This is a genomic window from Kaistia sp. UC242_56, from assembly GCF_044452255.1.
Classification (GTDB): Bacteria; Pseudomonadota; Alphaproteobacteria; order Rhizobiales; family Kaistiaceae; genus Kaistia; species Kaistia defluvii_A.
On record NZ_JBIOAN010000001.1, the window covers coordinates 111553 to 222913 of the forward strand.

A 111361-nucleotide genomic window follows, 5' to 3' on the forward strand; every position below is an offset into this window, starting at 1 on the left:
ATGCCCTGCGCGGCAACGTGCAGATCAACCGCACCAAGGTGCGCAGCAGCACCTATGAGTTCGGTCTCGTCATCGACGGCGGACAGTTCAACTGCATCGTCACCAAGGGCGGCAAGATCCGCTATCTCGGCTAGCCTTCGATACCGGCTGGCGTCGCCGGATCGCTCCGGCAACATGGTCCCCCACCATGCTGGAGCGATTCGATCCGTCCATGCCCAAGATCCTGACGCTTTGCGGCAGCCTGCGCGCCGCCTCTTCCAACCGGACGCTGTTGCGCGCGGCTGAAAAAATCGCGCCGGCACGGGTCGTCTTCGAGCACCTCGAAGGCTTGGGCGACCTGCCCCATTTCAATCCGGACATCGAAGCCGGCCCCCTGCCTGTCCCAGTCGCCGATCTTCGTGCGCGTGTCGACGCGGCGGACGCGATCCTGATCTCCTGCCCGGAATATGCGCGCGGCATTCCCGGTTCCTTCAAGAATGGCCTGGACTGGCTCGTCGGGGGACATGAGCTTCCCGGCAAGCCAGTCGCGCTGTTCAATGCCTCGCCGCGCGCGTCCGATGCGCAGGCGGCGCTTCGTCTGGTCCTAACCACCATGTCGGCCCGGGTCGTGGACGAGGCGTGCATCGCCGTTGCCCTGCTGGCCGGGAATCGCGAAGCCGACGCCATCGCCGCCGATCCGGAACTTCGCTCGATTCTCGAGCGAGGTCTCGCAGCCCTGCTTGCCGCGATCGAATTGCCTCAGTCCGCCTGAGCGGCGCTCGCGCCACGCTCGATCAGGAATCGCAGGATCAGGCGGCCGCCCTCCTCCAGCCGCTCTTGGAGGACTAGCCGATGGCCGTCCTGCTGGCAGAGATGCGGGATGTCGATCGCCGCCATCGGGTCGGTTGCCTCGACCAGCAGCCGACTATCCCGCGCCATGCCGGCGAGTAGCTTGCGCGCCTTCAGAACCGGCAGCGGACAGGCGATTCCCCGCGCATCGAGCATGCGATCGGCGCGCCAGAGGGCGCTTTCGTCCGGGGCGGCATGGTCTGCATCGTCGGTCATGTCGGTTGGCATATCCTCGGCACGGGCTGGTCCGCTCGACGGGCGAACGCTTTCTTAAAGCAGAAACCGCTACAAAACGCTCTGGTCGTCCCGATTTCCCTTCCGGTTCAGGAGCTCCGCCCGGTGCGTGTTTCCTTCGTCGGCATGGTCGAGCGCTTTGCGCCGGCGGTGCTCCGCGCCCGCCTGGTCCGCCTGGCAGCGATCGCCGACAACATCGTCACCGGCCGCGACGACCGCGCCGTCGCCCAGCGCATGGCGCTGACCGCCTTCACCATCCGCATTCTCTCCGCCGTCATCGCCTATGCCAGCCAAGTGCTGCTGGCGCGCTGGATGGGCGAATTCGAATATGGCGTCTATGTCGTCGTCTGGGTCGGCGCCGTCATCATTGGCGGCCTTGCCTGCCTCGGCATCCAGACCGCGGTCGTGCGCTTCGTGCCGGAATATGCCGCACGCAACGAACTCGCGCTGTTGCGCGGCATCCTGATCGGCAGCCGCGTGCACGGCCTCGCCACGGCGACGCTGATCGCCGCGATCGGGCTGATCGGCATCTTCCTGTTCCGCGACAGCATCGCCAGCTACTACGTCATGCCGCTCTATCTCGCGGCGATCTGCATCCCGATGCTGGCGATCGGCGAGATCCAGGATGGCCTGGCGCGCGGCTTCAACTGGGCCGACCTCGCGCTCTGGCCGACCTTCATCATCCGCCCCGTCCTGATCATCCTCTTCACCTATGTGGCGCTGGAGATGGGCGCGGTCCCCGACGCCACAACGGCGATGACGACGGCGATCCTCGCCACCTACCTGACCAGCGTGCTGCAGATGGGGGCGCTCGCCTATCGTACGCAGAAGGTCGTGACGCCGGGCGTCCGCCACTACCGCTCCTTCACCTGGATCGCGGTCGCCTTCCCGATCTTCCTGGTCGAGGGGTTCTTCAACCTCCTGACCAATGTCGACATCCTGATCGTCGGCCAGTTGCGCCCGCCGGAAGAGGTCGCCGTCTATTTCGCCACGGTGAAGACGCTGGCGCTGGTCCACTTCGTCTATTTCGCCGTCCGCGCCGCCACCATGCAGCGCTTCTCGCAATATTATTCGTCCGGCGACCGCGTCCGCTTCGAGGCGACGGTGCGGGATTCGCTGCACTGGACGTTCTGGCCCTCGGTCGTCGCCGTCATTCTGCTGCTGCTCTGCGGCCGCTTCCTGCTGTCGATGTTCGGCGCCAGTTTCGTTTCCGGCTTCCAGCTGATCTTCATCTTCGCAGCCGGGCTGCTGGTGCGCGCCTCGATCGGTCCGGCGGAAAGCATCCTGACCATGGCGGGGGAACAGCGGATCTGCGCCGCCGTCTATGCCGGCACGTTCCTGGTCAACCTGGTCCTGAACTACACGCTGATTCCGCATTTCGGCCTGGAGGGGGCAGCGATCGCAACCTCGCTGGCGCTCTGTCTGGAAACGCTGGCCGTGTATCTGGCCGTGCGCTGGCGGCTGAAGCTGCGCTGCTCGATCCTGCATGTGCTGGGACCGCGCGGCACGATCCGCCTGACCCCGCCTTCGGAGAGCCAGCCGTGACGACCCGGTCGGTCGCGGAAGCGCCGGCGCCAGCAAGAGAATCGCTCGCGGGCACGGCCGAGGACAATCCCTTCTTCACCGCGGGCCTTCTGGGCGCGGCGCGAGAGCACCTCGGCGACCCAAGCGTAACGATCGCCGCCATTACCGATGCCAGCGGCGACGTCATCGCCCTGGCGCCGATCCGCCCCACCCCTCTCGGCCGGCTGATCCCCGCCATGGCCGTCTGGGTGCATCCACACGGGCCGCTCGGAACCCCGTTGCTCGACGCCGGTGCGATCGACGCCGCGGCCGCCGGCCTGATCGACGCCATGGATGGCGGGAGACCGGGACGGCGCATCCTCGAGTTCCCCTATCTGCCGCTCGCAGGCCCCGTCGCCGATGCATTGCGACACCAGGCCGAGATCACGGGCCGGCCAATTGCCGTGTTCGCCGCGCACCGCCGCGCCATGCTGAAGCGGACGGGCACGGATCCCACGCTTTTCCAGCAGGCGATCTCGGCCAAGAAGCGCAAGGAACTGGCGCGCCAGCTTCGCCGCCTTGGGGAATTGGAAACGCTCACCGTCGAGCACGTCTCGGATCCGGAACGTCTCGCTGCCGCGCTGGAAGATTTCTTCGCGCTGGAGGCGAGCGGCTGGAAGGGCCGGCGCGGCACGGCGCTCACGCTTCGCGAGCGCGAGAAGGCGTTTGCCAAGGCCGCCGTCGCCGGGGGCGATGCGACGATCCATGCGATCCGGCTCGATGGCCGCGCCGTAGCGATGCTGGTCAGCTTCAAGGCCGGCCGCACCGCCGTGACGTGGAAGATCGCCTATGACGAAGCCTATGCGCGCTTCTCGCCCGGCGTCCACATCATGCTGGAGGCGTCCGTCGCGCTGCTGGCCGATCCGGCCATCGACCATATCGATTCGATTGCCATTCCCGACCACCCGATGGTTGACCCGATCTGGCCAGACCGGTTGGAAATCGGCACGCTCGTCATCGGGCCGAAGGGCGGCGGCCTCCGCTACGAGATCGGTTTGGCGCTGGCGCGGCTGGAATTGAGCCTGCGCCCCATCGCCCGTCGCCTCGTCCGCACCGCGCGGAAGAAAGCCGAGGCGCTGGGGGCGCGGCTCAGGCGATCCCCATCCACCGGATCGCCACCAGGCTGATGATGCCCAGCGCTGCGAGCGAGAGCACGACCGTTGCCGTGACCCGCAGGCCGGCCCGCGCGACCGAGCGGACGTCGACGCCCAGGCCCAGCGCCGCCATGGCGAGCACGGTGAGGAAGCTCGCGAGCGGGGCCGTGTAGCCGACGACCCAATCCGGTATCAGCCCGGCGGAACGCAGCATGCCGAGCCCGATGAAGCCGAGGATGAACCACGGCACCATGTGGCGCAGGTTGGGACGTCCCGTCGCGATGCCAGCGCCATCGATCCGGCTTTGCAGCAGCGACAGCACCAGCACGACCGGCCCCAGCATCAGCACGCGCAGCAGCTTCACCAGCGTGCCCATCTGGACACTGGCGGCGGCGACCGGCGCCGTCGCGGCCAGCACCTGCGGCACGGCATAGACGGTGAGCCCGGCGAATACGCCGTACTGCGTCACGGACAGGCCGAACACGGATATCAGCAGTGGCAGCGTCAGCACCACCACCACGCCGAGCACCGCCGTGAAGGCGATGGCCGAGGCGACGTCCTCGCCATCGGCATGGATCACGGGCGCCGCGGCGGCGATGGCGGAGTTGCCGCAAATTGAATTGCCGCAGGCGATCAGGATCGCCATCCCGCGATCGAGCCCCATCATCCGGCCGATGCCATAGCTGACCAGAATGGCGCTGGTGACCACCAGCGCGACCCCGACAAGGAGGGTCAGGCCCTGCGCGGCGACGGCGGCGGCGCTGATAGAGGCGCCGAGCAGCATGACCGCCAGTTCCAGCAGCGTGCGCGCACTAAACACGACGCCGGGCAGGAAGCTCTCGCCGGGCCGCCAGACGGACCGGACCGCCACGCCGATCAGGATCGCCAGCACCACGCCATCCAGCCAGGCGCGGCCGAAGAAGGCGGCCTCGGCATGCTCGACAAGGAGGGCCGCGACCGCCACGGCAGCGGTCAGGGCCAGTCCCGGAGCCAGGGGGTGCAGACGAGCGGGGAAGGAGCGGAGAGCGAAGGACATGCCGGGAAGATGCAACCGGCTAATCATGCAATCCATTTCGAAATATAATACTGTTCGTTCGATCCAATCGAACAAACATTCTCATGACCCTCGACCAGCTTAGAATTTTCATCGCCGTCGCCGAGCGCGAGCATCTGACGCGCGCCGCCGAGGCGCTGCGCCTGACGCCCTCGGCGGTAAGCTCCGCCATCCATGCGCTGGAAGCGCGCTACGATACGCGCCTGTTCGACCGGGTCGGCCGGCGCATCGAGCTGACCGAGGCGGGTCGCGTCTTCCTGATCGAGGCGCAGGCGACGCTCGCCCGCGCTCAGGCGGCCGAACTGGCGCTGGCGGAACTGGGCGGGCTGATGCGCGGCACGCTGGAAATCCAGGCGAGCCAGACGATCGCGAGCTACTGGCTGCCGCCGGCACTGGTCCGCTTCCGCGCCGCCTATCCCTCGATCGGCATCCATCTGGCGACCGGCAACACTGAAACCGTGCGCCATGCGGTGCATGAGGGTCTGGCCGAAATCGGCTTCATTGAGGGCGAGATCGACGATCCGGCGCTGGCCACCCGGGCGGTCGGCGAGGACCGGCTGATCCTGGTTACGACCCCGGGCCATCCCCTGGCGAAGGCAAGCCATGTCGGCGCGGCGGAAATCGCGGCGACGCGCTGGGTGATGCGCGAGCGCGGCTCGGGCACGCGCTCGGTATTCGAGGCGGCGCTGACCGCGCGCGGCATCCTGCCCGAGACGCTGAAGGTCGAGCTGGAATTGCCGAGCAACGAGGCGGTCCGGGCCGCCGTCGAAGTCGGGGACCACGCGACCGTGGTATCCGAACTGGTCGCCAGCCCGCATATCGCCGCCGGCAAGCTGGCGCGCGTCGCCTTCGAGATGACGCCGCGCGCTTTCAGCATGGTCTGGCACAAGGAGCGCTACCGCTCCAAGGCTGCCTTGGCCCTGGAAACGCTGCTCGTCGCCCCGGCTAGCGGTTGACGACCGCGCCGCCGATCGAGACGACGGTGCTGCCATCGGCCGGCAGCGGTCCGCCGCCCACGACGGCCGGGCGCTCATAGGGCTTGGCCAGCACGAGCGACCAGTAGACCTTGTACTTGCTCTTCGGCGCATAGGCCGTGCCGATGCCGATCCGGGTCACGCCGGGCTTCAGCATGTTGGCGTTGTGGTGGGGCGAATCGCGCCAGCCGGAAAAGGCTTCCGCCAGAGTGCGATAGCCGGCGCCGACATTCTCGGCCGCGATGCCGGCATCGAAGCCGGAAGCCGCGAGACGGCGCTGGAAGCTGCCGCCAACGTCATGGTTGACCTTGTCGGCCTTGGCCATGGCGCGCGCCTGATCGGCCGCCATCTTGTTCAGGAGCGGATCCACCGTGACGGGGCCGAGGCCCTTGTTCATGCGGTATCCCGTGATCAGGCTGGCGGCGGCCTGCGGGTCGACGGTCGCGCCGGCGGAATCGATCCGATTGTAGAAGACCGGCGATTTCGGCGTCGTGTCGACGACCGTCTCCGAGCAGCCGGCCAGGACGGCGGCGGCGATCAGAGCGGCAAGCAGCGGGGGCATGCGCCGGAGGAAAGGGGTCATGAAGCGCCTCGGGGGTAAGGAAAGCGGAGATACCGGAATAAGCAATAAAGGCTAACGAACTGCGAGCGGCGATAGGGCCCCCCGGCGGCTCAGCCGGGGAGAGCCACCCCCGCTTCCTTCAACCGGCTCAGGATCGCGAACCGCAGGTCGGAGCGGACTGTAGCGCCGGTGGCGATATCCGCGAGATAGCAGCGCAGCTCGAAATCGAGCGACTTCTCGCCGAAATTCAGGAACAGCACGATCGGCTCGGGATAGCGCAGCACCAGCGAATGGTCCTTGGCGGTTTCGAGCAGGATTGTCTTCACCGCCTCCGCATCGGACAGCTTGCTGACCGTGACCGGCAGGATGATGCGGCCCGACCGATCGCGCAGCACCATGTTCTTGACCACGCCGGTGATCAGGCTCGAATTCGGCACGATGACGGTGGCACGATCGAAGGTCTCGATCTCGGTGGCGCGCACATTGATGCGCTTGACCGTCCCCTCCTCCGCTCCGACGGTGATCCAGTCGCCGGCGCGGATCGGCCGCTCGGCCAGCAGGATCAGGCCCGAGACGAAATTGTTGACGATCGCCTGCAGACCGAGACCGATACCGACGGAGAGCGCGCCCGCGACGATCGCGATGTTGGAGAGATCCAGCCCGGCATAGCCGAAGGCCAGCGTCGCCGCGAAGATCATGCCGACATAGCCGAAGGTCGTGCGGATCGAATTGCGCAGGCCCGAATCCAGCCGCGTCGTCGGCAGGAACCGGGTGTCGAGCCAGTTCTGGATCGAGCGCGTGACGACCAAGCCGACGATGAAGACGGCGATGCCGGCGACCAGCGTCGACAGCGAGATGGTGATCGAGCCGATCTTGAAGCCGAAGAACAGCTGGCGGATCGTCTCGAACAGGCCGGAGGAATCCACGCCCCACTGCGCGACGATGGCGAGGAAGGCAAAGCCGATCAAAACCAGATGCGCCGCGCCATTGGCCAGCACGCCGGCCTGTGTCACCGAGCGCGGGGCGAAGCCGACCGAGGAGATCAAGCGGCTGCCGACCACACCATCGCGCCGGAACGAGGCAGCGGTCAGCTCGTCGGTCAGCTTCATCAGCAGATAGAGCAGCGAGATGACCACCGCGACCCAGACCGTCTGCGTGGTGAGGAAGCGGCCCAGCGCGACATAGCCCATCAGGTTGGCGATGATGGCCGCCCCGGCGGAAAGGCCGGCGACCAGCAGCGCGAGCCGGCCCAGGCCGTATTCCTCGTCGGCGGGGTCGTCCGTTTCCTCCTCGTCCGGCGTGTTGCGCCGGGTCAGCACGCGAACCATGCCGATGACGAGGATGGCGATGACGATCGACAGGATGCCGTCCAGGGCGATGACGAACTGCAGCGAGGCCAGCGTCACCTTGGCGAAGCTCTGGTGGACGATCACCAACGCCTCGAGCGCCGCGATCGCGACCGAGAGATGGAAGGCGCGGGTGGCGACGGCATCGTCCAGCGCGACCAGCCGCCAGGTGCTGCGCGTCGGCGCCAGCAGCGCCCGCGACACGCCAAAGGCGAGCGAGAAGAACACGATCGCCGCCGTTGCACCCGTCCATACCAGATCGATGCGATAGGGCATCAGATCCAGCGCCTTCAGGATCGACTGCACGGCGGTCAACACGATCAGCGGCAGGAAGGCATTAACCGCCACGATTGCGGCGGCGGACATCACCTTGGTCCGCATGGTCGGCTGCTGGTCGGCGGTCGGCCGGCGTAGCTTGGAAAGCAGGAAGCGTCGTCCCGGCACCAGCACCATGATGATCAGCGCCAGCAGGCTGACGAAGATGGCGATCACCGAGCGGTCGCTGCGATTGGCGACGACGCCGGCCCATTCGCCGACGACCGAGCCCGAGCGGCCGACGATCGAGGGGACGTCGGTGGCGGCGTCGCCCCAGAGGCCGGGGTCGATCAGGCTGGAATTGCGCTCCAGCAACGCGGCGGTGAAGCGGGTTCGCCGGCGTTCGCCGATCTGGGACAGCGTGTAGGAACCATGCGTCGCGACGGCGAGCGCCTGTTTCTGGAAGCCGGCCAGGTCCGCCAGCTGCTGCTGCGCCTGCTGGCGGTTCGCCTTGGCGGCTTCCGATTCCGCCGCCTCGGTGGTCTCCGTCGGCTTCAGCTGCTCGAACTGCGCAGTCGCGGCCTCGACCTTCGGCGTCAGCGTGTCGGCAAAGGCATTCGCCGCCAGCACGATGTCGGTCGCGTCCTGCTTGTAGCGCCGGAAATCGGCATCGGTCACGCCCGGCTGGTCGATGGCGAGATCGATCCGTTCCAGCGTCGCGTTCCAGGCGTCGATCTGCTTCTGCGGGTCATCCGGCTGGGCCCAGGCCAGCCCGACCGCCAGAACCGCGAGCAGGAAGGCGGCGACCGCCAGGCGCAGCAGCGCGGCCAGGCAGGCGCGGGGCGCGAAGCGATAGGCGGACGGGCGGTGGAGGGCGGCGGCGCTGAACAAGCAGATCTCCGGGCAGGCAACGAAACGCGTCATGCGCTTGCCTGAGCTATAGGATGAAAGATGACGAGAATAGGGATTTAAGCTGCAATTTGCGGAGGGTGCACGCGCTCCATGTTACGCCCGGCCGGGTGGCGCGGCGGCGACGGCACCCCATATGCGACCCTCGAGCCATCGCGAAGGAACCCCGCTTGCCCAGTGATCAGAACCCCGAGGACCAGACGGCGGCGTTCTTCCGGACCCGGTCCGCCTCGGCGATCCTGGCCGATCTGGGTTCGGTGCTGAAGAAGGACCGGGTGAGCCTCGGCGACATGGTCGATGCGCTGGGCGAAGCGGGCCTCGGCCTGACCATCCTGATGCTGGCCCTCCCTTCCTTCATCCCGATCCCGGGCCTGCCGACCGGGTTCGTCTTCGGCACGGCGCTCGCCATCCTCTCGCTGCAGATCATGGTGGGCGCCGATCGGTTGCTGCTGCCGCAATGGCTGCGCCGGCGCAGCCTCCCCAGGGGCCCGGTGGTAAGCGGCGGCGCCTGGATCGCGCCCTGGTTCAAGCGGGTCGAATGGATGCTGCGGCCGCGCTATTCCTTTCTCGCGGGCAAGCTGGCCTATTTCATCCTGGCTGTGCCGATCTTCGTGCACGCCGTGATGATCCTGCTGCCGATCCCGCTCGGTAACCAGCTCCCCTCGCTCGCCGTCATCGTCTTCGCCTTCGGGCTGATCGAGCGCGACGGACTGGCCGTGATCGTGGGCTGGGTGCTGACCGTGATCGCGATCGCCTGGAACTCGGCGATCGTCTTCTTCGGCGCGGAACTGTCGCTGTTTCTCTACCGCTGGACGGCGGATCTCTGGGCTTCGCTCTGAAGGCAGGCCTTTCGTCAGACGGGCCTGTCCCCAGGCTTCAAAGGGCTTCGCCCGGCCAGCGTCGGACCTCGCCGAATTTTCTGCGCACCTTGCCCCGGATCGACTTGCGCCACGAAAAAATCGTGCTAGCCTTGAGTGAGAAAAGGTTTTCTCAGTCGGCCGCTGGCGGCGGGACGCTCCCTCCGCCTTTTTTAAGCACCACTTGAGAAAACCTTTTCTCTACAAAACAGGCCGCCGCTCGAACGGACGGCCGGGGTCAGGAAACAACGGCATGAGCGACGGCAGCGACAACGTGTTTCAGCCCGCCCGCAGGCGGCCTGTGACGTTGCGCGACGTCGCCGAGACGGCTGGCGTCAGCGTCGCCACCGCCTCGAAGGCGCTCAACGACCAGGGCCGCATGACCGTCGAGACGCGGACCCGCATCCGCAGCGTGGCGCTGCAGCTCGGCTTCCGCCCGAACGGTCTCGCCCAGAGCCTGCTCCGCCGGCGCAGCTTCACCGTCGGCCTGCTCACCAACGACACCTATGGCCGCTTCTCGCTGCCGGTGATGGCCGGCGTTTCCGAAGCACTGCTCGACAATGGCGTCTCGGTCTTTCTCTGCAATGTTGAGGACGACCCGCGCCTCGGCCAGATGCATGTCGACGCCATGCTGGAAAAGCGCGTCGACGGGATCATCGCCTCGGGCAAGCGGCTCGACCGCCACCTGCCGGTCGATCTGTCCAATCTTGGCATTCCCGTGATCTATGCCTTCACCAACCCCGACCCCGACACCAATGCGATTGCCTTTGTCTCCGACGATGCCGGCGGCGCCCGGCTCGCCGTCGAGCATTTCGTCGCGCTGGGCCGCCAACGCATCGTGCATGTGACGGGACCGGAGACCTTCGAGGTCGTGCACCAGCGCGCCGGCGCTTATCGCGCCGTATTGGCCGAACAGGGCATGGCGCCGCCGCGCGTGCTGATGGGGGCCTGGTCGGAAGGCTGGGGGCATCAGGCGGTGGCCAAACTCTTCGACGCCCCCGGCGAGAAGCCGGATGCCGTCTTCTGCGGCAATGACCAGATCGCCCGCGGCGTGGTCGATGCGCTGCGCGAACGGGGGCTGCGCGTACCCGACGATGTCGGCGTCGTCGGCTTCGACAATTGGGAGATTGTCGCTGCCGCCACGCGCCCGCCGCTCACCACCGTCGACATGAACCTGACGGCGCTCGGCCGCGAGGCCGGCCTCACCTTGCTTTCGCTCGTCGACGGAAAGCCCGTCGAGCCGGGCATCCGAAAACTGCCGTGCCGCCTGGTGGTGCGTCAGTCATGCGGTCGTCCGCCGGGCGACTAGGGTTTACCTGTCACGGTCTCGGGAGGAGCCTGGACCGGGGACATACAGGGAGGGAAGACCATGAAAAGACTGACAAGCCTGCTGGCCGCGACAGCCACGCTGCTTTCGATGACGGCGCTCGCCTCTGCGGCCGAAACCGCCAATATCTGGGTCCGCGCCGACGGTTCGAACTTCATGCCGCAGATCGTCGAGGCCTTCAACAAGAGCCACGAGAACCAGATCAAGCTCGACATCATCCCGAATGGCGAGCTGGTCCAGAAATACGCGACCTCGGCGGCGGGCGGCACCGCGCCGGACGGCCTTTCGCTCGACCTGATCTACACGCCGGCCTTCGCGGCCGCCGGCCAGCTCGAGGACATCACCGACTGGGCGAAGTCGCTCCCCTATTTCAAGGAATTGTCGCCGGCGCATGTGAAGACTGGCACCTACAAGGACAAGATCTACGGCCTGCCCTTCTCCGCCGACAGCTCCGTGCTGATCTGGAACAAGAAGCTGTTCAAGCAGGCGGGCCTGGATCCCGAAAAGGGACCGACCAACTTCGCCGAGATCGCGGCGGATGCTGAAAAGGTCGCCGGGCTCGGCGGCGACATCAAGGGCTTCTACTTCTCCGGCGCCTGCGGCGGCTGCAACATCTTCACCTTCACGCCGCTGATCTGGGCCTCGGGCGGCGACATCCTCAGCGAGGACGGCTCCAAGGCGACGCTCGACACGCCGCAGATGCGCGACGCCATCGCGCTCTATCGCGGCATGGTCGAGAAGGGCCTGGTTCCGGAAGGCGCCAAGACCGATAGCGGCGCCAACTTCTTCGCCGCCTTCGCCGCCGGCAATATCGGCATCGCCCCGTCCGGCGCCTTCGCCATCGGCGCGCTCAACACCCAGTACAAGGACATCGACTACGGCGTGACCTTCCTGCCTGGCAAGGATGGCGGCTCGTCCTCCTTCGCGGGCGGTGACAATTTCGTCGTCACCAAGGGCACGCCGAAGCTGGCCGTGCTGAAGGAATTCCTCGATTACGCCTATTCGCTCGAGGGCCAGACGCTGCTCGCCAGCCGCGGCAGCCTTCCCGTCCGCGGCGACCTCGCCAAGGAAGCGCTGAAGGATCTCGACCCGCGCTACCAGATCGCGGCGGAAGCGATGGCCAAGGGCCGCACCCCGTACAGCGTCGTCTTCAACGACATCATCAACAGCGCCAACGGCCCCTGGGCGCAGATGATCAACGAGGTGTTCTTCGGCGACGACGTCGACGGCGCGATCGCCAATGCGCAGGAAACGATGCAGGGCATCATCGACGCCGGCACCGGTCAGTAAGGCCACTCGATCGGCGGGGGCGCCAGCTGCGCCTCCGCCGTCCGCCAGCCTCGCTCGCGAAGGAAATACCCATGTCCTCGATCACGGCCAAGGCGGGCGCCATGTCCTCCCAGCCTGTCCGCCGACGCGCGAAAGTCGACCGCAGCCACTGGGTCGGACTGCTCTACATCGCCCCGGCCATCCTCCTGGTGACGGTGTTCTTCGTGATCCCGCTCGGCATGACCGCCTGGATGTCGCTGCACAACTGGCCGCTGATGGGCCAGCACCGCTTCATCGGCCTCGACAATTACGTCGCCATCACCAAGGACGTCCGCTTCTGGAACGCCCTCAAGTTCACGCTCTACTACACGGTGATCGTCACCATCGCGATCTTCGCCGTCGCTTTCCCGCTGGCGCTCTTCGTCGAGAAGCCGCGGCCGATGGCGAGCGTCTATCGCACGGCCTTCTTCATGCCCGTCGTCGTCGGCTTCGCCTCGGCAAGCCTGCTCTGGGCCTGGCTGCTTAATGTCGATAGCGGGCTCTTCAGCCCGGCGGCGCAGATGCTCGGCCTGACGGAAAAGAAGTTCAACCTGATCGCCACCTTCAACCCGGCCTTCTGGTCGATCATCGTCATGGTGGTGTGGAAGGTGGCGGGCTTCACCATGGTTATCCTGATGACCGGGCTGCAGTCGATCCCGACCGAGTTGCAGGAAGCCGCCAAGATCGACGGCGCCAATGCCTGGCAGCGCTTCCGCGCCATCACCCTGCCGCTGATGCGCCGGACCGTCGCGCTGGCGCTGATCCTTTCGGTCGCCGGTTCGATCCTCGCCTTCGACCAGTTCTACATCCTGCTGCGCGGCGGCCCGCGCAATTCGACGATCACGGCGGTGTACTGGATTTTCAACCAGTCCTTCGTCTCGTTCAAACTCGGCTACGGCGCGGCGCTGTCCATGGTGCTGCTGGTCATCCTCGTCGTGCTGAGCCTGATCCAGCTCCGGCTGCTGCGTAACCCGGAGGGCACATGATGGCCAAGGCATCCTCCATGGCGAAGACCAAGCACGGCCAGGGCGGCTTTTCCGCCCGCCTCGTCGGCGAGCACGGCATCGGCCTGTTCCTGTCGATCCTGTTCATCGCGCCGATCGCCTGGGCGATCCTCTCCACCTTCAAGCCGCCTGCCGAGGCGCGGCTGCCGCCGATCCCGCCGTGGCCGACCACCGGCTTCTCGCTCGAGAACTATGTGACGCTCGACAGCTTCGGCGCCGGGCTCTGGCACTCGGCCCAGAACAGCATCTTCGTCGCCGGCTCCAGCGTCGTGCTGACGGCGGTGATCAGCCTGCTCGCCGGCTATGGCTTCTCGCGCTTCCGCTTCCCGTTCAAGAACCTGTTCTTCATCCTGATCCTGTCGACGATCATGATCCCGTTCCAGTCGATCCTGACGCCGATCTTCCTGATCCTCTCCTGGCTCGGGCTGCAGAACACGCTGACCGGGCTGATCCTCGTCTATGTGACGCTGCAGATGCCGTTCTCGATCTTCATGATGCGCAACGCCTTCGACGCGGTGCCGAAGGAGATCGAGGAAGCCGCCCGCATCGACGGCGCCACCAATTTCGCGCTGCTGACCAAGGTGATGCTGCCGCTGGTCTGGCCGGGCGTGGTGACGGTGGGGCTCTTCGCCTTCCTCAACACCTGGAACGAGTTCCTCGCCGCCCTCGTGCTGATGACCGACCAGGGCAAGTTCACCCTGCCGATCATGATGACCGCCGTGCAGTCCGGCCGCTTCGGCGCCGTCGACTGGGGCGCCGTGCAGGCGGGCGTCACCGTGATGATGATCCCCTGCCTGATCCTCTTCCTGCTGCTGCAGCGCTACTACATCCGCGGCCTGACGGCCGGCGCGGTGAAGTAGCCCTCCCCCCGACCCAAGCTTCCAAAGAACAGGAGTCTTCCATGAGTGCCCTGCCATCCGCCGCCCACGACGTGCCGCGCGCCCGTTTTCGTCCGCCCGCAGTTCCCCAGGTTGAAGTCCGCGGCTTCTGGGGCGCGCGCGTCGACGCCGTCGCCGACAAGACCGCCGACATCCTCTACCAGCGCTGCGTCGAGGCCGGCATGCTCGACCAGATCGACCCGGACCGGCCCGTGCCGGCGCTGCGCATCCCGTTCCACCCGAACGGCACGGTTACGATGCAGATGTTCTGGGATTCCGATCTCGGCAAGACGATCGAGACGGCGGCCTATTGCGTCTATCGCAAGCCCAATCCGGCGCTCGAAGCCAAGATCGACGCGGTCATCGACATGTTCGAGAAGCTGCAGCAGGAAGATGGCTACCTGTCGAGCTGGTACCAGCGCATGGAGCCCGGCAAGCGCTGGACCAATCTGCGCGACTGCCACGAACTCTATTGCGCCGGCCATCTGATCGAGGGCGCCGTCGCCTACTACCAGGCGACTGGCAAGCGCAAGCTGCTCGACGTGATGTCGCGCTATGCCGACCATATCGGCACCGTGTTCGGCCCCAATCCCGGCCAGCGGAAGGGCTATTGCGGCCATGAGGAGCTGGAGCTGGCCCTGGTCAAGCTTGCCCGCGTCACCGGCAATCACAAATACATGGATCTCGCCAAGTACATGGTCGACCAACGCGGCCAGCAGCCGCACTATTTCGACGAAGAGGCGAAGGCGCGGGGCGCCGATCCGTCCGAGTATCACTTCAAGAACTACGAGTACAACCAGGCGCACAAGCCGGTACGCGAGCAGGACAAGGTCGTCGGCCACGCCGTCCGTGCCATGTATCTCTATGCCGGCATGGCCGACGTCGCGACGGAATATGGCGACGACGACCTGCGCAAGGCGCTCGACCGGCTCTGGGACGATTTGAACTCCAAGCGGCTCTACGTCACCGGCGGCCTCGGCCCGTCGGCCGATAATGAGGGCTTCACCTCGGACTACGACCTGCCGAACGAGACGGCCTATGCCGAGACCTGCGCCGCTGTGGGCCTCGCCTTCTGGGCCAACCGCATGCTCGGCATGGGTCCGAACACGCGCTATGCCGACGCCATGGAACTGGCGCTCTATAACGGCTCGATCTCCGGCCTGTCGCTCGACGGTTCGCTGTTCTTCTACGAAAACCCGCTCGAAAGCCGCGGCGGCCACAATCGCTGGAAATGGCACCGCTGCCCGTGCTGCCCGCCGAATATCGGCCGCATGGTCGCGTCGATCGGCACCTACATGTACGGCCAGGCCGAGGGCGAAGTCGCCGTCCACCTCTATTGCGACTCGACCGCAACGCTCGACATCGGCAGCGGCGAGGTCAAGCTGACCCAGAACACCCGCTATCCCTGGGACGGCGCGATCGGCATCACCGTCGATGTCGACAAGCCGACCCGCTTCGCACTCAACCTTCGCATCCCGGCCTGGTGCCGCAAGGCGACGCTTTCGGTCAATGGCGCGCCAATCGATCTGAAGGGTGTGACCGAGGACGGCTATGCGCGGATCGAGCGCGAGTGGAAGGCCGGCGACGCCGTCCAGCTCGATCTCGACCTCACCGTAGAGCAACTGCATGCCCATCCGGAAGTCCGCCAGGACGTCGGCCGCGTCACGCTGAAGCGCGGGCCGCTGGTCTATTGCCTGGAGGGCATCGACAACCCGCTGTCGCTGAACCGCATCCGCGTTCCCGCCGCATCGAGCTTCACGGCCAATTTCGAGCCGGGCCTGCTCGAAGGCGTCGTGACGCTGGCGGCCGAGGCGGAAGCAGATGCCACGGGCGACTGGAATGGCGATCTCTACCGCACGGCCCCGCCGGCGACCGAGACCGTACCGATCAAGGCCGTGCCCTACTATGCCTGGGACAATCGCGAGCCGGGCGAAATGCTGGTCTGGCTGCGCGGCGGCTAGGCCGCGCAACTCCGGCTGATCGACAATGGGCGCCGCCACCCTCGGGTCGCGGCGCCTTTTTATGTCAGGCCCCCTCCGCCGCCACCGCGAACTCCCCTTGCGTGGAACGGAGGATGGCCTCCTGCCGTTCTAGCGGGACAAGCGTCACCGGCTCTGGCGCAGCGGGCACAGTTCTCTATGCTCGGCCAACTTTGCGTCGCACAGGGATGATCCGCGTGTTCTTTCTTATCCGCCTGGCCATATTCTACTGCGTGATCGGCGTCGTGATCCTGCTGGTGCAGCTCAGCTTCACGACCTGCGAACGCCCGCTCGTGCTGGATGACGGCACCAGCGCGACGCATGGCCCGATCGAGCTCAGCCGCATCGGCAAGGACAGCGATTACACCAAGCGCCTGGCCAAGGACGTCGTGTTCTGGGGCCCACGCGCCTTCGACTTCGTGTTCAAGGGCGACGTGTCGGTGAAGAACTTCCTGCTCGCCACCGACTGCAAGCGCTAGGGCGCGGAGGCGCCCGGCGTCAGATCACGACCAGCGTGGTCTTCGACGGCACCCGGTCGTAGAGATCGATGACGTCCTGGTTGAACATCCGCACGCAGCCCGAAGACGCCGACTTGCCGATCGTGCGCCATTCCGGCGAGCCATGGATGCGATAGAGCGTATCAGCGCCGTCCTTGTAGATGTAGAGGGCGCGGGCGCCGAGCGGGTTCTGCAGCCCGGGCGGCATGCCGGTGCGCCACTTCTCCAGCTCCGGCTTGCGGCCGATCATGGCCGAAGGCGGCGTCCAGGTCGGCCATTTCCGCTTCCACTGCACGACCGCGCGGCCCTTCCAGGAGTAGCCCTGGCGGCCAAGCCCGACGCCATAGCGCATCGCCTTGCCGTCCTTCAGCACCAGATAGAGGTGCTTCTCCTTGGTATTGACCACCAGCGTGCCCGGCGCCTCGCCGGTGGGGTCATCGACCAGCTGGCGCAGATATTTGGCATCCACGGCCTCGTGGCGAATGGCCGGCAGCTTGAAGTCGCCATCCGTCACGGCCGCGTACATCCGCGCATAGTCGCTGGCGTTCGCCGCGGGCTCGACAACGGCGACCGGCTCGGCCACGGCGGGCTGGGGCTGCAGCCCCGGGGCAAGCGGTGCGAGACTGGGCTCGGCACCCAGTTCCTTGGGAACCTGCGCGCAGGCGGCGAGCGCCGACACACCGGCAAGGGACAAGCCGGTCAGGAACGACCGGCGCGATAGAACGGTAGACACGGGAACGGAAACCTTGGATGGAAAAAGGATGACCCAGCTGGCAGCAGCGGGTCTTGGGGCGTCTCCTACCGGCTCAAATGCGCCGGGAATAGGGTTAACGGCCCCCGTCGCGCCGCAGGGCAGCTATGCGGGACGGATGTGGCGCAATTGACACATACTTCCCCATGGTTGCACAATTAAGATATCGCACGCGCCGACGTCCAGGCTGTGCGCGGCCGTGCGGGATCGCTATAGCTGTTCTCGCGTCCATAGAAACAGCCCGGCGATCCATCGGTCGCGGAGGACGGGCCGCCTCAAATAGGACGACATAGCAAGCGACGCTGAAGCGGAAGCCATCTGGGAGGAGGCGATGTCGAAGCCGGAAATCGCACAGCATGCCGACAGGATTCAGCTGGCCATCCGATCGGGCGAGGCGGCGACGTCGGCGCTGGTCGCCTCGTGGCAGCGTTCGGCCCGGCTGCATCAGCTCGACCCGGCCGAGCGACGGCAACCGTCCCGCCTTAGCGACCAGGAGCTGACGGTCGCGCGCCAGCGCATGGAGCCGCTGCTCCGCGCGGCGCAGGCGAGCCTCGACCGGCTCTATCTTGCCGTGGGCGGCATGGGCTGCTGCGTCCTGCTCGCCGATGCCGACGGCATCCCGGTGGAGCGCCGCGGCGCCGACGCGGACGCCGACACCTTCGAGGACTGGGGCCTCTGGACGGGCTGCGTCTGGAGCGAGGAGAGCGAGGGCACCAACGGCATCGGCACCTGCCTCGTCGAACAACGGGCCCTGACCATCCATCGCAACCAGCATTTCTACACCCGCAACACGGCGCTTTCCTGCACGACGGCGCCGATCTTCGATCATGAGGGCCGCCTCGCCGCCGCGCTCGACGTTTCCTCCTGCCGCACCGACCTGACCGAGGAGCTCGTCAACCTCGTCGCCATCGCCGTCGGCGAAGCGACGCGCCGGATCGAGGCCGAGAATTTCCGCCTGGCTTTTCCCGACGCCCGCATCCTCGTCGCGCCGACGGCCGAGTGGTCGCCGAGCGCGCTGCTCGCAGTCGACAGGGACGATATCGTCATCGGCGCCACGCGCGCCGCCCGCCATGCCTATCGCCATCGCGAGGCGCTGATCGGCCAGCCCTTGCCGCTTGGCGATCTCGGCGACGAAACCCGCTTCGACGACGGCTTGCGGCATGCCGAACGGATCATCCTGGAGCGGGCGCTACTGCGCTCCGGCGGCAATGTGACGGCGGCGGCCCGCCAGCTCGGGGTCTCGCGCGCCACCCTGCACCGCAAGCTCGGCAAGCTGGGGCTCGAGCGTTCCCACTGAGTATTGCACCGCACAGTGTCGCAAGGCTGAGACAGTTCCGCCTTGCCACCCGGAGCACCCGGGCTGACAGGCGCGCCCGAACGGACAACCTTCCTTGCATGACGCGGTTTCAGCGTCGACCAAGGGAGGTCATCATGAACAAGCCTGAATTCGTTCGCACCGCCAAGGCGCCCTTCGCACCCCGCTACGACAATTACATCGGCGGCAAGCGCGTACCCCCCGTATCGGGCCGCTATTTCGACAACACATCGCCGGTCAACGGCCGCGTCCTGTGCGAGATCGCGCGGTCCGAAGCCGCCGACATCGAGCTGGCGCTGGACGCCGCCCATGCCGCCAAGGACGCCTGGGGCCGCACCAGCGCCGCCGAGCGCGCCCTGATGCTGAACCGCATCGCCGACGTCATGGAAGAAAACCTCGCGACGCTGGCGCTGGCCGAGACCTGGGACAATGGCAAACCGATCCGCGAGACGACGGCCGCCGACATGCCGCTCGCCATCGACCATTTCCGCTATTTCGCCGGCGCCGTCCGGGCGCAGGAAGGCGGCATTTCAGAGATCGACCACGACACGGTCGCCTATCATTTCCACGAGCCGCTCGGCGTCGTCGGCCAGATCATCCCGTGGAACTTCCCGATCCTGATGGCCGTCTGGAAGCTGGCCCCGGCGCTCGCCGCCGGCAATTGCGTCGTGCTGAAACCGGCGGAACAGACGCCCGCCTCCATCCAGGTCCTGCTCGACCTGATCGACGGCATCCTGCCGCCGGGCGTCCTCAACGTCGTCAGCGGCTTCGGCCTCGAGGCCGGCAAGCCGCTCGCCTCCAGCCCGCGCATCGCCAAGATCGCCTTCACCGGCGAGACGACGACCGGCCGGCTGATTATGCAATATGCCTCGCAGAACCTGATCCCCGTGACGCTGGAACTCGGCGGCAAGTCGCCCAACATCTTCTTCGCCGACGTCGCAGCCGAGGACGACGATTTCCTCGACAAGGCGATCGAGGGCTTCGTCATGTTCGCGCTCAACCAGGGCGAGGTATGCACGTGCCCGAGCCGCGCGCTGATCCACGAGAAGATCTATGACCGCTTCATGGAGAAGGCGCTGAAGCGCGTCGCGGCGATCCAGCAGGGCGACCCGCTCGATCCCGCCACGATGATCGGCGCGCAGGCCTCCAGCGAGCAGCTGGAAAAGATCCTTTCTTATCTCGACATCGGCAAGAAGGAAGGCGCCGAACTGCTGATCGGCGGCGAGCGCAACGAACTGCCGGGCGACCTCGCCGGCGGCTATTACGTCAAGCCGACCGTCTTCCGCGGCCACAACAAGATGCGCATCTTCCAGGAAGAGATCTTTGGACCGGTCGTGTCCGTCACGACCTTCAAGGATGATGAGGAAGCGCTCTCGATCGCCAACGATACGCTCTATGGCCTCGGCGCCGGCATCTGGACGCGCGACGGCAACCGCGCCTACCGCTTCGGCCGGGCGATCCAGGCCGGCCGGGTCTGGACCAATTGCTACCACGCCTATCCGGCGCATGCGGCCTTCGGCGGCTACAAGCAGTCCGGCATCGGGCGCGAGAACCACAAGATGATGCTCGATCACTACCAGCAGACCAAGAACATGCTGGTCAGCTACTCGCCGAAGAAGCTCGGCTTCTTCTGATAGGGCTCCTCCCCAACTGGCACCGCGTGGCCCGCCGCGCGGTGCCTTTTTCCCGCAAAGAGGCTCGGATGGACAAGGTTTCGGAAGACCGCGTCAGGGCTACGCCCGCCGCGCGGCAACTGCTGGACGAGATCATCGCCGACCACGGCCCGGTGCTGTTCCACCAGTCCGGCGGCTGCTGCGATGGCTCGTCGCCGATGTGCTACCCGCGCGGCGATTTCATGATCGGCGACCGCGACGTGCTGCTCGGAACGATCGGCGAGACGCCCTTCTATATCGGCGCCGCGCAATATGAGGTCTGGAAGCACACGGAACTGACGATCGATGCGGTCAACGGCCGCGGCGGCATGTTCTCGCTCGACAATGGCCGCGAGCGCCGCTTCCTCGTCCGCTCCGACATCTGCGCGATCCCCGCCAAGGATTGAAGCCCGTCAGAGAGCGGCCAAGGGCGGCCCGGCGATCCGGGGCGGGCGCTAAAGCTGCTCGCTATGCGATCGTTCCAGCAATCGATCGATCCGCTGGAGCACGGATTCGGACCGTCGCAGCGCCGTAGCCCCTTCCCGCAGCTTGTTCTGCAGGATGGTATCGAGATTCGCCGCTTCGGAGAGTTTGGTAGTCCGGGCTGTATCCATGGCGGCGCAACGTACGGGCCGCAAGCCGGTTCCGTACAGTGACCGAGATCACTGCGCCGGACGTACTCAATCCCGCAATCGCTCGGAATCAACTGCAAGCACCGCTCATGGCATGCTCAAGCTATGGAAAGATCTCGAGATTTTGAAGGTGGTGCGGGCGGTCGGAATCGAACCGACACTCCTTTCGGAACCGGATTTTGAGTCCGGCGCGTCTACCAGTTCCACCACGCCCGCAACGCGCTGGCCAGTGGCCTGCGACGGCGCGACTATAGTCAGGCTTGCGCCAGAAGCAACGGCGTTTTCGCGCCTATGCCCAATTGTCGGGCCCTCCCCCACGAGGCGCTATCCCCACCCCACGCGGATGTGAAATACCGGGACGTCGACAGCTTCGATCCCACCGGGCTAGAAGCAGACCGCATCGATCAAAGCGAGACCTGAATGGCCGATAGTTCTTCCCGCCGCCTGCCGCTTGCCGTCCTCAGCTTCGGATTGGGCCTCGCGGCGATCCTCGGCGCCTGGGGCTTCCAGATCTTCGGCGGCTATGCGCCCTGCAAGCTCTGCCTCGAACAGCGCATCCCCTATTATCTCGGCCTGCCCGTCCTGCTGGTCGCGATCCTGCTGCTCCTCGCCCGTAAATCCGAGGGGTTCGCACGCGCGCTACTCGTCCTGGCCGGCCTGATCTTCCTCGCCGGGCTCGGCCTCGCCCTCTATCACGCCGGCGTCGAATGGAAGTTCTGGCTCGGACCGGCAGATTGCGGCGGCGGCCTGGCGACGACAGGGAATGCCGGCGACCTTCTGGCGCAGATCGGCAAGACCAAGGTGGTGAACTGCGGCGAGGCGGCGCTGCGCGTGCTCGGCCTGTCCTTCGCCGGCTGGAACGCCGTCGTCTCGGCCATCATCGCCGCCGCCCTGCTCCGCGCCGGCCTGCGGCGGGCATAAGGTAGACTACCGCCTGTCACCTCTCCCTGAGGGAGAGGTGAAGGTACTACCCGCTCTACTCGTCGCCGGCGGCCTGCGTCAGCTGGTGCAGGACGATGCCGCTCGTCGTCGCGACATTGAGCGAATCGACGCCCGGCGCCATCGGGATGCGCACCGTCCGCGTGCGGGCGAGCACGGCGGCGTCGAGGCCGGGACCTTCCGTGCCGAGCAACGCCGCGACGCGGGGCGGACGCTTCAGCTCCGCCAGCCGATATTCGCCATTCGGGCTCAGCGACACCGCCGTGAAGCCATACGTTTCCAGCAACGCCACGACATCGTCATCCGGCGAGAGCTTTGCATGCGGCAGGGTGAGCGTGTTGCCGACCGAGACCCGGATCGCCTTGCGATAGAACGGGTCGCAGCATTGCGCATCGAGCAGGATTGCGTCCGCGCCAAAGGCGGCGGCATTGCGAAAGATGCCGCCGAGATTGTCGTGGTTGGATATGCCCATCAGCACGACGACGAGCGCCCTGCCCTTGAGGCCGGCCAAGAGCGCGTCGGGGACAGGCGCGGGCGCCCGGTAGCCGAGCGCGAGAATGCCGCGATGGATGTGGAAGCCGACAATGCCGTCGAGCACCGCCTGGCTCGCGACATAGACCGGCACCTCGTCCGCCAGGCGCTCGGTGATAGCGGAGAGGCCGTCGACGCGCTTTTCATCGAGCAGCAGCGAGACCGGCTGGTGGCGCTCCGATTGAACCAGCGTCTGCAGCACCACCTCGCCCTCGGCGATGAAATTATCGTCACGCCCGACCAGATCGCGCTCGCGTACGGCGCAATAGGACGCGATGCGCGGGTCGGCGGGATCGGTGATGCGGATCAGTTGCGGCAAGACTCGGACAATGGCTGCGACGGGTGGGCTTACGGGTCCAGTTCCGTATCCCAGTAGAGATAATCGAGCCAGCTGTCGTGCAGATAGTTGGGCGGGAAGGCGCGGCCATTGTTGTGCAGGTCGGAGACGCTGGGCTGAAACGGCTTCTGCCGCGGCCACATGCGCGCATCGGCCGAGGTCAGGCTGCCCTTGCGCAGATTGCAGGGCGAGCAAGCGGCGACGACATTTTCCCACGTCGTCTGGCCGCCATGGGCGCGCGGGATGACATGGTCGAAGGTCAGGTCCTCGCGCGTGCTGCAATACTGGCACTGGAAGCGGTCGCGCAGGAACACGTTGAAGCGCGTGAAGGCCGGATTTCGCGTCGGCGTCACATAGCTCTTCAACGAGACGACGCTGGGCAGCCGCATCCGGAAGGAAGGGCTGCGGATGTCGATGTCATATTCGGAGACGATGTTGACGCGATCGAGGAACACCGCCTTGATCGTATCCTGCCACGACCAGAGCGAGAGCGGGTAATAGCTCAGAGGCCGGTAGTCGGCATTGAGCACAAGGGCCGGGTGGGCGCCGGGTGACACGGCTATCGTCAAGACATGGGCTTCCTCTGTTGAGACGTGCCGAACCTCGAGATTGCCCAAATAGTCTATAGGCTCTGTGTCATCCTTGTGAAGCCAATGAAACGTTGACGTTTGCGTGCGCGACGATCAGACGTCGGCTGTGGCAAAAATGCGTTTCAGGAAGGCGGCCCCTGCGGCAAGTCCGGCCTCGTCGATGCTGTGCCCCAAGGCGGGCCGCTCGATCGAAGCCACCGCGAAACCGGCATCGCGCAGCGCCTTTTCCGTCTCCTGGAGGGCGGCGACTGGGATGACCTCGTCCAGCGCGCCATGCACCAGCAGGATCGGCGGCCGGCTCTTCGTCTCGGCCTTCAGCCGCTCGACGCCGGCGATACGGCCGGAATAGGCGACGATGCCGGCCATCTCGCGCGGCCGGCGCGGGCCGACCTGCAGCGCCATCATCGTGCCCTGGCTGAAGCCGACCAGCGCCAGATCGGCGTCGGTGAGGCCGAGCCTCTGCAGTTCGGCGTCGAGAAATTCGTCCAGCTTCGGCGCGGCGGCGGAGGCGCCCTGCCAATATTCATGCGCATCCCGCACGGAAAGCCTGAACCACTGCCGCCCCATGCCCCAGTCGGACGGATCGGGCGCGTCGGGCGCCACGAAGTAGGCATCGGGAAACAAGGGCGCCCAATGCTTGCCGATGTCGATCAGGTCATGCCCGTCGGCGCCGACGCCGTGCAGCAGGACGACGAGCTTTTTGGCGGGACCGCCGGAAAGCGGGGCAAGGCGCGGACCATCGAGCATGGAAATTCCCGGTTAGGCAGGCGAACGAATCTGCCGCATGCTAGCAAGTTGCCGCCCTGTTTCGCCATCCCGCACGACGTCCCGCCCATTTCCGCCATGACCCGCACCTTCCGCTTCGCCCCGAGCCCCAATGGCGAATTGCATCTCGGCCACGCCTACTCCGCCCTGCTCAACGGCGATCTCGCGCGCGAGGCCGGCGGGCGATTGCTGATCCGGATGGAAGACATCGACGTGACGCGCTGCCGGCCGGAGTTCGAAGCGTCGATCCTCGAGGATCTCGCCTGGCTCGGGCTCGCGTGGGAACAGCCGGTGCGGCGGCAATCCGAACATTTCGATGCCTATGCCGCGGCGCTGGATCGCCTCAAGGCGATGGATCTGGTTTATCCGAGCTTCCTGAGCCGGGCCGAAATCCGCGCCGCGACGGCGGATACGGACTGGCCGCGCGATCCCGATGGCGCGCCGCTCTATCCGGGCTTCGATAGGGATCTGCCGGCCGAGGCGGCGTCGGCGAAGATTGCCTCCAGCATGCCCTATGCCTGGCGGCTGAATATGGACGCAGCACTCAGCCGCACGGGACCCCTCGCCTTCCGGGAAACCGGTCATGGCCCGGATGGCGAGACCGGCGCGATCTCGGCCGATCCCGCGCGCTGGGGCGACGTCGTCATCGCGCGCAAGGAGATCCCGACCAGCTATCACCTCTCCGTCGTCGTCGACGACGCGCTGCAGGGGATCAGCGATGTCGTGCGCGGCGAAGATCTCTTCCACGCGACGAGCGTGCACCGGCTGCTGCAGACGCTGCTGGGCCTGCCGGAGCCGCGCTACCGCCATCACGGCCTGATCCGCGACGCGGCCGGCCGCAAGCTTTCGAAATCGGAAGGGGCGACCGGGCTCCGCCAGCTTCGCGAGGCAGGCATGACGCCGGCCGATATCCGGGCGCGGGTCGGGCTTCAGCCCACGCCCAGCACATAGAGCCAGATCGTCACCGTGAAGAGGCTGAGCAGGGTCGACAGCGAAACCGCGCTGGCCGTGCTGGCGACGCCGGCCTTGTAGTGGTTGGCGAGCAGATAGGCGTTCACGCCGCAGGGCATGGCGGCGAACACGACGGCGACGCCGGCCCAGACCGGCGGCATCGGCAGGACCTGGACCAGGGCGAGTACGATCAGCGGATGCACGATCAGCTTCAAAAAGCTGATGACCAGCGACGCGTGGATGTCGCCGGCAAAGCCGTAGCGCCGCAGCGCGAGCCCCATCGAGATCAGCGCGCAGGGGACGGAGGAAGCGGCCAGCATCCGCACCACCTCGCCGGCCGGACCCGTGGCATGGATGCCGGCGACCTGGCCGATCGCGCCGGCATAGATCCCGAACAGGATCGGATTGCGCGCCAGCGCCTTCAGCAGCCGCGTCAGCGTGGCCCGCGAAATGCCGGATTCCGACCCTTCGGCGAACAGGGTGGCCGCCGTCGTCATCACCGGCAGATGGATCGCGATCAGCAGGAACAGCGGCACCGCACCCTCATTGCCGAAGGCGTTGAGGATCACCGGCACGCCGACGAACACGGTATTGGACTGGCCGGAGGCAAAGCCCTGCATCACCGCTTCCACATGCGCCCGGCCGAACACCCGCCGCGCGATCAGGAAGCCGATGCCGAAGACGATGAAGGCGCCGGTGAAATAGGCGATCCAGTAGCCCCAGGGCTGGCCGCCCTCCGGCATCTTCGCTTCCGACAGCGTCTTGAAGATCAGTACCGGCACGGCGATGCCGAAGACATATTCCGACAGGCCGTCGGCGGCGCGGTCGCCCAGATGCTTGGTCCAGCCGGCGAGATAGCCGACGAAGATCAGGCCGGCGATCGGCAGCACGATGAAGGCGATCTCGGCCAGCCGGCCGATGATCAGCATGCGCTTGACCCCGGCAGGGCAGACACGGGGAGGACGCAGCGGGACATGGAAACCACGATGTCGGTGGGGATATCCATCGACAGTAGAAATCTCCGCCGGAGCGGTCAACCGCCACCGCGCGCGACCATGCTTCCGCTTGGCTCCTCCGCCTCGCCCTCTATAGTCCGCCGGTCACCCGAAAGCGGCGGACCACCGCGAACAGCAAGGAACAGCATGACGGACGCCCGATCGATCCTCGTCACCGGCGCGTCGTCCGGCATCGGCCGCGACGCCGCCCTGACGCTGAAGGCAAGGGGCTGGCGCGTCTTCGCGACGGCCCGCAAGCCGGAGGACCTTGCCGTCCTGGCCGAGGCCGGGCTGGAAGCGCTCTATCTCGACTATACCGACGAGGCCTCGATCCATGCCTGCGCCGACGCCGTGCTCGCCACCACCGGCGGCAGGCTGGATGCGCTGTTCAACAACGGCGCCTATGGCCAGGTCGGGGCCATCGAGGATCTGACCACCGACGTGCTTCGCCGCCAGTTCGAAACCAACGTGCTCGGCTGGCACACCCTGACCCGCCGGATCGTGCCGGTGATGCGCACGCAGGGCCACGGCCGCATCGTCCAGTGCTCGTCGATCCTCGGCTTCGTCGCCGGCAAGTATCGCGGCGCCTATGTCAGCTCGAAGTTCGCGCTCGAAGGGCTGACCGACTGCCTGCGGCTGGAGCTTGCCGGCTCCGGCATCAAGGTGGCGCTGATCGAACCCGGCCCGATCGCCACCCGCTTCACCCAGAACGCGCTGGCGAACTTCCACGCCACCGTCGATGTCGACGCCTCGCTGCATCGCGAAGAATACCAGTCGCAGCTCGCGCGCATGCAGGGCACGCGCCGTCCCTCGCGCTTCAAGCTCGGACCCGAGGCGGTCACGGCCGCCCTGCTGCATGCGCTCGAGAGCCCGCGTCCCCGCCTGCGCTACCGCGTGACCGTGCTGACCAAGGCGGCGGCGCTGATGAAGCGGCTTCTGCCGGCCCGCTTGATGGATGGACTGATCGCCCGCAACTCCTGAGCCGGAATTACCGCGCCCTGGAACCGGAGCGCCCGATGCGCGTAGAGTGGGCAGATAATACAGGGTGCGCCGCCATGAGTTCCGTTTCCGCCGAATTTCGTTCGCCGCAGTTCTGGCTGTCACCCGGCTCGCTGGTGCGGCTGGTCGTCAGTCTCGCCATCTGCTTCGCCGCCGCGGCGCTCGGCTCGTGGCTGACACTTCCCAGCATCCCGACCTGGTATGCCGGCCTGATGAAGCCGTTCTTCAGCCCGCCAAACTGGGTCTTCGCCCCGGTCTGGACGCTGCTTTACGCGATGATGGCGATTGCCTTCTGGCGTGTGTGGACCCTCGGCCGCGGCACGGCGCTGCAGGTTGCCGTCCTTGCCTTCGCGGTCCAGCTGGCGCTGAATGTCGCCTGGTCGGGCGCCTTCTTCGCCTTGCACATGCCATGGCTCGCCCTGATCGACATCGTCGCGCTGCTGCTGGCGATCATCGCCACCATGGGCGCTTTCTCCCGGATCGACGGCCTCGCAAGCTGGCTGCTGGTGCCCTATCTCGCTTGGGTATCCTTTGCCACCGCGCTCAATGCCGCGATCTGGTGGCTCAATTGAGCGCAGGCAGCGGATATGGCGAGGCGGCAGGGATCGAGCGTATAAGGTCGGATCGCCCCGATTCCTGAAGCGTGAGCCGATGAACAGCTTTTTCCATTACCTGATCCCGATCGCGCTCGCCGCCGTGGCCATCGTGCTGCTGCTCGGGCTGTTCAACATGCTGCGCGGCGGGTCGCCGGAGCGCTCGCAGAAGCTGATGCGCATGCGGGTGATGCTGCAGTTCGCGGCGGTCGTCATCATGATGGCCGCGCTCTATTTTTCGGCCCGCTGAGGCATATCGATGGTCGCGCTCAACCGCATCTATACGAGATCAGGCGATGACGGCACGACGTCGCTTGTAACGGGCGAGCGCCGCGCCAAATCCGATCTCCGCGTCGAGAGCTACGGCACGGTCGACGAGACCAATGCGCAGGTCGGGGCCGCGCGCCTCTATGTCGGCGACGACCCGCTTGTCGATGCCATGCTGGCGCGCATCCAGAACGATCTCTTCGATCTCGGCGCCGATCTCTCGACGCCGGAGGCCGGCCTGAAGCCGGGGCGCGAAGCACTGCGCATCATCGATGCGCAGACCGACCGGCTCGAAGCCGAGATCGACCTGCTGAATGCCGAGCTGAGCCCGCTGCGCTCCTTCGTGCTGCCCGGCGGCTCGCCGGCGGCGGCGCATCTCCATATCGCCCGCACCGTGGCGCGCCGCGCCGAGCGGGTGATGGTCGACCTCGCCTCGCACGAAGCCGTCAATCCGGCCGCGATCCGCTATGTCAACCGACTGTCGGACTTCCTGTTCGTCGCTTCCCGTTACGTCAATGATCGCGGCGCCACGGATGTCCTGTGGGTGCCGGGCCAGAACCGCTGAGGAACGGGCATGTTCGTCCCGTTCCACGACCAGAATCCGCTCCGCTACATCCGCTTCCCCTGGGTGACGCGCGGCCTCGTCGTGCTGAACTGCCTGATCTTCCTGATCTACCAGCGCGCCGGCAATGCCGACGCCGAAGCGGCGTCCGTGATGGCCTTCGGGCTGATCCCCTCGACGCTGGCCGGCATCCATATCCGCACGCCCGGCCTCTACCACGCGCCGGAATATCTGACCTTCATCACCTCGTCCTTCCTGCATGGCGACATCTGGCATCTCGCCGGCAACATGCTGTTCCTCTGGGTCTTCGGCGATAATGTCGAGGATGCGATGGGGCATATCCGCTTCATCCTGTTCTATTTCCTCTGCGCGATCGGCGGCGGCCTGGCGCATGTCATGGTCGAGCCGGGATCGGACATCGCGCTGATCGGCGCATCCGGATCGGTCGCCGGCGTGATCGCCGCCTACCTGGTCCTTCATCCCCGTGTAAAAATCTGGATCCTGCTGCTGTTCCGTGTGCCGATCCGGCTCCGCACCGTCTGGGTGCTCGGTTTCTGGATCCTGCTGCAGGTCTATAATTTCGCCTTCGGGGCGCCGGGCGAGATCTCCTGGGCGGCCCATCTCGGCGGCCTGCTGATGGGCACGGTGCTGGTTCTGTTCTTCCGCCGGCCCGGCGTTCCGCTGCTGGCGCGGCAGGTGGACGAGGAAATGCCGGTCGACCCAGTGATTTGACCGCTTCCAGCCTGCATCGCTTGCGTTGACTCAGGGAGAACCCGCCGGTACGGTCCCGCGCCAAACGCTCCGCAAATCGCTGCAGCGAAAGGATAATCGTCGAGATGAAGATCCTCGTGCCCGTCAAGCGGGTGGTCGACACCAACGTCAAGATCCGCGTTAAGGCGGATGGCACCGGCGTCGACCTCGCCAACGTGAAGATGTCGATGAATCCGTTCGACGAAATCGCCGTCGAAGAGGCGCTTCGGCTCAAGGAAGCCGGCAAGGCGACGGAAGTCGTCGTCGTCTCGATCGGCACCGACAAATCGGCGGAAACGCTGCGCACCGGCCTCGCCATGGGCGCCGACCGCGCCATCCTGGTCAAGACGGATGCCGCAAGCGTCGAGCCGCTGGCCGTCGCCAAGCTGCTGAAGGCGGTGATCGCGAATGAGGCGCCTGGCCTGGTCATCCTCGGCAAGCAGGCGATCGACGACGATTCCAACCAGACCGGCCAGATGCTGGCCGCCCTGCTCGGCTGGCCGCAGGCGACCTTCGCCTCGAAGGTCGTGCTCGGCGACGGCTCGGTCGACGTGACGCGCGAAGTCGATGGCGGCCTCGAGACGCTGCGGCTCACCCTGCCGGCGATCGTCACCACCGATCTGCGCCTGAACGAGCCGCGCTACGCCTCGCTGCCCAACATCATGAAGGCGAAGAAGAAGCCGCTCGACGAGACCAGCCCGGACACGCTCGGCGTCGACGCCAGCCCGCGCCTCACCGTTTTGAAGACGGTCGAGCCGACGGGCCGCACGGCCGGCGTCAAGCTCGGCACGGTCGATGAACTCGTGGCGAAGCTCAAGCAGGCGGGAGTACTCTGAGATGGCAACGCTGATCCTCGCGGAACATGACGACGCGCATCTGAACGAGGCGACCGCCAAGACGCTGACCGCCGCCCTGGCGCTCGGCCAGCCGGTGGACGTGCTCGTCGCCGGCCAGAATGCCAAGGCCGTGGCCGACGCCGCCGCCCAGCTTGCCGGCGTGCGCAGCGTGCTGCTCGCCGATGGCGAGAGCCTGGCCAATCGCCGCGCCGAGCCGCTCGCCGACCTTATCGTCTCGCTGGCCGGTAAGTATGACGCGATCGTCGTCCCGGGCACCTCGACCGGCAAGAACGTCGCGCCGCGCGTCGCCGCCCTGCTCGACGTGATGCAGATCTCTGAAATCACCAAGGTCGTTTCGCCCGACACCTTCGAGCGTCCGATCTATGCCGGCAACGCCATCGAGACGGTGCAGTCGAGCGACAAGACGCGCGTCATCACCGTGCGCATCGCCGCCTTCCCGGCCGCGGCTGCGGGCGGCAACGCCCCGGTCGAAACGGTCGCAGCCCCGGGCGACACGGGCCTTTCCAGCTTCGTCGGCGCGGATCTCTCCGTCTCCGACCGGCCGGAACTCGCCTCCGCCAAGGTCATCGTCTCGGGCGGCCGCGCGCTCGGCTCGGCCGAGAAGTTCCAGGAAGTGATCGCTCCGCTGGCCGACCAGCTCAAGGCCGCCATCGGCGCCTCGCGCGCCGCGGTCGACGCCGGCTACGCCCCGAACGACTGGCAGGTCGGCCAGACCGGCAAGGTCGTCGCCCCGGATCTCTACATCGCCGTCGGCATTTCCGGCGCGATCCAGCATCTGGCCGGCATGAAGGACGCCAAGGTCATCGTCGCGATCAACAAGGACGGCGACGCGCCGATCTTCCAGGTCGCCGATTACGGCCTCGTCGACGATCTCTTCACGGTGGTTCCGGCCCTCACCAAGGCGCTCGCGAACTAAGCCTTTACCAACGCCGGTTGACAATCTCGACGGCCGTGCTTCGACTGACCTCCGGTCATCGAGCACGGCCGAACTTTTTCGAGCAAGATTTCGGATTCTGGAAGACAAAGGAGCCCTTGGGGCATGAGCACCGCGATTAAGACGATCGGCGTCATCGGAGCCGGTCAGATGGGCAATGGTATCGCCCATGTGAGCGCGCTTGCCGGCTACGAGGTCTTCATCCACGACCTCGCCGAGGAGCGCGTCCGCAAGGGTCTTGCCACCATCGACGGCAATCTCTCGCGCCAGGTCCATTCGGGCCGCATCACCGAGGAAGACCGCAAGGCGGCGCTCGCCCGAGTCAAGCCGGCCTTCGGCGTCGACGATCTCGGCGATTGCGACCTCGTCATCGAGGCGGCGACCGAGGACGAGTCGGTCAAGCGCAAGATCTTCGCCGGCGTCTGCCCGGCGCTGAAGCCCGAGGCAATGCTGGCCACCAACACCTCCTCGATCTCGATCACCCGCCTCGCCTCGGCGAGCGACCGGCCCGAGCGCTTCATTGGCATCCATTTCATGAACCCGGTTCCCGTGATGCAGCTGGTCGAGCTGATTCGCGGCATCGCCACCGGCGACGAGACCTTCGAGGCGGCCAAGGGCTATGTCGCCAAGCTCGGCAAGACCTCGACGGTCTCGGAGGATTTCCCGGGCTTCATCGTCAACCGCATCCTGCTGCCGATGATCAACGAGGCGATCTACGTCCTCTATGAAGGCGTCGGTTCGGTCGACGCCATCGACACCGCGATGAAGCTCGGCGCCAACCACCCGATGGGACCGCTGCAGCTCGCCGATTTCATCGGCCTCGACACCTGCCTGTCGATCATGCAGGTGCTGTATGAGGGGCTGGCGGATTCGAAGTACCGCCCCTGCCCGCTGCTGGTGAAATATGTCGAGGCCGGCTGGCTGGGCCGCAAGACCAATCGCGGCTTCTACGACTACCGCGGCGAGCACCCGGTCCCCACGCGCTAGGGCGAGAACACGTGCCTTGAAGCATGGCGCCTTCTTCACCTCTCCCTGAGGGAGAGGTCGACGGCCAAAGGCCGGCGGGTGAGGGTTTACGGCTCACCCGGATAGTTCCCTAAACCCTCACCCGGCTCTTCGAGCCGACCTCTCCCTCAGGGAGAGGTGAGAAGTGAGATTCCAACCCAATGGTCGGGCACGACCCCGGCCAAAGAAGCAAAGCCCCTTGGTCACACAGCGCCGCTCGCCGCGCCGATCAGCGCCTTGGCGTCTTCCGAATCCCACTCGGCCGGGCCGGACATCACGCCGAGCGCGCAGCCCTCGCCGTCGATCAGCACCGTCGTCGGCAGGCCGACGGCCATGCCCTTGCCCTTCAGGCCGGTGAAGATGCCGGTGGTCGGGTCGCCGTAAAAGGCGAGCGACTTGACGCCGATCTCCTCCAGGAACTTCTTCGGCTTGGCCGGGTCCTGCGTGTCGATCGAGACGGCGACGACGGAAAAGTCCTTGCCCTCATGCGCGGCGTCGAGGCGGTCGAGCGCCGGCATTTCCTGCCGGCACGGCGCGCACCAGGTCGCCCAGAGGTTCAGCAGGACCGTCTGCCCCTTGAAATCGGCGATGCTCTTCTTGTCGCCATTCGCGGTCAGGAAGGAGAGTTCGGACAGCCGCGCGGGCTCGGTGGCGACGCGGAACGCGGCGACATCGCCCTTCGCGAGCGGGGCCAGCAGGCCGGCCGCCTCGATCGACGGCGCGCAGTCGACGCCGGCAAGCGCATCAGCCCCGTTGCCTTTCCCCGTCTCGGTCACGTATACCGCCGCAACTCCGACTGCGATGCCTGCGATCGCGGCCAGGCCGAGTATCGGCCAGCGTCGCGATATCCCGCGCGTCTCATTCATTCCGTCCTGCCTCCAAGGCCTCCGAGAGAGGGTATATGAGCAATTCGATGTGGGGTGGCCGCTTCTCCGAAGGCCCGGCCGCCATCATGGAAGAGATCAACGCGTCGATTGGTTTCGACCAGAAGCTCTACCGTCAGGACATTGCCGGCTCGAAGGCGCATGCCGCCATGCTCGCCCGCCAGGGAATTATCGCGGCGGACGATGCCGAAAAGATCGCGGCAGGTCTAGACGCCATCCTGCGCGAAATCGAAGCGGGCGAGTTCAAGTTTTCGCGTGCGCTCGAGGACATCCACCTCAACATCGAATCGCGCCTGAAGGAACTGATCGGCGACGCGGCCGGGCGGCTGCACACCGCCCGCTCGCGCAACGACCAGGTGGCGACCGATTTCAAGCTCTGGGTCCGCGACACCATCGACGCCGTCGACCTGGCGCTGCGCAACTTGCAGAGCGCGCTCGCCGACAAGGCGTTCGAGCATGCCGGCCAGGTGATGCCGGGGTTCACCCATCTCCAGAGCGCCCAGCCGGTGACCTTCGGCCACCACATGCTGGCCTATGTCGAGATGATCGGCCGCGACCGGGGCCGCTTCCAGGATGCGCGCAGGCGTCTGAACGAGAACCCGCTCGGCGCCGCGGCGCTCGCCGGCACCTCGTTCCCGATCGACCGCTTCCAGACCTCGGCGTCGCTCGGCTTCGACCGGCCGACGGCGAATTCGCTCGACAGCGTCTCCGACCGCGACTTCGTGATCGAAGCGCTGGCGGCGGCGAGCCTCTGCGCCATCCATCTGTCGCGCTTCGCCGAAGAGATCGTCATCTGGTCGTCGGCGCAGTTCCGCTTCATCAAGCTTTCCGACAAGTTCACCACGGGCTCGTCGATCATGCCGCAGAAGCGCAACCCGGACGCCGCCGAACTGGTGCGCGCCAAGACGGGCCGCATCATCGGCGCCCAGACGGCGCTGCAGATCGTCATGAAGGGTCTTCCGCTCGCCTATCAGAAGGATATGCAGGAAGACAAGGAACAGGCCTTCGACGCCTTCGAGAGCCTGGAACTGGCGATCGCCGCCACCACCGGCATGGTGCTCGACATGGAGCCGGAAGCCGCCACCCTGAAGAAGGCGGCGGGCTCCGGCTTCGCGACCGCGACCGACCTCGCCGACTGGCTGGTGCGCGAACTCAACATGCCGTTCCGCGACGCCCACCACGTCACCGGCCGCATCGTGGCGATCGCCTCCGAGCGCGGCGTCGAGCTTACTAAGGTGACGCTGGACGAGATGCAGGCGGTGCATCCGGCCATCACCGAGGCGGTCTATTCGGTGCTGACGGTCGACAAGTCGGTGCGCAGCCGCACCAGCTATGGCGGCACCTCGCCGAAGAATGTCCGCTCCCAGGCCAAGCGCTGGCAGCGGGCGTTGGCGCGCGAGGCGAAGGCCTAGAGCGTTTTCGAGCGAAGCGGCGACCGGTTCGCGACGAGAAGACGCGAGCCGCCAAGGCGCTGGGACCTTTCGCCATTGCGGGGAAAGGCCCTAGACAAGACCGGCGAAATCCGCCGAACATTGGCAATGACGGGGCGGCGCGATCGGATAAGATGCGCCGCCGGATCGACAAGCCCTTCAGGAGAAGCCGCCTTGGCCCTTGCTGCCCGAATCCTCCTTTTGTCCGCCGCCATGGCGCTTGCCGGTTGCGGCGTGAAGGGTGCTCCCGAGCCGCCGCCCGGCGGTCCGCAGGCGCTCTCCGCCCAGCAGACCGGCCCGGACGGCAAGAAGGTCGACGTCTCGAAACCGGCCAAGCCCGACCGGTCGCTGTTTATCGACAAGCTGCTCTGAGCCTGCCCGGCGAGGTCGAGGGGCCTTTCACCTCTCCCTGAGGGAGAGGTCGGACCGAAGGTCCGGGTGAGGGTTTACGCCCTTTCCGGATGGTTCCCTAACCCCTTACCCGCCGGCTACGCCATCGACCTCTCCCTCAGGGAGAGGTGAAGACCGCGCCCCCCTTACGACGATTGACCCTGCCATGAACCATTTCGAATATCGCGACGGCGCGCTCTACGCCGAAGACGTGGCGATCGCCGATATCGCCGCCGCCGTCGGCACGCCGTTCTACTGCTATTCGACCGCCACCCTCGTGCGCCATTTCCGCGTTTTCCGCGACGCGCTGGCGGGGATGGACACGCTGATCTGCTACGCCATGAAGGCGAACTCCAACCAGGCTGTCCTGAAGACGCTGGTCGCCGAAGGCGCGGGCATGGACGTCGTCTCGGAAGGCGAGCTGCGCCGGGCGCTGGCCGCCGGCTGCCCGCCGGAAAAGATCGTCTTCTCCGGCGTCGCCAAGACGGCGCGCGAGATCGCGCTGGCGCTCGATACCGGCATTCTCTGCTTCAACGTCGAGTCCGAGCCGGAGCTGGAGCGGATCTCCGAGATCGCCACCGCCAAGGGCGCGACCGCGACCATCTCGCTGCGCATCAATCCCGACGTCGACGCCAAGACGCACGCCAAGATCACCACCGGCAAGGCCGAGAACAAGTTCGGCATTCCCTATGTCCGCGCCCGCGAGGTCTATGCCCGCGCCGCGACGCTGCCGGGCATCAAGGTCGCCGGCGTCGACATGCATATCGGCAGCCAGATCACCGACATGGGGCCCTATGACGAGGCCTATGGGCTGCTGGCCGACCTGGTGCGCGACCTGCGCGCCGACGGCCACGTCATCGACCACGTCGATGGCGGTGGCGGCCTCGGCATCCCCTATCACCTCGGCGAAGAGGCACCGCCGGATCCGACCGTCTACGCCGCGATCGTGCGCAAGCGCCTCGGCAATCTCGGCGGCAGGATCCTGTTCGAGCCGGGCCGGATGATCGTCGGCAATGCCGGCATCCTGGTTTCGGAAGTCGTCTATGTGAAGGAAGGCGCGGCGAAGACCTTCGTCATCGTCGACGCCGGCATGAACGACCTGATCCGCCCGACGCTCTATGAGGCGCATCACGACGTGCAGCCGGTCGCGGAACCCAAGCCCGGCGCGCGCGAGATCTTCGCCGATGTCGTCGGCGGCGTGTGCGAGACGGGCGATTTCCTGGCGCTCGACCGCACCATGGCGGCCGTCGAACCCGGCGACCTGATCGCCGTGATGACGGCCGGCGCCTATGGCGCGGTGCAGGGGTCGAGCTACAACACCCGCCCGCTCGCCGCCGAAGTGTTGGTCAACGGCCGCGAATTCGCCGTCATCCGCCCGCGCCAGACCTATGAAGACCTGATCGGCATGGACAAGCTGCCGCCCTGGCTGGACAAGTAGCGCGCCCTCGCCCGGCCCCTTGGGGCCCCGGCGATTGCCAAGGCCAGGGGGAATGCCGATATTGGGGCCATGACCAATATCGACGCACTTCCCCCTGATCCGGACCTGACCCCGCTCGGCGAGCCGCCGCGCCTCAGCGACCGGCAGATCGTGCTGATCTCGAAGGCGCTGGCCGAGCCGCGCCGCTATCAGATCCTGAAAGACCTCGGCGCCACCGGCGGGCCGATGACGTGCAGCTGCGTCCTCCAGAACCATGCCGTCAGCGCCGCCACCATTTCCCATCATCTGAAGGAACTGGAAACGGCGGGCCTGATCGAGATCGTGCGCGAGGGCAAGTTCGCCAGCCTGGTGCTGCAGCGCGACGTGCTCGACGCCTACCTGGCCCAGCTCTCCCAGATCTGACACCGAATTCGACATGCCGCCGATTTATCGCTCGAAGGCGCTCTTGTAATAATTAGATGATTATCTAACTGTCTAATCAACTCATACCGACAGCAGTGAATGAGTTGAGCAAACTGACAGGCAAGGTAGCCGTCGTAACGGGCGCATCGAAGGGCATCGGGGCGGGCATCGCCAAGGAACTGGCCGCGGCCGGCGCCTCGGTCGTGGTCAATTACGCTTCCAGCAAGGAAGGCGCCGACCGCGTCGTCGCGGAGATCGAGAGCAAGGGTGGCAAGGCCGTCGCGGTGCAGGGCGACGTGTCGAAATCCGCAGACATCACGCGTCTGTTCGCCGAGGCGAAGTCGGCCTATGGCGCGCTCGACATCCTGGTGAACAATGCCGGCGTCTACCAGTTCGGGGCGCTCGAAGACATCACCGAGGACGAGTTCCATCGGCAGTTCAACACCAATGTGCTCGGGCTCCTGTTGACGACCCAGGAAGGCGTGAAGCATTTCGGCGCCGAGGGTGGCAGCGTCATCAACATCGGCTCCACCATCAGCCAGATCGCCCTGCCCAACTCGTCGATCTACACCGCCACCAAGAGCGCGGTCGACGCCATCACGCATGTGCTTTCCAAGGAACTGGCGGGCCAGAACATCCGCGTGAACTCGATCAATCCGGGCGGCGTCGAAACCGAAGGCACGCATACGGCCGGCATTGTCGGCGGCGACATGGAGAAGCAGCTCGTGGCGCAGACCCCGCTCGGGCGGATCGGCCAGCCCTCGGATATCGGCACGATCGCGGTCTTCCTGGCTTCGCCGGAGTCGGGCTGGCTGACCGGCGAACTGCTGCTCGCCTCCGGCGGCATGCGCTAGCCGAAAAAGACATCGGCGCGCTCGCGGTTCTGGTCGCGAGCGCGCCGCAATGCCGCTTCAAACCTTGCCTTAGGGGTCGCTCGTCCCAACTTCAGTTGCTACACTGGCCGGGGCGGCGGGCATGACGGACAAGACGGAGCGGCAATGACCGAGCCCGCGGGCGGCACTGCGGACAGCAAGCGAACGGCACCGGATCTTCCGGCTTCGCTGGAATCCGCCGCGCATCAGCGGATCGCGACCGCGGTCGGCCGGGCGAGGCTGGTGCTGATCTGGGAAGCCGCCTGGCCCCGGCTCGTGCCGATCCTCTGCCTTTTCGCGCTCTTCCTTGCCCTTTCCTGGCTCGGCGTCTGGCCGCGCCTCGCCGATCCGCTGCGTTATGGCGCGCTGGCGCTGTTCGGGGTCGGCTATGTCGTGCTCATCCTGCGCCTGGCGCGGATGCCGCTGCCGACCCAGGACGAGGCGCTGGCCCGCGTCGCGCGCGAAAGCGCGATGGAGCATCGCCCGGCCACCGCCTTTGGCGACCGGCTGTCGCAGCCGACCCACGATCCGCTGACGCAATCGCTCTGGCGCGCCCATCGCCTGCGCCTGCTGGAAAAGCTCGATCATCTCCGCACCGGCTTCCCCTCGCCGGGCATGAATGCGCGCGATCCCTATGCGCTGCGCTTCCTGCTGCCGCTGGTGCTGCTCGTCGCCTTCCTGATGGCGGGTCCGGACCGTCTCGACCGCATCGCCGACGCCATCCGGCCCGGCGCCTCGGCGGTCGAAGCGCCGCCGCGCATCGACGCCTGGGTGACCCCACCCGCCTATACCAGCCGCCCGCCGATCTTCCTGACCGGCGATGGCGCCCGGCCCGGAAGCCTGGACCCCAATGTACCGGTCAAGGTGCCGCAGGGCTCGGTCGTGACCCTCAGGATGCCGACGGAGCCGGATCTCGCGGCCGAGGCGGCGACCGCGGCGGGCCAGGCCCTCGCCTTCGACGCGGCGGTGGCCGCCAAGGCCACCAACGCCACGGCCACCAGCGGCACGGCGAGCGACGCCACGCCGTCGACCGAGCACAAGCTGACGCTTGCCGGCGACAGCGCGCTCCGCGTCGAGCGAGGCGGACGCCCCCTGCTCGCCTGGTCCTTCGCCGTCACGCCGGACGCGCCACCCAGCATCGAATTGACGCGCGAACCTTCCGCCACCCAAAGCGGCGCGCTTTCGCTCGCCTATTCGCTGAAGGACGATTACGGCGTGCTGTCCGCCGCCGCCACGATCAGCGCCCTGGAGGCGCCTGCGGAAAGCGGCGCCCGCCCGCTGGTCGCCGCGCCCGAGCTGCCGCTCAACCTGCCGCGCCTGCGGATGCGCGAGGGCACCGGCGAGACGATCCGCGACCTCTCGGCCCACCCCTGGGCCGGCGCCAAGGTCAAGATGCGGCTGACGGCGACGGACGAAGCCGGGCAGACCGGCACCAGCGCGGTCACCGAATTCACCCTGCCGATGCGCAGCTTCCACAATCCGATCGCCCGCGCCGTGGTCGAGCAGCGCCGCGTGCTGGCGCTCAATGCCCGCACGGCGCCGCGTGTCGCCATGGCGCTCGACGCCATCACCCTCGACCCGGCCAAATTCAAGACCAACGGCTCCTATCTGGCGCTGCGGGCCGCCTACCACCGCCTGACCGGCGCGCGCAGCGACGCCCAACTGGTCGAGACCGTGGATTTCCTCTGGCAGATCGCGCTCGGCATCGAGGATGGCGACCTGTCGCTGGCCGCCCAGGACCTGCGCGCCGCGCAGGAAGCCCTGCGCAAGGCGATCGAGAGCAACGCCTCCGACGCCGAGCTTGAAAAGGCGATGCAGGACCTGCGCGAGGCGATGGACAAATATCTGGAAGCGCTGGCGCAGGAGGCGGCGCGCAACCCGCAATCCGCCAACCGGCAGCCGATGGATCCGAACGCCCAGGTGCTGCGGCCGGAAGATCTGAAGAAGATGATGGATCAGATCGAGAACCTGGCCAAGACCGGTTCGCGCGACGCGGCGCAGCAGATGCTGAGCCAGTTGCAGCAGATGATGGAGAATCTCGAGGCGAGCCGTTCGCAGCAGGGCCAGGACGGCCAGAACGGCGAGATGAACCAGGCCCTCGACAAGCTCGGCGAGATGATCCAGCGCCAGCAGCAGCTGATGGACAAGACCTTCAAGATGGATCCCGACACCGATGGCAGCGGCGCCGATGCGCAGCCGATGACGCCGGAAGAGCGCCAGAAGGCGCTCCAGGAACTCCGCGAAGGCCAGCAGAACCTGCAGAAGATGCTGCGCGACCTGCAGCAGACGATGAAGCAACAGGGCATGCAGCCGGACGGCAAGCTCGGCCAGGCGGACCGCTCGATGGGCGACGCCGCCGAGCAGCTCGGCGAAGGCGCGCCAGGCCAAGCCGTCGGCCCGCAGGGACAGGCCCTGCAGGCGCTGCGGGACGGCGCGCGCAGCCTCGCCGACCAGATGGCCCGCCAGAACGGCAACGGCACCGGAACCCGCCAGGGCGGGCCGATGCCCGGCCAGGACCCGCTCGGCCGCCAGCAGCAGGGTCGCGGCACGGATCTGGGCTCGACGGTCAAGGTGCCCGACGCGATCGACGCCCAGCGCGCCCGCGAGATCCTCGACATGATCCGCAAGCGCCTCGGCGATCCCTCGCGCCCGCTGATCGAACGAGACTATCTAGAACGGCTGCTGCAGAAATATTGAGGCGGTTCTTCGGATCTCGGCTCGCCAGCTACCCGTCCAGACCCTCGCCGTCATCCCGGGCTTTGACCCGGGATCCATCCAGCCGGGGCGATGGCCGCACAACGCTCCCGAGAACCCGGCTGCGAAGATCCCGGATCTCCGCTTCGCGACGTCCGGGATGACGCCCGAGGGATGGCTCAAGCAAGCCCCTCACCCCACCCTCTCCCGCAAGCGGGCGAGGGCTTTTGGCTAGCGCGTGGGAAACAATTCGCGTGGTTCGATAGAGCTCGGTGAAGGTAAGCGTCCCCTCTCCCGCTCGCGGGAGAGGGCTAGGGTGAGGGTCTTCCCTCACGCCACCGCGGAACGCAGATTGTTGGAATTCAGCGCACATTTGACGATGTGGCGGATCTCGGCCAGCGAGAACGGCTTGGTCACCACGTCGAAGATCAGCTCGGCGAGGCCATCGGCCCGCTCGCGCTGGTCGGCGAAGCCGGTCATCAGCAGGATGGTCAGGTCGCGATACTGCGACGCCGCCGCATGGGTCAGAGCGATGCCGTCCATGATCGGCATCTTGATGTCGGTGAGCAGCAGGTCGAACGCGCCCTTTTCGCGGATCAGCACATCGAGGGCGTCCTCGCCGTCTTCGGCCGTCAGCACGTCATGGCCGTCCATCATCAGCGCGCGCGATACGAACATCCGCACCGCGTCATCGTCTTCGGTCACCAGAATGCGCGCCATCAGGTCCGTTCCCAGAGCATGATCCCGGGGCGAAACCGGCCCTTGGGATCATCCGTCAAACAATCAGACCCGGATCATCGCCCATTCCTCTAAACAGATCGTGACCTCGGCGCGCGAAGTGGCAAATCAAAACGGGACAGGCGCGCCGGGGTCCGACGCGCCTGTCCGAAATTCCTGCAATCCGGGGAATCGCCTTCGCGCGACGAGACCGCTCTATTCGGCGTCTTCCACGACGCCGACGAAGGGCAGCTCGCGAAAAGCGTGCGCCACGTCCATGCCGTAGCCGACGACGAACAGGTCGGGGCAATAGAAGCCGACATGGTCGGCGGTGATGTCGGTGGCGCGCTTGCCCGGCTTGTCGAGCAGCACGGCGATGCCGACCCGGGCGGCGCCGCGCTCCTGCATCAGCTTGCGGGCGAAATCGAGCGTGCGGCCGGATTCGAGGATGTCGTCGATCAGCAGCACGTCGCGGCCGGCGACCTCGCTTTCGATGTCCTTGACGACGCGGACCGTGCCGGCCGAGGTCGTGCCGGTGCCATAGCTCGACAGCGAGATGAACTCGACCTCCGGCGCCATGCCGGCGCCGTGCAGGGCGCGGATCAGGTCGGCGGCGAAGACGAAGCTGCCCTTCAGGATCGAGATGACCAGCAGGTCACGATAGCCGGCAGCGGCGATCTCGTTGGCAAGCTCGGCGTTGCGCCGGGCAATGTCGGGAATGTCATAGAGAACCCGGATCGACCGGCCGCGGACTACTGGCATCACTTCTTTCCTTCGTTGGCGAGAGCGGCGATGGCGCACCGAACGAAGGAAGTTGCCAACCTCGCGCGCCGTCTCGCTCGTCCGGCCGGGCGGTCAGGCCCGGGAAAGCAGTTCTCTTAGTCGCGGAATGGTCCGATGTCACCGAAAACGAGCCCGGAGGAGCGGAAAGCGGGCGCGATCTCCGCAATTTGTCGCAGCCAGGCAGGCATCGTGGCGGATTGGCCGGCACTGGCGACATAAAATCGCGGCGCCGGTGCCTTTGGCCCGGCGGTCGTCGGGGCCGCATGCCGCTGCTTTGCCTTGATCGGCTGCCATATCGACCGGGAACCGCCCGGTCGTCCGGGCATCGCTAACAACTCGTTAACGCTGATCCCGGCAAGCTGTGCGAATCGTCCCCGTCCCGGTGCGGTGGATTCCAGCGCGGCCGGGCGCGGCGGCCCACCACGGCAGAGAGAGCGGAAACAGGAAAAATACGGTGATCCGCTTCGAAAATGTCGGCCTGCGTTATGGCATGGGTGCCGAGGTCCTTCGCGACCTCTCCTTCCAGATCGCGCCCAAATCCTTCCAGTTCCTGACCGGCCCGTCCGGCGCGGGCAAGTCGACCTTGCTGCGCCTGCTCTGCCTGTCGCTGAAACCGACGCGCGGCCTCATCACCGTGTTCGATCGCGATGTGGTGACCCTGCCCAAGGCCGACCTGCCGGCGCTGCGCCGCCGCGTCGGTGTCGTGTTCCAGGATTTCCGCCTGCTCGATCACCTCACCACCTTCGAAAATGTCGCGCTGCCCTTGCGCGTGCTCGGCCGCGAAGAATCTAGCTACCGCGCCGACGTCATCGAGCTTTTGAAATGGGTCGGCCTCGGCGACCGCGTGCAGGCCCTGCCGCCGATCCTTTCGGGCGGCGAGAAGCAGCGCGCCGCGATCGCCCGTGCGCTGATCGGCCAGCCGGAGATCCTGCTCGCCGACGAGCCAACCGGCAATGTCGATCCGCCGCTCGCCAAGCGCCTGCTGCGGCTGTTCGTCGAGCTCAACCGGCTGGGCACCTCGGTCGTCATCGCCACCCACGATATCGGGTTGATGAACCAGTTCGACGCACGTCGCCTCGTGCTGCATGAAGGACGGCTGTCGATCTATGAGTGAACGCGCCGTCCATCGAGGCCCGGGCCTGTTTCGCCGGATGTTCGGAGCGATCCTGCCGTCGCGCCGCCGCCGGTCCCGTACCGGCACGCCGGTCTCGGCGCCGATCGTCCCGGCGCAGTCGATCGCCGGCAAGTCGCTGATGATCGTCATCGCCATCATGAGCTTCCTCGCCTGCCTGACGCTGGGCGCCGTATCGCTGGTGCGCGATGCCTCGCTCGGCTGGCAGGCGGATATCGTGCGCGAGGTCACCATCCAGGTCCGGCCGGTCGATGGCGTCGATACGGCGGCGGAAGCGGCCAAGGCTTCGGCCATCGCCGCCTCGATGCCGGGCGTCGCCCAGGCGCGCGTGCTGGAGGACTGGGAAAACGCCAAGCTGCTGGAGCCATGGCTCGGCAGCGGCCTCGACATGAGCGATCTGCCGATTCCCCACCTGATCGTCGTCGAACTGGCCGACCCCGACGCCGTCGACCTGATCGCGCTCGCCTCCCGCCTCGACAAGGAGGTGAAGGGCGCCAGCCTGGACGACCATCGCAACTGGACCGACCGGCTCAAGACCATGGCCAACGCCACGGTGATCATCGGCGTCTCGATCCTCGGCCTCGTCTTCATCGCCACGGTGCTGTCGGTGATCTTCGCGACGCGGGGCGCCATGGCGTCGAACCGCGACATCGTCTCGGTGCTGCATTATGTCGGCGCCGAAGCGAGCTTCATCGCGCGCGAATTCCAGCGCCACTTCCTGTTTCTCGGCCTGAAGGGCGGGTTGCTTGGCGCGTCCGGCGCGGCGATTCTGTTCGCCGTGCTTTCCTTCTTCATCGGCCGCTCGATCGCGACGCCGGAGGGCGACCAGGTCTCCGCCCTGTTCGGCCGCTTCGCCATTGGCCCGACCGGCTATCTCGGCGCGCTGGTCATCGCGCTTCTGATCGGCGTGATGACTGCGATTACCTCGCGCCTTACCGTTTATCGTCACCTGGCCTCGATCGAATGAGCGCCGACGCGCCCCTGTCCCCCGCGCCGCGCGACGACGCGCATTCCGCCCACTCTTGGCCGCAATCCGCTTGCAATCTAACGTCCATGAGTGACGCGGCCCAAACCGATCCGGACCTTGGCCGACGGAGTTTCGCCGGTGCATCCGCGCGCGGCCATTCGCGCCGCCCTCATCCCGCCCCCGGCCGCCGCCCGTTCATCACCGTTCTGCTGCTGCTCGCGATCGCCGGATCCTTCGCCGGCATCGATTTCGCGCGCTTCGCCCGCCAGGTCGCCAATCTGAGCCCGCCGACGGATGCGACGGCGGAAGGCATCGTCGCGCTCACCGGCGGGACGGCGCGAATCGACGGCGCGCTCGCGCTGCTGCGCGACAACCGCGCCGAGAAGCTGCTGATCTCCGGCGTCAATCCGGCGGTCGGCCGGCACGACATCGCTCGCGCGGTCGAGAGCGAGGAAAGCGTCGTGCTCGACCAGCGCGTCGATCTCGGCCACGCCGCGCGCGACACGATCGGCAATGCCGACGAGACCCGCGCCTGGGTGGAAAAGCAGGGCATTCACTCGCTGATCATCGTCACCAGCGACTATCACATGCCCCGAAGCATGGTCGAACTCGGCCGCGCCATGCCCGGCGTGCGGCTCATTCCCTACCCGGTTTCCAACAAACAGCTCGAAATGGACCGTTGGTGGCGGCACGCGGCATCAGTAAAGCTTCTCCTCAGCGAGTACCTGAAGTATACGCTCGCTCGTGCGCGGCTCGCCTTCGAGACGCCGCGGGGGGAAAGCGTCACCGCCTATGCTGCGGACACGCTTACTCACGCGACAACGGGCGGGGTTCTGCGCTGACGCCGTATTGTTCGACGCCGACGTAGAACCGCACCATGCTGATCCTTCGCTCACTGCTCTTCCAGGCCGCGTTCTATCTGATCATGGCGATCATCCTCGCCGTGACGCTTCCGTTTTTCTTCTTCCTGCCGCATCGCGCCGCCATCGCCGTGGTCAAGTTCTGGACCGCCTCGTCGATGTGGGCGCTGCGCGTGTTCGCCGGAACGAAGATCGAAGTCCGCGGCATCGAGAAGCTGCCCAAGGGCGGCGGTTTGATCGCGCCGAAGCACCAGTCCGCCTTCGAGACGATGGCGCTGTTCCCCATGCTCGACGATCCGACCTATGTGATGAAGCGCCAGCTGATGTGGATCCCGCTGTTCGGCTGGTACACCTGGAAGGCCGGCATGATCCCGGTCGACCGCGCCGGCGGCTCCAAGGCGCTGCGCAAGCTCGCGGCCGACGCGAAGGAAGCCGTGCAGGAAGGCCGCCAGGTCATCCTGTTTCCGGAAGGCACACGCCGCACGGCCGGCTCGCCGCCCGACTACAAGTTCGGCATCATCCATCTCTATCGAGAGCTGAAGGTGCCGGTGGTGCCGATCGCGATGAATTCGGGCCTGTACTGGCCGCGCAAGAGCTTCCTGCGCTTCCCCGGCACCATCGTCATCGAAGTACTCGACCCGATCCCGCCGGGCCTCGATTCGAAGACCTTCCTGGCGACGCTAATTAACGTCCTGGAGCCGGCGACGGACAAGCTGCTGGTCGAGGCCGCCGAAGGCCCCTTGCCCCCGCCGCTGCCGCCGGAAGCCGCCTCCCGCATCGACACGATCCGGGCCAGCCAGTCGGCTTAGAGAGGCGCTTCCGACCTCGACTCTCCGGCATAGAGGGGTCGTCGCCCCGGCGAAGGCCGGGGCCCATGAACACCGGCCAAGCAAGTCTGGCAACTCACCGCCAGGCCGGTATCTATGGATCCCGGCCTTCGCCGGGATGACGGCGGAGAGGCGCCGATCGTGACCCGATGAGACCGGCTTCTACCTAGCCCGCCGACTCTGCCAGAAGCTGTTCCGCCAGCCATTCGAGCTGCGGATCCTCGATGCCGAGGCTGGCCAGATGCGCGGCCGTGGCAAGCACGTAGTCGCGGTTGCTGCCGGCCTTGCCGACGCTGTCGCGCACCTGCACCAGCACCGCCTCACGCGAGAGATCGCCGGCATATTGCGGATGGTCGCGGTCGACGACATAGGTCACCGCCCGCACATAGTCCCGCGCCGGCCGCTCGAGCCGGATGCTGCGCTCGACCTCCAGATAGGAATTGGTCACCAGCTCACGCTCGCGCAGATAGGCGAGGACCGATTCCCGCGCCTCCGGCGCGACGCGAAACGCCATGCCGCGGCAGGAGCCGCCGCGATCGAGGCCGAGCACCAGCCCGGGATGCTCCGGCGTCCCGCGATAGACATAGGACTGGACGCAGAAGGCGCGCCGCTCGCCTTCGAGATGCGCCGGATGCGCTTCCTCGAAGGCGAAGCCCGGCCGCCACATCAGCGAGCCATAGCCAAAGACCCAGAAATCGGACATGAGTGCGTCCTCGAAAAGACAGATTGTCACCGCGTAACAGCCGCCGCCCGCCACATCAACGGAGGAAACGGATGATCGACCCGGCCAAGACGGACGCAACCGCAGGCGCGGACGCTGCCGCGAAGACCCGGCCCCGTTCCGCCCGACGCAAGTTCCAGTTCGTCATCGCCGCCGCCGTGCTGCTTTGCGCGCTCTGGGCCGGCGGCTGGTTCTGGGCCAACCGCATCGCGACCGAGCGAATCGCCGCCATGAAGGCGGATTTCGTCGCCGAGGGCGGCGTCATCGGCTGCGACGCCGAATCGCTGGGCGGCTTCCCGTTCAAGTTCACGCTCGATTGCGCCCCTGCCTCGCTGGAACTGCCTGCGCGCGGCCTTTCGGCCAGCGTCGGCGCACTGGAGGCGATCGCGCTGCTCTACAATCCCGGCCATGTGCTGGCCTCGGTCCAGGGACCGCTGGCGCTGAAGGCCCCGGGCGACCTCGCTGTCCAGGCGAACTGGACCTCGCTGCAGACCAGCATCCGCGTCGGCACGTCGCGCCTGAAGCGCTTTTCCGCCGTCACCGACGACCTGACGACCACCATCAGCGCACCGGCCGACCCGCGCCTCCCCACCGCCGCGCGGGCCAAGCATGCCGAACTGCATTTGCTGCAGAACGACGCCGACGCCACGGCGCTGGACCTGGCCGGCACCGTCGACGGATTTGCCGCCATCATTCCCGGCGCGCCGCAGCTGCCCGATCTCGCCGCCCAGCTCTACGCCACCCTGCCCGGCGCGCTGCCCGAGCTTCGTGACGGCCATGTCGATCCGCTGCCCGCCTGGCTCGCCGCCGGCGGACAGGTGAAGCTCGGCCAGCTCGGCATCGATATCGGCGGCTTCCTGGCCAATGCCAGCGGCGACCTCTCGGTCGCCCGCGACGGCGTCATCTCCGGCAAGGTCGCGATCCGTGTCGATCAGCTCGAAAAGCTGCCCGATCTCGCCGAATTGCTCCATCCCGGCAGCCGCGACCGCGTGGCGCAGATCCTGGTCCCGCTCTCGGCCTTCCTGAAGCCGGTTCAGGTCGACGGCAAGACCTGGGGCGAGACGACGCTAACGATCAAGAACGGCCGGGTCTCGGCCGGCTTCATCCCGCTCGGCCGCCTGCCGCCGCTGAAGCTCGGCAATGCCGCCGGCGTCGCCGGCAGCTGAGCCGGTTCTGGCGCGCGCCTTGCTTGCCGGTATCGGCATGAAAGCACTCCGGAGACCTGCGCATGATGGAACGGCCCGATGGCACCCAAGCCCCGCTGCGGCTGATGGTGATCAATCCCAACACGTCGGAGGCGATCACGGCGAGGATCCAGGCCCTGGCCGAGGATGAGGCCGGGCCGGATGTCGCCGTCACCGCCGTCACCGCCCGCTTCGGCGCGCCTTATATTTCGGACCGGGCGGGTGCGGCGATCGCCGCCGACGCCGTGCTGGATGTCGCCAAGGCCGCGTCGCAGGAAAGCGGCGAGCCGGATGCGATCGTTATCGCCTGCTTCGGCGATCCGGGCCTTGAGGCCTTGCAAGCCGCCTTCGCCTGCCCCGTCGTCGGCTTCGCCGAAGCCGGCCTTCGCGCGGCCGCGGCCGAGCCGGGTCCGTTCATGGTCGCCACCAATGGCGAAGCCTGGTGCGACATGCTTTCGGAGCTCGCCGGAACGATCGGCCTTTCCGACCGTATCTCCAGCTTCCTGTCGATCGGCGATGCGGCCGCGCGCGATGCCGAACTTTGCCGCGCGGTGATCACGGAAGAGGCGGAACGGACGGGCGCTGCCCGCGTCGTGCTCGGCGGTGCCGGCCTGATCCCGATCCTCGCCGACGTCGCCACCGACCTGCCGCTGCCGCTCATCGACCCCCACCGGGCCGCGATCAGGAAGGCGATCGCATTGGCAAGGTCTGATCCTTCCTTCACCTCTCCCTGAGGGAGAGGTCGAAGGCCGTAGGCCGGCGGGTGAGGGTTTACGCCCTCTCCGGATGGTTCCCTAAACCCTCACCCGGAGCTTCGCTCCGACCTCTGCCTCAGGGAGAGGTGAAGACACAACGCCATCCGCGATATGCTGAGGAGGGCCAAAGGCCTGTCTCAAAGCACGTAGAGTAGCGTCGCATCAAGCTTTGCCCTCAAAACGGCGCGCCCTTCGAGACGACCCTTCGGGTCCCTCAGGATGTTGAGGACGGTGTCCGGCAGGGAAGAAAGCGGGCCCTACGGCTTCGTGTGATCCCGGCGGCCGAAGTCCGGCGCGGCTGTGTCCTGGCCGATCGCGACGATCGAGCGGCGGATGGCGCGGGTGCGGGTAAACAGGTCGAACAGCGTGTCGCCGTCGCCATTGCGGATCGCCCGCGTCAGGGTCGCCAGATCCTCGTTGAAGCGGCCCAGCATCTCGAGCACGGCTTCCTTGTTGTTGAGGAAGACGTCGCGCCACATCGTCGGGTCGGAGGCGGCGATACGGGTGAAATCGCGGAAACCCGAGGCCGAGAATTTGAGCACTTCCGAGCGGATGCCGGATTCGAGGTCCGCGGCCGTGCCGACGATGTTGTAGGCAATCAGATGCGGCAGATGGCTGGTGATCGCCAGAACCAGGTCGTGGTGCTCGGCGCTCATCGCCTCGACATCGGCGCCCAGCGCCCGCCAGAACGCCATCAGCTTTTCAACCGCTGCGGGATCGACGGTTTCGGCCGGGGTCAGCACGCACCAGCGGTTCTGGAACAGATCGACCAGGCCGGCATCGGGACCGGAATGCTCGGTGCCCGCCAGCGGATGGCCGGGGATGAAGTGCACGGCCGAGGGCAGATGCGGGGCCATCGCCTTGACGACGGAAACCTTGACCGAGCCGACGTCGGACACGATCGCGCCGGCCTTCAGATGCGGGCCGATGGCCTTGGCGACGTCACCCGACGCACCGACCGGAACGCAGACGATGACGAGATCGGCATCGCGCACGGCATCCGCCGCATCCGCGAAATAGACGTCGCCCAGGCCGAGCTGTTCGGCGCGGGCGAGTGTCGCCGGGCTGCGGGTCGAGATGGCGATCTCGCCCACCTCGCCGGCGCGGCGCGCGGCGAGGGCGATCGAAGCGCCGATATGGCCGATGCCGACCAGAGCGAGCTTGCCGAAGAGAGGCTCCGACATCAGCGCGCCGTCCGGTGCAGGAAGTCGCGCAGCGCCGCGATCGTCGCCTCGTTCGCCTCGGCCGAGCCGATGGTCATGCGCAGCGCATTGGGCAGGTGATAGCTGGTCATGACGCGCAGGATGATGCCATGCGAGACGAGATATTCGTCGGCATCGACCGCGCGGCGGCCCTTTTCTTCCGGGAAATGGATCAGCACGAAATTGCCGACGCTCGGCGTCACCTCGAGGCCGAGCGAGCGGATGCCCTCGGTGACGCGCGGCAGCCATTCCTCGTTATGCGCGATGGCGGCGTCGATATGGGCGCGATCCCGCAATGCCGCGATGCCGGCGGCCATGGCCGGGGCGGAGACGTTGAACGGGCCGCGGATGCGGTTCATCGCATCGATCACCTCGGCCGGGCCATAGCCCCAGCCAAGACGCACGCCGGCCAGGCCGTAGATCTTCGAGAAGGTGCGCGTCATCAGCACGTTCGGCGCGCTGCCGGCGAGCTCGATGCCGCTCTCATAATCGTTGCGGCGGACATATTCCGAATAGGCGGCGTCCAGCACCAGCAGGACGCGCGGCGGCAGTGAGGCATGCAGCCGGCGGATCTCGCTGAAGGGCAGATAGGTGCCGGTGGGGTTGTTCGGATTGGCGACGAAGACGATGCGCGTCTTGTCCGTCACCAGTTCGAGGATACCGTCGACATAGGCCGTCAGGTCCTTTTCCGGCGCGACGACGGGCGTGGCGCCCGCGGCCTGGATCAGGATCGGATAGACGTTGAAGCCGTGCCGCGAATAGATCGCCTCGTCACCGGGGCCCAGATAGACGTGGCTGACCATGGCGAGCACGTCGTCGGAGCCGTTGCCGCAGATGATGCGGGACGCATTGATGCCATAGGCGTCGGCGATCGCGGCGCGCAGTTCGCCGGCCGAGCCATCCGGATAGATCTCGAGCTTGGCGGCGGCGGCCTGATAGGCAGAAACAGCCGCCGGGCTCGGTCCAAGCGGCGTCTCGTTCGAGGAAAGCTTGTAGACCTTGGAGCCGCCGGTCGCCTTCGAGCGGCCCGGCACATAGGGGGCAATATCCAGCACGCCCGGACGCGGCACGGGCCGGTCGGCGGGCTTGGTATCCGGCGTCTTCGACGACTTGTTCATCACGATACTCCCGCCTCGTCGAGGCGCTCATAGAGAACTGGATTGGCGTCGACATCGCCGATGGCGATGCCGCGCGACAGCGCGCCGACGCGCGCCACATCCTCGAATCCCGCATGCGCCGCGAGGGCGGCAACCGGCGTTCCAACGGGCAGGGCGATCAGCTTTTCCGCTCCCGCCTCGGCCAGCACGGTTCCGCCGGCCGCGACGATCGCCGGCCACGGATCCTTGCCGATCGCCGTCACGGCGAAGAGATCAAGGTCCGGCGGCGTCGGATCGGCCAGTTCCGGCGCGATAACGAAGGCCGGGTGCTCGGCCGGACGGCCGGCGATCCGGATATAGGGCGACATCGCCATGATACGCGGCGCGGACGGACGGCCGAGGGCCCGCCACCAGGCGCCGGCCGATGCCGGCTGCTCGGCGGAGACCAGACCGAGATCGGTGCCGGTCTCGCGGATATGGTTGATCGTCGCCACAGCGTCGGCATAGCCGTGCAGCGCCACGGTGAAGCCGAACAGGAAACGAGCGGTATCGCGCAGCGCATCGCGGGCGACGCCCTGGTCGATGCCGACGTCGAAATTCGCCTGCATCCGCGTGAAGGTCGTGATGATCTCGCGCCAGATATGCTCGACGGTCCAGATCGGCAGCGCGCCCTCGTGGCGGGCCACCAGACGGCGCATCATGTCGGCCTCGCGGCCCGGACGGAACGCGGCGCCCGGCCGGCTCGTGCCCTTGACCTTGATCAGCGTGTCGATGGCCGTGCCGCGCTCGATCAGGCAGCGATGCATCTCGGCATCCAGCTCGTCGATCGTTTGCCGGATGCGGGCGAGTGTCGCCGCATCTGCTTCGGTGGCAGAATTCTTTGTCTCGGTCGAGGCCATCGTTGGATCGGCTCTTGGCGGGAAAAACACAAGCCGCGCCAAGGCGGACGGCGGCGGCCGATTCATAGGCAAGCCCAACCGCAAAATCAAAGAAAACATCGCGATGCCATATGGCGACGACGATGGATGGGATTATCCCGGCGGCGCCAGCGCCGGGCGGAAGGCGGGCTGGCGGCGGCGATGGCTGCGCGCCGGCAGGCCCTGATAGACCAGCTTGGTCGCCTCGACGATCTGCACCCCGGCAAAGCCCGGCCAGAGCATCTCGCCCGTCCGTTCCCAGCCCCGGCCGCTATGGATCAGCATGCGGCTTGCGAAGGGCGGGGCAAACAGCGCGCCGCTCCATGCGGTCTCGCTGAATTCGGTATTGCGCAGCAGCGTCGCCAGCTGGCCGCGGCTGAAGGGCCTGCCATAGCCGAAGGGCGTGCTTTCCACCCGCGCCCAGATGCCGCGCCGGTTCGGCACCACCACGATCAGCTTGCCGCCCGGAACCAGCACGCGCCAGAGCTCGCGCAGCGTCTCGCGCGCATTGGACGCCGTCTCCAGGCAATGGATGACGAGGATGCGGTCGATCGACGAATCGGTCAGCGGCAATTCGTCCTCGGCGACGAGCGCCGCCAGGTTTCCGCCCTCGGACGGCCAGTTCATCACGCCCTGGGCGGCTGGCATGAAGTTGAGCACACGCTCCGCCTGGGCCACGAAAGGAGCGAGATAGGGCGTCGCATAGCCGAGCCCCAGCACCCGGTCGCCGGCGACACGCGGCCAGAGCGCTGCCAGCTTCGCCGCGACCAGACCCTGCGCGACGCCGCCCAGCCGCTCGGTATAGAAGCTCGCGAGATCGAGCACGTCGGGCGTCAGCGTACGGCCCTGTTCCAAACACGATCTCCCCTGTCGATGTCGGCGCGACGATGTTAGGTAACGATCCGAAACGACGCCACCCCATCCATACGCCCATATTGGAGTTCGTCATGGCTCTCGCAATCTTCCAGTTCCCCTGCCTTTCCGACAATTACGGCGTGCTGATCCACGACGAGGCTTCCGGCCGCACCGCCTCGATCGACGCCCCGGACGCCGTGGCCGTCAGCGCGGCGCTGGACAAGACCGGCTGGAGACTGACGGAAATCCTGACGACGCATCACCACGCCGATCACACCGACGGCAATCTGGCGCTGAAGACGACGACCGGCTGCACCATCACCGGGCCGAGCTACGAGGCCGACACCATCCCCGGCATCGACAACACGCTCTCCGAAGGCGACGTCTATGATTTCGCCGGCCATCCGGTGCATGTGATCCACACGCCGGGGCACACGCTGGGCCACATCGCCTATTACCTGCCGGACGACGGGATCGCCTTTGTCGGCGACACGATGTTCGCGCTCGGCTGCGGCCGCGTCTTCGAAGGCACGCTCGACCAGATGTGGGATTCGCTGCAGAAGCTCGCCGCCCTGCCGGACCAGACGGTCGTCTATTGCGGCCATGAGTATACCGAATCGAACCTCCGCTTCGCCATGACCATTGACGGCAGCAATCCGGCGCTGCTCGCCCGCGGCGAGGAAATCCGCGCGCTGCGCGCCGCCGGCAAGCCGACCGTGCCGACGACCATCGCCGCCGAGAAGGCGACCAACCCCTATCTGCGCGCCGGCGATCCGGCCGTTCGCCAGGCGATGGACATGCCGACCGCCCCAGCTTCCGAAGTTTTCGCCGCCATCCGCACCGCCAAGGACAATTTCAAGTGAGTTCGGCCGACGAGATCATCCGCAAGCTCGAACTCCAGCCGCACCCCGAGGGCGGCTTCTATCGCCGCACCTTCGAGGACAGCGTCACCCATGACGGACGGCCCGCCTCGACGGCGATCTACTACCTGCTCGCGGCGGGCATGAAATCGCACTGGCACCGGATCGATGCGATCGAGGTCTGGCACTACTATGCCGGCGCGCCGATCGAATTGTCGCTGTCGGAAGATGGCGGCGTGACCGAGACGTTTCGCCTCAGCGGCGACGTTCTGGCCGGCGAGCAGCCGCAGGTCATCGTGCCCACCGGCTGGTGGCAAGCGGCCCGGAGCCTCGGCGACTGGACGCTGGTCGGCTGCACGGTAGCGCCGGGCTTCCGTTTCGAAGGCTTCGAACTGGCCGCGCCGGACTGGGCTCCGCTCGATCAGCCCGAGCGTTACTGAGGAGAAGACCGCCATTCTTCATCGAGAGTGGCGAAGCGGCATCGCCAAACCGGCGACGGCCCGTTAAGGTGCTGTCGCCGTTGGGGCAATGGCAGCAAATCTAAGATCTGAGTGGGGGGAAGACGTTGGTGCACCGCAGGGATAGGTCATGACGGCCCCAATCAAGAGCGTTCTCTTCGTCGACTATGACAGCCTCTATCTGAGCCTTCGGGCCCGCGACCCGGGCATGGCGCGGCGTTTTGCCCTGCGCCCCGGCGTCTGGCTCGAGGCGATCGAGGCCGGATTGCTGCTGGAGCCGCGCGGCGAGGAAGCCACCCGCCGCCGCATCCTGATGCGCCGCTGCTATGCCGATCCGAAGCTGCTGGGCAAGGCGCGCTCCGCCTTTACAGGCCACGGCTTCCAGATCGTCGACTGCCCGCCCTTGCCGGGCCGCGAGCGCAACTCGGCCGAAATCCACATGGTGCTCGACACCATCGATGCGCTGGCGCACCAGACCGGCTTCGAGGAATTCATCCTGCTGTCGGCCGATTCCGACCTGACGCCGGTGATCTACCGCCTGCGCTCCTACAATCGCTCGACCGTCATCTACTCGACGCTGACCACCTCGGCCGGCTATCGCACCATCGCCGACGGCGTGCTCGACGAACAGGCGCTGATCGCGCTTCTCGCGCCCACGGCTGACGCCGAAACGCCCGAGACGACGGACGAGGCGGAGGAAGAGAACGCGCAGGGCCGCGCCAATGGCAACGAGCGCGACGGCCTGGCCGGCCTCGCCCGCCGCGTCCACCAGGCGACCAACGTCCCGCTGTTCTCGCCGCGCGTCTATGGCGAACTGTTCCGCGCGTTGACCCGCGAAGTCGCCGAGAACGGCTATCATTTCCAGACCACGGCGGAGAATGTCGCGGCGCGGCTGACGGCGAACGGCCGCAACGCCTCGCGCCGGCAGATTGCCTTCGTGGTCAAGGGACTGGCGCTGAAGGGCCATGTCTTCTCGACCAGCGACAGCCCGGAAAAGCTGGCGGAAGCGTTCAAGGAACAGGTGCTCTATCTCGCGCGCAATGCCGGTGTCGAAATCGACGAGGGCATGGAGACGCTGATCAGCACCTGGATCGTCGGCCGCGAAAGCTCGACGCCGGCCGGTGCCTCGCCGTCCCTGCCGGCTGAAGCGCCAGTGGTCGCCGCCGCGCCGGTCGAGCGCCCCGCCCCACGTCCGATCCCGTCGCCGCCGCCGATCCAGGCGGCTCCGCAGGCCCCTGCCCAGCCCGCCTGGACCCGACCGGCCGTGTCGCAGCCCGATGCGCCGCAGCCCACCGTGCAGCCGCAGGCCCTTCAGCCCCAGGCCCCACGGCCGGTGATCGCGCCGCAGCCGGCGGCCCCCGCGACGGTTTCGCCCTCGCGCCTGTCGTCGCAGCCCTCGGCCCAGCCCGTGGCGCCGCAGGCGATCCCACGCGAAGCCCGTCCGATCAGCCTGCAGCCGATCTCGGCGACCATGCCGCAGCCGACCCGGCCGATCCAGGTGCACGCCATCGTCGAGCCGGCGCCCGAACCGGCCGCGCCCGAGCCCCAGGTGGCCGCGCCCGTAGAACCGCGCGCCCCGCGCCCGGTGGCGGAACCTGCCGCGCCGGTGCTGAGCCCCGCGCCCCAGGCGCCGCCGCCACAGGCCGCCGTACGGGCCGAGATCCGGCCCGAAACGCCGCAACCGACGCTCCGTCGCTCGCAGGTCGACCCGGAATCGCTGCTCGCCGAGATTTCCTCGCCGCAGTCGGCGCCCCGTTCCAACATCGCCCCGCCGCGCCCGCGCGCGCCGCGGCCGATCACCCCGGAAGCGGCGGCCGAGCCGGCGCCGCCGGCCAGCCCGGCGCGCCCGCCCGCGCCCCGCGCCCCCGCCGGCACCGCTGTCGCCACGCGGCCTCCGGCCCGGCGCCTGTCCGCTTCCGCGCCCGACAATGCCGGCGACCCGATCGAAAATTCGATCCTCGCCGCGATCGCCCAAGCGGTCGATGTGTTGGTCGATGACGGCGGCGAGCAGGAGGCTCCGCAGGCAGCGCCCAAGCCGGTCGAGGCGCCGGCACAGCGCGCCGTGCCGCCGCGGGCCCCTGCCCGTATCGCGGCGCCCGTGCGCGCCCCGGAGCCGACGCCCGACCCGACCGCCGAGGATGGCGACATCGGCGACGAGATCCAGCGGATCCTCGCCGCCTACAGCCAAAACCGGAAGCCGACCGGCCGATAGAGGCTACGAGCTTCGCATTCTCCAATGAAAAAGGCCGGCGCTGGGCGCCGGCCTTTTCTTCTACGAGCGGTGAGAAATCCGCTGCCGGCGATCAGCCATTCGCCATGTACTGGCCGCCATTGATGGTCAGCACCGCGCCCGTCATGAAGGCGGAGGCATCCGAGGCGAGATAGGCGACCAGCGCGGCGATCTCCTCGGCCTTGCCCAGGCGGCCGACCGGTATCTGGCGAAGAATCCCTTCCATCACCTTGGGCGGCACCGCCATCACCATGTCGGTATCGATATAGCCCGGGCAGATGCAGTTGACGGTGATGCCCTTGCGGGCATTTTCCAGCGCCAGCGCCTTGGTGAAACCGACGACGCCGGCCTTGGCGGTCGCATAATTGACCTGGCCGAGCTGCCCCTTCTGCGCGTTGATCGACGAGATGTTGATGATGCGGCCGAAGCCGCGCTCGCGCATCCCTTCGATCAGCGGCCGCGTCATGGTGAACATCGAATCGAGGTTGGTCCGCATCACGCTGGACCACTGCTCCTGGTCCATCTTGTGGAACCAGCCGTCGCGCGTGATGCCGGCATTGTTGACCAGCACCTCGACAGGGCCGACGGCCAGTTCGACGGCGCGCACGCCATTGGCGCAGGCCTCGGCATCGCTCACGTCCCACTGGAACACCGGGATGCCGGTTTCCGCCTGAAAGGCATGCGCCTTCTCGACATTGCCGGCGAAGCTGGCCGCGACCGTGTAGCCGGCGGCCTTCAGCCCCTTGGAGACGGCCGCGCCAATGCCGCGCGTGCCGCCGGTAACGAGGGCGACTTTCCCCATGTGTTCCTCCCCAGATTGACCGGTTGAATTCCGGTCTCGATGAAATCCGTCGAAGCGTTAGCGCTCGACGGTCAGAGCAATTCCCATTCCACCGCCGATGCAGAGCGTGGCGAGCCCCTTCTTGGCGTCGCGGCGCGCCATCTCGTGCAACAGCGTGACCAGGATGCGGGCACCCGAGGCGCCGATCGGATGGCCGATCGCGATGGCGCCGCCATTGACGTTGACCTTGGCCGGATCCCAGCCGACGCCCTGGTTGACGGCGCAGGCCTGGGCGGCGAAGGCCTCGTTGGCTTCGATCAGGTCGAGGTCGTCGACCGACCATCCGGCCTTCTGCAGCGCCTTCTTGGAGGCCGGGATCGGGCCGGTACCCATCAGGGCCGGGTCGACGCCGGCCGTCGCCCAGGAGGCGATGCGGGCGAGCGGCGTGACGCCGCGCCGCGCGGCCTCGGCGGCCGACATCAACAGCAGCGCGGCTGCGCCGTCATTCAGGCCCGAGGCATTGCCGGCCGTGACCGTGCCGTCCTTCGAGAAGGCCGGAACGCAGCTTGGCGGCGGCCTCCATCGTTGCGCCGGCGCGGATATACTCGTCCTGGTCAACGACGATGTCGCCCTTGCGGGTCGAGATCGTGAAGGGCGTGATCTCGTCCTTGAACTTGCCGGCCTTCTGCGCCGCCTCGGCCTTGTTCTGCGATGCGGTGGCGAACTGGTCCTGCTGCTCGCGGCTGATCTGGAATTCGCGCGCGACGTTCTCGGCCGTGACGCCCATGTGGTAGCCATTGAAGGCGTCCCAGAGGCCGTCCTTGATCATGGTGTCGACCATGTTCATGTCGCCCATCTTGGTGCCGGCGCGCAGATGCGCCGCATGCGGCGACAGCGACATCGATTCCTGGCCGCCCGCCACGATGATCGAGGCATCGCCGGTGGCGATCTGCTGCATGCCGAGCGCGACCGAGCGCAGGCCGGAGCCGCAGACCTGGTTGAGGCTCCAGGCGGTGGTCTCCTTGGGCAGGCCGGCGAGCATCGAGGCCTGGCGCGCCGGGTTCTGGCCCTGGGCCGCGGTCAGCACCTGGCCGAAGATCAGCTCGCTGACCGCTTCCGGCTCGGTCTTGCCCTGCTCCAGCGCGGCCTTGACCACGGCGGCGCCGAGCTGGTGGGCGGGAATATTGGCAAAGGCGCCGTTGAACGACCCGACGGCGGTGCGCGTGGCGGCGGCGATGACGATGTCGGTTTCTGAAGCCATGATGCTTTCCTCGATCGGGTTTCGGCGGCTGCCGGTTGAAACAATCAGAGACCGGGCGACGAAGGCTGTCAATCGAGGCGGACGTTACGCGATTGTTGCAATGCATCGTTTGCGCAGCATGGGACTGACAATGCATCGCACAATCAATTTGGTGGATTCCTGGAATGACCCTATCGTGGTGAGGTGGAAGATAGGTTGCGAGGACGGCATGCCGAGGCGCGCCAACCGGACAATCACGCAAGTGGGACGAGGGGAGCGATCATGACGAAGGAAAAAGAACCCACCACGATCAAGAAATACGCGAACCGCCGGCTCTACAATACCGGTACCTCGACCTATGTGACGCTCGAAGACCTCGCGAACATGGTCAAGGCGGGTGAGGATTTCGTGGTTTTCGATGCCAAGTCCGGCGATGAGATCACCCGTTCGGTGCTGACCCAGATCATCTTCGAGCAGGAGAACAAGGGGCAGAACCTGCTGCCGATCACCTTCCTGCGCCAGTTGATCCGCTTCTATGGCGACTCCATGCAGAACCTGGTGCCGACCTATCTCGACTTCACCATCGACAGCCTGACGCGCGACCAGGACAAGCTGCGCGGCCAGATGGCCAATGCCTTCGGGCCCAGCGCCTTCACCGCGATCGAGGACACCGTCCGGCGCAACACCGAGATGTTCGAGCAGGCCATGCGCATGTTCCTGCCCTTCAGCGGCGGACGCCCGGAGCCGACCAGCAGCGCCCCGAACGGCAAGGCCGAGTCGCGGACGGCGGAAGCCCGGCCGACCGAACGCGCCGATGGCGAGTTCGACCTGCTGAAGCGCCAACTCGACGAGATGCAGAAGAAGATCGAGAAGCTGGCCGAAAAGGGCTGATCTCCTCTTTCCCATCCAGCAACATCGCCCCGGCCGCCGCGCGGCCGGCGGGGACTTCGCGCATCGCGGTGCGAAGGATTGCGCGGCGACGGGCGCCCGATTCGTTGCAGTCCGCCTTTCCAGTTCCTAAATGGAGGCCTGCCCTGGTCGGTGCGCGAATGTTTCGCCGCCTTCCCCACGGGTCGATGAGGCTACTGGCACATGGCAAAGATCCATCACGGTGACATTCTCGGCCCCGAGACCTTGGGCTCGAAGGAAGAAAAGGCGCGCGCCGAGACGGTGCGCCGCGGCTTCTGGAAGAAATTCCGCACCGCCGCCCGCCACATCCCCTTCGCCGAGGACGTGGCCGCCGCCTATTTCTGCGCCTTCGACAGCGCCACGCCGATTCGGGTCCGCGCCACGCTGATCGGCGCGCTCGCCTATTTCGTGCTGCCGGTCGATGCCGTCCCCGACTTTCTGGTCGGCATTGGCTTCGCCGACGATGCGACCGTGCTGATGACCGCCTTGACCCTACTGCGCGGACACATCCAGCCGGCCCATTATGAAGCCGCGAAACGGGTGCTGGCCGGCGAAAAGCCGGCCTGATCCGCCCCTGCCTGCAGGGCCCTGTTCCTTTCGGCCGGAGAGGTCACACTCTCGCCCCATTGGCCCGACCATCTCTGCATTCGAATGTCTGGCTGGATGACGGGATGGGCGCGGTTCATGAAGGATTAGTTTTCATGGATTGTTAACGGAACCCGCGCAGTTTGAGGTAATTGTTCGGGTGACGGAGCCACCCGCCCGATCGTTTTCTGGCAAATTTGGTGGGAAAAATATGAACGGAAAAAGGATCGCAACGGCAGCGCTCCTCATGGGTGCTTTGTTCGGTTTCGCAGAGACTGCGGCGGCGCAGACCCCGAAACGTATCGGCACTTACAAGGACTGGAGCTCCTACGCCTATTCCGACTCGCGTGGGAAAGTTTGCTACGCGGCCTCCCAGCCGAAGACACAGGCGCCGCAGGGCCTGAATCGCGATCCGGCCTATTTCATGGTCACCGCGCGGCCGTCCGAGAACGTCCGCAGCGAGGTGTCCGTGATCATCGGATATCCGTTCAAGGAAGGCTCCAAGCTTACAGTCGACATCGATGGACAGAAGTTCTCGATGTTCACCAAGGATGATGGCGCCTGGATCGAGAACGCGGCGCAGGAAACGGCACTGATCGCGGCCCTGAAGAAGGGGCATTCGATGTCCGTCAACGGCACGTCGCGCCGTGGCACCCAGACGAGCGACAGCTATTCGCTCGCCGGCGTCTCGGCCTCGCTCGACGCGCTCTCCAAGAACTGCCCGTAGGGCCCGTTCCCGAATTCGAACTGGATGGCCGGGCTCAGCCCCGGCCATTTGCTTATGCGGCGCAGGCGGCATCGCGCGGGCATGCAATCCAGGGGTTCAGCCCCTCTTTGATTGACTCGGCCGCCCGTTCCGCGTTAAAAGCCGCCAAATTCTCGCGAAGAGGTATCCTCTGAGCCGCCGACCGGGACCCGATCCCGGAGGTCAACGTCCGCCAGCGCGTCGCGCCCGCGGGCGCTGAACGTCTTTGGGAATTCGGCGGATCGGAAGCGGTCCATTCGAGGAAGAGCGGAACGGATGTTCGACAACCTTTCAGAACGCCTCTCAGGCATTTTCGACAAGCTCACCCGTCGCGGCGCGCTGTCGGAAAACGACGTCAACGAGGCGATGCGCGAAGTTCGCCGCGCGCTGATCGAGGCTGACGTCGCCCTCGACGTCGTGCGTTCCTTCATCGACAAGGTCCGCTCGCGCGCCATCGGCGCCGACGTCATTCGCTCGGTGACGCCCGGCCAGATGGTCGTCAAGATCGTGCACGACCAGCTGGTCGAGATGCTGGGCGCCGAAGCCGAGCCGATCGACCTCAACGCCCCTGCCCCCGTCGCCATCATGATGGTCGGCCTCCAGGGCTCGGGCAAGACCACCTCGTCCGCCAAGATCGCCCGCCGCCTGACCCTGCAGCAGAAGCGCAAGGTCCTGATGGCGTCGCTCGACGTCCGCCGTCCGGCCGCCCAGGAGCAGCTGCGCATCCTCGGCGAGCAGAACGGCATCGACACGCTGCCGATCGTCGCCGGCCAGTCGCCGACCGACATCGCCACCCGCACGCTGCAGGCCGCCCGCCTCGGCGGCTATGACGTCGTCATCCTCGACACCGCCGGCCGGACGCATATCGACGAGCCGCTGATGGTCGAGATGGCCGACATCAAGGCCATCGCCAAGCCGCACGAGATCCTGCTCGTCGCCGACAGCCTGACCGGTCAGGACGCCGTGAACCTCGCCCGCTCGTTCAACGAGCGCGTCGGCATCACCGGCATCGTGCTGACCCGCGCCGATGGCGACGGCCGCGGCGGCGCGGCGCTGTCGATGCGCGCTGTCACCGGCAAGCCGATCAAGCTGATCGGTACCGGCGAAAAGGCGGAAGACCTCGAAGACTTCCATCCCGGCCGTATCGCCAACCGCATTCTCGGCATGGGCGACATCGTCTCGCTGGTCGAGAAGGCCGCGCAGAACATCGACATGGAAGAGGCCGCCAAGGCGGCCGAGAAGATGCGCAAGGGCATCTTCGACCTCGACGATCTCGCCGCCCAGCTTCGCCAGATGGAGAAGATCGGCGGCATGTCCGGCATGCTCGGCATGCTGCCCGGCGTCGGCAAGATCAAGAAGCAGCTCGACGGCGCCAATCTCGACGACAGCATGATCAAGCGCCAGGTCGCGATCATCTCGTCCATGACCAAGGCCGAGCGCCGCAATCCCGACATCCTCAAGGCCAGCAGGAAGAAGCGCATCGCCGCCGGTTCCGGCTCGAAGGTCGAGGACGTCAACCGCCTGCTCAAGATGCACCGCCAGATGGCCGATATGATGAAGGCCATGGGCAAGCAGAAGGGCGGCGGCATGCTGGGCAAGATGATGGGCGCGCTCGGCGGCGGCATGGGCGGCATGCCTCCCGGCGGCATGGGTGGCGGCATGCCCAACATCGATCCGGCCCAGCTGGAAAAGCTTGCCAAGCAGATGGGTGGCGGCGCCGGCCTGCCGCCCGGCCTCGGCAAGGGAATGCCCGGCCTGCCGGGCCTCGGCGGCAAGCTGCCGGGCCTGGGTGGCATACCCGGCCTCGGCAAGAAGAAATAACCAGTACGGACCCCGGTCCCTAACCCTTCACAAGATCTCGTTTTAAAAGGAAGAGAAGCATGTCCCTCAAGATCCGTCTTTCCCGCGGTGGTGCCAAGAAGCGTCCGTTCTACCGTATCGTCGTCACCGATGCCCGTTCGCCGCGCGACGGCCGCTTCATCGAGCGTATCGGCACGTTCGACCCGATGCTGGCCAAGGACGCCGCTAACCGCGTCGTGCTCGACCTCGACCGCGCCAAGCATTGGCTGTCGGTCGGCGCGCAGGCGACCGATCGCGTCGCCCGCTTCCTGAGCGATGCCGGCGTTGTCAAGCGTGACCCGCGCAACAACCCCGAGAAGGCCGTCCCGGGCAAGAAGGCCCAGGAGCGCGTTGCCGAGAAGGCCAAGAAGGCCGAAGCCGCTGCTGCAGCCGCTGCCGAGTAATTCAGGGATCCGTCCCTCGCCATTCCCTCTCCCGCACGCGGGAGAGGGTTTCTGCCGACGCGCCCGCCCCGTCCGATGACGGCCCGCCGGACGTCCTGCCCGCCCGAGGTGCGTATTCGACCGGGATCGGGCCGCCTGCACTCCCATGCAGGCCCCTATCCGGCCATGACCGCTGACAGAAAGACTCGCCGATGCCCGCTCCGGACCCAGACCAGGTTCTCCTCGGCCAATTCGGTGCCGCCCACGGCATCCGCGGCGAGATCAAGATCAATTCCTATACTGAGGAGCCGCTCGGCATCGCCGATTACGGCCCGTTCACCCTCGATGACGGCCGCGTCGTCGAGATCGATTCCGTCCGCATGCAGGGTGATGGCGTCGTCGCCCGCATCAAGGGCATCTCGGATCGCAATGGCGCCGAGACCTTGCGCAACCGAAAGCTGTTCGTCGAGCGCGCCGCCTTGCCGGAACTCGAGGAAGAAGACGATTTCTACCACGCCGACCTGATCGATCTGGCGCTCGAACTCACCGATGGCAGCGCCTATGGCAAGATCGTCTCGGTGCAGAATTTCGGCGCTGGCGACCTGATCGAGATCGAGCCGGCCGCGGGCGGCAAGACCTTCTACCTGCCCTTTACCCGCGCCATTGTGCCGACGGTCGACATCAAGGCCGGGCGCGCCGTCGTTGTGCCGCCGCCCGAGACCGAAGCGCGCCCGGAGGACGGCGAGGCCGAGGCCGAGGCGTGAGCGATTCGTTCGCAGACGCGCCCGGCGCGGCTACCGCGACACCCGACCCAGCCGGTCGCTGGCGCGCCACTATTTTGACCCTCTACCCCGAAATGTTCCCGGGCCCGCTCGGGCAATCGCTCTCCGGCAAGGCGATGGCCGAGGGCAAGTGGTCGCTCGACGCGGTCAACATCCGCGATTCCGCCACGACCAAGCACCGCAATGTCGACGACACGCCGGCTGGCGGCGGCCCGGGCATGGTGATGCGCGCCGATGTGGTGGCGCGCGCGCTCGATGCCGCGGCACCGGCCGACGACCCCCGCCCTCGCCTGCTGATGAGCCCGCGCGGCAAGCCGCTCGACCAGGCGCGCGTGCGCGAGCTCGCCGCCGGTCCCGGCGCGCTGATCCTGTGCGGCCGGTTCGAGGGCGTCGACGAGCGCGTCATCGAGGCGCGCCAGCTCGAGGAAGTCTCGATCGGCGACTACGTGCTGTCGGGCGGAGAGCTCGGCGCCATGGTGCTGCTGGATGCCATCGTCCGCCTGCTGCCGGGCGTGATGGGCGGGGCAGAATCCGGCACCGAGGAAAGCTTCGAGGGCGGCCTGCTGGAATATCCGCACTACACCCGCCCGCGCGAATGGGAAGGCCGCTCCATTCCCGACGTGCTGCTTTCCGGCGACCACGCCGCGATCGCCAGATGGCGGCGCCAGCAATCCGAGCGCATCACGGCCGAGCGCCGACCCGACCTGCTCGACAAGAGCTGACCTCAGCAGTCGCCGCCGGGAGCGGCGGCGGCCTCGAACACCCGCGCAAGACCTTCGACGAGTTGCTCGTCCGAATAGATCAGCGGATCGTCCATCGGCTCGACCATGCCCTTCATCGTCAGCAGGCCGATCGCCGAGAGATAGGCGAGGAACGCCAACAGGCGCGGTTCGACGGCCGCGCGCGGATCGCGCTCGCCCCGTTCTGCCACCAGCATCTCGGTTGCTTTCGCGAACAGCAGGTCATTCAGCGGACGGATGCGTTCGAACTGGTCGCGATCCCAGGTGAGCGCGCCGGCGCCGGCGACCTGCCCGAACAGGAAGGCGAGCCGGAAATCATCCAGGCGAGGGGCGAAGGCGGTCACTGTCTCCCCGATGATCGCCCGCAGCGCGCCGCCGCCATCGGACGCCCGCGAGACCCCCTGCTGCACGGCCTTCGCCTGCGCTTCGATCACGCCATGCACCAGTTCGAAAACCAGAGCGTCCTTGGACGGGAAGTAATAATAGAGCCCGGTCTTCGACATCCCGACCTCGTTCGCCACCGCGTCGAGCGTCATCGCGCCAATGCCGTGCCGGAACAGGACGCGACGGGCGGCTTGCAGGATCTCCTCGCGCGACTGGTCCCGCTTGCGCTCGCGCCGTGCGGCCCGCGCCGCCGTCTTGTCGGCGCCGTTCGCTTCGCCCGCGTCATCCGCCACCCTCGTCACCCTCCGTACTGGCCTTCGAATTCAATTCTGTAAAATATCCTCCATTTGACTTTTTCGAACAACGGTCTAAAAATTGAATTGTAGTCGTAGACATATGGGCGCGCGCTCGCCGCACGGTGGAGACTGGCAATGGACAAGCTGAGCTTCGACAACCCGCTGTTCGCGACCTATGTGATCGCGGCGACGCTTCTCATCCTGAAGGCGGCGGCCATGTCCTGGCTGGTGGTCTTCCGGATGATCCGGGAGAATGGCGGCTTTCGGTCGCCCGAGGATCTGAAGAAAACTCTCGCCAATCCCAATCCGCACCCGGGCCAGCTCGAGCCCAATCCGCGCGTCGAGCGGGCGCGCCGGATCCAACTCAATGACCTCGAGAGCTTTCCCTATTTCCTGGTGGCCGGATTCCTCTGGATCCTGACGTCGCCGTCGCTGTGGCTGGCCCAATGGCTGTTCTACGGCTATGTGGTGACGCGGGCCTTGCACTTCGTCGCCTATCTGACGGCCCGCACACACGACCTGCGCTCGCTGCTCTGGACGCCCGGCTCGCTGATCCTGATCTACATGGCAGGCAGCACGCTGTTCTCGGCGCTGCTGCATGCGGCCTAGCCGGACGGCTTGCCGCGCAGGCGATCCGCCGGCCGGCCAAAGGCTGGACTTTCCGCTCCGCTTCCTGTACACGCGCGCCATCCAAAGCCTTCAACGGCTAAGGAACAATAACTGAAAACAGCGCACCGAAACGCTAGCGGTCCGAAAAGGGCCGCATCGGCAGGAGTTGAGACTATGGTCAATATCATCGAACAGCTCGAGAAAGAGCAGCTCGAAATCGTCGCCGCCATGCGTGCGGTTCCCGAGTTCCAGCCCGGCGACACCGTCAAGGTCAACGTGAAGGTTGTCGAAGGCACCCGTTCGCGCGTTCAGGCCTATGAAGGCGTCTGCATCGCCCGTTCCGGCGGCGGCCTCTCGGAGAGCTTCACCGTCCGCAAGATTTCCTATGGCGAAGGCGTCGAGCGCGTTTTCCCGGTCTACTCGCCGCTGATCGCCGGCATCGAAGTCGTCCGCCGCGGCAAGGTTCGCCGCGCGAAGCTTTACTACCTGCGCGATCGTCGCGGTAAGTCGGCTCGTATCGTCGAGCGGACCGAGCCCCGCAAGGAGAAGGCGAAGGCTTAAGCCCTTCGGCTTCCAGAATTGCGAAGGCGGGTCCCAGCGACCCGCCTTTTTTGTTGGGAGAGGACCATGGATCGCTTCAAGCAGAGCAACCGCGCCAATTGGGACGAGCGCGCCGAGATCCATGCGCAGGACCGGACCGGCTTCTATGCGATTGACCGCTTTCTTGCCGGCGAGGACGTGCTCTATCCCATCGAATCCGCCGAGATTGGCGCCGTTTCCGGCCTGAAGCTGGCGCATTTCCAGTGCCATATCGGCATCGACACGCTCTGCCTCGCCCGCCGCGGCGCCATCGCCACCGGGCTCGACTTCTCGCCGCAGGCGATCGCCAAGGCGCGCGCGCTTTCGGCGCGCTCCGGGGTTCAAGCCGATTTCGTCGAGGGCGAAGTCTATGACGCGCCGGACCTTCTCGGCACGGATTTCGACATGGTCTTCACCAGCTGGGGCACGATCACCTGGCTCGACGACATCCGCGCCTGGGCGAAGGCGATTGCCGGCACGCTGAAGCCGGGCGGGCGGCTCTATTTCGCCGACAGCAGCCCCGCCATCGCGACGCACGAGGAAATCGACGGCGTGATCCGGCCTCATTACGACTGGCGCTCCGCGCGCGAAAAGCCGCAGCGCTTCGATTCCCCCACGACCTATACGGGGGACGAGACGCCGCTGGTCACCGACTTCACCTATGAGTGGATGCGCGGCACCTCGGACGTGATCGACGCCCTGCTCCGGGCCGGAATGCAGCTCGACTTCCTGCGCGAGCACGAAGTGTTGCCTTTCAAACTGTTTCCGATGATGGTCGATGCCGGGAGCCGCATGTTCCAGTTGCCCGCCGGCATTCCGCGCATGCCGCTCGCCCTGTCGCTTGGGGCGACGAAACGCTGACCGATGGGCCATGATCCGAATTGTCGTTCTGGCAATTGACTGCTATTTAGAACCGCTATGAACAGCCCCTTCGCCCGCATCCATCAGCCGACGACCGCCGAATTCGCGGCGCTGACGGATCATGCGCGGCTTCCCTGGCGGTTTTTCGCCCGTCTGCTGGCAACCGAGGATCGCGGTTCCGATCGACTTTGACGGGGCAGTGGCCCCGAACGATCGACCCTCGCGCAAGCAATTTATCCTTCAGGAAGAAGACGTCATGACCACGTCGAACGGCAATCCCCGCACTCTCTACGACAAGATCTGGGACTACCACGTCGTCGAGAAGAACGACGACGGCAACACCATCCTCTATATCGACCGCCACCTCGTGCACGAAGTGACGAGCCCGCAGGCCTTCGAAGGCCTGCGCATGGCCGGCCGCAAGGTTCACCAGCCGAAGAAGACGCTCGCCGTCGTCGACCACAACGTGCCGACGACCGACCGCACGCATGGCATCGAGAACCCGGAATCGGCGCTGCAGGTCGCGACGCTCGCCGAGAACGCGGCCGAGTTCGGCGTCGAATATTATTCCGAGCTCGACCGCCGCCAGGGCGTCGTCCACATCGTCGGCCCCGAGCAGGGCTTCACCCTGCCCGGCATGACCATCGTCTGCGGCGACAGCCACACCTCGACGCATGGCGCCTTCGGCGCGCTGGCGCATGGCATCGGCACGTCGGAGGTCGAGCATGTGCTCGCCACCCAGACGCTGATCCAGACCAAGGCCAAGAACATGCTGGTCACGGTCGATGGCGTGGCGCCGGAAGGCGTTTCGGCCAAGGATATCGTGCTGGCCATCATCGGCGAGATCGGCACGGCCGGCGGCACCGGCCATGTGATCGAATATGCTGGCGAGGCGATCCGCGCCTTGTCGATGGAAGGCCGCATGACGGTCTGCAACATGTCGATCGAAGGCGGCGCCCGCGCCGGCCTCATCGCGCCCGACCAGACGACCTATGACTACATCAAGGGTCGTCCCAAGGCGCCGACCGGCGAAACCTGGGAACAGGCTCTGCGCTACTGGGAAACGCTCAAGTCGGACCCCGGCGCGCATTTCGATACCGAGCTGCGCCTCGACGCCGCCAGCCTGCCGCCGATCGTCACCTGGGGCTCCTCGCCCGAGGACGTCGTCTCGATCGCCGGCGTCGTGCCGAACCCGGACGAGATCGCCGACGAGAACAAGCGCAAGTCGAAGTGGCGCGCGCTCGAATATATGGGCCTGAAGCCCGGCACCCGCATGGTCGACATCCCGGTCGAGCGCATCTTCATCGGCTCCTGCACCAATGGCCGGATCGAGGATCTGCGCGCCGCCGCCGCGATGATCCGCGGCCAGACGGTGCGCGAGGGCGTCAACGCGATGGTCGTGCCGGGTTCCGGCCTGGTCAAGGAGCAGGCGGAGGCCGAGGGCCTGGACGTGCTGTTCAAGGCCGCCGGCTTCGAATGGCGTGAGCCGGGTTGCTCGATGTGCCTGGCCATGAACGACGACCGGCTGAAGCCGCATGAGCGCTGCGCCTCGACCTCGAACCGCAATTTCGAGGGTCGCCAGGGCTTCAAGGGCCGCACCCATCTGGTGTCGCCCGCCATGGCCGCCGCCGCCGCGATCGCCGGCCACTTCGTCGACATCCGCAGCTGGCGCTGAGCCGCCGCGACAGCAGACAATAGAAAAGGGGCCCGGACGGCGACGTCCGGGCCCCTTCTTCATTCTAGCCGGCTGTTACCAGCGCGGGCCGCCATGGCCGCGCTGCTGGTAGAAGCAACGCTCGCCGACAACGACCTTGCGCCATTCCATGCGGCCGTGACGCCAGACCTTGCGCTGCTTCACAATCGGGCGGCAGACGCGCTTGCCCTTGTGCCAGCCATGGCCGCCGCGCGGACCGTTGTCCCAGCCGCGATTGTCCTGACGGCTGTGGTGCGGTTCGCCGCGATGCCAGGCGAGCGCGCCGCCGGTCGACACAGCCAGCGAGCCGGTCGCGAGGACCAGCGTGGTAGCAACGGCAATGATGGTTTTCTTCAGCATCGAAAACTCCCTTGGTGACGTCCAGGCCGAAAACCGGCCTGCTGCGTCTATCAAGGGCCTCAATGCATGAACCACGGCTGAGATGCATGTTCAGCCATGGTTCAGGATCATTATTTGCTAAACGGACGACAGTCAGCGGGCCTTACCAGCCATTGTCGACCCAGAAGCAGCGCCGGCCGACCACGACGCTGCGCCAGCGCCAGCCATGGGAGGTGTGCACCCGCACATTGCGGACCACCGGCCGGCAGACACGGGTCGCGCCATTGTCCCAGACGCCGGCGCCGTAGCCGAGGCCAAGCCCGAGCCCGAAGGCCGGTCCCCAGCCCCAACCCCAGCCGCCATTCCAGCCGCAGTTCCAGCACCCGCCGTTCCACCCGCCGCCGTGCCAGCCGCCGCCATGCCAACCACCACCGTGCCAGCCGCCCCCGCCGCCATGCCATCCTCCGCCACCGCCGTGCCAGCCACCGCGCGGCCACATATAGCCGCCATGACCACCGCGATGCTGCGCCAAAGCATCCCCTGTCGTCGCACCGACCATACCCAGGGAAAGGACAAGCGCGACCGCGGCGGAGACCAGTGTATGTTTCACCATCACCCTTACTCCTGAAAACCACGACATCGCCGCCCCACCACGATCCCGGCGTGCCGTGCTGTGGATGCAGTTTCAACGGGCGAGCCCGGCCGTTTATTCAGCGCGGCGCGGGTTCAACCGGCCGCAGGGGTTCCGACACATTCAAGATTGCATCGTGGAAACCGATGCGACATTGCTATGAAATGGGAAACAGTCCGGGCGCCGCCAGTGGCAACCGGACCTGGTTGATACGGAATCATGGAAACGCTGCCTCTCTCGACCCGCTTCGAAACCGCCGCGCTCACCATCGATGATGCGCTGGAGTTCGCGCCGCTGCTCGCCGCCTATGTCCAGGACATGAAACGCGGCGCGCCGCGCCACCCCGACCTCTATTATGCCGAGACCCTGCTGCGCGACCGCACGGCAGAAATCCTGGGCGCCCGCCTCGACGGCGTGCTGGTCGGCTTCGCCGTGTTCTGCGACCTGCCGGACGCCATGTCCGGCATGCGCGTCGGCCAATTGGAGGACCTGTTCGTCATCCACGAATCGCGCGGCCGCGGCATTGCCCGCGCCCTGGTCGAGGCGCTGGCCCGCAAGGGCCGCTCGCGCGACTGGCTGTCGCTGCGTTGGATGGTGCCGGAGGGTTCCTCAATGCGCACCACCTTTGCGGAGACGCTCGGCAAGAAGGCGCGGCTCGAGAGCTTCATCGTCCGCATCGAGCGCGGTCCGGCCGCCTGACTGGCGAAATCCGGAACCCGGCCCCATATCAGGCGGCCGCGGGCTGCCTGTCGCCGGCAGCCTTCCACCCCACCAGCCGGATCCGACCTGCATCATGGCAAAGCTCGACCTCGACGCCCTCAAGGCGCCCTCGCTCGATGATTTTCTGGCCCTCGGCCAGGCGGCGCTCGAAAGCCTGCCGGACGAATTCCGCAGCCTGTCCGGCGAGATCGAGATCCGCGTCGACGATTTTCCCGATGACGAGGCGCTCGACGCGCTGGGCATCGAATCCGAATTCGACCTGCTCGGGCTGTTCCAGGGCGTCGGCCTCGCCCATGCCTCGGCCACGGAATATACCGGCATGCTGCCGAACCGCGTCTGGCTCTATCGCCGCCCGATCCTCGACTACTGGGCCGAGCATGACGAAACGCTGGGCGCGATCGTCAGCCATGTCCTGATCCACGAGATCGGCCATCATTTCGGCCTCTCCGACGCCGACATGGAAGCGATCGAGGAAGCGGCCGGCTAAGGCGTCGCGAAACGTCGCCAAATCGCCGAAAGTCTTGACCTTGGCCGGTTTTCAGCGCATCTACCGCCGTCTGAACGGCAAATTGGGAATGATCACCATGGAAAAATTCACGACGATGACCGGCGTCGCGGCCCCGCTGCCGCTGATCAACATCGATACCGACATGATCATTCCGAAGGACTATCTTAAGACGATCAAGCGCACTGGGCTCGGCAAGGGCCTGTTCGCCGAAATGCGCTTCAACGACGATGGCAGCGAGAACGAGACGTTCGTCCTCAACAAGCCGGCCTACCGCCATGCCACGATCCTCGTCGCCGGCGACAATTTCGGCTGCGGCTCGTCGCGCGAGCATGCGCCCTGGGCTTTGCTCGACTACGGCATCCGCTGCGTGATCTCGACGTCGTTCGCCGACATTTTCTACAATAACTGCTTCAACAACGGGATCCTGCCGATCCGCGTCTCCAAGGAAGACCTCGACAAGCTGTTCGACGACGCCAATCGCGGCGAGAACGCGCGTCTGACGGTCGACCTCGAAGCGCAGGAAATCCGCGGCCCGGACGGTGGCTCCGTGCATTTCGACATCGACCCGGCCCGCAAGGAAAAGCTGCTGAGCGGTCTCGACGATATCGGCCTGACCATGGTCAAGGCGCCGAACATCGAAGCCTTCGAGAAGACCACCGAAGCCGTCCGCCCCTGGGCCTGATCGGTTTTTTCCTAGCATTCGACAGGCGCCGGAAGCATTTCCGGCGCCTTTTTTGTTTGGGCGCCCCCTAGGCTGCTCACCCGGCCGATCCGGACAAGGACTGCCCACCTCGCCGTCATCCCGGCCCCCGAACCGGGATCGATTCAGCCGAGGCATCGGGAGGTTCGCGAGGCGACGAACCCAGCGGCACTGGGAGGCTTGCTGGGCAGGGAACGTGGCTGCATGGATCCTCGCTTTCACGAGGATGACGGCGAGCGCGGGGGAGCGGCGAGCCCGCGTTGGATGACGAGCGTGGCAACCGCCCGGCGCCCTTCACCTCTCCCTGAGGGAGAGGTCGACGGCCGAAGGCCGGCGGGTGAGGGTTTACGGGCTCTCCGGACCGGCTCCCATGCCATATCCATCCGGACAAGGCACGGTCCCCACCCTCGCCGTCGTCCCCTACCCCCGCGCGGCGATCGCCACGGCCCGGGCCAGCAGGCGCTTGGCCATGTCGGCGTGCAGGCGCTCGACCATGCGGCCCTCGACGCGCACCACGCCCTTGTCCGCGTTCTCCGCCGCGTCGAACACGAAGGCGATGCGGTTCGCCCAGGCCAGTTCCTCGGCGTCCGGGGCGAAGGCGGCGTTAGCGCCGGCGATCTGGGCCGGGTGGATCACCGTCTTGCCGTCGAAGCCGCATTGCCGCGCCTGCAGGCACTCGGCCGCAAAGCCCTCCGTGTCGGCGATGTCGTTGTGGACACCGTCGAGGATCTCGATCCCTGCCACCCGCGCCGCCGCCAGCGCATTCATCATCCAGGGCAGCATCGGCGCGCGGCCGGGTAGCTGCAGCGTGCCCGTCTCGCGGGCGAGGTCGTTCAGGCCCAGCACGAGCACGGTGAGCGGCAGGCGATCATCCTGCGCCTCGGCGATCTCTAGCGGACCCAGAACCGCGCGGGGGGTTTCGACCATCGCCCAGAGCGGTAGCGCCATGTCTGCGGCGATCATCGCGCGCACCCGGGCGAGGTCGCTGGCCCGCGAAATCTTCGGCAGCAGCAGCGCGTCCGGCAGCGCCGCACCGATAGCCGCTAGGTCGGCCTCGATCCAGGGCGTGTCGAGCCCGTTGGCGCGCACGACGATCTCGGCCTGGGTGCCCGCCTGCCGCAGCGCGCCGACCGCCTCGACGACATGCGAGCGGGCCGCGTCTTTCTCCGATGGCGCCACGGCGTCCTCGAGATCGAAGATCACGACATCGGCGCCGAGCGTCGGCGCCTTGGCCATGGCGCGGAGATTGGAGCCCGGCACATAGAGGGCGGAGCGGCGCGGACGGATCGGCTTCATGGGGGCTTCCTGGGTTGCGTCGAGCGCAGCATAGGCAGGAGAGCAGCTAAGCGGAACCGAATCGGCTAGTTTCGCACCGCCGGCCAAGCCGCCGGCGCCGCAGGAAGCATGCGCCATGACCGTCCCGACCGAACTCGTCGCCAAGCCCGCCATCCTCGTGATCTCCTCGACCGTCGTGCGCGGCGCCGTCGGCGGTCGCGGCGCCGCCTTCGCGCTGGAGCGCTTCGGCCATCCGGTCTGGTCGGTGCAGACGGTGACGCTGCCCTGGCATCCGGGCCATGGCCGGTCGAGCCGCATCGTGCCGGATGAAGCGGCCTTCGAGGCGCTGATCGACGACCTGATCCGCGCACCCTGGCTTGGCGAGATCGGCGCGATCCTGACCGGCTATATGGGCGCGGCCAGCCAGCCGGCTGCCGTCGCCCGGCTGGTCGACGCGGTGAAGGCGGCGCGGCCCGACGCGCTCTATCTCTGCGATCCCGTGATGGGCGACGCCGGCATCCTCTATGTGCCGGAGGCGACCGCGAGCGCCATCCGCGACCATCTCGTGCCGCGCGCCGACATCCTGACGCCGAACCCGACCGAGCTGGGCTTCCTGACCGGCAACCTCGCGCTTCCCGCCGAAGCGCTGCATGCCGCCGCCACCACGCTCTCGACGCCGCGCATCGCCGTGACCTCGGCCGCCGGCACGGAAGGCGAGATCACCACGCTGCTGCTATCGCGCAACGGCGAGGGCCACGACACCATCCGCGCCAGCCACGCCGCGATCGGCGGCCGCGTGCCGAACGGCACCGGCGACCTGTTCGCCGCCCTGTTCCTGGCCCATCTGGTCGAGGGCGCGGGCGACGCGGAGGCGTTGCGTCTCGCCACCGCCGCCGTCGCCGATGCGATCGACGCGGCGGCCAGCCTCGGCAGCAACGAACTGCCGCTCGCCGCCATCCAGGATCGCCTGCTTTCGCCGCGCACGCCGGTGCGGATCATCCCGTGAGCGGGACGCGGGTCGTCGGCATTGACGGCTGCCCTAGCGGCTGGATCGCCGTTTCGATTTCTCCTGAAGGCCCGATCGAGCCCGAGATCTGGATCGTTTCGCGCTTCGCCGACCTGATCGAGGCGGCCGAGAACGCTATTCTCGCGGTCGACATGCCGATCGGCCTGCCGGATTTCATCGGGCTGGAAGGACGCGGGCCCGAGCGGCTGGTGCGAAATCGGCTGGGCGAGCGGCAGAGTTCCGTCTTCTCGGTCCCGTGCCGCAGCGCCGTGATGACCGAGGATTATCGCGAGGCCTGCGCGGTCGCCGCCGCAGCATCCGATCCGCCCCGCATGGTCTCGAAGCAGTGCTTCCACATCTTCCCCAAGATGCGCGAGATCGACGCGCTGATGACGCCGGCGCTGGAGACGCGCGTCTACGAGGTGCATCCGGAACTCGCCTTCTGGCGGCTGAACGGCGAAGCGGCGATGTCGCTGCCGAAGAAGGTCAAGAGCCGCCCGAATCCGGCTGGCCTCGACCAGCGCCTCGACCTGCTCCTCCGCCATGGCTACGAGGCCCGGCATCTCGCCAACCCGCCGCGCGGCGCGGCGGCCGACGACCTGCTCGACGCGGCGGCGAATGCCCTCATCGCACGGCGCCTCTATCGCGGCGAGGGCGAGAGTTTTCCGGCCGAACCGGCGCGCGATTCAAAGGGGCTGCGGATCGCGATCTGGGCGTAGACAGACGCGTTCGCAGCGTGCAAACCCTCTCGACCCATACGTCAAAGCCGTTTATTGGAACGCTACGATCATGCTGCACTGCATGATGCCGTCTCAGGCCCCCCTTTGGAGCACCACCCGATGGCCAAGGCCCATGAATTCCCGTCCCGGCTGCTGCGCGGCTATGCGACCTTTCGCGATCAGCGCCTGCCGCAGGAAAGCTCGCGCTACAAGGTTCTGGCGGAAACCGGCCAGCGCCCGCGCACCATGATCCTCGGCTGCAGCGACAGCCGCGCCGCCCCGGAGACGATCTTCGACGCCGCACCCGGCGAGCTCTTCGTCGTCCGCAATGTCGCCGCCTTGGTGCCGCCCTTCACCCCGGATGGCGAGCATCACGGCACGTCGGCGGCGATCGAGTTCGGCGTAATGGGCCTCAAGGTCCGCAACCTCGTCGTCATGGGCCATGGCCGCTGCGGCGGCATCACCGCCTACATGGCCGAGCGCGACGCGCCGGAACTGCAGGGATCCAACGATTACATCAGCAAGTGGACTTCGCTGCTGAAGCCGGCCGAGGCGCTGATCTGCGACGATCCGGTCGAGACCACCGACCGCCAGCGCGCGATGGAGTTTGCTTCGATCCGCCAGACGATCGAGAATCTGCGCACCTTCCCGTGGATCAAGAGCCTGGAAGAGATCGACGAGCTGGAGCTGCACGGCGCCTGGTTCGATATCTCGACCGGCGAACTCTATCTGCTCGACAAGGAAACCGGCCGCTTCACGGTTCCCGACGAGATCGAGGCTTAGGGTAGCGGGCGCTCGCTTCCCGCGGGTTGTTCCAAACTCGACCCTCATCCTGAGGTGCCCGGCAAAGCCGGGCCTCGAAGGAGGGTCCAGGAAACACCCGGTCGACGTCACGACATGGCATCGCCCGGATAGGACGACAAGCCTGGGCGCCGGCTGGATCCTCCTTCGAGGCTTCGCGGACGCGAAGCACCTCAGGATGATGGCGGAGCGAGACCATCGGCAATCCAACAAAAAAGGCGCAGCCTCACGGCCGCGCCTTTTGTCATTTGGAGCCTAGGAGTCTCAGGCGGCCTTCTTCTTCGGCGTGATCAGCTTGCGGTTGACCAGCACTTCGGCGATCTGCACGGCGTTGAGCGCGGCGCCCTTGCGCAGATTGTCGGAGACGACCCACATGTTGAGGCCGTTCTCGACGGTCGCGTCTTCGCGGATGCGCGAGATGTAGGTCGCGTCCTCGCCGGTCGCCTCATAGGGCGTGATGTACTGCTCTTCTTCCGGATTATCGATGACCAGGCAGCCGGGCGCCTCGCGCAGGATGTCGCGCGCCTCGTCGGCGGTGATCGGCTTCTCGAACTCGATGTTGACGGATTCGGAGTGCGAGACGAACACCGGCACGCGCACGGCGGTGCAGGTCAGCTTGATCTTCGGGTCGAGGATCTTCTTCGTCTCGGCCATCACCTTCCACTCTTCCTTCGTGTAGCCGTCTTCCATGAAGACGTCGATGTGAGGGATGAGGTTGAAGGCGATGCGCTTGGTGAACTTGGTCGATTCGACGGGATCGTTGACGAAGACGGCGCGGGTCTGCGTGAACAGCTCGTCCATGCCTTCCTTGCCGGCGCCCGACACCGACTGGTAGGTCGAGACGACGACGCGCTTGATCGTGGCGATGTCGTGCAGCGGCTTCAGCGCGACGACGAGCTGCGCGGTCGAGCAGTTCGGGTTGGCGATGATGTTGAGCTTGGAGAAGCCGACGATCGCATCGGCGTTCACTTCCGGCACGATCAGCGGCACCTGCGCGTCATAGCGCCAGGCCGAGGAGTTATCGATGACGACGCAGCCCTGCGCGCCGATCTTCGGCGCCCATTCCTTGGAGATCGCGCCGCCGGCCGACATCAGGCAGATGTCGGTGTCGGAGAAATCATACTGGTCGAGCGGCTTCACCTTCAGCACGCGGTCGCCGAAGGAGACCTCGGTGCCCTGGCTGCGGCGGGAGGCGAGCGCCACGACTTCATCGGCCGGGAAGCCGCGCTCGTCGAGGATCGAAAGAATTTCGCGGCCCACATTGCCCGTGGCGCCGACGATCGCGACCTTGTAACCCATGTTTTGTCCTGCTCCTTGTCCGTCTCTCTCCCCCACCGTCCGTCCGCGAAAAACCGCGTTCGATCGGCCCCGTCTCCCTCAGGGCCCCGAGGGAGATTGGGGGCGCAGGAGGGACAGTCAGGCGGTCGTCGTGGTTTTCGACGTTTTGTCGGTGGTGGAGATGCGCGTGACGGCCGTGCTTGCCCGGGTGACGGAAGCCACCAGGTCGATTAGGATCGAAGATGCAACGGCGTGCGCGGTCATCGGTCTACCCGAATGAAGTTGGCGCACGTTCTGCCGCCAAACCGGCGTAAAGTCAACGGAGACGAACGGCTTGAGCCAGATGCAGCGGGTTATCGGACGTCTCTCCGCCTCCCTCATCGTCGCGCTCGGCGTGGGGCTGGCAACGCAGGCCGCCCTTGCCGGCACGCGCGTGCCGGAAGCCGAGATCGAGGGGCTGTTTTCCGGCGTGACGCTGGACGGCATCTACAACAATGGCGCGTTCTTCAGCGAGACCTACAGCGAAGACGGCTCGGTGCGCTATCACGACGTCGACGGCTCCGATTCCGGCCAATGGTCGGTGCGCGACGGCAAGTTCTGCACTTTCTATGACAGCCAGGAAGGCGCCTGCTTCTTCGTCGAGCGCGACGGCGCCAACTGCTTCACCTTCTTCGTGCCGGAGGAGACCGGTGGCGCCAATGCCGGCCCGGCCAAGGAATGGACCTCGCGCGGCTGGGACCGGCGCAAGCCCTCGACCTGCCCGACCGCCCCGGAAATCCATCTCTGAGCCGACTCAGCCCGCCGCCAGGCGCTCGCTCTGCCGCCGGATCGAGGCGAGGATGCGGGCGCGGATCAGGCCGCTGACGGGGCGGATCGCGTACCAATAGGGCGCGAAGCGGAGCCACGCGCCGCGATCCGGGCAGAAGACCCGCGTCTCGGTCGAGAGCCGTGTCCGTCCTTCGCCGATCGCCTCGGCCCGGAACGCCAGCGCCAGCTTCGGCACGCCGGGCTCCCCATAGGCGCGAAAGGCTTCCCCGTCCGGCAAGGTGACGAGCCCGTAATCCGTCCGCCAGAAGCGTCCGACAAGGCCATAGACGAGGCTGTTTCCCGCCGCCTGCTCGAGCAGCAGGAAATTCTGCATCCCGAACGACGCAGGCGCCGGACCCTCCCGCCGCAGAAGCCGCCGCAATCCGCGCATGGGGACCTCCCGCAACGCGATCATGCGGCGAAAGAACGGATCGGATTCCGGCCGATACGCGGCCGCGATCGCGATCACCACATCGGGCGACGCCTTCACCTCGCAGGCATGGCGCTCGTTGAAATCATATTTCGGCAGATAGCGGTCGATCCGGTCCATGTCCCATTCCATCCGATCGGCAGGTAACCCCCGCCGATCTCTTCTAACGCAATGCCAGCCGGACGCGTGGGGTCAGCCCACCAGCGCGTGGAAGGCGGCGAGGTCGGCGGCGGACAGGTTCCACTCCGAGGCCTTCGCATTGGCAGCGATCTGCTCCGGCGTCGTCGCGCCCGCGATCACCGAGGGCACCGATTCCTGCGCCAGCAGCCAGGCGAAGGCGAGCTCCAGGACAGTGTGGCCAGACGCGACGGCGAAGGCGTCGAACTTTTCCACCAGAACCAGATTGCGCTGCGTCAGATAGCGTTCGCCGAGCGCCTTCCAGGCGCTGAAACGGCTGCCGGCCGGTGGCTCGCCATTGCGGTATTTGCCCGTCAGCAACCCGCTGGCGAGCGGGAAGAACGGGATCAGCGCCAGCTGCTCGTCGCGGACCACCGGCAGCATCTCGGTCTCGATCGTGCGCTCGACCAGGCTGTATTCGTCCTGGCTGGAAACGAAGCCGCGATAGCCGGCCTTGCGCGCCGCTTCCTGCGCCTCGCGCAATTGCTTCGGCGAGAAGTTCGAGGCGCCGTAATGGCGGATCTTGCCCGCCGTCACCAGTTCCTCGAGCGTGGCCAGCGTCTCCTCGATCGGCGTTTCGGGATCGGGCTCATGCTGCTGGTAGAGGTCGATGCGATCGGTCTTCAGCCGCCTCAGGCTGTCCTCGACCGCCTTCAGGATATAGGGGCGCGAGGCCCGCTTGCCCTCGGCCGAGCCCTGGATCGGCTTGCCGAACTTGGTCGCCAGCACGATCTTGTCGCGTCGCGCGCCCAGCACCTCGCCGAGGATGCTTTCCGAATTCGTGTCGGCGTAGATGTCGGCCGTGTCGAAGAAATTGATGCCGTGATCGATCGCCGCGTCGATCACCCGGCGCGATCCTTCGAGGTCGATGCGTCCGCCGAAATTATTGGTGCCGAGACCGATCACGGAGACGTCGAGATCGGTAGTGCCGAGCTTGCGGGTCTGCATCGAATACCTCTTGATCAGATGGAGCGGCGATCATCAGGCTATCAAACTAGGGCCTGTCCATCGCCACCGCCAGTCGCCGCTCGCAATTCGCGCCCCGCGCGGATCTGTGGCGCGAATGTCGCGCCCTCGCGGCGCCGCACGGTCGCGCCTCCCTGCCGCAAGGTTCCGATTGACTTTGTCCGCACCGCCGCCATTTATTGCGAATAGTTCTCAATTGCATTCTTGAAAGCCATCATGCGAACGATCGAGGAAGAGAAGGCATCGGGAGCCGGCTGGCGTCGCGAGCGCGGGGCGCCGTCGCTCTCCGAAGTCCACAGCTCGATCGCGGTGGATCCGGGCGCGCCGAACTGGCGCAAGGCGGCAGCCTTCCTGGGCCCGGGTTATCTGGTCGCGGTCGGCTACATGGACCCCGGCAACTGGGCCACCTCGATCGCCGGCGGCTCGCGCTTCGGCTACACGCTGCTGTTCGTCGTGCTGCTGTCCAGCCTGATGGCGATGATCCTGCAGGCGCTGGCCGCCCGGCTCGCCATCGCCACCGGCCGCGATCTGGCGCAGGCCTGCCGCGACGCCTATCCGGCGCCCGTGGCCGCCATGCTGTGGCTGTTCGCCGAGATCGCGATCTGCGCCACGGACCTTGCCGAGGTGATCGGCACGGCGATCGGCCTCAACCTGCTGTTCGGCATCCCGCTCGAGATCGGCGTGCTGATCACGGCGCTCGACGTGTTCCTGGTTCTCTACCTGCAGACCAAGGGCTTCCGCTGGGTCGAGGCGCTCGTCATCACCCTGCTCGGCGTGATCGCGGTGTCGTTCCTGGCGCAGATCGTCATGGCCGACCCGGTCTGGGGCGACCTCGTGCGCGGCTTCGCGCCGACCACCCAGATCGTCACCAACCCGAACATGCTCTATCTGGCGCTCGGCATCATCGGCGCGACGGTGATGCCGCATAATCTCTATTTGCATTCCGGCATCGTACAGACCCGCGCCTACCACACCGACAGCCAGGGCAAGCGCGAGGCGATCCGCTTCGCGACCCTGGATTCGACGCTGGCGCTGCTGTTCGCGCTCGCCATCAACGCGTCGATCCTGATCCTGGCGGCGTCCGCCTTCCACGCCAAGGGCTCGACCGAAGTAGTGGAGCTCGACAAGGCCTATGCGCTGCTGCATCCCCTGCTCGGCTCGGCGCTGGCGCCCACCCTGTTCGCCATAGCGCTGCTCTGCTGCGGCCTGAACTCGACCGTGACGGCGACCATGGCCGGCCAAATCGTCATGGAAGGCTTCCTCAATATCCGCCTCGCGCCTTGGCTGCGCCGGCTGATCACCCGCGGCATCGCCATCGTGCCGGCGGCGGCCGTCACGATCTATTATGGCGACAAGGGCGCCGGCCAGCTGCTCATCCTGTCGCAGGTCATCCTCAGCCTGCAGCTGCCCTTCGCCGTGATCCCGCTGGTGAAGTTCACCGCGGAGCGGCGCAAGATGGGCGAGTTCACCGCCCCGCGCTGGCTCACCGCCATCGCCGGCATCATCGCGGCGACGATCATCGTGCTGAACATGAAGCTGATCTTCGACGTGCTGGCGGGCGGATAGGTATTTTGGCAGCTCGGACTGCGCGTCCGGGTTAGCGTTTAGGGAACCTGTCCGGGAGGCCGCAAACCCTCACCCGCCGCACTGCGTGCGTCGACCTCTCCCTCAGGGAGAGGTGAAGAAAGACGGGCCACCCTCGCCGTCATCCCCGCGAAGGCGGGGACCCATACAGCCAAGGCTTGGCCCGCAAAACCTCCCGAAAACCCGGTTGAATGGATCCCCGCCTTCGCGGGGATGACGGAAGTGTGGGGAGGTGCCTCCAGACAATAAAAAAGGCCCCCGTCCAACCGGAAAGGGGGCCTTTCAAAAAAATACAGGCTGTAAGGACGGCCTTACATCACGGCGCCGATCTGCCACGGCACGAATTCCGCGTCGCCATAGCCGAGATCTTCCGACTTCGAGTGCTTGCCGGACGCGACCGCGACAATCTCGTCGAAGATTTCCTGGCCCTTGGCCTCGATCGAAACGCCGTCGAGGACGTCGCCGCAATTGATGTCCATGTCGTCGATCATGCGGGTGTAGACGTCGGAATTGGTCGCGAGCTTGATCGACGGCGTCGGCTTGTAGCCGGCGGCCGAACCACGGCCCGTCGTGAAGACGATCATGTTGGCGCCCGACGCGATCTGGCCGGTGACGGCGGCCGGGTCATAGCCAGGGCTGTCCATGTAGACGAAGCCATGCGTGTCGACCGGCTCGGCATATTTGTAGACGCCGCGCAGCGTCGAGGTGCCGCCCTTGGCCGCCGCGCCGAGCGACTTCTCCAGGATCGTCGTCAGGCCGCCAAGCTTGTTGCCGGGCGAGGGATTGTTGTTCATCTCGCCCTGGTTGCGCTCGGTGTAGTCTTCCCACCACTTGATCAGGCCGACCAGCTTCTCGCCGACCTCGCGGTTGGCCGCGCGGCGGGTGAGCAGGTGCTCGGCGCCGTAGATCTCCGGCGTTTCCGACAGGATGGTGGTGCCGCCATGCCGGACCAGAATGTCGGAGGCATAGCCGAGCGCCGGGTTGGCGGTGATGCCGGAATAGCCGTCGGAACCGCCGCACTGCAGGCCGACCATGATTTCGGAAACCGGCGTCGCCTGGCGCTTGTAGGCGTTGGCCGCCGGCAGCATGTCCTTGATCACGGCGATGCCGGCTTCGATCGTCTTGCGGGTGCCGCCGGTCTCCTGGATGGTCATCGTGCGGAAGCCGTCATGCTCGACGAGATTGTACTGCTTCATCAGGCGCGGGATCTGGAACACTTCGCAGCCGAGGCCGACGACGAGAACGCCGGCGAGGTTCGGATGCGCGGCATAGCCCCACTGCGTCCGCTCCAGCGTCTCGTAGCCCTCGCCCGAACCGCCCATGCCGCAGCCCTGGCCGTGCACGAAGGCGACGACGCCGTCGACATTGGGATAATCCTTGAGGATATCCGAGCGGTTGAAGGCATCGGCGATGTAGCGCGCCACAGTCGCCGAGCAGTTCACGCTGGTCAGGATGCCGATATAGTTGCGCGTGCCGACCTTGCCGTTCGGGCGATGGTAGCCGTCGAAATGGCGGCGCTCGGCGAGCGGCAGCAGGCCGTCATCATGCGCGCCTTCCGCGAACTGGTAGTCGCGGTCGAATTCGGACATGCCGCAATTATGCTCATGCACCCATTCGCCCGGCGCGATCGCCGTCTTGGCGAAGCCGATGATCTGGCCGAACTTCAGCACCGGCGACCCCTCGGCGATGCCGGTGACGGCAATCTTGTGGCCCTTGGGCACGCGCTGGCTGGCGGTCACACCCTCGACGATCGATCCCGGCAGGATCGTGTCGATGGCGACGCGGACATTGTCGGTCGCGTTCAGGCGCAGGGTGCGGGGATTGGCAGCGGTGGTGACGCTCATCGGGGTTCTCTAAAACAAGAGGCAAGGGCTGAGGCTCCGCCCGCGATCGCGCAGCCTTGGCGCGCGGGGCGGGACCCCAGTCGTTTTTCAGGTGAAGATGACATTCACCAGTGATCGGGCTTGTCGATCGTCATACAATAGAGACGGCCGGCTGTCACGGAAAAGCCGGGTCGCCGCCCAGCGACAATTCGATCGCTTCGCGGAGCGGGAAGCTCGGTTGCGCGCCGGGCTTGGTACAGGCGAGCGAGCCGGCGACGGCCGCGTGGCGCATCGCGGTTGCGAGGTCGGCGCCCTCGTCCAGCAGCGCCGCCAGTACGCCGCAGAACGTGTCGCCGGCGCCGGTCGTGTCGACCGGGACCACCTGCAGCGCCGGAACGCTGATCGTGTCCTCGCCGGTGGCGGCGACCGCGCCATCCGGCCCGAGCGTCGCGATCACGGTGCGCTTCAGTTCGTTGGCGAGACTTGTCACGGTCTCGGCGCCGGTGGAGCCCGGCAGCAGGCCGAGGTGACGCGCGAGGTCGGCGGCCTCGGTCTCGTTGACCAGGATCATGTCGATGTCGGCGAAGGCTTCGCGCTCGATCGGCAGGAACGGCGCGATCGAGAGCACGACGCGGGCGCCGGCAGCCTTGGCCGCACGGGCGGCGGCCAGCGTCTCGGCGAAGGGTGTTTCCATCTGCAACAGCAGCGTGTCGCCGGCGCCGATCGAGCCCGGCTGGAGGTCGGTCGCCTTGAGCTTGGCGTTGGCGCCGGGCGACAGCACGATGGTGTTTTCGGCATGGTCGTCGACGGTGATCACCGCCATGCCGGTCGTCTTGCCGCGGCGCTGGACGCCGGAGAGGTCGACGCCGCCGGCTTCCAGCTCGGCAAGCGCGGTCGCGGCCATGTCGTCATCGCCGACCGCGCCGATCATCCGGACGGTGGCGCCGGCGCGCCGCGCCGCGAGCGCCTGGTTGGCGCCCTTGCCACCGGGGATCAGCTGGTATTCGGATCCGGGCACCGTCTCGCCCGGGCGCGGCAGACGCGCGGTCCGACTGACGAGATCGATATTGATGGAGCCGAAAACCGTGATCATGAATGTTTCCTCAACAGGACGTTTCGTGGCGTCATAGCGTATTTCAGCCGCTCCGCGCGCAGAGAATGCCGACGCGGCACGGCGCGCACAAGTAGCCGCGCGGGCGGGACGCGGAAGCGGCGGGACAAGCGCGTTCACGCCGCAGGGCGGGAGGAACGCGGGCACTGCAACAAATAAGATCACGGAGGGGGTTCTGCGACATTCCGCAATCCACAAAACACAGTTAAGCTGATTTGAAATTGACCGGAATCATGGCGCGGAGATCGCGGGCTTGTCGAACGTGAGCTTTGGGGCGCGGATGGGCCGGTACCGGCCGATTTCCGCCTCTTCTCCCGGCATGGTCGGGATCATCGCGCCGCGCCGGCGAGCGCCCCGGCCCATCGACCGCCGCAGCCAAATCGGCTACGGCAGATGGACCGTGAAATTTTCACCACAGTTCGACCCTAAGTTCGGGCAACAAAACCGGTTTCCCGAGAAAATAGACAGAAAATGACTGAGACTCCGTACCAGATTTCGCGGCGCCGCCTTCTGGCATCCGCCGGTGCCTTCGTCGCCGTCGCGGCCATTGGCAACCTGTACCCGGTTGAGGCCATGGCCCAGGCCAACAATGTCGCCGCCTCGCTCGCGACGGACGGACCTTTCACCCGGTCGACCGTGGCGGAGATTGCGCGCCGCCTCTCCCGTGTTCCGTTCGCAGCGCCCTCGTCGCGGCTGCCGGAAGTGCTGCAGAACCTCACCTATGACCAGTATCGCGACATCCGCTTCAAGGCGGGCGCGTCGGTCTGGGCGGATGACGGCCTGCCGTTCAAGCTGCAGCTGTTCCATCCGGGCTTCTACTTCAAAGAGCCGATCGAGGTCGCCATCGTCAAGGAAGGCCAGGCCAAGCACCTGCCCTACTCGACCAACATGTTCGACTTCGGACCGCTGGTGCCGAAGGGCATCCCCGATACCGACATGGGCTTCGCCGGCATCCGCGTGCACGGCCCGATCAACAATCCCGACTATTTCGACGAGATCCTCGTCTTCCAGGGCGCCAGCTATTTCCGCTCGGTCGGACGCGGCCAGCTCTACGGCATCTCCGCGCGCGGCCTCGCCATCAAGACGGCCGAGCCCGAGGGCGAGGAATTCCCGATCTTCCGCGCCTTCTGGGTCGAGACCCCGATCAAGGACGGCGACACCATCGTCCTGCACGCGCTGCTCGACAGCCCGAGCGCGTCGGGTGCCTACCGCTTCACCGTCCGCCCCGGCTATCCGACGACCATGGACGTGGAAGCCACGCTGTTCCCGCGCACCGACCTGACCAAGGTCGGCCTGGCACCGGGCACCAGCATGTTCTTCTTCGGCGCCAATGACCGCATCGGCATCGACGACTTCCGTCCCGAGGTGCACGATTCCGACGGCCTGCTGATGGTCAATGGCCGCGGCGAGCGCCTGTGGCGGCCGATCTCCAATCCGACGACCCTGCAGATCAGCGCCTTCGTCGACGCCGGCCCGCGCGGCTTCGGCCTGATGCAGCGCAACCGCGTGTTCGACAATTACGAGGATCTCGAGGCTTCCTACGAAGCGCGGCCGAGCCTCTGGGTCGAGCCGGTCGGCGACTGGGGCCAGGGCGCCGTGACCCTGGTCGAGATTCCAACCAATTCGGAAGTGCACGACAACATCGTCGCCTACTGGCAGCCGAAGGACGTGATCGCGGCCGGCACCGAATACGCCTTCGCCTATCGCCTGTCCTGGGGCGGCGACCCGAACTACGTGCCGGGCGGCATGGTCGTGGCGGGCACCCGCATCGGCCGCGCCACGCTCGATGGCGACAGCCCCAATCGCCGCTTTGTGATCGACTTCTTCCCCCCCCAGGCCCAGGAGGGTCATCCCCCCCAGGAACCGAAGGCGACTGTCTCCACGTCAAAGGGTAAGATCAGCAACGTGGTGGTCATGCCGAACCCGAAGCTCGGCGAGGGTTGGCGCGTCAACTTTGAGCTTGATCCGGAAGATGCGACGCTGGTCGAATTGCGCGTCGTATTGCAGTTCCCGGATGAGCGGCCAGCGGAGACCTGGGTCTATCGATGGACGGCGTAATCGCTTTCCCGGCCGCGGAAGCGGCTCAACCGGCGGATCGATCCCCGCGGGCTGCCCTTGCTCCCGATGACGCCCCGGCGCCGCACCGCGCGCCCGGCATGCCGGCGGAAACCCCGTCCGACATGCCGACCCAGTCGCTCTGGCGCTTCCGCCGGCGCGACCGTCGCAAGTTCGTCGATCCGCGCCGCTCGCGCTCGTCCTGGGTTCGCCGCATCGGCATCCTGGGCAGCGCGTTCCTGCTCGCCGCCATTGCCGTCTACGAAATGGAGCAGGTGCTGATCGTCGGCGGCCTGACGCCGATCGAGATCGCGGTGCTGGTGCTGTTCGCGCTGAATTTCGGCTGGATCGCGCTCGCCTTCGTGAGCTCGATCGCCGGCTATGGCGTGGTCATGGCCCGGCGCTACCGCCAGAAGCGCACGCCGCCCGGCCCGCTCGGCGGCAAGACCGCCATGCTGATGCCGACCTATAACGAAGACCCGTCGCGCGTCTTCGCCGCGGTTGAGGCGATGGCCGTCGGCCTCGACGAATTGCAGCAGGGCCCGGCCTTCGACTGGTTCATCCTGTCCGACACCACGGATCCCGACGTGGCGCTGGAGGAAGAGGCGGCGCTGCTGACGCTGCGTGACCGCCTCGGCGACCGGGGCCGGGTCTATTACCGCCGCCGCCGCAAGAATGTGGCGCGCAAATCCGGCAATGTGGCTGATTTCTGCACCCGCTGGGGCGCCGCCTACGACCACATGCTGGTGCTCGACGCCGACAGCCTGATCGCCCCCGAGACGATCGTCGAGTTGGCGCGCCGGATGGAGGAAGACCCCGATGCGGGCCTGATCCAGACCATCCCCGCCCTCGTCAACGGCACCACCATCGTCGCCCGGCTGCAGCAGTTCGCCGGCCGCGTCTATGGCCCGGTTGTCGGCGCCGGCCTCGCCTTCTGGACCGGTTCCGAGGGCAATTACTGGGGCCACAACGCCATCATACGCACGCGCGCCTTCATGGACGCGGCAGGCCTGCCCGACCTTCCCGGCAAGCCGCCCTTCGGCGGCCATATCCTCAGCCACGATTTCGTCGAGGCGGCGCTGCTGCGCCGTGCCGGCTGGACGGTGCGGATCGCCGAGGATCTCGCCGGCTCCTATGAAGAGAGCCCGCCCTCGATCATCGACCTCGCCGTGCGCGACCGCCGCTGGTGCCAGGGCAATCTCCAGCATGTGTTGGTGCTGCCCGCGCGCGGCCTGCATTGGGTCAGCCGCATCCATCTGATGACGGGCATCGGCTCCTATCTCGCCTCGCCGCTCTGGCTGCTCCTGATCCTGGCTGGTTTGGCGCTGTCGCTGCAGGCGCACTTCATCCGGCCGGAATATTTCACCGAGGACTTCCAGCTCTTCCCGACCTGGCCGGTGATCGACGCCGAGCGCGCGCTGCGGCTGTTCGGCCTGACGCTGGTGATCCTGTTCGGTCCGAAATTCCTCGGCCTGGTCTCGTTCCTGCGCAACCGCACCGACCGGCGCAAGGTCGGCGGCTTCCGCACCATCGCGAGCTTCCTGTTCGAGATCATCATCTCGGCGCTGATCGCCCCGGTGATGATGCTGGTGCATACCGGCGCCATCGTATCGATCCTGCTCGGCCGCGATTCCGGCTGGAAGCCGCAGCGCCGCGACGATGGCGGCGTGCCGATCCGCTCGCTGATCATCCGCCATCGCTGGCATTTCCTGCTCGGCCTGGCGCTGCTCTGCGCCGCCTGGCTCGATTCGCTGGTGCTGGTCGCCTGGCTATCGCCCGCGATCCTCGGCCTGCTGCTGGTGGTGCCGGTCTCCGGCATGACCGGGTCCAACAAGGTCGGCCGCTTCGTCCGCCGGATGGGCCTGCTGCGCACGCCGGAGGAAGTCGATCCGCCGGCCGTGGCGATCGCCGCCGCCGCCGCCCGCCCCAACTACGAGGTAGCGGTCGACAAAGCGCCGGATCTCCTCGCCATCGCCCGCGACGAAAACCTGCGTGCCGTCCACCTCGCCCTGACCGACGCCGTGCCGCCCCGCCCGCGCGGCAAGATCGATCCGGTCGAGGCGCAGTCGATCGCCAAGATCGACGAGGCCACCACGATCGAGGAAGCCGTATCCTTCCTGACGCCGCAGGAGCGCGCCATGGTCATGGCGACGCCGGCCCTGCTCGGACGGTTGAGTGCATTGCCCGCCTGAACGGGCTCTGCAGGGTCCTCTCCCCCGGCGGGCGAGGACCCGACAATGCTTCGACTTTCATAATAATAGGCGGTTTTCACCGCCCGCTTTGGCGCGCCGCCGAAGGTGAAGCGGGGCGCGCCTGGGTTGCATACCGCGCCGCGCCAAGTCGCGTAGACGGCTTTGTTATTCGTCGTATGAAACTAACGTGTTACCGCCGCATTGCAGCGTAGAATTCCGATCTTTTCGCAATCGCACAAACCTTGTAATCATTCCCGGGAGAGGCTCGTTCGCGCAGCGACGAAGCACGGCAATGTTGGGGGAATACGTGACCATCAAGAAAATCCTGGTCGCCAACCGGTCCGAAATCGCCATCCGCGTTTTTCGCGCGGCGAATGAGCTGGGCATCACGACCGTCGCGATCTTCGCCGAGGAAGACAAGCTCGCGCTGCACCGCTTCAAGGCGGACGAGGCCTATCAGGTCGGCAGGGGTCTCGGCCCCATCGAAGCCTATCTGAACATCGCCGACATCATCCGCATCGCCCGCGAGGCGAAGGTCGACGCCATCCATCCGGGCTACGGCCTGCTCTCGGAGAGCCCCGAATTCGCCGAGGCCTGCGCCGAGGCCGGCATCATCTTCATCGGCCCCTCGCCCGACACCATGCGCATGCTCGGCAACAAGGTCGCCGCCCGCAATCTGGCAATCTCTGCCGGCGTGCCCGTCATGCCGGCGACCGATCCGCTGCCGGACGATCCGGAAATCATCAAGGCCGAGGCGGCCCGCATCGGCTATCCGCTGATGCTCAAGGCCTCCTGGGGCGGCGGCGGACGCGGCATGCGCGTCATCCGCGACGAAGAGACCCTGCTCAAAGACGCGATCACCGCCAAGCGCGAGGCCAAGGCCGCCTTTGGCAAGGACGAGATCTATCTCGAAAAGCTGGTCGAGCGCGCCCGCCATGTCGAGGTGCAGATCCTCGGTGACCAGCACGGCAACATCGCCCACCTCTATGAGCGCGACTGCTCGGTGCAGCGCCGCCACCAGAAGGTCGTCGAGCGCGCCCCCGCGCCCTACCTCGCCGAGACCGAGCGCAAGGAAATCACCGACTACGGCGTCAAGATCGCCAAGGCTTCGAACTATTACGGCGCCGGCACCGTCGAATTCCTGATGGATGCCGATACCGGCAAGTTCTACTTCATCGAAGTGAACCCGCGCATCCAGGTCGAGCACACCGTCACCGAGCAGGTGACCGGCATCGACATCGTCAAGGCGCAGATCCACATCGCCGAGGGCGCGGCCATCGGCACGCCCGAATCCGGCGTGCCGAAGCAGGACGCCATCCGCCTGAACGGCCATGCCCTGCAGTGCCGCATTACGACGGAAGATCCCGAGCAGAACTTCATCCCCGATTACGGCCGCATCACCGCCTATCGCGAGGCGTCGGGCTTCGGCATCCGCCTCGACGGCGGCACGGCCTATTCCGGCGCGGTGATCACCCGCTTCTACGACCCGCTGCTCGAGAAGATCACCGCCTGGGCGCCGACGCCGCAGGAGGCGATCGCGCGCATGGACCGCGCGCTGCGCGAATTCCGCATCCGTGGCGTCGCGACGAACCTGACCTTCGTCGCCAACATCATCAACCACCCGCAGTTCCGCGACAATTCCTACACGACGCGCTTCATCGACACGACGCCGGAGCTGTTCTCGGCCGTGCGCCGGCGCGATCGCGGCACCAAGCTGCTCAACTACATCGCCGACGTCACCGTCAACGGCCATCCCGAGACGCGCGGCCGCGTCAAGCCGAAGGCCGACGCGCTCGCCAAGGTCATCCCGCATTTCGCGGCCGACCCGGCGCCCGGCACCAAGCAATATCTCGATGCGCACGGCCCCGAGGCACTCGCCCAGTGGATGCGCGCCGAAAGCCGCGTCCTGATCACCGACACGACCATGCGCGACGCGCACCAGTCGCTGCTCGCCACCCGCATGCGCACGCATGACATCGTGGGCATTGCGGACGCCTATGCCCGCGGCCTGCCGGGGCTTCTCAGCCTCGAATGCTGGGGCGGCGCCACCTTCGACGTCTCGATGCGCTTCCTGACCGAGGATCCCTGGGAACGCCTCGCCATGGTGCGCGAGCGCGCGCCGAATATCCTGCTGCAGATGCTGCTGCGCGGCGCCAATGGCGTCGGCTACACCAACTATGCCGACAATGTCGTCAAGTTCTTCGTCAAGCAGGCCGCCAAGGGCGGCGTCGACCTGTTCCGCGTGTTCGACTGCCTGAACTGGGTCGAAAACATGCGCGTCTCGATGGACGCCGTGCGCGAAGAGGGCAAGGTCCTCGAGGCGGCAATCTGCTACACCGGCGACATCCTCGATCCCGACCGCGCCAAGTATGACCTGAAATACTATGTCGGCCTGGCCAAGGACCTGGAAAAGGCTGGCGCGCATGTCATCGGCCTCAAGGATATGGCGGGCCTGCTGAAGCCGGCCGCCGCCAAGAAGCTGATCGCGACGCTGCGCTCCGAGACCGAGTTGCCGATCCACCTGCACACGCATGACACGTCCGGCATCTCCGCCGCGACCGTGCTGGCGGCGGTGGAAGCCGGCGTCGACGCGGTCGACGCGGCAATGGACGCGCTGTCCGGCCTGACCTCGCAGCCCTGCCTCGGCTCGATCGTCGAGGCGCTGAAGGGCTCGGATCGCGACACCGGCCTCGACCCCGACGCGATCCGCAAGATCTCGTTCTACTGGGAAGCGGTGCGCGGCCAGTACGCCGCCTTCGAGAGCGATCTCAAGGCCGGCGCCTCGGAAGTCTACCTGCACGAGATGCCGGGCGGCCAGTTCACCAATCTGAAGGAACAGGCCCGCTCGCTCGGCCTCGACACCCGCTGGCACGAGGTCGCGCAGGCCTATGCCGACGTCAACCAGATGTTCGGCGACATCGTCAAGGTGACGCCGTCCTCCAAGGTCGTCGGCGACATGGCGCTGATGATGGTGTCGCAGAACCTCTCCGTCGCCGACGTCGAGAACCCTGCCAAGGACATCGCCTTCCCGGATTCGGTCGTGCAGATGATGCGCGGCGATCTCGGCCAGCCGCCGGGCGGTTGGCCGGAAGCGATCCAGAAGAAGGCGCTGAAGGGCGAGACCCCGTCGACGGCGCGCCCCGGCTCGCTGATCGCCGCCGCCGACCTCGAGGCCGAGCGCAAGACCGTGCAGGAAAAGGTCGGCAATGGCGAGATCGACGATTTCGCCCTCGCTTCCTACCTGATGTATCCGAAGGTGTTCACCGACTTCGCCAAGGGCCTGCAGAACTGGGGCCCGACCAGCGTTCTGCCGACCCCGGTCTATTTCTACGGCCTTCCGGTGGGCGAGGAGATCCTGGTCGAGCTCGAAAAGGGCAAGACCATGGTGATCCGGATGCAGGCGATCGGCGACGCCGACGAGGAAGGCCTGATCCGCGTCTTCTTCGAGCTGAACGGCCAGCCGCGCGTCATCAAGGTGCCCGACCGCGCCAATGCCGGTTCGGTTGTCGCCAAGCGCAAGGCCGAGGACGGCAACCCGAACCATGTGCCGGCGCCGATGCCGGGCGTCGTCTCGACGCTCGCGGTCAAGGCCGGCCAGACGGTCAAGGCCGGCGACGTGCTGCTGTCGATCGAGGCGATGAAGATGGAAACCGCCATCCACGCCGACCGCGACGGCACGATCGCCGAAGTCCTGGTCCACGCCGGCAGCCAGATCGACGCCAAGGACCTTCTGGTGGTGTTCGGGTAGATCTTTTCGGGACGCGGTTCCTTGGGATCGCGTCCCGGATTTCGAGTTGCCTCAAGCAGGCTGACAACCATCAGAAATGGTGGAGTTCCACTGGACCCTCCTTCGAGGCTTCGCTCCGCGAAGCACCTCAGGATGATGACTGAGTTTGTTTCGAGAGTGGAACAGCATGCCGTAGCAGGCTCAGTGGTTCCAATCCTGCAGGTCTATCCAATCGCACGACCATCATCCTGAGGGCCCGGCGAAGCCGGGCCTCGAAGGAGGGTCCAGCAACCTCCAAACCAGCCGTTGAACGTCAACGGGCACCGGGCCGCTTGGACGGGATCTGCACGAGCGCCCATTCGCCACGGACCAGCGCTTCCTTCTTGGCTCGCGACCAGCCCTTCAGTTGTCGCTCGGCCGCGTGGGCGTCGGTGATCCGCTCGAAATCCTCGGCCCAGACCAGTTCCACAGGCCGGCGGGAAAACGTGTAGCCGCGATAGGCGCCCGACTGATGCTCCAGCAAGCGCCTTTGCTTGTCCTCGGCCGCCGTCGAGCCGACGTAATAGGAGCCATCCGCGCAGCGAAGCATATAGACGGACGCGCCCATTGAGCCTCCTGGATCCCTCCTTCGAGGCCCGGCTTCGCCGGGCACCTAAGGATGATGACATTGGGTTTTAGGCAAGTTTGAGTAGGGTCCGGCCCAAGTGCAATGCGATTCATCAAGATCGCAGCATCACAACGCCAACTAAGCAGCGCGGCTACCGCCCGAACGCTCCCCGCCCTGCTTCTCACCCTCCCCCATCATCCTGAGGTGCTTCGCGCCAGCGAAGCCTCGAAGGAGGGTCCAGCGAACTCCGAATTGCTTTGGACCGATACAAGGGCCGAGCGCGCCCCAACCTCAGCGGCAGTACTTGCGGCCGCCGCCCTTGCCGCGCTGGCGCAGGTCCACGTGGTAGTGGTCCTCGTGGTAGCCGTCCGAGCCGGGACCGAGCACCGTATTGAACTTGTCGCAGGCCGACACGCGCGCCGCCTTCAGGAACGTGTCTTCCTTCTCGGTGCGATCCTTCGCCCTGGTAACCGTCACCCAGCGGCCGTTCACCTCGAAGGCCGCGATGTCGATCGCGTTCAGGAAGGCGTGCTCGGAGAGCATGGCGTTGACCACGCGGTTACGGCCGCGACAGGAATAGGAGTCCGCCACCCGCAGCGCCGTCACCCGGCCGCCCAGCGTCGCCTGCGCCGAGGGCTGGATGTCCTGCTCGACCCAGCGCGCCAGCGTCGTCGCCACCGCGCAATTGATCTTGGCGCCCGGCTCCAGATCGACCTTGCCGCCTTCGAGCGCCTTGACCTCGAACGGATCTGGCCCGCCGCAGCTGCCGGCATGGATCGCCGGCAGAGCCGAGGCCGAAATCTTCAGCCCGCTCATGGACGCCTTGCAAGCGGCGAGCGCCTCCGGCACGGCGGGGACGATGTTCGGGACCAAAGCGGCCAGCACGACGTCCGGCTTGCGGCGCGGCATGGGCAGCGAGGGCGGCGTCGCCGCGGCGACGGCGGACTTATCGTCTTCGGTCTTGCCCGCCGGCGCGGGGTCGGCGGGGGCGAGCACAGCTTCCTTCTCCGGCGGCGGCAGCCGGTCGCCCTTCTTCAGGCTGCCATCGACATTTCGCCCCTCGGTCGGCGTCGGCTTCAGCAGCGTCGGCAGAACGGGCGGCGCAAAGGCGAGTTCGCCCTCGCTCGGCGGGTCGGCCGGCACCGCGCCGGCGAGCGCGGAAGCGGCGGCGATGGCGCCGGCGGCAAGCGCCGTGTCGGCGGGAACGGGCACCGTCTTCACCGTGCCGACCGTCGCCTCGGCAGGGGCCGGAATGGCGACCAGTCCGGCTGCCTTGCGGTCCTCCGCAGGCTTCGTCCGGGGCAAGGGCGTGGCGGCGACGACCGGAGCCTGCGACGCCGGCGCCTCGACCGCCTCGGCCTTAACGGGAGGGCGCGGGGTGGGTAACGGCGTGCTAACAGCCGCGCTGGCCGCCGGGGCGTCCACGACCGGCGCAGGCGTCGCCGCCTTGGCAGGCTCGACAGCCCGCGGGGCGCGATGCGGTTTCCGCTTGGCGGGCTTGCGCTCCGAGGTCTGGTTGACCTTGGGAAAGACCTTCTGGAACAGCTGGTCGGGGTGACGGCGCGTGCCTCGATCGGCATCGCGCCAACGAAGAGGGCGGCCAGGAGGCCGCCCGCGCCAAACGTCAGGACCCGCAATTTTGCCATCGCCGTACCTGCCCGCCTCGTGATTGCCAGTGGCTTCTCAAAGATAAGCAACGCAATGCAACAGCGTTCCGTTCCGGCCGACGTCGCGGGACGCCCTCGCCTACCAGACGAAGGCCTCCGTCACGTCGCGACGCCCGACCAGCATGGCATCCGCAACGAGGCGCAGCGGCGATCCGTCGACATCGCCCTGGCCGGACGCGAGAAGCTGGGCGAAATGGGCGTAGATCCGCTCATATTCCTCGCTCGGCGCCTCGACGGCGAGCTTGCCGTCGACCTCCAGCGCCGCGCCGCCCTTGTAGAGGCGCAGCTTGTGTCCCGCGGCGGTCTCGATCGTCATGTGCCACTTCTCGTCGCCCTGCTCGCGCCAGTCGAAATCGGCGGTGAGGGTGGGCTGTGACGCCTCGGAGCTGCCGAAGGTGAGCTTGGCGGCGATCGGCGTCTGCCGATTTTCCGGATAGGTCAGCGTCGCGGCCTTCACGAAGGGCGCGAAGGGCAGGATCTTGACGAAGATCGACAGCGCATTGATGCCGGGATCGAACACGCCGAAGCCGCCCGGCTCCCAGATCCATTCCTGGCCCGGATGCCACTTCTTGACGTCCTCGCGCCACTCGATCTTGACCGAGCCGACGCCATGCTTGGCGAGCAGCGCCTTGGCCTCGTCGACGGCCGGGTTGAACTGCGAGTGCCAGGTGGCAAACAGGACCTTGCCCTTCGCGGCGGCAAACGCCTTCAAATCCTCGAATTCGGCCAGCGTCGCCGCCGGCGGCTTCTCGAGCAGCACATGCTTGCCGGCCTCGAGCGCCTCGCGCGCAATGGCGTGGCGGACGTCCGGCGGGGTGTTGACCGACACGATGCCGATTTCCGGCATCGCCGCATAGAGATCGGCCGCCGTCTTGAAGCTCGGCACGCCGTTATGGCTGAGGCCGCGCTGGCTGACCACCGCCGCGACCTCGAAATCGTTGCCCTTGTCGATCACCGGCAGGTGCTGGTCCTGCGTGATCTTGCCGAGCCCGATGATCGCGATTTTCTGCTTGGCCATCTATTCCGCCCTGATCGTTTCTGCTGTTTGATTTGGTTGTGGGCGATCTAACACCATGCGGCGCCGGATCGCAAAAGGCCCGGCCCGCCGGTCAGTCGCGCGCGTCGTCGAGATGCCGGATGAAGATCACCAGCTTGTGGGCGCCGACATCCCGCTCGACCTCGGTCCAGCCGCGCGCGGCGTAATAGCCGCTCTTTTCCGACACGGCGCAGAGGTAGATGCGGTCGAAGCCGAGCGCGCGGGCCTCGTCGACGATGCGGCGCGACAGCGTCTCGCCCATGCCCTTTCGGCGCTCTTCCGGCTCGACCCAGAGCGCGGCCAGCCAGGGCGTATATTGCGGCCGCTCCTCGACATCGCTGTCGATCAGGATGGCGGAGCCGACGAATTCCTCGCCCCGATGCGCGACGACCCCGAGCGGCACCGCGTCGGTCTTGAACTGGCGCAGATGGCCGAGCAGCGTCGCCAGCGGCTCGCCCGCCTCGCGCCACCAGGCATGCCACATCCTGTCGGCGACGGTGCCGATGAACTCGGAGCGGGCGGCAAGGCTGGAAATCGTCACGTCGGTCACTGGAACTGAGCCCTCAAATCCACGGTGTCGCGCACGCCTATATCGGCAAAATGGGCCTGGAGCCAATCCTCCGCCGCCATCCGGCCGGCGGCCTGCAATTCCTCGAAGAAGGCGCGCGACGTATCGAACTTGGTCGAGGCCGAGAACTTTTCCAGCGCCTTGCCGGCGTCGATTCGATGGACGCGGTTGTGGCGGTAGTGGCCGGGATCGAGCCTGCCCTCGGCCAGCATCCGGTTGACGAAATCGATGCTGCGCAGTTCGCGCAGCAGCGAGGCGTTGAAGGTGATCTCGCTCATCCGCTCGAGGATTTCCTTTGTCGACGTCGGCACGGTGTTTCGCTCGATCGGATTGATCTGCACCAGCAGGATGTCGGCCGTCCGGGTTTCGGTGAAAAACGGGAACAGCGCCGGATTGCCCATGAAGCCGCCGTCCCAATAGGGCTCGCCATCGACCTCGACGGTCTGGAACAGATAGGGCAGGCAGGCCGAGGCCATCACTGCGTCCGCCGTGATGCCGCCATCGGAAAACACCTTGATCTTGCCGGTCTTCACCGCCGTCGCCGAGATGAACAGCCTTGGCGCGGCGCAGGCGCGGACCCGCTCGAAATCGACCATCTCGATGACGATCTCGCGCAGCGGGTTGATGTTCATCGGGTTGAAGCCATAGGGCGAGGAGAAATTCGTCATAGCCTCAATCATGTGGAAGGGCTGCATTGCCGGCACGCGCCAGGAGCCCATCCAGGCGCCGATGAAATCCCGCGCCGAGGCGCCGGGGCGGCCGGCGGCGCTGACCCGCATCCAGAATTCCTGGAGTCGCAGGCGCGCACCCGCTGCGCCATCGCGCGCCATGCCGTCGGCGAGCGCCACGGCGTTCAGCGCGCCGGCGCTGGTGCCCGAAATCGCCTCGAAGCCGAGGCGACCATCCTCCAGCAGCTTGTCCAGCACGCCCCAGGTGAAGGCGCCATGCGCCCCGCCGCCCTGCAGGCCGAGATTGATGATCTTGCGCCCCGGGGCCGCGGCGCTCATGCCGCGGTCCAGCCGCCGTCGATCGACTGCAGCGACCCGGTGATGCTGCGGGCGCCATGGGTGGTCAGGAACAGCGCCAGCGCCGCCACTTCCTCGACCGTGACGAATTCCTTGGTCGGCTGGGCGGCGAGGATCACGTCCTTCTTCACCTGCTCTTCCGTCATGCCGCGCGCCGCGGCGGTGGCCGGGATCTGCTTTTCGACCAGCGGGGTCCAGACATAGCCGGGGCAGATGGCGTTGACGGTGATGCCCTTGTCGGCCACTTCGAGCGCGACCGTCTTGGTGACGCCGGCAATGCCATGCTTCGCCGCGACATAGGCCACCTTGTAGGGCGAGGCGACCAGCGCATGCGCCGACGCGGTCGAGATGATGCGCCCCCAGCCCTTCTCCTTCATCGCCGGCAGCGCCAGGCGGATGGCGTGGAAGGCCGCGGTCAGGTTGAGCGCGATGATCAGGTTCCACTTGTCGACCGGGAATTCGTCGATCGGCGCCACATGCTGCACGCCGGCATTGTTGACCAGCACGTCGATGGCGCCGAATTCCTTCTCGACATCGCCGATCATAGTGGCGATCTCGTCCTCGCGCGTCATGTCGGCGCCGGAATAGCGCACCTCGACGCCGAATTCGGCCGCCAGCTCGGCGCGCAGCTTTTCCGTCGCCACCGGATCGCCGAAGCCGTTCAGCACGACATGCGCGCCGGCTCCGGCCATGGCCCTCGCCATGCCGAGGCCGATGCCGGAAGTCGATCCCGTCACCAGCGCGACCTTGTCCTTCAGATGACCGTCCTTCGACATGAATTCGCTCCGGAATGAATGATAAGGGGTGAGAACCGAGCCAGACGACCATATATTGCGGCGCAGCAGCAAGGGAAGTTGACGTCGGTGTCGCGCCCCGCTCGGCCTTGCGGGCGATCCGTGATAGAACGCGGCGCAGCGGATCCTTGCCCGCGCGCATGAGGATTGGATGACCATGAGCGGAGCCAAGCACGCCACGGCGACCGGAACGGACCAGATCGTGCTCGAACACAGCGACCACGACCACGACCATTGCGCCCGCGACGCGATCGCCCATGCCGAGACGATCTCCGCCGCCGAGGGCCTGCGCTTCACCGAGCAGCGCCGCAAGGTGCTGGCGGCTCTCGCCGAAAGCCATGTCCCCGCCAGCGCCTATGACGTGATCGACCGGCTCGCCGCCGAGGGCCCCCGCCCGGCGCCGGTCTCCGTCTATCGGGCGCTCGAATTCCTGGTCGAACACGGCTTCGCGCACCGGATCGAAAGCCGCAACGGCTATATCGCCTGCTCGCGCGGCCCCGAGGGCCATGACAAGCCCGGCCATGGCGCCGCGACAGTCTTCCTGCTTTGCGAGACTTGCGGCGCCGCCGGCGAGGCCTCGTCGGCCGCACTGACCGAGGCCCTTGCCGCCGTCACCCAGGCGGCCGGTTTCTCGCCCCGCGCGCCGATCATCGAAATTCGCGGCCTCTGCGCCCGCTGCCGCGAGGCTGCGTGATGCCTGGCGATACGCTCCTGCACCTGAGCCCGAAAAGCCATCGCCCGCTTGCGGGAGAGGGTTGGGTGAGGGCCTTGCCTGCAACCGAAGTTCCGAATTCGCGCCTACGGCGCGCCCTCACCCCAGCCCTCTCCCGCATGGCGGGAGAGGGAGCGACAACGCGTGATCTCGCATGAACGAAATCTCTTGCTCCCCCGAATTCACTGCCGGCCCGCTGCCACGCCGCCGCGCCACCTCCGTTCGCGTCGGCAAGGTTCTTGTCGGCGGCGAGGCGCCGGTCGTCGTGCAGTCGATGACCAACACCGACACCGCCGATATTGACGGCACCGTCGCGCAGATCGCAGCCCTTGCCCGCGCCGGGTCGGAACTGGTCCGCATCACCGTCGACCGCGACGAAGCGGCCGCAGCCGTGCCATTCATCAAGGAAAAGCTGCTCGCGCGCCGCATCGACGTGCCGCTGATCGGCGACTTCCACTATATCGGCCACAAGCTCCTGACCGATCACCCGGCCTGTGCCGAGGCACTCGACAAATACCGCATAAATCCCGGCAATGTCGGCTTCGGCGAAAAGCGCGACCGCCAGTTCGCGACGCTGATCGAACTCGCGATAAAATACGACAAGCCGGTGCGCATCGGCGTCAACTGGGGCTCGCTCGACCAGGACCTGCTCACCCGCCTGATGGACGAGAACGCTGCTTCCGCCACGCCGATCTCGGCCGCCGCCGTGATGCGCGAGGCGATCTGCCAGTCGGCCATCCTGTCCGCCAATCTGGCTGAGCAGATCGGCCTGCCGCGCGAAAAGATCATCCTCTCGGCCAAGGTGTCGAACGTGCAGGACCTGATCGCCGTCTATCGCGATCTCGCCCGCCGCTCCGACCATTGCCTGCATCTGGGCCTCACCGAGGCTGGCATGGGCACCAAGGGCATCGTCGCCTCCTCGGCCGCCATGGGCATTTTGCTGCAGGAAGGCATCGGCGACACCATCCGTGTCTCGCTGACGCCGGAGCCAAACGGCGACCGCACCCGCGAGGTGCAGGTGGCGCAGGAACTGCTGCAGACCATGGGGTTCCGCGCCTTCCTGCCGATCGTCGCCGCCTGCCCCGGCTGCGGCCGCACCACCTCGACCGTGTTCCAGGAACTGGCGAGCCGCATCCAGGAAGACATCCGCACGTCGATGCCGGTCTGGCGCGAGCGCTATCCCGGCGTCGAGGCGCTGAAGGTCGCGGTGATGGGCTGCATCGTCAACGGCCCCGGTGAATCGAAGCACGCCGACATCGGCATCTCGCTCCCCGGCACCGGCGAAACCCCGGCCGCGCCCGTCTTCATCGACGGCAAGAAGGCGATCACGCTGCGCGGCCCCGCCATTGCCGAGGATTTCCGCAAGCTCGTGGATGAGTATATCGAGAAGCGGTTTGGGATTGGCGCGAAGGCAGAGGCGCCGGAAGCGGCGGAGTAGGCGCGAACGCCCCCTCCCCGAAAACGCCGAGGCGTTTTCGACCCTCCCTCAAGGGGAGGGTCGAAACGGCCGACGCCCGTTTTGGGGTGGGGACTATCGTTAGCCACACTCCTTTTTCCCCCGTTTACGGCGGCTTCCGTAGAGACTAGATCTGTTGCGTTCGCCCCGTCGTCGAGGATCGATCGTGATCAAGCTTCTGCCGATGCGCCTGTTGTTTGTCCTCGCCATCCTGACCGCGCCGAGCCTGGCGCTCGCGCGGCCGCTTGATGGCACCGTCACCTATCGCGAGCGCATCGCGCTGGACCCCAAGGCGGCCGTCACCGTCACCCTGGTCGATGTCAGCCACGCCGATGCCCCGGCCAAGGTGATCGCCAAGCAGCGCATCCGGCCGCGCGGGCGCCAGGTGCCGATCGAATTCCGCCTGCATTACGCGCCGTCCCGGATCAAGCCCGGGCACCGCTACCAGTTGCAGGCGCGGATCGATCGCGGCGACGATCTGCTGTTCATCAACAAGGAAGCCGTTCCCATCGCGCCGCTCGATACCAAGGGGCCGGTGACGATCACGGTTCAGCCGGTCTCGGATGCGGATGCGCCGGCGCCGGCCGGTGCGAGCAAGCCCACCCAGACCAAGGCTGCCGCCAATCCGGGGCCGGCCGCCCCGCTCCAGGGCACCGAATGGCTGGCCGAGGATATTGGCGGGCGCGGCGTGCTCGACATCGTGCAGTCGACGCTGACCATCGAGGGCGGCGGCAAGATCTCCGGCTCGGGCGGCTGCAACCGCTATTTCGGCACGGTCACGGTCGAGAGCGGCAAGATCAAGGTCGGACCGCTCGGCGCGACTCAGATGGCCTGCGTCCCGGCCCAGATGGACCAGGAGCGGAAATTCCTCGACGCGCTCTCCAACACCCGCGGCTATCGCATCGAGGGTTCGAAGCTCACCCTGCTCGATGCGAACGGCAAGACGCTGGCGCGGCTGGTGCGCAACACCAAGGCCTGAGGCCCGTCGCCGGTCCGCGCGTCAGACCTCGCGGATGGCGACGAAATGGGCGGCGGCGGCCAGCGTCTCCGCACGGTTCCCGAACGGCGCCAGCACGCCTTCCGCCTCGAGGACGAGATCGTCCAGCATGGCGCGCACCGGCGTGACGCCATAGAGGCCGACCAGCGTACCCTTGCCGCGCGACGAATCCTTGCCGGTCGCCTTGCCCAGCGCCTCCGTCGTCGCCGTCTCGTCGAGGATGTCGTCGGCGAGCTGGAAGGCGAGGCCGATGATCTCGCCGAAACGGCGGATGCGCGCCCGGTCATCCGCCGATGCGCGACCGAGAAGGGCGCCGGCCTCGCAGGAAAAGCGGATCAGCGCGCCGGTCTTCATCGCCTGCAACCGGCGGATCGCCACCTCGTCGGGCGTCTCGGTCTCGGCCTGAAGGTCGAGCATCTGCCCGCCGGCCATGCCGCCGAGTCCAGACGCGCGAGCCAGCCCCAGCACCAGGTCGGCCCGGACAAGCGGATCCACATCGGTAGCGGGATCGGCCAGAATGTCGAAGGCCAGCGTCTGCAACGCATCGCCGGCCAGGATCGCGGTCGCCTCGTCGAAGGCGCGATGCACCGTCGGCCGGCCGCGCCTCAGGTCGTCGTCGTCCATGGCCGGAAGGTCATCATGCACCAGGCTGTAGGCGTGCAGGCATTCGAGCGCAGCGCCGACGCGCAGCGCGCCCTCGGTGTCGGCGTCGAACATCCTTGCCGTCTCGATGGCCAGGAAGGCGCGCAGCCGCTTGCCGCCGCCGAGCGTGGCATGGCGCATCGCCTCGACCAGCCGGACCGGCCGGGCGATCTCGCCCTCGCGCGGATTGGAGCCGAGCACGCGATCGAGCGCGCGCTCGACCGCCGTCGCCGCGCCGGAAAGGCGGGCTGCAAAATCATCGTCAAGCCGAACCAAGATTGCCTCATCGATACGCCGGGGTCCCGGAAGCCTTGCCGCGATCGGGAGGCCGGCGTCAAGCTTGGCGTTCAGCAGCGATCCGGGACGACGAGCCTGCCCACCATCGCAAGGGGCAGGCCGTCGGGAGTATCCCGCGATCAGGCCGCTTCGGCGGCTTCGAGGGAGACGGCGACCGACTGGATGATCGCGGCGAAGCGGACCGCGGCCTGGATGATGTCGGACGGCACGTTCGCCTTCTTCAGCACGGCCTCGTGGCTGTCCATGCACATGCCGCAGCCATTGATCGCCGAGACGGCCAGCGACCAGAGCTCGAAATCGACCTTGTCGACGCCGGGGTTGCCGATGACGTTCATGCGCAGCTTGGCCGGCATGGTGCGGTATTCGGGGTTCGAGACCAGATGGCTGAAGCGGTAATAGACGTTGTTCATCGCCATGATCGAGGCTGCCGACTTGGCCGCCGCCAGCACGGCCGGCGCCAGATGCGGCGCAGCTTCCGCCTCGAGCGCCGCCTTCACCACCGGATTGCGGCTGGCGATGCCGCAGGCGACCATCAGGCCGTATTTCTGCTGCGGCGTCAGCGTCTCGTCCGAGGCGAGCGTCGACAGGTTGAGACGGACATCCTTGGCGAAATCCGGAATGCGGGACTTCAGCTGATCGATCGACATGGAAACCCCTAAGGGAGAGAGCGCCTCGAAGGCCGGCGGCCGGCGAAGCGCCTTGGGAAACGGAACGAGACCGGGCGCCCCAGGCCCGCGCTAAGGCGAGCCCGGGGCGTCCGGAAGCCAGGCTCAGGCTGCCAGCGTGGCGCCGCCGACGTCGCGGTTGCAGGCGCAGAGCTCGTCGGTCTGCAGCGCGTCGAGAACGCGCAGCGTGTCCTTCGGATTGCGGCCGACATTGAGGTTGGTCGCGTAGGAATGCTGGATCACGCCATCGGGATCGACGATGTAGGTGACGCGGTAGGCGACGCCATCCGGCGAACGCACGCCGAGGCCGTCGACCAGCGAGCCATTGGTGTCGGCGAAGTTCCAGATCGGCAGCTTGTCCAGATCCTTGTGGTCGCGGCGCCAGGCAAGCTTGACGAACTCGTTGTCGGTGGAGCCGCCGAGCACGACGGCGTCGCGATCCTCGAAATCACCCGACAGGCGGGCAAATTCGGCGATCTCGGTCGGGCAGACGAAGGTGAAGTCCTTCGGGTAGAAGAAGATCACCTTCCACTTGCCGGGGAAGCTTTTCTCGGTCAGCGTCTCGAAGGCGCTCTCGCCATTTTCTTCGTGGCTGTTGAAGCCGGGCTTCACGCCGGTCACGGAAAATTCGGGCAGCTTGTCGCCAATGCCGAGCATTTTTCTCTCCTGTCACGATGGGGATCGTGTTGTGAATTTCCGCAGTGCAGCTAACCCCGGAGAGTCGCTGCTGCATGTGCGAATGGATCTCACGCGGGAGCGGTTCGGTCAAATCGTAATAACCGGAGTTTGGCATCGGAAATCCCGATTGCCGCTTCCACAACCTGCGGCTATAGCAGGCGCCATGCTTTTGCCGACGCTCCGCCAGATGCAGTATTTCGTCGCCCTCGCCGAGACCGGTTCGTTCAGCCGGGCAGCGAACGCCTGCCATGTCACGCAATCCACGCTTTCGGACGCCATCCGCCAGCTGGAGGAAACGGTCGGCGTGTCGCTGATCGACCGCTCTAACCGGACGATGGCGCTGACGGCGGCGGGCGAGGAGGCGGTGCGGCGCATGAAGGCGCTGCTGGTCGACGCGCGCGAGATGGTCGACGCGGCGCGCTCGAGCCAGGCGCCGCTTTCCGGCCGAATCCGCCTGGGCGTCATCCCGTCGATCGCGCCCTATTTCCTGCCGCGCGCCCTCCCCGAGCTGCGCCGCGCCTATCCCGATCTGCGCCTCCATCTGCGCGAGGACCTGACACGGACGCTGCTGGATGATTTGCGGGGCGGCCGGCTCGACATCTGCCTGATCGCCTTTCCGGTCCAGACCGAGGGGCTGGCGACGGAAATCATCGCCGAGGACAGCCTGCTGCTCGCCGTCGATGCCGGCCACCGGCTCGCCGGCCGCAAGAGCGTGCAGCGCGAGGAACTGGCGGAGGAGACGCTGCTGCTGCTGGAGGACGGCCACTGCCTGCGCGATCATATCCGCGCCGTGGCGCCTGGCCTCGCCGACCGGCAGAACGAGGAGATCCGGGCCTCCAGCCTGACTACCCTCGTCCATATGGTGGATAACCAGCTCGGCATCACCTTCCTGCCGCGGATCGCCGTCGAGGCGGGCATCCTGTCGGGAACCGACATCAAGCTTTCCGAACTCGACGGCAAGGCGGCGCGGCGCTCGCTCGGCCTCGTCTGGCGCAACGGATCAAGCCGCGAGGCCGATTTCCGCCTGCTCGCCGGCTTCCTGCGCCAGTTCGCCATCGAGCCCGTCCGCGATCGAGCCGCACTGGATCCCGCATGACCTTCCAACTGCCGGCCGCCCTCTCCCGACCGTTTGCAGGCCGCAAGGGCCTCGTCACAGGTATCGCCAAAGTGTTTGCCCTCCTCGTTGCCCTGCCCCTGATCCTGACGCCGATCTATTCCGTCGTGCCGCCGGTCTCGACGCTGATGCTGTGGTCGGGCCTCACGGGACAGGGGATGAAACGGGACTGGGTGCCCTTCGACGAGATCTCCCCGAACCTCGTCAACTCGGTGATCATGTCCGAAGACGGCCAGTTCTGCTCGCATTGGGGCGTCGACTGGGGCGCGCTCAACGCGGTGCTCGACCGCGAGGGCGGACCTTCGCGAGGCGCCAGCACGATCGCGATGCAGACGGTGAAGAACCTGTTCCTGTGGTCGTCGCGCTCCTACATCCGCAAGGGGCTGGAGATTCCGCTCGCCTATTACGCCGATTTCATCCTGTCGAAGCGGCGGGTGATGGAGATCTACCTGAACATCGCGGAATGGGGGCCGGGCCTGTTCGGCGCCGAGGCGGCATCGCAGTTCTATTTCAACAAGCCGGCCTCCAAGCTGACGCCGCGCCAGGCGGCGCTGCTGACCGCGGCGCTGCCCAACCCGATCACCCGCAATCCGGCCAAGCCGACGCGCTACCTGAACAGCCGCGCGCGCAACATCGAGACCCGCGCCCGCGCCGCCCGCGACTATGTCGGCTGTCTTTAGGACACCGCGTCCGGATCGGCGATGACGCTGACATGGGCGGCGACCACGCGCCAGCCGGCCGGCGTACGGATCCAGGTCTGCATCTGCCGCCCGACCTTGCCGGGCGCATTGTCGCGCCGGAACAGTGTCGAGGCCGTGCCGAAATCGCGGCCATAGGTCGTCACCACCGTGCGCTCGAGGGCGCGGGCGAGACCTGCCGGCGAACGGCCGGCCCGAAACGCCTGGATCTCGGCAAAGCCATAGAGATTTTCGCCGCCGCCATACCGGATCGTCGTCGGCGCGGCGTGGAACAGCCCGTCCAGCACCTCGACATCGTTGGTCACCAACGCTGTTTCGTAGCGGGCGAAGGCGGCTTGCAGCTCGGCCTTCACCTCGGGGATGTCGATTTCCATGGTCAAAAGTCCTTCTAGGGCGGGGTCGGCCGGGAAAATTGCACAGAAGCCCGGCCCGCGCATGCGCAAATCCGGGGCAGCGAGCGCTCTAAAACCGACCAGCCATATGGCCTAACCATCCTCGCGCGGTATAACGGTGGCCCGCTCTTTCATTCCTCAAGATCGGCTTCATCGCTGAACGTCCTGGAGATTGTCTATGCCGCTCGACACTGCTGCCCCTTTCGCGCTGCCCGAGGATGCCGAGGCCGCCACGCTGGTTGGCCGCGTCTTCCGCCCCGATGTCGACGGCCCGTCGGTCGTGGCGCTGCGCGATGGCCAGTTGATCGACATCACCGCGTCGGTCGTCACCATGCGTGACCTTTGCGAAGATCAGGATCCGGCCCGCGTCGCCGCGACCGCCGATGGCGAGTTCGTCGGCAGCTTCGAGGAGATCCTCGCCAACACGCCGCTCGCCAATCGCGACCCGTCCAAGCCCTATCTGATCGCGCCGATCGACCTGCAGGCCGTCAAGGCCGCCGGCGTCACCTTCGTCGTCTCGATGCTGGAGCGCGTGATCGAGGAGCAGGCGCGCGGCCTGCCCGAGCGCGCCACCGCGATCCGTTCCGAGATCCTCTCGACCATCGGCGACGACCTGGCGGCGTTGCGCCCCGGTTCCGAGCAGGCGGCAGCGCTGAAGAAGCTGCTGATCGAGAAGGGCATGTGGTCGCAATATCTCGAAGTCGGCATCGGCCCGGACGCGGAGATCTTCTCCAAGGCGCAGCCCATGTCGGCCGTCGGCCACCTGGCCGAGATCGGCATCCATCCGATTTCGACCTGGAACAATCCCGAGCCGGAAGTCGTGCTGGTCGTCTCCTCGACCGGCAAGATCGTCGGCGCGACGCTCGGCAACGACGTCAACCTGCGCGATGTCGAGGGCCGCTCGGCCCTGCTGCTGTCGAAGGCCAAGGACAACAATGCCAGCGCCTCGATCGGCCCGATGATCCGCCTGTTCGATGGCGGCTTCTCGCTCGACGACGTGCGGGCGACGGAAGTCCGTCTGACGGTCGACGGCGAGACCGACGGTTTCCGCATGGATGGCGGCAGCGCCATGTCGAAGATCAGCCGTGACCCGGAGGACCTGGTCAAGCAGACCATTGGCCGGAACCACCAGTATCCGGATGGCTTCGTGCTCTATCTCGGCACGATGTTCGCGCCGGTTCAGGACCGCGACGGCCCGGGCCAGGGCTTCACGCACAAGGTCGGCGACATCGTCACGATCAGCGCGCCGAAGCTGGGCAGCCTGTCGAACCGCGTCGTCCTCTGCCCCGATGCCGAGCCCTGGACCTTCGGCACGGCGGCGCTGATGCGCAACCTCGCCGGCCGCGGCCTGCTCTGAGGCATGAATAACCGGCCCTCCCTTCGGGGAGGGTCGGGCTTCGGTTTGCGGGCTGTCTCGCGGCGGACCCGGGCTTTGCCCCCCTGAGGAGCGCTCCGCACGGCCGCCAACCTGTGTCTTGCCCGTCTCGATTTCAACATCCTGAGGAGGCTTGCGGAGCAAGCCGTCTCGAAGGACGCACAGTCTGAGGGGCAAGCCTTCACGCCACAGTCGCTCTGCGTGCTTCGAGACGGCCCTCCGGGCCTCCTCAGCATGTTGAGGATGGTGTCGGATGAGATCGCGCTGAACAAGAGCCTGCCCCGGGCCTGATCCGAGGTCCAGGCCACAAGGCCTCCGGTTGAGTGTCTATGACGTTACCGGATTGTTCCCTAGACCCTTACCCCGAACTTCGCTCTGACTTCTCCGTCAGGAGAGGAGAAGGCAGCCCGACCCGGTCAGGCGATCGCCATCTCGGCCCTGCCCTCGTCGAACTGGTAGCGATAGAGCTTCTCGTAGACGCCGCCCATGCGGACGAGTTCGGGATGCGTGCCGATTTCCACGACACGGCCGCGCTCGATCACGGCGATCTTGTCCGCGCTCAGGATCGTCGCCAGGCGGTGGGCGATGACGATCGTCGTGCGGCCTTCGACCAGCTTGTCCAGGGCGATCTGGATCATGCGCTCGGATTCGGAATCCAGCGCCGAGGTCGCCTCGTCCAGCAGCAGGATCGGCGCGTTCTTCAGGATGGCGCGGGCGATCGCCAGGCGCTGGCGCTGGCCACCGGAAAGCTGCACGCCGTTCTCGCCGACATGGCTGTCATAGCCCTTGGGCAGATTGCGGATGAAGCCATCGGCAAACGCATCCACCGCCGCGGCCTCGACCTCCTCGTCGGTCGCGTCGAGGCGGCCGATGCGGATGTTGTCGCGCACGGTGCCGGAGAACAGGAACACATCCTGGCTGACGAAGGCGATGTGGTGCCGCAGCGAGCCGACCGAGACGGTGCGGATATCCTGGTCGTCGACCCGGACGGAGCCTTCCTGCACGTCGTAGAAGCGCTGCACCAGCGACAGGATAGTCGATTTGCCGCCGCCGGACGGGCCGACCAACGCCAGGCGCTGGCCGTGATCGACCGAAAGATTGATGCCCGACAGCACCTTATCGACCGGGCGGTAGCCGAAGCCGACATCGATCAGCTCGATCTTGCCGCGGGTGAGTTGCAGCGGCGGGTGGTCGTCGGTCTCGGTCACGCTCGGCGGATGGTCGAGGATGTTGAACAGCGCACGAACCGGCGCCAGGCTTTCCGCGATGCCGACATTGAGGCGCGCCAGGCGCTTGGCCGGTTCATAGGCCAGCAGCAGGGCGGTGATGAAGGACATGAACTCGCCCGGCGTCTTGCCGGCCGAGATGGTCGCCCAACCGGCATAGAGGATGACCAGGCCAATCGAGATGCCGCCGAGCGATTCCATCAGCGGGCTGGTGCGCGCCTGCAGCTGCGACACCTTGTTGGCGCGCTGCTCGACGGAGGAAACGGCGGTCACCATGCGCGTGCGCATGTGGTCGCTGAGGCCGAACGCCTTGACGATCTTGGCGCCCTGAACGGTTTCCTGGATGATCGAGATGATCTGCGTGCTGGAGGCGAACTCCTGCTTGGCGATAGCGCGGATGCGCTTCACCAGCTTGGAAACGCTGATGATCGCGATGGGGGCCACCAGCAGCGCGATGATCGACATCAGCGGCGCCTGGTAGACCATCACGAAGATCAGGCCGAGCAGCGTCACCAGATCGCGGCCGAGGCTGAGGACGATGGTGTCGAGGATCGAGCGAATGGCGTTCGAACCGCCCGAGATCGACATGATCAGTTCGCTGGACGCGCGATCATTGTAGAAATCGAGGCCGAAACGCAGGCAGCGATCGTAGAAGCGCTTCTGGTTCTCGGCGACGATTCGATTGCCGATCCGGCTCTGCACCACCACCTGGCCATAGGTCGCGAAGCCCTTGACGATGAAGATCGCCATGACGCCGAACGACAGGATCCACAGCATCTCGACGCTCTGCGCGACGAAGATCTGGTTGACGACGTCGCGCATGATCCAGGCGGAAAGCGAGGTCATGGCCGCGACGATGAAGAGGAACAGGAAGGAGATCATGTACCCCTTCCGGTGATCGCGGAAGTTGGCGCGCAGAATGCGCACGACAACACCGACCGTTCCCTCGTCGTTGTTGATGATCGCGCGGTAGAAATCGCCCCAACGCCGCAAATTCAGCTTTCCGTCTTCGGAAGGCAGTGGGGACTTGGGAAGCACTTTCGCTTCGGGCTGGGTCATGTGCACGCGATCCGGCGCCAGATAGGCGCGCGCGGACCTCTGCTCCGTCCTGTTGTTGACAGCGCCTTTTATCGGCTGCGGGGACCTGTGTCCACAAAGGGGCCTGCGACGGATGCGAACGGCCCCGCGCCGCAAGCCTCGCCGGCAGGATTGTCTTCATCATGCCGGAGGCTCGTCGCTCGTTGCCTCTGGCATTTCCAGCCCGGGTATCGGATCGTGACCGGGTTCACCGGCGCGTCTCCAGGACCGCGCCGAGGCTTCTCGATCGATCGTCCCGAAAGGATCTTCCCATGACGCAGCGGGCAATCCGCGCCCCCGCCATGACGTTTCGGGGCGACCCGTTCCATCTCGCCCCCGGCGAGGCGCTGCAATACTGGCCGGATGCGCTGATCCTCATCGAGGACGGCAAGTTCCTGCGCATCGACGATGCCGAATCGGGGCTCGCCGTCCTCCCCGGGGATGTCGCCCTCACACATTACCCGGACGCTCTGATCTGCCCCGGCTTCATCGACGCGCATGTGCACTACCCGCAGATGCAGATGATCGGCGCCTTCGGGGCCGGGCTGCTCGAATGGCTCGACAAATATACCTTCGTCGCCGAGCAGGATTTTGCGGATGCCGCCCACGCGCGCGACGTGGCGAAGCGCTTCCTGCGCGAGCTGCTACGGGCCGGCACGACGACCGCTTCGGTCTATTGCACCGTCCACCCACAATCCGTCGACGCGCTGTTCGAGGAATCGGTGCGCTTCAACACGCGCATGATCGCCGGCAAGGTGATGATGGACCGCAATGCGCCGGAAGCCCTGCTCGATACGGCCGAGAGCGGCTACGCGCAATCGAAAGCCCTGATCGAGAAATGGCACGGCCGGGGCCGCCAGCTCTACTGCATCACGCCGCGCTTCGCGCCGTCCTCGACCGAGGCGCAACTCGAAGCCGCCGGCCGCCTCTGGCGCGAGCATCCCGGCACCTATGTCCAGACGCATCTCTCCGAAAACCAGGGCGAGATCGAATGGGTCCGGCAACTCTTCCCCGAGCGCTCCAGCTATCTCGACGTCTATGACCATGCCGGCCTGACGGGCCCGCGCGCCATCTTCGGCCACGCCGTGCATATGGAGGAAGAAGACTTCGCCTGCTGCCACCGCACCGGCTCGGCGCTGGCGCACTGCCCGACCTCCAACCTGTTCCTCGGCAGCGGGCTGTTCCGGATGTTCGACGCCAAGAAAGTCGAGCGCCCGGTCCGGGTGGGCTTGGGCACGGATATCGGCGCCGGCACCAGTTTCTCGCAGTTGCAGACGCTGGGCGAGGCCTACAAGGTGGCGAAGCTCGGCGGTCATGCGCTGACGGCCGAGCAGGGCTTCTATCTCGCGACGCGCGGCGGCGCGGAAGCGCTGCGGCTGGACGACCGGATAGGCTCGCTCGCTCCCGGCTACGAGGCGGATTTCGTCGTGCTCGACTTGAAGGCGACGCCGCTGCTGGAATTCCGCCTGTCGCATGCCCGCGACCTCGCCGAGACGCTGTTCGTGCTGATGACGCTGGGCGACGACCGCGCCATCCGCGCCACCTACATAGCCGGCGAGCCGGTCTATGAGCGCGACCGGGCGGAGAGCTTTGTCTATCCGGAGCCGACGCCTTAGGTTTCAAGGGAAGCCCCTCACCCTGCCCTCTCCCGCGAGCGGGCGAGGGTTTCGGCCTGCGGACCTCATCGACGCGGGACTTCCATGAGCACCGATGGGGCCCCTCTCCCGCCAGCGGTAGAGGGCTGGGGTGAAGGTCTTCGCCTACCCCGGTACCGTCACGCCGCCATTCGCGACAATGTCGCGATAGGTGTCGAAGCTGCGTTTCGGCGTCCGCTTCTGGGTGTCGAAATCGACATGCACGAGGCCGAAGCGGCGGCCATAGCCGTGCAGCCACTCGAAATTGTCGAACAGGCTCCAGACCATGTAGCCGCGCAGATCGACGCCGTTTTCCTTCGCTTTCAGCGCGGCCTCGATGTGGCGGCGGATATAGTTGGCGCGGCGCGGGTCGTGCACCGTGTCGCCGTCCATCACCTCGTCGGAGGGGCCGAAGCCAGCGCCGTTCTCGGTGATGTAGATCGCGGGATTGTCGTATTCGTCGCGGATGCGCTCGAGCAGCCGGCGCAGGTAGTCCGGCCGCACCGGACCGTTGAAGGCGGCGGGCTCCGGGTCCGGATTGGTGTTCATCCAGTCATAGCCGAGCGGCGCGGAATCCGCCTGGCGCACAAAAGCCGGCGCATAGAAATTGACGCCGAGGAAATCGGGCTTGTTGGCGGCGAGAATGGCGAAATCGGCCTCGAATGGCGCGAATTCGGGGCTGAGCTGGCGGAACAGCGTCATCACCTCGATCGGATAGCGCCCCTTGAACAGGGCGTCCAGACACCAGCGATTGATGACGGCATCGGCCAAAGCCGCGGCCTTGATGTCCTCGGACTTGCCGGGATTTTCCGGGATGGTGGGCATCAGCGGCAGCGCCACGCCGATCTCGCCGCGATAGCCGGCGGCGCGAAAATCGCCGATCGTCTCGGCGCTGGCGACCAGCCAGTGATGCAGCGCCATCGCCTGGTGGCCATATTGCGCATCGGTGATGGCGAAGGGGCTGCCGACGCCGGACTTGATGTTCTCGATCATCGGCTCGATCAGGAAGAGATCGATGAACGGCTCGTTGAAGGTGATGAACTTCGACACCTTGGCGCCGAGTGCCTCGCGGACCACGCTGGCATAATTGCGGAACCAGCCGACTGATTCCCGATTTTGCCAGCCGCCGCGATCGTCCAGCGCCCGGGGCAGGTCCCAGTGATAGAGGGTGACGATCGGCTCGATGCCGGCTTCCAGCAGGTCGACGACGAATTGCTGGTAATGCGCGATGCCCGCCTCGTTGACCCGCCCGACGCCATCGGGAAGGATCCGCGCCCAGGAGAGCGAGAAGCGGTAGCAATTGATGCCGAGTTCGCGCATCAGCGCGATGTCCTGGAGATATTGCGCCCGGTCATAGGCGTTGATCGCGACGTTGCCGGTCTCGTGCTTGCCGGTCACGGTCTCGGTCGCGCGGTAGACGTTGGTGTAGAGATCCCAGTTCGACAGGCCCTTGCCGTCGGCCTGCCATGCGCCTTCAACCTGATAGGCGGCGCTGGCCGCGCCCCAGAGGAACTTCGTCGAAACCATCAAGGCGCTCCTTTTCATGCCGCCTCCCGGGCGGCATTTCGGATTCGACGCCCGGAACGCGGCTTCTTTCGGGCAGCGCCGGCTGGCCCGTGGATCAGCTCCGGGCCTTGGCACCTCGTCCGTAGATCAG

111 protein-coding genes, 1 tRNA gene and 2 pseudogenes (2 of these 114 running past the window's edge) are annotated in these 111361 nt (G+C 66.6%); 71 read left to right on the forward strand and 43 right to left on the reverse strand.

Translation table 11 applies throughout. The features are described from left to right. A protein-coding gene (locus ACHMWQ_RS00535; RefSeq protein ID WP_354553658.1) for a hypothetical protein crosses the window boundary here: on the forward strand, nt 1–134 show its 3' portion. Its footprint begins 133 nt before the window's first position; only the last 134 of its 267 coding nucleotides appear in the window; the start codon falls outside the window, past its left edge; its stop codon occupies nt 132–134. 77 nt (nt 135–211) lie between these two features. Beyond that, nucleotides 212–751: an NADPH-dependent FMN reductase gene (locus ACHMWQ_RS00540; RefSeq protein ID WP_396305987.1), complete on the forward strand. Its 540-nt coding sequence runs from the start codon at nt 212–214 to the stop codon at nt 749–751. On the opposite strand, the gene ACHMWQ_RS00545 is transcribed toward ACHMWQ_RS00540, so the two are convergent. Next, on the reverse strand, nt 739–1044 hold the full coding sequence (locus tag ACHMWQ_RS00545) for a sulfurtransferase TusA family protein (RefSeq protein ID WP_396305988.1): 306 nt from the start codon (nt 1042–1044) through the stop codon (nt 739–741). The genes ACHMWQ_RS00540 and ACHMWQ_RS00545 overlap by 13 nt on opposite strands. A gap of 123 nt (nt 1045–1167) precedes the next feature. On the opposite strand from ACHMWQ_RS00545, the gene ACHMWQ_RS00550 reads away from it, so the two are divergent. Continuing rightward, nucleotides 1168–2607 carry a lipopolysaccharide biosynthesis protein gene (locus tag ACHMWQ_RS00550; RefSeq protein WP_396305989.1) on the forward strand — a complete coding sequence of 480 codons (1440 nt, stop codon included), beginning with the start codon at nt 1168–1170 and terminating at the stop codon, nt 2605–2607. Then, the gene (locus ACHMWQ_RS00555; protein ID WP_396305990.1) at nt 2604–3752 is read left to right on the forward strand and encodes a GNAT family N-acetyltransferase; all 1149 of its coding nucleotides are present in this window, start codon (nt 2604–2606) and stop codon (nt 3750–3752) included. Before ACHMWQ_RS00550 ends, ACHMWQ_RS00555 begins: the two co-directional genes overlap by 4 nt. On the opposite strand, the gene ACHMWQ_RS00560 is transcribed toward ACHMWQ_RS00555, so the two are convergent. After that, complete coding sequence (locus tag ACHMWQ_RS00560) at nt 3715–4755, reverse strand: YeiH family protein (RefSeq protein ID WP_396306314.1); 1041 nt, start codon at nt 4753–4755, stop codon at nt 3715–3717. The two genes, ACHMWQ_RS00555 and ACHMWQ_RS00560, sit on opposite strands and share 38 nt — an antisense overlap. An 83-nt stretch (nt 4756–4838) precedes the next feature. On the opposite strand from ACHMWQ_RS00560, the gene ACHMWQ_RS00565 reads away from it, so the two are divergent. Continuing rightward, nucleotides 4839–5729 (forward strand): LysR family transcriptional regulator, encoded by an 891-nt coding sequence (locus ACHMWQ_RS00565; protein ID WP_396305991.1) that lies wholly within the window; start codon nt 4839–4841, stop codon nt 5727–5729. Here ACHMWQ_RS00565 and ACHMWQ_RS00570 read toward each other — a convergent pair. Both ACHMWQ_RS00570 and ACHMWQ_RS00575 read right to left on the reverse strand, forming a co-directional pair. After that, nucleotides 5719–6330 (reverse strand): CAP domain-containing protein, encoded by a 612-nt coding sequence (locus ACHMWQ_RS00570; protein WP_354553664.1) that lies wholly within the window; start codon nt 6328–6330, stop codon nt 5719–5721. The genes ACHMWQ_RS00565 and ACHMWQ_RS00570 overlap by 11 nt on opposite strands. An 89-nt stretch (nt 6331–6419) precedes the next feature. Continuing rightward, nucleotides 6420–8834 carry a DUF3772 domain-containing protein gene (locus ACHMWQ_RS00575; protein ID WP_396305992.1) on the reverse strand — a complete coding sequence of 805 codons (2415 nt, stop codon included), beginning with the start codon at nt 8832–8834 and terminating at the stop codon, nt 6420–6422. Between the two features lie 155 nt (nt 8835–8989). On the opposite strand from ACHMWQ_RS00575, the gene ACHMWQ_RS00580 reads away from it, so the two are divergent. The 7 genes from ACHMWQ_RS00580 to ACHMWQ_RS00610 all read left to right on the forward strand — a co-directional run bounded on the left by ACHMWQ_RS00580 (nt 8990) and on the right by ACHMWQ_RS00610 (nt 16651). After that, on the forward strand, nt 8990–9658 hold the full coding sequence (locus ACHMWQ_RS00580; RefSeq protein ID WP_396305993.1) for an exopolysaccharide biosynthesis protein: 669 nt from the start codon (nt 8990–8992) through the stop codon (nt 9656–9658). A gap of 271 nt (nt 9659–9929) precedes the next feature. Further along, complete coding sequence (locus tag ACHMWQ_RS00585) at nt 9930–10985, forward strand: LacI family DNA-binding transcriptional regulator (RefSeq protein ID WP_396305994.1); 1056 nt, start codon at nt 9930–9932, stop codon at nt 10983–10985. A gap of 108 nt (nt 10986–11093) precedes the next feature. Beyond that, nucleotides 11094–12293: an ABC transporter substrate-binding protein gene (locus ACHMWQ_RS00590; protein ID WP_396306315.1), complete on the forward strand. Its 1200-nt coding sequence runs from the start codon at nt 11094–11096 to the stop codon at nt 12291–12293. A 71-nt stretch (nt 12294–12364) separates the two neighbouring features. Next, a complete protein-coding gene (locus ACHMWQ_RS00595) occupies nt 12365–13297 on the forward strand; it encodes a carbohydrate ABC transporter permease (RefSeq protein WP_396305995.1) in 933 nt (310 codons plus the stop codon). Nucleotides 13298–13314: 17 nt separating this feature from the next. After that, on the forward strand, nt 13315–14175 hold the full coding sequence (locus ACHMWQ_RS00600) for a carbohydrate ABC transporter permease (protein WP_354554216.1): 861 nt from the start codon (nt 13315–13317) through the stop codon (nt 14173–14175). 41 nt (nt 14176–14216) lie between these two features. After that, nucleotides 14217–16154, forward strand: coding sequence for a glycoside hydrolase family 127 protein (locus ACHMWQ_RS00605; RefSeq protein ID WP_396305996.1), 1938 nt, complete (start codon nt 14217–14219; stop codon nt 16152–16154). 215 nt (nt 16155–16369) lie between these two features. Continuing rightward, nucleotides 16370–16651: a hypothetical protein gene (locus tag ACHMWQ_RS00610; protein WP_354553670.1), complete on the forward strand. Its 282-nt coding sequence runs from the start codon at nt 16370–16372 to the stop codon at nt 16649–16651. Nucleotides 16652–16670: 19 nt separating this feature from the next. Here ACHMWQ_RS00610 and ACHMWQ_RS00615 read toward each other — a convergent pair whose 3' ends face one another. Then, entirely contained in the window at nt 16671–17402 is a 732-nt protein-coding gene (locus tag ACHMWQ_RS00615; RefSeq protein WP_396305997.1) for a L,D-transpeptidase, read from the reverse strand. A 349-nt stretch (nt 17403–17751) separates the two neighbouring features. Here ACHMWQ_RS00615 and ACHMWQ_RS00620 point away from each other — a divergent pair, with 349 nt between their 5' ends. The 3 genes from ACHMWQ_RS00620 to ACHMWQ_RS00630 all read left to right on the forward strand — a co-directional run bounded on the left by ACHMWQ_RS00620 (nt 17752) and on the right by ACHMWQ_RS00630 (nt 20794). Next, on the forward strand, nt 17752–18717 hold the full coding sequence (locus tag ACHMWQ_RS00620) for a GAF domain-containing protein (protein ID WP_396305998.1): 966 nt from the start codon (nt 17752–17754) through the stop codon (nt 18715–18717). Nucleotides 18718–18851: 134 nt separating this feature from the next. After that, entirely contained in the window at nt 18852–20369 is a 1518-nt protein-coding gene (gene adh / locus ACHMWQ_RS00625) for an aldehyde dehydrogenase (RefSeq protein ID WP_396305999.1), read from the forward strand. Between the two features lie 68 nt (nt 20370–20437). Then, nucleotides 20438–20794 carry a DUF779 domain-containing protein gene (locus ACHMWQ_RS00630; protein WP_396306000.1) on the forward strand — a complete coding sequence of 119 codons (357 nt, stop codon included), beginning with the start codon at nt 20438–20440 and terminating at the stop codon, nt 20792–20794. 356 nt (nt 20795–21150) lie between these two features. Here the strand turns inward: ACHMWQ_RS00630 and ACHMWQ_RS00635 are convergent. Continuing rightward, nucleotides 21151–21235, reverse strand: a tRNA-Leu gene (locus ACHMWQ_RS00635). Between the two features lie 204 nt (nt 21236–21439). Here ACHMWQ_RS00635 and ACHMWQ_RS00640 point away from each other — a divergent pair. Further along, nucleotides 21440–21940 carry a disulfide bond formation protein B gene (locus ACHMWQ_RS00640; RefSeq protein ID WP_396306001.1) on the forward strand — a complete coding sequence of 167 codons (501 nt, stop codon included), beginning with the start codon at nt 21440–21442 and terminating at the stop codon, nt 21938–21940. Nucleotides 21941–21995: 55 nt separating this feature from the next. Here the strand turns inward: ACHMWQ_RS00640 and ACHMWQ_RS00645 are convergent, their stop codons facing one another. From ACHMWQ_RS00645 to ACHMWQ_RS00655, 3 genes are all read right to left on the reverse strand, one after another. Then, on the reverse strand, nt 21996–22808 hold the full coding sequence (locus tag ACHMWQ_RS00645; protein ID WP_396306002.1) for a TrmH family RNA methyltransferase: 813 nt from the start codon (nt 22806–22808) through the stop codon (nt 21996–21998). Between the two features lie 29 nt (nt 22809–22837). After that, entirely contained in the window at nt 22838–23395 is a 558-nt protein-coding gene (locus ACHMWQ_RS00650) for an HNH endonuclease (RefSeq protein WP_266331365.1), read from the reverse strand. A 114-nt stretch (nt 23396–23509) separates the two neighbouring features. Next, on the reverse strand, nt 23510–24163 hold the full coding sequence (locus ACHMWQ_RS00655; protein ID WP_396306003.1) for an alpha/beta hydrolase: 654 nt from the start codon (nt 24161–24163) through the stop codon (nt 23510–23512). Between the two features lie 96 nt (nt 24164–24259). Between ACHMWQ_RS00655 and gluQRS the strand changes: the two genes are divergently transcribed. Further along, entirely contained in the window at nt 24260–25132 is an 873-nt protein-coding gene (gene gluQRS, locus ACHMWQ_RS00660) for a tRNA glutamyl-Q(34) synthetase GluQRS (protein WP_396306004.1), read from the forward strand. On the opposite strand, the gene ACHMWQ_RS00665 is transcribed toward gluQRS, so the two are convergent. Continuing rightward, a complete protein-coding gene (locus ACHMWQ_RS00665) occupies nt 25111–26061 on the reverse strand; it encodes an AEC family transporter (protein WP_396306005.1) in 951 nt (316 codons plus the stop codon). The genes gluQRS and ACHMWQ_RS00665 overlap by 22 nt on opposite strands. A gap of 213 nt (nt 26062–26274) precedes the next feature. Between ACHMWQ_RS00665 and ACHMWQ_RS00670 the strand changes: the two genes are divergently transcribed. The 8 genes from ACHMWQ_RS00670 (at nt 26275) to ACHMWQ_RS00705 (ending at nt 32076) form a co-directional block, all read left to right on the forward strand. Next, complete coding sequence (locus ACHMWQ_RS00670) at nt 26275–27108, forward strand: SDR family oxidoreductase (protein WP_396306006.1); 834 nt, start codon at nt 26275–26277, stop codon at nt 27106–27108. Between the two features lie 74 nt (nt 27109–27182). Then, nucleotides 27183–27698: a TspO/MBR family protein gene (locus ACHMWQ_RS00675; RefSeq protein WP_396306007.1), complete on the forward strand. Its 516-nt coding sequence runs from the start codon at nt 27183–27185 to the stop codon at nt 27696–27698. Nucleotides 27699–27777: 79 nt separating this feature from the next. Continuing rightward, nucleotides 27778–27969: a twin transmembrane helix small protein gene (locus ACHMWQ_RS00680; RefSeq protein ID WP_266331375.1), complete on the forward strand. Its 192-nt coding sequence runs from the start codon at nt 27778–27780 to the stop codon at nt 27967–27969. A 9-nt stretch (nt 27970–27978) separates the two neighbouring features. Then, a complete protein-coding gene (locus ACHMWQ_RS00685) occupies nt 27979–28551 on the forward strand; it encodes a cob(I)yrinic acid a,c-diamide adenosyltransferase (RefSeq protein ID WP_354553744.1) in 573 nt (190 codons plus the stop codon). A gap of 9 nt (nt 28552–28560) precedes the next feature. Beyond that, nucleotides 28561–29280 carry a rhomboid family intramembrane serine protease gene (locus ACHMWQ_RS00690; RefSeq protein ID WP_266331377.1) on the forward strand — a complete coding sequence of 240 codons (720 nt, stop codon included), beginning with the start codon at nt 28561–28563 and terminating at the stop codon, nt 29278–29280. A 104-nt stretch (nt 29281–29384) separates the two neighbouring features. Continuing rightward, nucleotides 29385–30134: an electron transfer flavoprotein subunit beta/FixA family protein gene (locus ACHMWQ_RS00695; RefSeq protein WP_396306008.1), complete on the forward strand. Its 750-nt coding sequence runs from the start codon at nt 29385–29387 to the stop codon at nt 30132–30134. A gap of 1 nt (nt 30135) precedes the next feature. Beyond that, nucleotides 30136–31071 carry an electron transfer flavoprotein subunit alpha/FixB family protein gene (locus tag ACHMWQ_RS00700; protein WP_396306009.1) on the forward strand — a complete coding sequence of 312 codons (936 nt, stop codon included), beginning with the start codon at nt 30136–30138 and terminating at the stop codon, nt 31069–31071. Nucleotides 31072–31194: 123 nt separating this feature from the next. Beyond that, nucleotides 31195–32076 (forward strand): 3-hydroxybutyryl-CoA dehydrogenase, encoded by an 882-nt coding sequence (locus ACHMWQ_RS00705; protein WP_396306010.1) that lies wholly within the window; start codon nt 31195–31197, stop codon nt 32074–32076. Nucleotides 32077–32297: 221 nt separating this feature from the next. Here ACHMWQ_RS00705 and ACHMWQ_RS00710 read toward each other — a convergent pair whose 3' ends face one another. Continuing rightward, complete coding sequence (locus ACHMWQ_RS00710; RefSeq protein ID WP_396306011.1) at nt 32298–32960, reverse strand: TlpA disulfide reductase family protein; 663 nt, start codon at nt 32958–32960, stop codon at nt 32298–32300. A 35-nt stretch (nt 32961–32995) separates the two neighbouring features. On the opposite strand from ACHMWQ_RS00710, the gene argH reads away from it, so the two are divergent. The 6 genes from argH to ACHMWQ_RS00740 all read left to right on the forward strand — a co-directional run bounded on the left by argH (nt 32996) and on the right by ACHMWQ_RS00740 (nt 40207). Next, a complete protein-coding gene (gene argH / locus ACHMWQ_RS00715) occupies nt 32996–34390 on the forward strand; it encodes an argininosuccinate lyase (protein WP_396306012.1) in 1395 nt (464 codons plus the stop codon). 192 nt (nt 34391–34582) lie between these two features. Further along, nucleotides 34583–34780, forward strand: a complete 198-nt coding sequence (locus ACHMWQ_RS00720; RefSeq protein WP_266331384.1) for a lipoprotein — start codon at nt 34583–34585, stop codon at nt 34778–34780. A gap of 184 nt (nt 34781–34964) precedes the next feature. Continuing rightward, nucleotides 34965–36236, forward strand: coding sequence for a diaminopimelate decarboxylase (lysA, locus tag ACHMWQ_RS00725; protein ID WP_396306013.1), 1272 nt, complete (start codon nt 34965–34967; stop codon nt 36234–36236). Nucleotides 36237–36305: 69 nt separating this feature from the next. After that, entirely contained in the window at nt 36306–36638 is a 333-nt protein-coding gene (locus ACHMWQ_RS00730) for an ArsR/SmtB family transcription factor (RefSeq protein WP_396306014.1), read from the forward strand. 104 nt (nt 36639–36742) lie between these two features. Continuing rightward, on the forward strand, nt 36743–37492 hold the full coding sequence (locus tag ACHMWQ_RS00735; protein WP_396306015.1) for an SDR family NAD(P)-dependent oxidoreductase: 750 nt from the start codon (nt 36743–36745) through the stop codon (nt 37490–37492). 144 nt (nt 37493–37636) lie between these two features. Beyond that, nucleotides 37637–40207, forward strand: coding sequence for a TIGR02302 family protein (locus tag ACHMWQ_RS00740; RefSeq protein WP_396306016.1), 2571 nt, complete (start codon nt 37637–37639; stop codon nt 40205–40207). Between the two features lie 327 nt (nt 40208–40534). Here the strand turns inward: ACHMWQ_RS00740 and ACHMWQ_RS00745 are convergent, their stop codons facing one another. Then, entirely contained in the window at nt 40535–40924 is a 390-nt protein-coding gene (locus tag ACHMWQ_RS00745; protein WP_354553755.1) for a response regulator, read from the reverse strand. 213 nt (nt 40925–41137) lie between these two features. Beyond that, nucleotides 41138–41683: a hypoxanthine phosphoribosyltransferase gene (gene hpt, locus ACHMWQ_RS00750; protein ID WP_396306017.1), complete on the reverse strand. Its 546-nt coding sequence runs from the start codon at nt 41681–41683 to the stop codon at nt 41138–41140. A 475-nt stretch (nt 41684–42158) separates the two neighbouring features. On the opposite strand from hpt, the gene ftsE reads away from it, so the two are divergent. From ftsE to ACHMWQ_RS00770, 4 genes are all read left to right on the forward strand, one after another. Continuing rightward, nucleotides 42159–42818, forward strand: coding sequence for a cell division ATP-binding protein FtsE (ftsE, locus tag ACHMWQ_RS00755; RefSeq protein ID WP_354553757.1), 660 nt, complete (start codon nt 42159–42161; stop codon nt 42816–42818). After that, a complete protein-coding gene (locus ACHMWQ_RS00760) occupies nt 42811–43803 on the forward strand; it encodes an ABC transporter permease (protein WP_354553758.1) in 993 nt (330 codons plus the stop codon). The genes ftsE and ACHMWQ_RS00760 overlap by 8 nt, the downstream gene beginning before the upstream one ends. An 86-nt stretch (nt 43804–43889) precedes the next feature. Further along, a complete protein-coding gene (locus ACHMWQ_RS00765; protein WP_396306018.1) occupies nt 43890–44645 on the forward strand; it encodes a YdcF family protein in 756 nt (251 codons plus the stop codon). A gap of 35 nt (nt 44646–44680) precedes the next feature. After that, nucleotides 44681–45472 (forward strand): lysophospholipid acyltransferase family protein, encoded by a 792-nt coding sequence (locus ACHMWQ_RS00770; RefSeq protein WP_396306019.1) that lies wholly within the window; start codon nt 44681–44683, stop codon nt 45470–45472. Nucleotides 45473–45656: 184 nt separating this feature from the next. Here ACHMWQ_RS00770 and ACHMWQ_RS00775 read toward each other — a convergent pair whose 3' ends face one another. Beyond that, on the reverse strand, nt 45657–46193 hold the full coding sequence (locus ACHMWQ_RS00775) for a gamma-glutamylcyclotransferase (RefSeq protein ID WP_396306020.1): 537 nt from the start codon (nt 46191–46193) through the stop codon (nt 45657–45659). Nucleotides 46194–46264: 71 nt separating this feature from the next. Between ACHMWQ_RS00775 and ACHMWQ_RS00780 the strand changes: the two genes are divergently transcribed. Both ACHMWQ_RS00780 and ACHMWQ_RS00785 read left to right on the forward strand, forming a co-directional pair. Beyond that, the gene (locus ACHMWQ_RS00780; protein WP_396306021.1) at nt 46265–47377 is read left to right on the forward strand and encodes a DUF2125 domain-containing protein; all 1113 of its coding nucleotides are present in this window, start codon (nt 46265–46267) and stop codon (nt 47375–47377) included. Nucleotides 47378–47439: 62 nt separating this feature from the next. Beyond that, nucleotides 47440–48129: an aspartate/glutamate racemase family protein gene (locus tag ACHMWQ_RS00785; RefSeq protein ID WP_396306022.1), complete on the forward strand. Its 690-nt coding sequence runs from the start codon at nt 47440–47442 to the stop codon at nt 48127–48129. Nucleotides 48130–48407: 278 nt separating this feature from the next. Here the strand turns inward: ACHMWQ_RS00785 and ACHMWQ_RS00790 are convergent, their stop codons facing one another. The 4 genes from ACHMWQ_RS00790 to ACHMWQ_RS00805 form a co-directional block, all read right to left on the reverse strand. Then, nucleotides 48408–49334, reverse strand: coding sequence for a prephenate/arogenate dehydrogenase family protein (locus ACHMWQ_RS00790; RefSeq protein WP_396306023.1), 927 nt, complete (start codon nt 49332–49334; stop codon nt 48408–48410). Further along, on the reverse strand, nt 49334–50470 hold the full coding sequence (gene hisC, locus ACHMWQ_RS00795) for a histidinol-phosphate transaminase (protein ID WP_396306024.1): 1137 nt from the start codon (nt 50468–50470) through the stop codon (nt 49334–49336). The genes ACHMWQ_RS00790 and hisC overlap by 1 nt, the downstream gene beginning before the upstream one ends. Continuing rightward, entirely contained in the window at nt 50470–51348 is an 879-nt protein-coding gene (locus ACHMWQ_RS00800) for a chorismate mutase (protein WP_396306025.1), read from the reverse strand. The genes hisC and ACHMWQ_RS00800 overlap by 1 nt, the downstream gene beginning before the upstream one ends. Nucleotides 51349–51480: 132 nt before the next feature. After that, nucleotides 51481–52221 carry a methyltransferase domain-containing protein gene (locus tag ACHMWQ_RS00805; protein WP_396306026.1) on the reverse strand — a complete coding sequence of 247 codons (741 nt, stop codon included), beginning with the start codon at nt 52219–52221 and terminating at the stop codon, nt 51481–51483. A 92-nt stretch (nt 52222–52313) separates the two neighbouring features. Between ACHMWQ_RS00805 and gloB the strand changes: the two genes are divergently transcribed. The 3 genes from gloB (at nt 52314) to ACHMWQ_RS00820 (ending at nt 55751) form a co-directional block, all read left to right on the forward strand. Next, nucleotides 52314–53084 (forward strand): hydroxyacylglutathione hydrolase, encoded by a 771-nt coding sequence (gene gloB / locus ACHMWQ_RS00810; protein WP_396306027.1) that lies wholly within the window; start codon nt 52314–52316, stop codon nt 53082–53084. After that, a complete protein-coding gene (locus ACHMWQ_RS00815) occupies nt 53081–53521 on the forward strand; it encodes a cupin domain-containing protein (RefSeq protein WP_396306028.1) in 441 nt (146 codons plus the stop codon). The genes gloB and ACHMWQ_RS00815 overlap by 4 nt, the downstream gene beginning before the upstream one ends. A 148-nt stretch (nt 53522–53669) precedes the next feature. After that, nucleotides 53670–55751, forward strand: coding sequence for an NYN domain-containing protein (locus ACHMWQ_RS00820; protein ID WP_396306029.1), 2082 nt, complete (start codon nt 53670–53672; stop codon nt 55749–55751). 91 nt (nt 55752–55842) lie between these two features. On the opposite strand, the gene phbB is transcribed toward ACHMWQ_RS00820, so the two are convergent. Then, entirely contained in the window at nt 55843–56571 is a 729-nt protein-coding gene (phbB, locus tag ACHMWQ_RS00825) for an acetoacetyl-CoA reductase (RefSeq protein WP_396306030.1), read from the reverse strand. Nucleotides 56572–56628: 57 nt separating this feature from the next. Continuing rightward, a pseudogene (locus ACHMWQ_RS00830) lies at nt 56629–57811 on the reverse strand (acetyl-CoA C-acetyltransferase). Nucleotides 57812–58072: 261 nt separating this feature from the next. On the opposite strand from ACHMWQ_RS00830, the gene phaR reads away from it, so the two are divergent. The 7 genes from phaR to trmD all read left to right on the forward strand — a co-directional run bounded on the left by phaR (nt 58073) and on the right by trmD (nt 63755). After that, nucleotides 58073–58681: a polyhydroxyalkanoate synthesis repressor PhaR gene (gene phaR / locus ACHMWQ_RS00835; protein ID WP_396306031.1), complete on the forward strand. Its 609-nt coding sequence runs from the start codon at nt 58073–58075 to the stop codon at nt 58679–58681. Between the two features lie 201 nt (nt 58682–58882). Further along, entirely contained in the window at nt 58883–59266 is a 384-nt protein-coding gene (locus ACHMWQ_RS00840) for a YkvA family protein (RefSeq protein ID WP_354553774.1), read from the forward strand. Between the two features lie 178 nt (nt 59267–59444). Then, on the forward strand, nt 59445–60011 hold the full coding sequence (locus tag ACHMWQ_RS00845; RefSeq protein ID WP_396306032.1) for an invasion associated locus B family protein: 567 nt from the start codon (nt 59445–59447) through the stop codon (nt 60009–60011). Nucleotides 60012–60305: 294 nt separating this feature from the next. Continuing rightward, nucleotides 60306–61850 carry a signal recognition particle protein gene (gene ffh, locus ACHMWQ_RS00850; RefSeq protein WP_396306033.1) on the forward strand — a complete coding sequence of 515 codons (1545 nt, stop codon included), beginning with the start codon at nt 60306–60308 and terminating at the stop codon, nt 61848–61850. Between the two features lie 59 nt (nt 61851–61909). Next, entirely contained in the window at nt 61910–62272 is a 363-nt protein-coding gene (gene rpsP / locus ACHMWQ_RS00855; RefSeq protein WP_266331412.1) for a 30S ribosomal protein S16, read from the forward strand. Between the two features lie 191 nt (nt 62273–62463). After that, on the forward strand, nt 62464–63015 hold the full coding sequence (gene rimM / locus ACHMWQ_RS00860; protein ID WP_396306034.1) for a ribosome maturation factor RimM: 552 nt from the start codon (nt 62464–62466) through the stop codon (nt 63013–63015). Next, entirely contained in the window at nt 63012–63755 is a 744-nt protein-coding gene (gene trmD / locus ACHMWQ_RS00865) for a tRNA (guanosine(37)-N1)-methyltransferase TrmD (protein WP_396306035.1), read from the forward strand. Before rimM ends, trmD begins: the two co-directional genes overlap by 4 nt. Before the next feature lie 2 nt (nt 63756–63757). Here trmD and ACHMWQ_RS00870 read toward each other — a convergent pair whose 3' ends face one another. Further along, the gene (locus tag ACHMWQ_RS00870; RefSeq protein ID WP_396306036.1) at nt 63758–64450 is read right to left on the reverse strand and encodes a TetR/AcrR family transcriptional regulator; all 693 of its coding nucleotides are present in this window, start codon (nt 64448–64450) and stop codon (nt 63758–63760) included. A gap of 138 nt (nt 64451–64588) precedes the next feature. Here ACHMWQ_RS00870 and ACHMWQ_RS00875 point away from each other — a divergent pair, with 138 nt between their 5' ends. From ACHMWQ_RS00875 to leuC, 5 genes and pseudogenes are all read left to right on the forward strand, one after another. Then, on the forward strand, nt 64589–65062 hold the full coding sequence (locus tag ACHMWQ_RS00875) for an MAPEG family protein (protein WP_396306037.1): 474 nt from the start codon (nt 64589–64591) through the stop codon (nt 65060–65062). Nucleotides 65063–65236: 174 nt separating this feature from the next. Next, nucleotides 65237–65611, forward strand: a pseudogene (rplS, locus tag ACHMWQ_RS00880) (50S ribosomal protein L19); the annotation flags it as partial. Between the two features lie 78 nt (nt 65612–65689). Further along, a complete protein-coding gene (locus tag ACHMWQ_RS00885; protein WP_396306038.1) occupies nt 65690–66502 on the forward strand; it encodes a class I SAM-dependent methyltransferase in 813 nt (270 codons plus the stop codon). 57 nt (nt 66503–66559) lie between these two features. Continuing rightward, nucleotides 66560–66694 (forward strand): hypothetical protein, encoded by a 135-nt coding sequence (locus ACHMWQ_RS00890; protein ID WP_018183301.1) that lies wholly within the window; start codon nt 66560–66562, stop codon nt 66692–66694. A gap of 64 nt (nt 66695–66758) precedes the next feature. After that, complete coding sequence (gene leuC, locus ACHMWQ_RS00895; RefSeq protein ID WP_396306039.1) at nt 66759–68177, forward strand: 3-isopropylmalate dehydratase large subunit; 1419 nt, start codon at nt 66759–66761, stop codon at nt 68175–68177. 75 nt (nt 68178–68252) lie between these two features. Here the strand turns inward: leuC and ACHMWQ_RS00900 are convergent, their stop codons facing one another. Both ACHMWQ_RS00900 and ACHMWQ_RS00905 read right to left on the reverse strand, forming a co-directional pair. After that, complete coding sequence (locus tag ACHMWQ_RS00900; protein WP_354553781.1) at nt 68253–68555, reverse strand: hypothetical protein; 303 nt, start codon at nt 68553–68555, stop codon at nt 68253–68255. Nucleotides 68556–68697: 142 nt separating this feature from the next. Further along, a complete protein-coding gene (locus ACHMWQ_RS00905) occupies nt 68698–69147 on the reverse strand; it encodes a hypothetical protein (RefSeq protein WP_396306040.1) in 450 nt (149 codons plus the stop codon). Between the two features lie 237 nt (nt 69148–69384). On the opposite strand from ACHMWQ_RS00905, the gene ACHMWQ_RS00910 reads away from it, so the two are divergent. The 3 genes from ACHMWQ_RS00910 to leuD all read left to right on the forward strand — a co-directional run bounded on the left by ACHMWQ_RS00910 (nt 69385) and on the right by leuD (nt 71075). Further along, nucleotides 69385–69864, forward strand: a complete 480-nt coding sequence (locus tag ACHMWQ_RS00910; RefSeq protein ID WP_354553783.1) for a GNAT family N-acetyltransferase — start codon at nt 69385–69387, stop codon at nt 69862–69864. Nucleotides 69865–69958: 94 nt separating this feature from the next. Beyond that, nucleotides 69959–70372 (forward strand): metallopeptidase family protein, encoded by a 414-nt coding sequence (locus ACHMWQ_RS00915; RefSeq protein WP_354553784.1) that lies wholly within the window; start codon nt 69959–69961, stop codon nt 70370–70372. A 97-nt stretch (nt 70373–70469) separates the two neighbouring features. Further along, entirely contained in the window at nt 70470–71075 is a 606-nt protein-coding gene (gene leuD / locus ACHMWQ_RS00920) for a 3-isopropylmalate dehydratase small subunit (protein ID WP_266331425.1), read from the forward strand. 438 nt (nt 71076–71513) lie between these two features. On the opposite strand, the gene ACHMWQ_RS00925 is transcribed toward leuD, so the two are convergent. After that, entirely contained in the window at nt 71514–72389 is an 876-nt protein-coding gene (locus ACHMWQ_RS00925) for an HpcH/HpaI aldolase/citrate lyase family protein (RefSeq protein WP_396306041.1), read from the reverse strand. A 115-nt stretch (nt 72390–72504) separates the two neighbouring features. On the opposite strand from ACHMWQ_RS00925, the gene pdxY reads away from it, so the two are divergent. The 3 genes from pdxY to ACHMWQ_RS00940 all read left to right on the forward strand — a co-directional run bounded on the left by pdxY (nt 72505) and on the right by ACHMWQ_RS00940 (nt 74876). Further along, nucleotides 72505–73374, forward strand: coding sequence for a pyridoxal kinase (gene pdxY / locus ACHMWQ_RS00930; protein ID WP_396306042.1), 870 nt, complete (start codon nt 72505–72507; stop codon nt 73372–73374). Continuing rightward, nucleotides 73371–74093, forward strand: a complete 723-nt coding sequence (locus tag ACHMWQ_RS00935) for a DUF429 domain-containing protein (protein ID WP_396306043.1) — start codon at nt 73371–73373, stop codon at nt 74091–74093. The genes pdxY and ACHMWQ_RS00935 overlap by 4 nt, the downstream gene beginning before the upstream one ends. 120 nt (nt 74094–74213) lie before the next feature. Further along, nucleotides 74214–74876, forward strand: coding sequence for a carbonic anhydrase (locus tag ACHMWQ_RS00940; protein ID WP_354553788.1), 663 nt, complete (start codon nt 74214–74216; stop codon nt 74874–74876). Nucleotides 74877–75158: 282 nt separating this feature from the next. Here the strand turns inward: ACHMWQ_RS00940 and ACHMWQ_RS00945 are convergent, their stop codons facing one another. Together ACHMWQ_RS00945 and ACHMWQ_RS00950 are read right to left on the reverse strand one after the other, a co-directional pair. After that, on the reverse strand, nt 75159–76193 hold the full coding sequence (locus ACHMWQ_RS00945; protein ID WP_396306044.1) for an aspartate-semialdehyde dehydrogenase: 1035 nt from the start codon (nt 76191–76193) through the stop codon (nt 75159–75161). 117 nt (nt 76194–76310) lie between these two features. Continuing rightward, nucleotides 76311–76436, reverse strand: a complete 126-nt coding sequence (locus ACHMWQ_RS00950; protein ID WP_396306045.1) for a hypothetical protein — start codon at nt 76434–76436, stop codon at nt 76311–76313. A 70-nt stretch (nt 76437–76506) separates the two neighbouring features. Here ACHMWQ_RS00950 and ACHMWQ_RS00955 point away from each other — a divergent pair, with 70 nt between their 5' ends. After that, entirely contained in the window at nt 76507–76959 is a 453-nt protein-coding gene (locus ACHMWQ_RS00955) for a hypothetical protein (protein ID WP_396306046.1), read from the forward strand. Nucleotides 76960–76965: 6 nt separating this feature from the next. Here the strand turns inward: ACHMWQ_RS00955 and ACHMWQ_RS00960 are convergent, their stop codons facing one another. Both ACHMWQ_RS00960 and ACHMWQ_RS00965 read right to left on the reverse strand, forming a co-directional pair. Continuing rightward, nucleotides 76966–77529: a hypothetical protein gene (locus ACHMWQ_RS00960; protein ID WP_396306047.1), complete on the reverse strand. Its 564-nt coding sequence runs from the start codon at nt 77527–77529 to the stop codon at nt 76966–76968. A gap of 72 nt (nt 77530–77601) precedes the next feature. Next, nucleotides 77602–78534 carry an aldo/keto reductase gene (locus ACHMWQ_RS00965; RefSeq protein WP_396306048.1) on the reverse strand — a complete coding sequence of 311 codons (933 nt, stop codon included), beginning with the start codon at nt 78532–78534 and terminating at the stop codon, nt 77602–77604. A gap of 234 nt (nt 78535–78768) precedes the next feature. Between ACHMWQ_RS00965 and ACHMWQ_RS00970 the strand changes: the two genes are divergently transcribed. Continuing rightward, nucleotides 78769–80118, forward strand: a complete 1350-nt coding sequence (locus ACHMWQ_RS00970) for an Nramp family divalent metal transporter (RefSeq protein WP_396306049.1) — start codon at nt 78769–78771, stop codon at nt 80116–80118. A 329-nt stretch (nt 80119–80447) separates the two neighbouring features. On the opposite strand, the gene ACHMWQ_RS00975 is transcribed toward ACHMWQ_RS00970, so the two are convergent. Together ACHMWQ_RS00975 and ACHMWQ_RS00980 are read right to left on the reverse strand one after the other, a co-directional pair. Beyond that, on the reverse strand, nt 80448–81980 hold the full coding sequence (locus tag ACHMWQ_RS00975; protein WP_354553794.1) for an altronate dehydratase family protein: 1533 nt from the start codon (nt 81978–81980) through the stop codon (nt 80448–80450). 154 nt (nt 81981–82134) lie between these two features. Continuing rightward, entirely contained in the window at nt 82135–83052 is a 918-nt protein-coding gene (locus ACHMWQ_RS00980) for a ribokinase (RefSeq protein WP_396306050.1), read from the reverse strand. Nucleotides 83053–83323: 271 nt separating this feature from the next. Here ACHMWQ_RS00980 and ACHMWQ_RS00985 point away from each other — a divergent pair, with 271 nt between their 5' ends. The 4 genes from ACHMWQ_RS00985 (at nt 83324) to pyc (ending at nt 91065) form a co-directional block, all read left to right on the forward strand. Further along, entirely contained in the window at nt 83324–83545 is a 222-nt protein-coding gene (locus ACHMWQ_RS00985) for a hypothetical protein (protein WP_354553796.1), read from the forward strand. After that, the gene (locus ACHMWQ_RS00990) at nt 83542–85128 is read left to right on the forward strand and encodes a glucan biosynthesis protein G (RefSeq protein WP_354553797.1); all 1587 of its coding nucleotides are present in this window, start codon (nt 83542–83544) and stop codon (nt 85126–85128) included. The genes ACHMWQ_RS00985 and ACHMWQ_RS00990 overlap by 4 nt, the downstream gene beginning before the upstream one ends. Continuing rightward, nucleotides 85116–87317: a glucans biosynthesis glucosyltransferase MdoH gene (mdoH, locus tag ACHMWQ_RS00995; RefSeq protein WP_396306051.1), complete on the forward strand. Its 2202-nt coding sequence runs from the start codon at nt 85116–85118 to the stop codon at nt 87315–87317. The genes ACHMWQ_RS00990 and mdoH overlap by 13 nt, the downstream gene beginning before the upstream one ends. Nucleotides 87318–87624: 307 nt before the next feature. Further along, complete coding sequence (gene pyc, locus ACHMWQ_RS01000) at nt 87625–91065, forward strand: pyruvate carboxylase (RefSeq protein WP_396306052.1); 3441 nt, start codon at nt 87625–87627, stop codon at nt 91063–91065. 292 nt (nt 91066–91357) lie between these two features. Here the strand turns inward: pyc and ACHMWQ_RS01005 are convergent, their stop codons facing one another. The 6 genes from ACHMWQ_RS01005 to ACHMWQ_RS01030 form a co-directional block, all read right to left on the reverse strand. After that, a complete protein-coding gene (locus tag ACHMWQ_RS01005) occupies nt 91358–91651 on the reverse strand; it encodes a GIY-YIG nuclease family protein (RefSeq protein ID WP_396306053.1) in 294 nt (97 codons plus the stop codon). 291 nt (nt 91652–91942) lie between these two features. Next, the gene (locus ACHMWQ_RS01010; protein WP_396306054.1) at nt 91943–92956 is read right to left on the reverse strand and encodes an extensin family protein; all 1014 of its coding nucleotides are present in this window, start codon (nt 92954–92956) and stop codon (nt 91943–91945) included. A 441-nt stretch (nt 92957–93397) separates the two neighbouring features. Then, on the reverse strand, nt 93398–94336 hold the full coding sequence (locus ACHMWQ_RS01015) for a Gfo/Idh/MocA family protein (RefSeq protein WP_396306055.1): 939 nt from the start codon (nt 94334–94336) through the stop codon (nt 93398–93400). Nucleotides 94337–94427: 91 nt separating this feature from the next. Beyond that, nucleotides 94428–94904, reverse strand: a complete 477-nt coding sequence (locus ACHMWQ_RS01020; protein WP_396306056.1) for a GNAT family N-acetyltransferase — start codon at nt 94902–94904, stop codon at nt 94428–94430. Continuing rightward, the gene (locus tag ACHMWQ_RS01025; protein WP_396306057.1) at nt 94901–95929 is read right to left on the reverse strand and encodes a patatin-like phospholipase family protein; all 1029 of its coding nucleotides are present in this window, start codon (nt 95927–95929) and stop codon (nt 94901–94903) included. The genes ACHMWQ_RS01020 and ACHMWQ_RS01025 overlap by 4 nt, the downstream gene beginning before the upstream one ends. Further along, a complete protein-coding gene (locus ACHMWQ_RS01030; protein WP_396306058.1) occupies nt 95926–96723 on the reverse strand; it encodes a 3-hydroxybutyrate dehydrogenase in 798 nt (265 codons plus the stop codon). The genes ACHMWQ_RS01025 and ACHMWQ_RS01030 overlap by 4 nt, the downstream gene beginning before the upstream one ends. A 175-nt stretch (nt 96724–96898) precedes the next feature. Here ACHMWQ_RS01030 and ACHMWQ_RS01035 point away from each other — a divergent pair, with 175 nt between their 5' ends. From ACHMWQ_RS01035 to ACHMWQ_RS01045, 3 genes are all read left to right on the forward strand, one after another. Continuing rightward, nucleotides 96899–97435, forward strand: a complete 537-nt coding sequence (locus tag ACHMWQ_RS01035; RefSeq protein WP_396306059.1) for a transcriptional repressor — start codon at nt 96899–96901, stop codon at nt 97433–97435. A gap of 172 nt (nt 97436–97607) precedes the next feature. Then, a complete protein-coding gene (gene ispG, locus ACHMWQ_RS01040) occupies nt 97608–98891 on the forward strand; it encodes a flavodoxin-dependent (E)-4-hydroxy-3-methylbut-2-enyl-diphosphate synthase (RefSeq protein ID WP_396306060.1) in 1284 nt (427 codons plus the stop codon). Nucleotides 98892–99075: 184 nt separating this feature from the next. Further along, nucleotides 99076–99888, forward strand: coding sequence for a YbaY family lipoprotein (locus tag ACHMWQ_RS01045; RefSeq protein WP_396306061.1), 813 nt, complete (start codon nt 99076–99078; stop codon nt 99886–99888). 21 nt (nt 99889–99909) lie between these two features. Here the strand turns inward: ACHMWQ_RS01045 and ACHMWQ_RS01050 are convergent, their stop codons facing one another. From ACHMWQ_RS01050 to ACHMWQ_RS01060, 3 genes are all read right to left on the reverse strand, one after another. Continuing rightward, nucleotides 99910–100824, reverse strand: coding sequence for a polyprenyl synthetase family protein (locus ACHMWQ_RS01050; protein ID WP_396306062.1), 915 nt, complete (start codon nt 100822–100824; stop codon nt 99910–99912). A gap of 140 nt (nt 100825–100964) precedes the next feature. After that, on the reverse strand, nt 100965–101492 hold the full coding sequence (locus ACHMWQ_RS01055) for a carboxymuconolactone decarboxylase family protein (RefSeq protein WP_354553820.1): 528 nt from the start codon (nt 101490–101492) through the stop codon (nt 100965–100967). Nucleotides 101493–101615: 123 nt separating this feature from the next. After that, nucleotides 101616–102167: a peroxiredoxin gene (locus ACHMWQ_RS01060; protein ID WP_266331455.1), complete on the reverse strand. Its 552-nt coding sequence runs from the start codon at nt 102165–102167 to the stop codon at nt 101616–101618. Between the two features lie 184 nt (nt 102168–102351). On the opposite strand from ACHMWQ_RS01060, the gene ACHMWQ_RS01065 reads away from it, so the two are divergent. After that, nucleotides 102352–103284 carry a hydrogen peroxide-inducible genes activator gene (locus ACHMWQ_RS01065; RefSeq protein ID WP_396306063.1) on the forward strand — a complete coding sequence of 311 codons (933 nt, stop codon included), beginning with the start codon at nt 102352–102354 and terminating at the stop codon, nt 103282–103284. After that, nucleotides 103281–103982 carry a monofunctional biosynthetic peptidoglycan transglycosylase gene (gene mtgA / locus ACHMWQ_RS01070; RefSeq protein WP_354553824.1) on the forward strand — a complete coding sequence of 234 codons (702 nt, stop codon included), beginning with the start codon at nt 103281–103283 and terminating at the stop codon, nt 103980–103982. The genes ACHMWQ_RS01065 and mtgA overlap by 4 nt, the downstream gene beginning before the upstream one ends. Here mtgA and hpxZ read toward each other — a convergent pair. Continuing rightward, nucleotides 103979–104374 (reverse strand): oxalurate catabolism protein HpxZ, encoded by a 396-nt coding sequence (hpxZ, locus tag ACHMWQ_RS01075; RefSeq protein WP_396306064.1) that lies wholly within the window; start codon nt 104372–104374, stop codon nt 103979–103981. The two genes, mtgA and hpxZ, sit on opposite strands and share 4 nt — an antisense overlap. Nucleotides 104375–104570: 196 nt before the next feature. On the opposite strand from hpxZ, the gene ACHMWQ_RS01080 reads away from it, so the two are divergent. Beyond that, entirely contained in the window at nt 104571–105749 is a 1179-nt protein-coding gene (locus ACHMWQ_RS01080) for a fumarylacetoacetate hydrolase family protein (RefSeq protein ID WP_354553827.1), read from the forward strand. Nucleotides 105750–106183: 434 nt separating this feature from the next. Here ACHMWQ_RS01080 and ACHMWQ_RS01085 read toward each other — a convergent pair whose 3' ends face one another. Continuing rightward, entirely contained in the window at nt 106184–108052 is a 1869-nt protein-coding gene (locus ACHMWQ_RS01085; RefSeq protein ID WP_396306065.1) for an ABC transporter ATP-binding protein, read from the reverse strand. A gap of 290 nt (nt 108053–108342) precedes the next feature. Here ACHMWQ_RS01085 and guaD point away from each other — a divergent pair, with 290 nt between their 5' ends. Continuing rightward, on the forward strand, nt 108343–109686 hold the full coding sequence (gene guaD, locus ACHMWQ_RS01090; protein WP_396306066.1) for a guanine deaminase: 1344 nt from the start codon (nt 108343–108345) through the stop codon (nt 109684–109686). Nucleotides 109687–109830: 144 nt separating this feature from the next. On the opposite strand, the gene ACHMWQ_RS01095 is transcribed toward guaD, so the two are convergent. Beyond that, a complete protein-coding gene (locus tag ACHMWQ_RS01095) occupies nt 109831–111231 on the reverse strand; it encodes a glycoside hydrolase family 1 protein (protein WP_396306067.1) in 1401 nt (466 codons plus the stop codon). Between the two features lie 94 nt (nt 111232–111325). Beyond that, nucleotides 111326–111361, reverse strand: partial view of an ABC transporter permease gene (locus ACHMWQ_RS01100; protein ID WP_354553834.1) — the final stretch only. The gene runs 957 nt beyond the window's last position; the window shows 36 of its 993 coding nt (coding positions 958–993); the start codon falls outside the window, past its right edge; its stop codon occupies nt 111326–111328.

Excerpts from the sequence above, each read along its gene's own strand:
- ACHMWQ_RS00780 (WP_396306021.1), top strand. The coding sequence starts at position 46,265 with ATGATCGACCCGGCCAAGACGGACGCAACCGCAGGCGCGGACGCTGCC.
- ACHMWQ_RS00670 (WP_396306006.1), top strand. The coding sequence starts at position 26,275 with ATGACGGACGCCCGATCGATCCTCGTCACCGGCGCGTCGTCCGGCATC.
- ACHMWQ_RS00960 (WP_396306047.1), bottom strand. The coding sequence starts at position 77,529 with ATGGACCGGATCGACCGCTATCTGCCGAAATATGATTTCAACGAGCGC.
- leuC (WP_396306039.1), top strand. The coding sequence starts at position 66,759 with ATGACCACGTCGAACGGCAATCCCCGCACTCTCTACGACAAGATCTGG.
- ACHMWQ_RS00785 (WP_396306022.1), top strand. The coding sequence starts at position 47,440 with ATGATGGAACGGCCCGATGGCACCCAAGCCCCGCTGCGGCTGATGGTG.
- ACHMWQ_RS00565 (WP_396305991.1), top strand. The coding sequence starts at position 4,839 with ATGACCCTCGACCAGCTTAGAATTTTCATCGCCGTCGCCGAGCGCGAG.
- ACHMWQ_RS00560 (WP_396306314.1), bottom strand. The coding sequence starts at position 4,755 with ATGTCCTTCGCTCTCCGCTCCTTCCCCGCTCGTCTGCACCCCCTGGCT.
- hpxZ (WP_396306064.1), bottom strand. The coding sequence starts at position 104,374 with ATGGAAATCGACATCCCCGAGGTGAAGGCCGAGCTGCAAGCCGCCTTC.
- ACHMWQ_RS00905 (WP_396306040.1), bottom strand. The coding sequence starts at position 69,147 with ATGGTGAAACATACACTGGTCTCCGCCGCGGTCGCGCTTGTCCTTTCC.
- ACHMWQ_RS00900 (WP_354553781.1), bottom strand. The coding sequence starts at position 68,555 with ATGCTGAAGAAAACCATCATTGCCGTTGCTACCACGCTGGTCCTCGCG.
- leuD (WP_266331425.1), top strand. The coding sequence starts at position 70,470 with ATGGAAAAATTCACGACGATGACCGGCGTCGCGGCCCCGCTGCCGCTG.
- ACHMWQ_RS01035 (WP_396306059.1), top strand. The coding sequence starts at position 96,899 with ATGAGCGGAGCCAAGCACGCCACGGCGACCGGAACGGACCAGATCGTG.
- ACHMWQ_RS00915 (WP_354553784.1), top strand. The coding sequence starts at position 69,959 with ATGGCAAAGCTCGACCTCGACGCCCTCAAGGCGCCCTCGCTCGATGAT.
- ACHMWQ_RS00820 (WP_396306029.1), top strand. The coding sequence starts at position 53,670 with ATGACGGCCCCAATCAAGAGCGTTCTCTTCGTCGACTATGACAGCCTC.
- ACHMWQ_RS00710 (WP_396306011.1), bottom strand. The coding sequence starts at position 32,960 with ATGAATGAGACGCGCGGGATATCGCGACGCTGGCCGATACTCGGCCTG.
- argH (WP_396306012.1), top strand. The coding sequence starts at position 32,996 with ATGAGCAATTCGATGTGGGGTGGCCGCTTCTCCGAAGGCCCGGCCGCC.
- ACHMWQ_RS00655 (WP_396306003.1), bottom strand. The coding sequence starts at position 24,163 with ATGCTCGATGGTCCGCGCCTTGCCCCGCTTTCCGGCGGTCCCGCCAAA.
- ACHMWQ_RS00540 (WP_396305987.1), top strand. The coding sequence starts at position 212 with ATGCCCAAGATCCTGACGCTTTGCGGCAGCCTGCGCGCCGCCTCTTCC.
- adh (WP_396305999.1), top strand. The coding sequence starts at position 18,852 with ATGAACAAGCCTGAATTCGTTCGCACCGCCAAGGCGCCCTTCGCACCC.
- ACHMWQ_RS00700 (WP_396306009.1), top strand. The coding sequence starts at position 30,136 with ATGGCAACGCTGATCCTCGCGGAACATGACGACGCGCATCTGAACGAG.
- ACHMWQ_RS00925 (WP_396306041.1), bottom strand. The coding sequence starts at position 72,389 with ATGAAGCCGATCCGTCCGCGCCGCTCCGCCCTCTATGTGCCGGGCTCC.
- ACHMWQ_RS01030 (WP_396306058.1), bottom strand. The coding sequence starts at position 96,723 with ATGTCGAAGGACGGTCATCTGAAGGACAAGGTCGCGCTGGTGACGGGA.
- ACHMWQ_RS00605 (WP_396305996.1), top strand. The coding sequence starts at position 14,217 with ATGAGTGCCCTGCCATCCGCCGCCCACGACGTGCCGCGCGCCCGTTTT.
- ACHMWQ_RS00545 (WP_396305988.1), bottom strand. The coding sequence starts at position 1,044 with ATGACCGACGATGCAGACCATGCCGCCCCGGACGAAAGCGCCCTCTGG.
- ACHMWQ_RS00680 (WP_266331375.1), top strand. The coding sequence starts at position 27,778 with ATGAACAGCTTTTTCCATTACCTGATCCCGATCGCGCTCGCCGCCGTG.
- ACHMWQ_RS00940 (WP_354553788.1), top strand. The coding sequence starts at position 74,214 with ATGGCCAAGGCCCATGAATTCCCGTCCCGGCTGCTGCGCGGCTATGCG.
- ACHMWQ_RS00980 (WP_396306050.1), bottom strand. The coding sequence starts at position 83,052 with ATGATCACGGTTTTCGGCTCCATCAATATCGATCTCGTCAGTCGGACC.
- ACHMWQ_RS00730 (WP_396306014.1), top strand. The coding sequence starts at position 36,306 with ATGACCAATATCGACGCACTTCCCCCTGATCCGGACCTGACCCCGCTC.
- ACHMWQ_RS00630 (WP_396306000.1), top strand. The coding sequence starts at position 20,438 with ATGGACAAGGTTTCGGAAGACCGCGTCAGGGCTACGCCCGCCGCGCGG.
- gloB (WP_396306027.1), top strand. The coding sequence starts at position 52,314 with ATGGCTCTCGCAATCTTCCAGTTCCCCTGCCTTTCCGACAATTACGGC.
- ACHMWQ_RS00665 (WP_396306005.1), bottom strand. The coding sequence starts at position 26,061 with ATGCTGATCATCGGCCGGCTGGCCGAGATCGCCTTCATCGTGCTGCCG.
- ACHMWQ_RS00740 (WP_396306016.1), top strand. The coding sequence starts at position 37,637 with ATGACCGAGCCCGCGGGCGGCACTGCGGACAGCAAGCGAACGGCACCG.
- ACHMWQ_RS01005 (WP_396306053.1), bottom strand. The coding sequence starts at position 91,651 with ATGGGCGCGTCCGTCTATATGCTTCGCTGCGCGGATGGCTCCTATTAC.
- phbB (WP_396306030.1), bottom strand. The coding sequence starts at position 56,571 with ATGGGGAAAGTCGCCCTCGTTACCGGCGGCACGCGCGGCATTGGCGCG.
- ACHMWQ_RS00775 (WP_396306020.1), bottom strand. The coding sequence starts at position 46,193 with ATGTCCGATTTCTGGGTCTTTGGCTATGGCTCGCTGATGTGGCGGCCG.
- ACHMWQ_RS00760 (WP_354553758.1), top strand. The coding sequence starts at position 42,811 with ATGAGTGAACGCGCCGTCCATCGAGGCCCGGGCCTGTTTCGCCGGATG.
- hisC (WP_396306024.1), bottom strand. The coding sequence starts at position 50,470 with ATGAACAAGTCGTCGAAGACGCCGGATACCAAGCCCGCCGACCGGCCC.
- ACHMWQ_RS00840 (WP_354553774.1), top strand. The coding sequence starts at position 58,883 with ATGGCAAAGATCCATCACGGTGACATTCTCGGCCCCGAGACCTTGGGC.
- hpt (WP_396306017.1), bottom strand. The coding sequence starts at position 41,683 with ATGCCAGTAGTCCGCGGCCGGTCGATCCGGGTTCTCTATGACATTCCC.
- ACHMWQ_RS00685 (WP_354553744.1), top strand. The coding sequence starts at position 27,979 with ATGGTCGCGCTCAACCGCATCTATACGAGATCAGGCGATGACGGCACG.
- ispG (WP_396306060.1), top strand. The coding sequence starts at position 97,608 with ATGAACGAAATCTCTTGCTCCCCCGAATTCACTGCCGGCCCGCTGCCA.
- ACHMWQ_RS00950 (WP_396306045.1), bottom strand. The coding sequence starts at position 76,436 with ATGACCGCGCACGCCGTTGCATCTTCGATCCTAATCGACCTGGTGGCT.
- gluQRS (WP_396306004.1), top strand. The coding sequence starts at position 24,260 with ATGACCCGCACCTTCCGCTTCGCCCCGAGCCCCAATGGCGAATTGCAT.
- ACHMWQ_RS00885 (WP_396306038.1), top strand. The coding sequence starts at position 65,690 with ATGGATCGCTTCAAGCAGAGCAACCGCGCCAATTGGGACGAGCGCGCC.
- mdoH (WP_396306051.1), top strand. The coding sequence starts at position 85,116 with ATGGACGGCGTAATCGCTTTCCCGGCCGCGGAAGCGGCTCAACCGGCG.
- ACHMWQ_RS00800 (WP_396306025.1), bottom strand. The coding sequence starts at position 51,348 with ATGGCCTCGACCGAGACAAAGAATTCTGCCACCGAAGCAGATGCGGCG.
- ACHMWQ_RS00975 (WP_354553794.1), bottom strand. The coding sequence starts at position 81,980 with ATGAGCGTCACCACCGCTGCCAATCCCCGCACCCTGCGCCTGAACGCG.
- phaR (WP_396306031.1), top strand. The coding sequence starts at position 58,073 with ATGACGAAGGAAAAAGAACCCACCACGATCAAGAAATACGCGAACCGC.
- ACHMWQ_RS01085 (WP_396306065.1), bottom strand. The coding sequence starts at position 108,052 with ATGACCCAGCCCGAAGCGAAAGTGCTTCCCAAGTCCCCACTGCCTTCC.
- ACHMWQ_RS01055 (WP_354553820.1), bottom strand. The coding sequence starts at position 101,492 with ATGTCGATCGATCAGCTGAAGTCCCGCATTCCGGATTTCGCCAAGGAT.
- ACHMWQ_RS00600 (WP_354554216.1), top strand. The coding sequence starts at position 13,315 with ATGGCGAAGACCAAGCACGGCCAGGGCGGCTTTTCCGCCCGCCTCGTC.
- ACHMWQ_RS00695 (WP_396306008.1), top strand. The coding sequence starts at position 29,385 with ATGAAGATCCTCGTGCCCGTCAAGCGGGTGGTCGACACCAACGTCAAG.
- ACHMWQ_RS00690 (WP_266331377.1), top strand. The coding sequence starts at position 28,561 with ATGTTCGTCCCGTTCCACGACCAGAATCCGCTCCGCTACATCCGCTTC.
- ACHMWQ_RS00945 (WP_396306044.1), bottom strand. The coding sequence starts at position 76,193 with ATGGGTTACAAGGTCGCGATCGTCGGCGCCACGGGCAATGTGGGCCGC.
- ACHMWQ_RS00770 (WP_396306019.1), top strand. The coding sequence starts at position 44,681 with ATGCTGATCCTTCGCTCACTGCTCTTCCAGGCCGCGTTCTATCTGATC.
- ACHMWQ_RS00705 (WP_396306010.1), top strand. The coding sequence starts at position 31,195 with ATGAGCACCGCGATTAAGACGATCGGCGTCATCGGAGCCGGTCAGATG.
- ffh (WP_396306033.1), top strand. The coding sequence starts at position 60,306 with ATGTTCGACAACCTTTCAGAACGCCTCTCAGGCATTTTCGACAAGCTC.
- ACHMWQ_RS01065 (WP_396306063.1), top strand. The coding sequence starts at position 102,352 with ATGCTTTTGCCGACGCTCCGCCAGATGCAGTATTTCGTCGCCCTCGCC.
- rpsP (WP_266331412.1), top strand. The coding sequence starts at position 61,910 with ATGTCCCTCAAGATCCGTCTTTCCCGCGGTGGTGCCAAGAAGCGTCCG.
- lysA (WP_396306013.1), top strand. The coding sequence starts at position 34,965 with ATGAACCATTTCGAATATCGCGACGGCGCGCTCTACGCCGAAGACGTG.
- guaD (WP_396306066.1), top strand. The coding sequence starts at position 108,343 with ATGACGCAGCGGGCAATCCGCGCCCCCGCCATGACGTTTCGGGGCGAC.
- ACHMWQ_RS00590 (WP_396306315.1), top strand. The coding sequence starts at position 11,094 with ATGACGGCGCTCGCCTCTGCGGCCGAAACCGCCAATATCTGGGTCCGC.
- mtgA (WP_354553824.1), top strand. The coding sequence starts at position 103,281 with ATGACCTTCCAACTGCCGGCCGCCCTCTCCCGACCGTTTGCAGGCCGC.
- ACHMWQ_RS00745 (WP_354553755.1), bottom strand. The coding sequence starts at position 40,924 with ATGGCGCGCATTCTGGTGACCGAAGACGATGACGCGGTGCGGATGTTC.
- ACHMWQ_RS00965 (WP_396306048.1), bottom strand. The coding sequence starts at position 78,534 with ATGCAGACCCGCAAGCTCGGCACTACCGATCTCGACGTCTCCGTGATC.
- ACHMWQ_RS00890 (WP_018183301.1), top strand. The coding sequence starts at position 66,560 with ATGAACAGCCCCTTCGCCCGCATCCATCAGCCGACGACCGCCGAATTC.
- ACHMWQ_RS00570 (WP_354553664.1), bottom strand. The coding sequence starts at position 6,330 with ATGACCCCTTTCCTCCGGCGCATGCCCCCGCTGCTTGCCGCTCTGATC.
- ACHMWQ_RS01095 (WP_396306067.1), bottom strand. The coding sequence starts at position 111,231 with ATGGTTTCGACGAAGTTCCTCTGGGGCGCGGCCAGCGCCGCCTATCAG.
- ACHMWQ_RS01025 (WP_396306057.1), bottom strand. The coding sequence starts at position 95,929 with ATGAGCGCCGCGGCCCCGGGGCGCAAGATCATCAATCTCGGCCTGCAG.
- ACHMWQ_RS00790 (WP_396306023.1), bottom strand. The coding sequence starts at position 49,334 with ATGTCGGAGCCTCTCTTCGGCAAGCTCGCTCTGGTCGGCATCGGCCAT.
- ACHMWQ_RS00875 (WP_396306037.1), top strand. The coding sequence starts at position 64,589 with ATGGACAAGCTGAGCTTCGACAACCCGCTGTTCGCGACCTATGTGATC.
- ACHMWQ_RS00595 (WP_396305995.1), top strand. The coding sequence starts at position 12,365 with ATGTCCTCGATCACGGCCAAGGCGGGCGCCATGTCCTCCCAGCCTGTC.
- rimM (WP_396306034.1), top strand. The coding sequence starts at position 62,464 with ATGCCCGCTCCGGACCCAGACCAGGTTCTCCTCGGCCAATTCGGTGCC.
- ACHMWQ_RS00990 (WP_354553797.1), top strand. The coding sequence starts at position 83,542 with ATGACTGAGACTCCGTACCAGATTTCGCGGCGCCGCCTTCTGGCATCC.
- ACHMWQ_RS00910 (WP_354553783.1), top strand. The coding sequence starts at position 69,385 with ATGGAAACGCTGCCTCTCTCGACCCGCTTCGAAACCGCCGCGCTCACC.
- ACHMWQ_RS00575 (WP_396305992.1), bottom strand. The coding sequence starts at position 8,834 with ATGACGCGTTTCGTTGCCTGCCCGGAGATCTGCTTGTTCAGCGCCGCC.
- ACHMWQ_RS00765 (WP_396306018.1), top strand. The coding sequence starts at position 43,890 with ATGAGTGACGCGGCCCAAACCGATCCGGACCTTGGCCGACGGAGTTTC.
- ACHMWQ_RS00620 (WP_396305998.1), top strand. The coding sequence starts at position 17,752 with ATGTCGAAGCCGGAAATCGCACAGCATGCCGACAGGATTCAGCTGGCC.
- ACHMWQ_RS00970 (WP_396306049.1), top strand. The coding sequence starts at position 78,769 with ATGCGAACGATCGAGGAAGAGAAGGCATCGGGAGCCGGCTGGCGTCGC.
- pdxY (WP_396306042.1), top strand. The coding sequence starts at position 72,505 with ATGACCGTCCCGACCGAACTCGTCGCCAAGCCCGCCATCCTCGTGATC.
- ACHMWQ_RS00585 (WP_396305994.1), top strand. The coding sequence starts at position 9,930 with ATGAGCGACGGCAGCGACAACGTGTTTCAGCCCGCCCGCAGGCGGCCT.
- ACHMWQ_RS01060 (WP_266331455.1), bottom strand. The coding sequence starts at position 102,167 with ATGCTCGGCATTGGCGACAAGCTGCCCGAATTTTCCGTGACCGGCGTG.
- ACHMWQ_RS00675 (WP_396306007.1), top strand. The coding sequence starts at position 27,183 with ATGAGTTCCGTTTCCGCCGAATTTCGTTCGCCGCAGTTCTGGCTGTCA.
- ACHMWQ_RS01015 (WP_396306055.1), bottom strand. The coding sequence starts at position 94,336 with ATGGCCAAGCAGAAAATCGCGATCATCGGGCTCGGCAAGATCACGCAG.
- ACHMWQ_RS00640 (WP_396306001.1), top strand. The coding sequence starts at position 21,440 with ATGGCCGATAGTTCTTCCCGCCGCCTGCCGCTTGCCGTCCTCAGCTTC.
- ACHMWQ_RS01080 (WP_354553827.1), top strand. The coding sequence starts at position 104,571 with ATGCCGCTCGACACTGCTGCCCCTTTCGCGCTGCCCGAGGATGCCGAG.